Source organism: Achromobacter ruhlandii (assembly GCF_902859695.1).
Taxonomy (GTDB): Bacteria; Pseudomonadota; Gammaproteobacteria; order Burkholderiales; family Burkholderiaceae_B; genus Achromobacter; species Achromobacter ruhlandii.
Genome location: NZ_CADIJL010000007.1, coordinates 1 through 113,380 on the forward strand (window position 1 = coordinate 1; position 113,380 = coordinate 113,380).

A 113,380-nucleotide genomic window follows, 5' to 3' on the forward strand; every position below is an offset into this window, starting at 1 on the left:
CGGCCAGCGGCGCCGCCAGGGCGCCGGCGGCGCCGGCCAGGCCGAAGGCGCCGGCCGCCGCCGCGCCCAGGTGGAATGGCGCCTCGTGCAGCATGACCGCCAGGGTCGACCAGAAGGCGCTGAAACCCAGCGACAACAGGCCTTGCGCGGTCGCGGCGCGGCGCAGTTCGCCGTGCTGGCGCCACAGGCGGGGTAGCGAGCGCAGCAGTTCGGCGTAGGGCAGCCGGGAGGTCGGGGCGAACGCGGGCAGGCCGCGCCACAGGGCCGCGCCCAGCGCCACGATCGACACCGCGGCGGCCAGGAACATGGTGCGCCAGCCGAGCTGTTCGGCGACGAAGCCGCTGATGACGCGTGACAGCAGGATGCCCAACAGCAGGCCGGTCATCACCGTGCCGACGATGCGGCCGCGATGCGCGGGTGGCGCCAGCGTAGCGGCGGCGGGCACGATGTCCTGCGCCAGGGTGGCGGACAGTCCGATGGCGAAACTGGCGGCCAGCAGCACGCCGATGGCGGGGGCGGCGGCGGCCAGCAACAGCGCCGCGGCGAGGGCGGCGGCCTTGATCAGGACGATGCGCTTGCGGTCGTAGCGGTCGCCCAGCGGCGCCAGCAGCAGGATGCCGAACGCATAGCCCAACTGGGTCAGCGTCGGAATCCAGCCAAGCTGGCTGGCGCTGGCGTGCAGGTCCGCGCCCAGGATGCCCAGCATCGGTTGGTTGTAATACAGGGACGCAACGGCCAGGCCGGCGCCGATGGCGAGCAGCAGGACCAGTCCGGCGGACGGATCTTGGGTTGTGGGCGCGGGGTGCGCCCGGGTATCGGAGGACATGATGGGGGTTCCGTTCAGGAAATAGGCCGCGAAGGGGGCACGGGGCAGATTCTGAGCGTCCGCGGGGGCCGTGGGTAGCCGTCCCCCGGGTAGATCCGTTATACGATAGGCGTATGACCAAGCCCGCCCTGCCCGCCGCAACTGGAACAGACCGCCTGCTGTTGCTGGAGACCTTCATACGCATCGTGGAGGCTGGCAGCCTGTCGGCGGCCGCTTTGCAGTTGGGAGCGACGCAGCCGACGATCAGCCGCCGGCTGCAGTTGCTGGAGCGCTCGCTGGGGGTGCGTCTGCTGCAGCGCTCGACCCACGCCATCCGGCTGACCGACGATGGCCAGCGCTGCTACGAACGCGCCCGGGAATTGACGACCACCTGGCAGTCGCTCGAGAGCGAGGTCAGTGGCGAGGGCGAGGACCTGACCGGGTCGTTGCGAGTGGTGGCGCCGCACGCGTTCGGTCAGAACCAGTTCATGGAGGCGTTGGCGCATTACCTGCGCCAGTATCCCCGCATGCGGGTGGAATGGCTGCTGCATGACAGGGTGCCGGATTTCATCGCCGAGAACATCGATTGCGCGATCAAGGTCGGGCCGGTGCAGGATCCTTCGGTGGTCGCGATCAAGCTGGGCGATGTGGCGCGCAGCGTCATGGCGGCGCCGTCGCTGCTGGGCGGCGGCCCCCTGCCCCGGCATCCGTCCGAACTGGCGGCGCTGCCGTGGCTCGCGCTGCGCACGTTCTACCGGGACGAAGTCAGCCTGACGCACGTCCGCACTGGCGAGGTGGCGCGCATCGACATCGTGCCGCGCCTGTCCACCGACGGCCTGTACGCGCTGCGCAAGGCCGCGCTGCAAGGCCTGGGCGTGGGTATCGCGTCGGCCTGGGCGCTGCGCGAGGAACTGGCCAGCGGCCAACTGGTGCAGTTGGCGCCGGACTGGTTCGCCCCGCCCTTGCCTGTCTATCTGGTCTACGCCCCGTCTCGCTTGCAACCACCGCGGCTGCGGCGTTTCATCGAGGTCATGCGCGAGCATCTGCCCGCGGAGTTGCGCGCGAGTGACGCGGTTTAGGCGCAGTTCGCGGCATATCAGGGATTACCAGCAGCGCCGCGGCCGGATTGCGACAAGTGGCATCGGCCGTTGCCAGAATGGCAGGTTCCTTGCATTTTGTGTGGAAAGTGGGCGCTAGGCATTGACCTGGGCATCGGACAGAATTTGTGTACCGAATCATCAGGGGAAAACAATGACGACACTGCTCACCACCACAGACGTTGCGAAGATCGTGGCCGCACAGGGCCCGCGCAAGGTATTCGAGGACTTGCTGGATTATCTGCTGGCCGATTTCCTGCGCTGGCCGGAGTTCGACAAGAGCGCGCGCGTCGCAAATCATTCGGCGACCGGCGTGATCGAGCTGATGCCCACCGCCGACCATGATCTCTACAGCTTCAAGTACGTCAACGGCCACCCCGGCAATCCGGCGGCCGGCCTGAGCACCGTGATGGCCTTTGGCGCGCTGGCGCAGGTCAACACCGGCGAACCGCTGTTGATCAGCGAACTGACCCTGACCACCGCGCTGCGCACCGCCGCCACCTCGGCGCTGGCCGCGCGCGCCCTGGCCCGTCCGGGTTCGCGCAGCATGGCCTTGATCGGCAACGGCGCGCAGAGCGAATTCCAGGCGCTGGCGTTTCACCACATCCTGGGCATCGACACGCTGCACCTTTACGACGTCGATCCCGCCGCCAGCGACAAGCTGGCGCGCAATCTGGCCGACGTGCCGGGCCTGCGCCTGCGCCGCTTCGGCAGCGTCGCCGCCGCCGTCAAGGGCGTGGATATCGTGACCACGGTGACGGCCGACAAGGCCTACGCCACCATCCTCACCGCCGACATGGTCGAGCCGGGCATGCACATCAATGCCGTGGGTGGCGATTGTCCCGGCAAGACCGAACTGCATGCGGACGTGCTGCGGGCTGGCGCCGTGTTCGTGGAATACGAACCGCAGACGCGCATCGAGGGCGACCTGCAGCAGATGCCGGCCGACTTCGCGGTGACCGAGCTGTGGCGCGTGCTGACGGGCCAGAGCGCCGGCCGCCAGGACGGACGCGACATCACCGTGTTCGACTCGGTCGGCTTCGCGCTGGAGGATTTCTCGGCCCTGCGCTGGCTGCGCGACTGCGCCGTCAGGCACGGCATCGGCACGCGCGTCGAAGTGGCGCCGCGTCTGGCCGATCCGAAGAACCTGTTCGATCTGGTGCGGGGCCGCCAGGCCGCCGCGCAGGCCGCGGCCCGCGCCAGCCAGGCGTTGCTCAGGGATTGAGGCGCCCCGCCGCTATTCGGAGCCTGGCGGTTCGTGCGACACCGGCCGGCCCAGCAGGAAACCCTGGAAATGCGAGCAGCCTTCCTGGGTCAGCCGTTCAAGCTGGGCCGCGGTTTCGACGCCTTCGGCGGTGGTGGGGATGTCCAGGCTGCGGCCGATGCCGTTGATGGCGCGGATGATGGCCAGCGCTTCCCTGCTCGACTCCACGTCCTGGGTGAACGACTTGTCGATCTTGATCTTGTCGAACTCGAAGCTGCGCAGGTAGCCCAGCGATGAATAGCCGGTGCCGAAGTCGTCCAGCGCCACTTTCACGCCGAGCTGCTTGAGCCGGTTCAAGGTATTCAGGTTGCTCTCGGAGTTGGCCAGCAACACCGATTCGGTGATCTCCAGTTCCAGCCGGCTGGCCGCCAGGCCGGAGGTGGCCAGCGCCGACTCGACCAGCGAGACCAGGGCGTTGTTGGTGAACTGCGTGGCCGACAGGTTCACCGCCACGGTTTCGTGCGCGTCCCAGGTCATGGCCTCGCGGCACGCTTCGTGCAGGGTGAAGGCGCCCAGTTCGTGGATCAGCCCGGTTTCCTCGGCGATCGGGATGAACTCGTTGGGCATGATCAGCCCCTTGACCGGATGCCGCCAGCGCATCAGGGCCTCGCGGCCCACGGTGCGCACGTGGCTGGTGTCCTTGATGGGCTGGTAGTACAGCTGCAGCTGCTGCGACAGGATCGCCTGGCGCAGATCCATTTCCATTTCGTGGCGCTTGAGCGCGGCGGCTTCCATCTCGGGCTTGAAGAACGCCAGGCAGTTGCGGCCGTTGCGTTTGGCTTCGTACAGCGCCATGTCGGCGTAGCGCAGCAGATGGTCGGCGCCATCCTCCTGGGCGGTGGCGACGGCGATGCCGATGCTGACGCTGACCGGCACGGTGTGGCCATCCACCTGGAACGGTTCGCGCATCGCGTCGATCAGGCGCTGCGCCATCTGGCGCAGGTCGTCGGTTTTCTCGATGCCGGGCAGCACCACCGCGAATTCGTCGCCGCCCAGGCGCGCCAGCGTGTCCTGTTCGCGCAGATTCCTGGCCAGGCGCCGCGACAGCTGGCGCAGCAGTTCATCGCCGCACTGGTGGCCGAGCGTGTCGTTGACGCTCTTGAAGTTGTCCAGGTCCAGGCACAGCACGGCGGCGCTACGTTCGCGGCCGTCGGGCGCCAGCGCCTTGAGCAGCCGTTCGCGGAACAGGCGGCGGTTGGGGATGCCGGTCAGGGTGTCGTGGTGCGCCATATAGCGCACCTGGGCCTGGGCCGCGTTCTCGTCGGTGATGTCGTCGGCGATCAGCAGCACGTAGCGCGAACGGGGGTCGCTGCTATGGAACACCAGCGTGCGGCTGCGCAGCGTGCGCGGGCCGCGCTCGGTGACCACCTCCTCCTGCCCGGCCTCGCGCAGCGCGCCGTCCGAGCGCAGCGCGTCGTTGGTCAGGCGCTCGAAGAACTCGTGCACGCCGGGCGGCAGGCATTGCTGGATGGTCTGCCCCTGCATCCGCTCGCGGCGCGCACCGAAGGCGGCTTCGGTCTGCCGGTTGGCCAGCAGGATGCGGCGCGACACGGCATCCAGCACCAGGACGCACGAGGGAATGTGCGAAACCACCGCCTCCAGGAAGCTCGACAACGAGGTCAGTTCGCTGTTGTAGCGTTCGGCCAGTTCCTTGGCGTGCAGCAGCTGCAGTTCGCGTTCGCGGCGTTCGGTGCAGTCGCGCGTGATCTTGGCGTAGCCGATGAGCGCGCCGGCGTCGTCCTGGATGGCGTCGATCACCACATGCGCCCAGAACGGCGTGCCGTCCTTGCGGATGCGCCAGCCTTCGGCCTCGAAGCGGCCCTGCTCGCGGGCGGCTGCCAGACCGCGCGCGGGCAGGCCGGCGGCCTGGTCGGCGGGGCTGTAGAAGCAGGAAAAATGCCGCCCCACGACCTCTTCGCGGGTATAGCCCTTGGCGCGTTCGGCCCCGGCATTCCAGTTGGCGACGGTGCCGTCGGGGTTCAGCATGTAGATCGCGTAGTCAACCACACCTTGCACAAGGTGACGGTACATCACGTCGGAATTGTCGATGATCATGGGGGATTGGGGGGGCGTTGCGGGATTCGCGGCTTTACGTTTACGTCGTGCCGCCGCGATTATTTACCGCCGCCGCGCGAAAAGGCCGATCCTGGCGGATTAAGTCCAATCTTTGCGCGTTGTTGCGCGCTCAGGGCTTCAGGCGTTGCTTCAGGGCCTGTGTGATCATCGGGATGTCGAGGTCCTGGCCCGGATGTTTCTGGCAGAAGTCGTACAACACCGCGATGTAGGCGTTGCCGAGCAGTTTGGTGATGGCGCCCGCCGTGGTGGCGGCGATGGTGCCGCCCACGGCGCTGCCGGCGCCGGGAATGAACTTGAGCAGGCTCGATACCACCGAGCGCCCCACCAGCGTGGCGGCGGACGCGCCCAATGACGAGGTGACCAGCGTGCTGATGGCGGCGGTGTTCAGTTCCATGCCAAAGGTAATGCCGATCTTGGCGATCATGCCGACCTGGATCGGCACCAGGGCCACGGCGTCCGAGAACGGGATCGGCGCGGCGGCGGCCGACGCGGCCAGGCCGGCGGCCACGTTGACCTCTATTTCAGCCCGCTTTTTTTTTACTTCCAGGGCCTTCAGGTTGCGGGTCGAGAGTGCGTTGGCATAGGCGCGCTGCTGGGATTCGGGGATGTACCGCGCGGTGGCTTCGATCAGGGCGTCCAGGCCCATCGGCGGCAGGTCCGCGCCCAGTTCCTCGATGTGCTCGGGCAGGGCGCGCACCGCCACCATCTGCCGCGCGCGCGGCAGCAGCGCGCGGGCCTGTTCCAGGAACGGGCTGTTCTTGCGAGCCTTGGTGAGCACGCCGATGACCGGGATGCCGGCGTCGGCCAGCAATGCGCTCAGTTCGACTTCGGCGTCCTCGACGCGGTGGCTGCTGTCCTGGATGCAGAGCCAGGCGACGTGCAGGTGTCGGTCCTGGTCTTCGGCGGCCGCGCGTTCGCGGATCAGGTCGGCCAGCTGCTGGCGCGAGCGCGCGTAGTCGCCCACTTCCAGGCCACGCGTGTCGATGATGGTGAGCGGGTGGCCGGGGCGCGAGAATTCCTGCGTGGTCTGCGTGACCGGCTTGCCGGCGCCGGTCCGGGCCAGGTCGCCGCGGAACACCGCGTTGATCAGCGTGCTCTTGCCCACGCCGGTCTTGCCGGCCACCAGGATGTTGACGCGGCCCGCGCCGCGCGTGGCGGTGCTGATCGCATCGGCGATCGCGTCCTGCAACTGGGGCGTGTCCTGGCGGGGCGGCGTCATGGCTGGCGGGAAGCGTGGAAATCGGGCATGGCTTGATTCTAGCGAGAAATCCGCGACGGGAAATGCCCGGTCTCAGCCATACAGGTGCGCCGCTTCGGGGAAGCGGCGCGCGCGCACGTCCGCCGCGTAGTCGCGGGCGGCGGCCTGGATGCGGTCGGACAGGGCGTCATAGCGTTTGACGAAGCGCGCGGTGCGATCGAACATGCCCAGCATGTCGTCCACCACCAGCACCTGGCCGTCGCAGCCGGCCGAGGCGCCGATGCCGATGGTGGGGCAACCGATGGCCTCGGTGATGGCCAGCGCCAGCGGTTCGACCACGCCCTCGATCACCACGGCGAAGGCGCCGGCTTCAGCCACCGCCGTGGCATCGGCGGCGATGCGGGCGTACTCGGCCTCGCCCCTGCCGCGCGCGCCGTAGCCGCCAAGGATGTTGACGGCCTGCGGCGTCAGGCCGATGTGCGCCATGACGGGAATGCCGCGCGCCGAAAGATAGGCGATGGCGGGCGCCATGGCCTGGCCGCCCTCCAGCTTGACGGCGCTGGCGCCGGTTTCCTTGAGGACGCGGGCGGCCGAGCGGAAAGCCTGTTCCGGGCTTTCCTCATAGCTGCCGAAGGGCATGTCGACCACCACCAGCGCCTGGCGCGCGCCGCGCACGACGGCGGCGCCGTGCGCGATCATCATGTCCAGCGTGACGGGCACGGTGGACGGCAGCCCATAGATGGTCTGCGCCAGACTGTCGCCCACCAGCAGCGCGTCGCAGTGGGGATCGAGCAATTCGGCCATGCGCGCGGTGTAGGCGGTGAGCATGACCAGCGGCTCGGCGCGCTTGCGGGCGCGAAAGGCCGGGACGGTCATGCGGCGCGGCGCGGAGGCCGCGGAATTCAGGGTGGCGGTGGTGGACATGCGGGGCTCCTGGGATGCGGTGCGTCGGGCCCGTGGGCGGGCGCGGCGCGCGGCACAGGTATATCACGGCGTGGCCTCGGGCGTAGTCAGCAGGGCCGCGCGCATGTCTTCGAGAAAGGCCGCGGCGATGTCGTCGAGCTGGCCGCGGCGCTTGGCCACCATGCTGATCTCGACGTCGTAGTGGTAGGTGTCGGCATCCAGCGCGTGCAGCAGGCCGGCCGCCACGTAGGGCGCGGCATAGTGTTCGGGCAGGTATCCCAGGTGCGCGCCCGACAGGATCAGGATCAGCGCGGCCTCCATGTTGTCGGCCTCGGAGGTGATGTGGCGCGGCCGGCCGGCGAACGAGGACTCCGGCAAGGGGTAGGTGCGCCAGGTCCAGTCGGCGTCGGCCAGGTCCTGTTCGGTGACGCGGCCGGCGCGCGCCGCCAGCGGATGGGTGGCGCCACAGTAAGCGATCTGGCGTTCCTGGAACAGCGTGGTGTAGTCCAGCATCGGCACCCGGTGCAGGAAGTAGCCGATGGCGACCTGCATCTCGTCCTTGAGGATCAGCTCTTCCAGCTCGCGCGGACTGCGGATCAGCACCGACAGGCGCACGGCCTCGTCGCGCCGGCGGAATTTCTGAATGGCCTGGCCGATGCGTGCGTTCTGCGCCATGGTGGCGTTGCCGATCAGGCCCAGCGTCAGGTTGCCGACCAGTTGCCGGTGCATGTTGCGCGCCTGCGCGCTGAAGTCGTCCAGCGAGGCCAGCGCGCGCCGCGCCAGCTTGTCGAAGCGCTGCCCCTTGGCGGTCAGGCGAAAGCCGCCGCGGCCGCGTTCGCACAGCGTGAAGCCCAGGCGGGTCTCGAGCGTGGCGAGCTGGCTGCTGATGGTGGACTGGCCCACGCCCAGTAGGGCCTGCGCGGCCGACACGCCGCCCGCGTCGACGATGGTGAGGAAGACGCGGATCAGTCGCAGGTCGAGGTCGGAAACGGTCGAGAGCATAGGGTAATCACGGACGAAACATTGATGGATATCGATGTGAATTTTCCGAACTAGGCATGGATGGAAAAAGTCCGGATTCCTATTATTCCACCGGAGTTGCCGATTCATCCCGGCGCTGGTGCCGCCGGCGGCCGAGGGGCGATCGGCGGTCCGGAAAACCGATTTTTTCCAGATTCACTTCTACGTAAATAGTTGTTTGGCCGGCGGCGGTGATTCAGCGCGCGGATCGCGCGCGACGAGACAAGGGGAAGGACATGTTTGTCGACATCGGCGTGGTCGTGGCCTATCTGGCCGCGATGCTGCTACTGGGCTGGTACGGCATGCGGCGGGCCAGGACGCACGAGGATTTCCTGGTGGCGGGCCGCAATCTCGGACCGGCCTTCTACATGGGCACCATGGCGGCCACGGTGCTCGGCGGCGCCAGCACCGTCGGCACGGTGCGGTTGGGGTATGTGCATGGCATCTCCGGCTTCTGGCTGTGCGCCATGCTGGGCCTGGGCATCATCGTGCTGAACGTGTTCCTGGCCCGGCCGCTGCTGAAGCTGCGCATCTTCACCGTGACGCAGATCCTGGAGTTCCGCTACAGCGCGCGCACCCGGCATGTCAGCGCGCTGGTGATGATGGCCTACGCGCTGATGCTGGCCGCGACCTCGGTGATCGCGACCGGCACGGTGATGCAGGTGCTGTTCGACATGCCCTTCTGGCTGGCGATCCTGGTGGGCGGCGGCGTGGTGGTGGTCTATTCGGCGGTGGGCGGCATGTGGTCGCTGACCCTGACCGACATCGTGCAGTTCCTGATCAAGACCGTCGGCCTGATGGCCGTGCTGCTGCCGATCTGCCTGTCGCGGGTCGGCGGCTGGGACCAACTGGTGGCGAAACTGCCGGCGGCCAGCTTCGCGCCGACCGCGATCGGCTGGCCCACCATCGTGACGTATTTCCTGATCTATTTCTTCGGCATCCTGATCGGCCAGGACATCTGGCAACGCGTCTTTACCGCCCGCAGCGAGCGGGTGGCGAGGCTGGCGGGGGCGGCGGCGGGGCTGTATTGCATCGTCTATGGCCTGGTGGGCGCGCTGATCGGCATGACGGCGAGGGTCTTGCTGCCCGACCTGGATAACGTCAACAACGCTTTCGCCGCCATCGTGCAGGCCGAGTTGCCCGCCGGCATCCGCGGCCTGGTGATCGCGGCGGCGCTGGCGGCCATGATGTCCACCGCCAGCGCGGCGATGCTGGCGTCTTCCACCGTGTTGGCCGAGGACCTGCTGCCGGCCTTGCGCGGCGGCCGCGGCTTCACCCACGTGCGCAGCCATCGCCTGATGACGCTGCTGGTTGGCCTGGCCACGCTCGGCATCGCGCTGGTGGTCGATGACGTGCTGGACGCGCTTACCTGCGCCTACAACCTGCTGGTCGGCGGCATGCTGGTGCCGATCCTGGGCGCCATCTGGTGGCGCCGTGGAACGACCACGGGCGCGATCGCCAGCATGCTGCTGGGCTGCGCCACGGCGATCGGCTTCATGATTCGCGACGGCCTGGCCGCCAACACGCCGATCTACGCCAGCCTGGCCGTCAGCGCCGTCAGTTTCATCATCGTCAGCCTGATGGGACAGGCGGCGGCGCCGGTTCACGGCGATTCATCTTCCAGGAGCACCCCATGAGTTTCACCCCCGAGAAGCTGGCCGCGTTGCGCGCCCGGTTCGGCGGCGCCAACGAAGCCGTCATCCACGATCCGCACTTTCGCGCGGTGGCGGCCAACGTCATCGACGACAGCGGCACGCGCAGCGCGCCCTATGCCGGGATGCCGACACTGCTGGACGCGCCGGCCCGGCAGATCGACTGGAGCCGGCCGGATTTCGGCGACCTGCAGGTGGCGCTGCTGGGCGTGCCGATGGACCTGGGGGCCAGCAATCGCAGCGGCTGTCGCTTCGGGCCGCGCGCGCTGCGCGCCATCGAGCGGGTCGGGCCGTACAACCACGCGCTCAAATGCACGCCGGTGCGCGAGCTGCGCGTGGCCGACATCGGCGACGTGCCGATGCGCAGCCGCTACAGCCTGGAACAGTCGCACGAGGACATCCACGCGGCCTACGAGAAACTCGTGGCAGCCGGCGTCGCGCCGCTCTCGGTGGGCGGCGACCATTCCGTGACACTGCCCATCCTGCGGGCGCTGGGCGCCCGGCAACCCGTGGCGCTGGTGCATTTCGATGCGCATTGCGACACCGGCGGCCCCTTCGACGGCAGCCGCTTCCATCACGGCGGGCCATTCCGCCAGGCGGTGCTGGAAGGCGTGCTCGACCCGACGCGCACGATCCAGATCGGCATCCGTGGATCGGCCGAATACCTGTGGGAGTTCTCGTATGAATCCGGCATGACCGTGATCCATGCGGAGGACATTCCGCGGTTTGGGGTGGACGCCATCATCGCCCAGGCGCGAGCCATCGTCGGCGACGCGCCCGTGTATGTGTCGTTCGACATCGATTGCCTGGATCCCGCTTTCGCGCCCGGCACCGGCACGCCCGAGGTTGGCGGCGTGACGGTGCGCGAGGCCCAGGCCATGCTGCGCGGGCTGGCGGGCCTGGACATCGTTGGCGGCGACCTGGTGGAAGTGGCGCCGTCGTACGACGCCACCGCCAACACCGCGCATGCGGGGGCGCAGATCCTGTTCGAGATCCTCAGCCTGATGCGGCTGCGCGGCCCGCGCTGAATCCGCGTCCGCCGCGGTCTCAAGGCGCCGCGCCGCGCTCTACTTTCAGCAGGCGGTAGCGCCGGCTCGAATACAGCAGCGTGACCGGGCCGGGCCAGGCCGCCAGCAGCCCCGCGGCTTCGTCCTTGGGCAGCGCCAGGAACACCTGGCGGCCGGCGGTGGGCAGTACGGTGGCCAGTTCCTGCCGGCCGACCAGGCCGGCGCTGTCCCGCGAGTAGTAGCGGGCCGAGAACGGCCGGCTGCCGATGAAATAGAGACGGTCGCCGGGCCGCATGGCTGCCTGCGCCTGCCGCACCAACTGTTTCTCCGTCTTGTAGCGTTCGGGTTGGGTCCAGGCCAGCACCGCCAGCACCAGGGCGGCGGCCGGCGCCAGCGCCATGCCGGCCAGCAGCAACTGGGCAGGGCGGCGGCGCCATTGGCTGGCCTGGATGCCGAGCGCCAGCGCCACGGGCGGCAACGCCGGCAGCACATACGTCCACAGGATGTTGCCGGACAGCGTGAAGAACAGCGGCGTGGCCAGCGCCCATGCCAACAGGTAGGTCAGGCCGGGGTCGCGGGTGGCGGTCGCGATGCGTCGGCGCGGCGACGCGCCGCGGCGCGGCCACAGCATCGCGCCCAGCAGGACCACGCCCCACGGCATGGTTGCCAGGAGCCAGTCCAGCCAGATACTGCCGTAGGGGCGCTGGTGCGCCGAGCCGTAGCGGTCGCCGACCCAGCCGGGATCGACGAAGCGCAGGAAGTGTTCGCCGACGATGAAATACTGCAGGAAGCCGGGCGTCTTCAGTTCGGCGGCGACATACCAGGGCAGCGCCAATGCCAGCATCAACGCCCCGCCGCTGGCCCAGGGCAGGGCCCGCAATTGGGGGGATGCATGGCGGTGCCATAGCATCCAGGGCACGATCGCGCCGCCGGTCAGCACCAGCGCCAGCGGCCCCTTGGACAACAGGCCGATGGCCAGCCCGATGAAGAAGCCGTAGCGCCACAGTGGCCTGGGCTCGGTGGGCGCCAGGAAGAACGCAACCATCGACAGCGTCACGCCCAGCGCCAGGAAGGCGTCGGTGAGCACTGCCCCGGCGCTGGCGAACGGCAGCAGCATGGTGGCGAACAACAGCGTGGCCCAGCGCGCGGCCGAGGCGCTGCGCAGCCGCCGGCCGCAGGCGTGGACCAGCGCCAGCACGCCCAGCATGGCCAGCCATGACGGCAGGCGCACGGCCAGTTCCGACAGGCCGAACAGGCGGATGGAGAGCGCCTGCGCCCAGAATGCCAGAGGCGGCTTGCCCCAGAACGGCACGCCCGGCTCGAACCACGGGGTGATCCAGTCGCCCGATTGCGCCATCAGCCGGGCGATCTCCGCATAGCGCGGCTCCGAGGTGTCCGCCAGCGGCATCGAGGCCATGGCGGCCAGCCGCAACGCCAGGATGACGCCCAGACCCAGCAGCAGGCCCCTAGAAGTTAACCGCATGCGGACCCTTGCCGGTGTCGGCCAGCGGCAGGACCGCCGCGGCGCTGTGCTGCACCTCGCTCACAAGGTAGACGGGCCGCTGCTTGGCTTCCATGTAGGTCTTGCCCATGTATTCGCCCAGCAGGCCGATGGTGATCAGCTGAATGCCGCTCAGGAAAGTGATCATGGCCATCAGCGAGGGATAGCCCTCGACGGGATCGCCGAAGATGAGTGTCTTGAAGATGATGGCCAGGCCAAACAGCGCGCCGAGCAAGGCGGCCGTCACGCCGGCGGCCGTGGCCCAGCGCAGCGGCGCGGTGGAGAACGAGGTGATGCCTTCCATCGCCAGGCGCAGCAGTGCGAAATAGTTCCACTTGGTGGCGCCGGCGGCGCGGGGAGCGCGGTCGTAGTCGATGACGCGGGTGGGCATGCCGATCCAGGCGTACAGGCCCTTCATGTAGCGGCATCTCTCGGGCAGCCGCAGCAGCGCGTCGACCGCGCGCCGGCTCATCAGGCGGAAATCGCCGGTGTCCGGCGGGATCGCGGCCCGGCTCAGGCGGCTGAGCAGCCGGTAGTAGGCATAGGCCGAGGCGCGCTTGAGCCAGCTTTCGCCCGCGCGGCTGCGGCGCCGCATGCAGACCACGTCGGCGCCCTCGCGCCAGGCCCGCACCATGTCCGGGATCAGTTCCGGCGGGTCCTGCAGGTCGGCGTCCAGCAGGATAACGGCCGCGCCCGTGGCATGCTCCAGGCCCGCCGTCATGGCGGCCTCTTTGCCGAAGTTGCGGCTCAGGCGCACCAGCTTCAGCCCGGGCTCGCGCGCCATGAGGCCCGCCAGGTATTCGGCGCTGCCGTCCTGGCTGCCGTCGTCGACGAACACGATTTCCCAGGGGTCGCCCAGGGCGTCCAGCACCTGCCGCAGCCGCGCGTGGCACAGGGGCAGTACCTCGCGTTCGTTCAGGAAGGGAATGATGATGGAGACCTGCACCGGACGCGGCGGGGTCCGTGGCAAGGTCGGCAGATCAGGATAGGGACGCATTGTCTGGGTACTTTCAGGTGGAGCTGACGGGCCACGCCGGCCGTGAAGCGCCGGCGTTTCGCCACTTTATTGGGCCGTCTTCGACAGCTTCCGGACGGCGACATTACATTTGCGCAAGGGTCGAGGCCGTGGGCATGACCCCGCCGGTTCATCCGGCGGCGGGCCGTTCCTGGCGTTGCGCCTCGCTTTCCGCCAGCTCCACCTCTTCGGCATCCTTGCGGTGCATCAGCCGGTACAGCGCCGGCAGCACCAACAGCGTCAGGATGGTCGAGGAAATGATGCCGCCGATGACCACCGTGGCCAGCGGCCGCTGCACCTCGGCGCCGGTGCCGGTGGCGATTGCCATGGGCACGAAGCCGAGCGAGGCCACCAGCGCGGTCATCAGTACCGGCCGCAGCCGCGTCAGGGCGCCCTCGCGCACCGCCTGGTCGAGCGGCTTGCCCGATTCGCGCAGCGAGCTGATGAACGACAGCAGCACCAGGCCGTTCAGCACCGCCACGCCGCACAGCGCGATGAAGCCCACCGCCGCGGTAATCGACAGCGGAATCCCGCGCAGCCACAACGAGATGACGCCGCCGGTCAGCGCGAAGGGAATGCCGGTGAATACGATCAGGCCGTCCTTGATGTTGCCGAACATCGCGAACAGCAGCCCGAACACCAGCAGCAGTGCCGCGGGCACGACGATCCGCAGGCGCTGCGCCGCCGATTGCAGCTGCTCGAAGGTGCCGCCCCAGGCGGTCCAGTAGCCGGCGGGCACCTTGATCTTCTCGGCCAGCGCCGCCTCGGCGTCGGCCACGAACGAGCCCAGGTCGCGGCCGCGCACGTTGGCGCTGACCACGATGCGGCGCTTGCCGTCTTCGCGCGAGATCTGGTTGGGGCCGGGCGCCAGGTCGAAGGTGGCTACTTCCGACAGCGGGATGTAGGCGGTCTGGGTTTGTCCTTCGCTCCGGGGCAGCGCGATGGGCAGCTTGCGCAGCGCCGGGATGCTCTCGCGCACGGTCTCCGGCAGGCGCACCACGATGTCGAAGCGGCGGTCGCCCTGGAAGAAGGTGCCGGCCTCGCGGCCGCCGATGGCGATGCCCAGCGTGTCCTGCACGTCGGCCAGATTCAGGCCGTAGCGGGCGGCCCGGGCGCGGTCGATGTTGACCGTCAGCACCGGCAGACCGGTGGTCTGCTCGATCTTGACTTCGGAGGCGCCGGGAATCGCCTGCAGCACCTGGGCGACCTCGGCGGCGGAGCGGTTCAGCACCTCGTTGTCGTCGCCGAATATCTTCACCGCCACGTCGCTGCGCACGCCGGAGATGAGCTCGTTGAAGCGCAGCTGGATCGGTTGCGAGAACTCGTAGTTGTTGCCCGGAATCCGCGCGGCCTCTTCCTGGATCGCCTGCAACAGCTCGGCCTGGGTCTTGCGCGGGGCGGGCCACTGATCGCGGGGCTTGAGCATGATGTAGCCGTCGGAGATGTTGGGCGGCATCGGGTCGGAGGCGATCTCGGCGGTGCCGGTGCGGGCGAACACGCGTTCGATCTCGGGGAATTTCTGCTTCAGCCGGGTCTCCAGCTGCTTCTGCATTTCCAGCGACTGGCTCAGGCTGGTGCCGGGAATGCGCAGCGCCTGGATGGCGATGTCGCCCTCGTTCAGATTGGGGATGAATTCGCTGCCCATGCGCGCGGCGATCACGCCGCACACCGCCACGAACAGGGTGGCCGCGGCCAGCACCAGCGGCGTGCGGCGCAGGGCCAGGTCCAGCAGCGGCGCGTAGCGGCGCCTGGCCCACAGCATCAGGCGGTTTTCCTTTTCCGAGACCTTCTTGCCGATGAACAGCGCCACCGCCGCCGGCACGAAGGTGACCGACAGGATCATCGCGCCCAGCAGCGCCAGCACCACGGTCAGGGCCATCGGATGGAACATGCGCCCCTCGACCCCGCTGAGCGCGAAGATCGGCAGGTACACCACCATGATGATCAGCTGGCCGAACAGCAATGGCCGGCGCGCCTCGCGCGCGGCGGCGAAGACCTCGTGGAAACGCTCGCTGCGTGTCAGGGGCCGGCCCTGCTGTTCCTGCGCGTGGCTCAGGCGCCGCACGCAGTTCTCGACGATCACCACGGCGCCGTCGACGATGATGCCGAAGTCCAGCGCGCCCAGGCTCATCAGGTTGGCGCTGACCTTGTAGGTGACCATGCCGGTGAAGGTGAACAGCATCGACAGCGGGATCACCATGGCGGTGATCAGCGCGGCGCGGATGTTGCCCAGGAACAGGAACAGGATCACGATCACCAGGGTCGCGCCTTCCAGCAGGTTCTTCTTGACCGTGGCGATGGCCTTGTCGATCAGGTTGCTGCGGTCGTACACGGTGACGGCCTGGATCCCGGCCGGCAGGGTCTTGTTGATGGCGTCGATGCGCGCCGACACCGCCCGCGACACCGCGCGGCTGTTCTCGCCGATCAGCATGAAGACGGTGCCCAGCACCACTTCCTGGCCGTTGTCGGTGGCCGCGCCGGTGCGCAGCTCGCGGCCGATGCCGACCTCGGCCACGTCGCGGATGCGGATGGCCTGGCCGTCCACGGCGGTCAGCACCACGTCGCGGATGTCGTCGATGGAGCGCACCTGGCCCGGCGCGCGGATCAGGTACTGCTCGCCCTTGCGCTCGATGTAGCCGGCGCCGACGTTGGCGTTGTTGCGGTCCAGCGCCGTCATGATGTCGGTCAGCGACAGGCCGTAGGAGGCCAGCCGCTCGGTGTCGGGCGCCACCTGGTATTCCTTGGCGAAGCCGCCGATCGAGTTGATCTCGGTGACGCCGGTGATGTTGCGCAGCTGCGGCTTGATGACCCAATCCTGGATCTCGCGCAGGTCGGTCGGCGTGTAGGGCGTGCCGTCTTCCTTCTTGGCGCCCGGCTCGGCCTCCACCGTCCACAGGTAGATCTCGCCCAGGCCGGTGGAGATCGGCCCCATGGTCGGCGTGATGCCTTCCGGCAGGCTCTCCTTGGCTTCCTGCAGCCGCTGGTTGACCAGCTGGCGGGCGAAGTAAATGTCGGTGCCGTCCTGGAAGATCACCGTCACTTGCGACAGGCCGTAGCGTGACAGCGAGCGGGTCTGCTGCAAACCGGGCAGGCCGGCCATGACGGTTTCGATCGGATAGGTGATGCGCTGCTCGGTCTCCAGCGGCGAATAGCCCGGCGCGCCGACGTTGATCTGCACCTGCACGTTGGTGATGTCCGGCACGGCGTCGATGGCCAGCCGGGTGTAGTTGTAGACCCCGATGGCGGCGACGCCCAGGGTGACGAAGATGACGAGCCAGCGCTGCTCGATGGCGAAGCGGATGAGGCGTTCGAACATGTCTGCGTGCTCCGGCTCAGTGCGCGTGGCTGGCGCTGGCCTTGCCCTGCTCGGCCTTGAGCACGAAGGCATTGCGGGCGACGTAGCGGGTGCCGGCGGCCAGGCCCGACAGCACTTCGACCTGCTCGCCCGTGGCGCGGCCCAGCTTGACCGGCCGCGCCAGGAAGCCGTCCGGCACCTCCACGTACACCACCGATTCGTTCTCGACGGTCTGGACCGCGTCGGCCGCCACCACCACGGCGGCGTCGGCGCTGCTGGTGACGACGTTGACCGAGACGAACAGGCCCGGGCGCCAGGCCATGTCGGGGTTGTCGAGGGTGACGCGGGCCGTGGCGGTGCGGGTCTGCTGGCCCAGCAGCGAGCCGATGTACGACACCTCGCCCCTGGCGCGGCCCGAGAACGCCGCGGAGTCGACGCTGGCGGCCTCGCCCACGCGCACGTCCTGCAGGTCCTTGGGCGCGATCACGAACTCCGCCCAGACGGTGCGCAGGTCCGATAGCGTGAAGATGCTGGCGGTGTCGGCCAGCGCCTCGCCCAGGGCGATGTGTTTCTCGACCACCACGCCATCGAACGGCGCGCGGATCTCCAGCCGGCTCAGGTCATTGGACTGCGGCGGCGCGCCAATGGCCGCCAGCTTCTGCGCGGCGTTCTGCACCGCGATCTGGGCTTCCTGCAGCGCGGTGCGCGCCTGCTGGTAGTCCTGCTCGGCCGAGACTTTCTCGCGCCACAGCTTGAGTTCGCGCTGGTGGGTGGCGGCGGCCAGGTCGCGGCGCTTGCCGGCGGCCAGCCATTCGCTGCGCAGCTCCGACAGCGCGGTGCTCGACAGCGCCGCCAGCAGGTCGCCCTTTTTCACTTGCTGGCCCAGGTCCGCCGATACCTCCTGCACCACGCCGGCCAGTCGCGGCACCACGTGCGCGGTGCGGTCGGCGTTGAACTTGATCTCGCCGGGGAAACGCGACGCGGTTTCCAGTTTGGCGGGGCCGGCCGTTTCGATCCCGAGGCCGGCGGCCTGAATCTGCTCGGCGCTCAGCGTGATCTTGTCTTCATTGTGATCGGCGGCCGCTTCGGCGTCGCCGGCCTTGGCCTGCGGCGCGGCGTCGGCGGCCGGGTGACGGTGTCCGTCGCCGGCGGCGTCGGCCTGGGCCGGGCGTGGCAGGGCCAGCGCCAGCAGGCAGGCGGCGGACAGGGCGGCGGCCAGCGCCGGTCGGGAAAAGGCGGAAAGCGCGGTGTGCATGGTCATGGGAGGAATAAGGTTCAACGGCCGAGAATGCGATCGATGTCCGCCGCCGCCTGATAGGCGCTGGCCAGGACGTTCAGGTAAGCGATGTTTCCTTGCGACAGCGTGCGCTGCGCGTCCAACACTTCCAGGAAACTGACCTTGCCGGCCTCGAAGCCCTTGCGAGCGCTCTCGTAGGCCTCGTTGGCGCCGGGCAGCACGGTGCCGCGGTACTCGCGCACCGAATTGGCGGCCAGGTCGAATCGCGACACGGATTGCAGCAGGTCGGCGGTCAGGCGCGACTCCAGCTCGCGGTACAGGTCCTGCGCCTTGTATGACTGCATCGTGGCCGAATAGACGTTGCCCTGGTTGCGGTCGAACAGCGGCAGGGGGATCGATACGCCGAACTGCGCCTTGTTGCGGCCCTGTTCGTTGTCGCGCGCGACGCCGGCGCTGAGCGTGATGTCGGGATAGCGCTTGCTTTTCTCGACCTCCAGCTGGGCCCGTCCCAGTTCGACCGAGAGGCGGCCCGCCTCCATGCGCGGCGAGGCGGCCAGCGCGGCGCGCAGGTCGTCGATGGCGTCGCGCCGTGGCAGGGCCTGAAGGTCGGCGCTGACCCGTGCGAAATCCGCTGCCGGCGCGCCCCACAACTGCCCCAGCTTGCGCCGCGCCGCGTCCAGCGCGGAGTCGGCGGCGCGGGCTTCGATGCGCGAGTTGGCCAGTTCGACGCGGGCCTTGCTGCTTTCCAGCGGCGGCGCCTTGCCAGCCGCCACGCGCCGTTCAGCCAGGCGCAGGGCGTTCTGGGCAATCTCGACCGTGCCCTGCGCCACCCGTACCGTTTCCTGCGCCACCGCCACGTCGAAGAAGGCGGCGATGACGGCGGCGCGCAGGTCGGCGCGCGCGCTGGACAGATCGCGCCGGGCGATGTCGCGCGCCAGGCCGGCGGCCGTGATGCGCGCGCCGCGCTTGCCGCCCAGCTCGACCGGCATGCTCAGGGCGGTGGTGGTGGTGCGGGTGCTGCGGCGGTTGTCGTCGATGCCGACTTCGAGGCTGGGGTTGGGGATGACGCCGGCCTGCGTGACCTGGCCTTCGCTGGCCGCGGCCTCGTTGCGCGCGGCCGCCAACAGCGGGTTGCGTTCATAAGCGGCGGCCAGCGCCTGTTCCAGGGTCAGGGCGGGCGCGACGCGGGAGGCCGGCGCGGCCGCCCCGGGGCCCGCCTGGCTCCAGGCGGGCGAGAGGAAGACGGCGGCCGCCACGAGGAGCGGTATCGGGGATAAACGCATGAGGTCAACCAAGGGAGGGAAGCCACGGACTCGGGCTGAGACAGGCATTGGTGGGCACTCTATCCAACGGGCCTCGTCAGATCCTCGACAGAAAAATGACATTTCCGTAAGGTTCGCGCGCCTTACGAATTCGTAATCGGCGTGTTGGCGAATTGACGCGGTCGTGTCCGTAGAGTGTCTTCACCGCTTAACAAAAAGCGTGCAGGCGCGGCGTCCTGGCCGCCCCGGCAAGTCACCGAAACTGGGAGATATCCTCATGAAGCAACGCATCGTCGCCACCCTTGCCCTGTGCGGCGCCCTGGCCGTGCCGGCCCTGGCCAGCGCCAACAGCACCTGGCACCCGACCAACACCGAGATCGGCTACAGCATCGCGCCGGACCATGCGGCCATGGGCAAGACCGGCGAGCAGGTCGCCAGCGAACTGGCCGCCGCCAAGGCCGACAGGCGCCAGTGGTTTTTCACCTACTACAACCTGGGCAAGCCGGGCTGGGCCAAGCAGGGCACGTCGCGCACCCGCGCCGACGCGCTGGCGGAAGTCGAGGCGATGACGCCGGCCGAGCGCGCCCGGCTGGACGCGATCTATACCCCGGGTTGAACGCGCCCCGTCGTTTCCGCGCCGTTCGCGGCCAGCGCGCCGCGGGCGGCAACCGGTGCGGCCCGGCCGCCGTCGCCGTCCCGCGCCCTGGCGCGTGGACGGCGGCTGTCGTATTCCGACGCCGCGAACGTAGAATAGGGTGGCACTGCGTCGCGGTTCGTCCCTTTCTCCATCCGGGGCCTCATGAAAATACTGGTCATTGAAGACGAAAAGAAACTCGCCGAATACCTGCGCCGCGCGCTCACCGAGCACAGCTACGTGGTCGACGTGGCGATGGACGGCGTCAGCGGCCTGCACCTGGCGCGCGAAAGCCAGTACGACCTGATTCTGCTGGATGTGATGCTGCCGGGCATGGACGGTTTTTCGGTGCTGCACGAACTGCGCAAGACCGACCGCGTGCCGGTGCTGATGCTGACCGCGCGCGACAAGCTGGAAGACCGCGTCAAGGGGCTGCGCGATGGCGCCGACGATTACCTGGCCAAGCCTTTCGCCTTGTCCGAACTGCTGGCGCGGGTGCTGGCGCTGGGTCGTCGCAGTGGCCACAACGTGGCCGAGGCCGGCGGCCAGAATGTGCTGCGCATCGGCGACCTGGAACTCGACCTGCTGCGCCGGCGCGCCTATCGCGCCGGCACCCGGCTGGACCTGACCGCCAAGGAATTCACGCTGCTGGCGCTGCTGATGCGCAAGCAGGGCGAGGTGCTGTCGCGCCTGGAACTGGCCGAGCAGGTCTGGGACATCAACTTCAACAGCAATACCAATGTGGTCGAGGTGGCGGTGCGGCGCCTGCGCGGCAAGGTCGACGACCCGTTCGAAAAGAAGCTGCTGCACACCGTGCGCGGCATGGGCTACGTGCTGGAAACGCGGGACGACTGATGCCGGCGCCGCGTCCCAGGTCATTGCGCCGCTGGCTCACGCGCTGGCTGGCGATCCTGACGTTCGCCGGCCTGGGCCTAGTGTGCGTGGCGGTCTATTGGGCCACCAATCGCAATCTGTCGATCCGGCAGGAAGCGCTGCTGGCGCAGAAGATGGAAGTGATCAAGCACCTGGTCGAGGAGAACGCGGCCAAGGGCGACTCGGCCTCGCTGCGGCATAAGCTCGACGACTTCTTCTACGGCCGGCCCGATTTTTCGCTGGCGCTGGAGATCGACGGCAGAAGGGTGGTTTATGGCCTGCCCGATGACAACGACGCCGGTCACGACAGACGCATCAATTTCACGCTGCCGGTGCCGGGCTCGCCCGGGGGCTCCATGAATGCGGAACTGGTGCTGGATATCACTTCCGACCTGCACCTGCGGGCCGCGCTGGCCTGGACCCTGTTCGCCTGCGCGCTGGCCGGCGCCATCGTGGTGTCGGCGCTCGGCACGCGGCTGGTACGGCGCGCCATGGCGCCGGTCGACGAACTGGGCCGCCAGGCCGCGCGGCTGTCACCCGACCGCATCGGCGAGCGGCTCGACGAAAGCCACCAGGCCGAGGAGATCCGGCCGCTGGTGCACCAGTTCAATGCGGTGCTGCAGCGGGTGGAGCGCGCCTATGTGCAAATGGAAGGTTTCAACGCCGACGTGGCGCACGAGCTGCGCACGCCGCTGGCGACGCTGATCGGCGAGACCGAACTGGCGCTGAGCGGCCGGCGTTCGGAGCAGGAGCTGCGCGAAATCCTGGGATCGAACCTGGAGGAACTGCAGCGGATGTCCGGCATCGTCAACGACATGTTGTTCCTGTCGCAGGCCGACCGCGGCGCGCAAGCGCGCGGCGCCTGGATCCCGAGCCTGGCGCAGGTGTTGTCGGAGGTGGCGGACTACCATGAAGCGGAAGCCATGGACGCGGGCCTGTCGTTCGCGGTCTCGGGCGAGGCGGCGGCGCAGGCCGATCGCTCGCTGCTGCAGCGGGCGGTCTCCAACCTGGTGTCCAATGCCGTGCGCTATGCGCACCGGGGCAGTCGCGTCGATCTGCTGATCGACCGGGGCGAGGCGGGCATCCGCGTCGCCGTGCGCAACCAGGGCGATCCCATCGGCCAGGAGCATCTGCCGCGGCTGTTCTACCGCTTCTACCGCATGGACGCGGCGCGGCCCTTCGATGCCAATCACCATGGGCTGGGACTGGCCATCGTCGCCGCCATCGCCCGCATGCACGGCGGCAGGCCGTTCGCGTGCTCGGAGGGCGGCGTCGTCACCATCGGCTTCTGGATTGCCGACCGCCACATTACAGAAAACTAATCTTCCTGTGCGGCTTCTGTTGGCATGCCTTGCCTAGACTGCTTCTGTACGCCGGCCGCGCCCCTGTGAGGGTGCGCGGGTCCGAGCGCGATGGAGCGGTTATGCAGCGATGGAAGCGGGCGGCATGTGCCGCCATGATGGTGGCGGGCCTGGCCGCGGCCTGGCCCGCATCGGCGGCCCGGCCGGCGCCTGGCCTGGACGGCGCCGCGGCGGAGGACTGGCAATGCGACGTGCCGGCCGAGGCGCGGCGCGAGTTCGCCGCGCGGCGCGCGCAGGGCGCAACGACGCGCGAGGAAGTGCGCGCCGACGTCGCGGTCTGGCGCGCATCCGGCATGGCGCAGCTGTCGCGCGCGCGTCCCTTGCCCGACGTCTTCAGCGAGCGCTATCGGCAACACTACGCGACGTACCTGCGGATGCGCAGCGGACCGGAATTCGAGGCCGCGCTTTGCAGGGAGTTGCAGGATGCGCGCTGAACCGGCGCCGCCGGCGGCGCGGCCATGCCGCACAGCATGGCCTGCCTGGGCTAGCGTGGTTACTCGCTATACGTCTTGGTGCTGTAGAGGCTGATCGGCAGCAGGTTCAGCACCGGCAGGCCGGACACCGGATCCTTGGCCTGCTTGTCGATGTAGGCCTGCAGCACGTCGGCATCCAGCACGCCGATGTCCTGGCGCCGCGCCGCCGGCACGTTGGCAAGGGTCTTGTAGCCATCGCCGCCGGTGGCGTTGAAGCTCAGCACGAACAGCTTGTAGGTGCGGTTCAGGTCCAGCGGCAGCCAGTTGCCGCTGGCGCTGTCCAGCACTTCGATGTTCGACACCCGGCTGCCCTGGGCCAGGGCGGCATTCACGTCCCAGCGCAGTCCGCCCGCGTACGGGTAAGGGCCGGTGGAGCCGCCCGGGCCGTAGACCGCCTGCATGCCGTCTTCCAGCATGCCCTTGACCTCGGCGCCGGTGATATCCAGGCGCCAGAGCATGTTGCCGAACGGCACGACCTCGATCACGTTGGCCGCCGTCACATTACCCAGCAGCGGCACGCGCACGCCGCCACCGCTTTGCAGGGAAATGTCGGCGCCGCCGTAGCTGGCATTGGCCACTTCCAGGTAGGCCTGGGCCACCAGCTGCTGGATGTCGCCGCCGTGCAGGCTGACGTTGCCCAGCGTGTTGCAGGCGACACTGGAACGGCCATAGTCGCGCGAACCGGGGCCGCCGGGCACGCGCCGCGAGCACAGCTCCTGCGGCACCGTGGCCACCAGGCTGGCGCTGAACGCGTCGACCTTGGCCTTGAAAGGCTGCAGCACGGCGGTGGCTTGCGGGTCCGGCGCCTGCACCCGCAGGAAGCCACTGGCGGCCACGTCCGCCAGGATGGCGGCCTGGTCGGCCGCGGCGGGCGTCGCGCCGCCGATCTTGAAGGCATCGCCCACCAGCACGTGCGGCGTGCCGGCGCAGGCCGTGACATCGCCGTTGGCGTCGAAGCTGACCTTCAGTTCGCCGACCACCTGCGAGTATTCCCAGGCCTGCACCAGACAGACGCGTTTGCCGTCCTTGTTGCGCAGTTCGGTGGGGTATGGGCCGGCGGGCGAGCCGACGCCATAGGTCGACAGGGCGGCCGGTCCCAGGAGGGTGTGCGAATCTCCACCCACCACCACGTCCACGCCGCTCAGGTTGGGGATGATCTGCTTGTCGTACTCGTAGCCGATGTGGCTCATCACCACGATCTTGTTCACGCCCTGCGCGCGCAGGGCATCGATCTGTTGCTGCGCGGCGGCGGTTTCGTCGGAGAATAGCGTGCCGGGGTCGGGGCTGGACGACTGCTGCGTCTTGTTGGCGATGGTCAGGCCGACCAGGCCGATCGGCTGGTCGTCGCGCCGCAGCACGATGGAAGGCTTGACCATGCCGGGCGCGCGCGCCGGGTTCAGCGCCGAGTTGGCGCCGAACGTCACGTTGGCGCTGAGCACGGGCGTCTGGCAGGTGCCGGCATGCAATAGTTCGATGAAGCGCTTCAGGCCGCTGTCGCCCTTGTCGAATTCATGGTTGCCCAGCGTCATGGCGTCGAAGCAGACCGTGTTCATCAGGGCCGCGTCGGCCTCGCCCGGCTCGCCGGCGCGATTGAAGTACAGCGTGCCGGTGGTGGCGTCGCCAGCGTGCAGCTTGAGCACGTTGGGCGCCTGCGCCGCCAGCGCCTGGAACGCGGCGGTCACGCGCGGGAAGCCGCCGATGTCGTCATTGACCGCGACGCGCGAACCCGCGGCGTTCAGCAGCTTCAGGTCTTTCTTCTTGCTGTCCAGGTTGGAATGATGATCGTTGATGTGCAGGATCGTCAGTTCCATCGGCCGGCTGGCGACCGGCGCCGGCTCGGGCGGCGGACTGGCCGGCGTCTCGTCGTCGTCGCCGCCGCCGCAACCGGCCAGCAGGGCCACCAGGCTCAATGCGGCCGCGCCGGCCGTCCTCTTCCACGTGATCATTCGCGCGCATCCCTCTGTCTTCGGAGGGCGCATGGTCGCGGGCCGAGATTACGCGAAGATGAATGACGGGCCTGTCATATTTGGCGCGGCGGCTGTCGCCGACTTGTCATGAAAGAAAACGGGCCCGGCGCATGCGCGCCGGGCCCGCGGGAACCTCAGCCGGGGCGTCAGTAGTGGATCACGGTGCGGATCGACTTGCCTTCATGCATCAGGTCGAAGGCTTCGTTGATGCGTTCCAGCGGCAGCGTGTGGGTGACGAACGGATCCAGGTCGATCTTGCCGCTCATGGCATCCTCGACCATGCCCGGCAGCTGGGTGCGGCCCTTGACGCCGCCGAAGGCCGAGCCGCGCCAGACGCGGCCGGTGACCAGCTGGAACGGGCGCGTGCTGATTTCCTGGCCGGCGCCGGCCACGCCGATGATGATGCTCTCGCCCCAGCCCTTGTGGCAGCATTCGAGCGCGGCGCGCATCACGTGCACGTTGCCGATGCACTCGAACGAGAAGTCCACGCCGCCGTCGGTAAGCTCGACGATCACTTCCTGGATCGGCTTGTCGTGGTCCTTGGGGTTGATGCAGTCGGTGGCGCCCATGGCGCTGGCCAGCACGAACTTGTTCGGGTTGGTGTCGACCGCGATGATGCGGCCGGCCTTGGCCTGCACCGCGCCCTGGATCACCGCCAGGCCGATGCCGCCCAGGCCGAACACGGCCACGGTGTCGCCTTCCTTGACCTTGGCGGTGTTGTGCACCGCGCCGAGCCCGGTGGTGACGCCGCAGCCCAGCAGGCAGACCTTTTCATGCGGCGCGGCCGGGTTGATCTTGGCCAGCGAGATCTCGTTGACCACGGTGTACTCGCTGAAGGTGGAGCAGCCCATGTAGTGGTAGAGCGGCTTGCCTTCATAGCTGAAGCGCGAGGTGCCGTCGGGCATCACGCCCTTGCCCTGGGTGGCGCGCACCTTCTGGCACAGGTTGGTCTTGCCCGACAGGCAGAACTTGCACTCGCGGCACTCGGCCGTATACAGGGGAATGACGTGGTCGCCCGGCTTGAGCGAGGTCACGCCTTCGCCGACCTCGACCACCACGCCGGCGCCTTCGTGGCCCAGCACGGCGGGGAACAGGCCTTCGGGGTCGTCGCCGCTCAGGGTGAAGGCGTCGGTGTGACAGACGCCGGTGTGGGTGATCTGCACCAGCACTTCGCCGCGTTGCGGCGGGGCGACGTCGATTTCAACGATTTCCAGCGGCTTGCCAGGGCCGAATGCGACGGCTGCGCGTGATTTCATGAGGGGCTCCAGAAGGTCGGATGGGTTATTTGAGATAAGAGCGGACGATGCGCATGACCTGGTCGATCTCCGCTTCGGGTTCGAGCGCCGCGCCGGGTCGTGCGCCATGGGCGGATTGCAGGAAGGTCTCGCGCAGGTGGCTTTCGAGCACTTCGGCCATCAGCCCCGTGGCCGCGCCGCGCAGGGCCGCCAGCTGCTGCAGCAGCGCGCCGCATTCCGTGCCTTCGTTGACGGCGCGCTCGAGCGCCAGGGCCTGGCCCTGGATGCGGCGCAGGCGCGTGGTGACGCGCTTTTTTTCTGCGGGGGAATGGGGCACGGCGGCCTCCGGATGGATACAGGGGGGGAGTATAAGCCGGCTAACCGGGTGCGTCCAGCGCGGACTGCCTGTCTGTACATGTCCAGCCGACCCCTATAATCGGCATTCGTTCCACGGCACGACACAGGATACCCCTTGGCTTCTCCCCCGCCCCGTTTGCCGGCCCAGCCCTCGGCCCCGCCGGCGCCGCTGTACGCACAGCTCAAGCAGATGATCGCCCAGCAGATCCGCAGCGGCGCCTGGCCGGCGCACTACCGCGTGCCTTCGGAAAGCGAGCTGGTGCAGGAGCTGGGCTACTCGCGCATGACGGTCAATCGCGCGCTGCGCGAACTGACGGCCGAAGGCCTGCTGGTGCGCATGCAGGGCGTGGGCACGTTCGTGGCCCAACCCAAGACCCGCTCGGCGCTGTTCGCGGTCAACAACATCGCCGACGAGATCAGCGCGCGCGGGCATCGCCACCACGCGCGCGTGGTGCGGCTGGCCGAGGAACCCGCCGGCAGCGAGCAGGCCGCCGCGCTCGACATCCGCGAGGGCCAGCCGGTGTTTCATTCGCTCATCGTGCACTACGAGGACGACGTGCCGATCCAGCTCGAAGACCGCTACGTCAATGTGCGCCTGGCGCCAGACTATCTGAAGCAGGACTTCACCCAGCACACGCCCTATGAGTACCTGACGCGCGTGGCGCCGCTGACCGAGGGCGAGCACGTAGTCGAGGCCATCGTCGCCAAGCCGCGCGAGTGCCAACTGTTGCAGATCGAGCGCAGCGAACCCTGCCTGCTGATCCGCCGGCGCACCTGGTCGGGCGAACGCGCCGTCACCCTGGCGCGCCTGATCCATCCCGGTTCGCGCCATCGTCTTGAAGGAAAATTCTCCACATGATTCCGTTCGATGTGCGCCTGTACCGGGCACAGGATTACCCGCGCATGCCCTGGCGCAATGGCGGCGGCACCACCCAGGAAGTGGCCTGCAACGATGGCGGCGACAGCGCCGCGTTCGAATGGCGCCTGTCCATCGCCGACGTGGCCCAGGATGGCGGGTTCTCGTCGTTCAATGGCCTGCAGCGCATCATCACGGTGCTCGAAGGCGCCGGCATCGCCTTGACCGTCGACGGCCAGGCGCAGGCGCCGCTGCGGCCGCGCCAGGCCTACGCATTTTCCGGCGATGCGCGGGTCGACTGCCGCCTGCTGGATGGCGCCATCCGCGACTTCAATCTGATCTACTCGCCGCGTCACTACCGCGCCCGGCTGCAGTGGATCGGCGGCGTGCGCGAGTGGGCGTTCCATAGCGCCGCCAGCACGGTGTTGCTGCTGAACGCGGGGCAGGCGCTGACCGTCCGGCGTGACGGCCGCGCCTTGCCCGAACCGGCGCGCTACGACTGCCTGCACATCGAACAGCAGGCCGCGGCGCGCGAGGACGGCCGCGATGATCTGGCCGAGTACCGGCTGGCGTCGGCGTCGATGCTGGACGCCTGCCTGATCGAACTGCAGCGGCGCCACGGTTGAACGGCCTCAGCCACTGATCGGTCGTTTTTGTACGGGAAATCCCTGACCGTAAAACAACTCCATCGGACTTGTATATACAAGCATAGGCATCCTATGATTCGGCATCCGCCGCGTTTCACCGCGCGCCGCCCTCGAACACGGAGACTGCCTTGGAAAAATCGAACCGATACCGCGACGTCGAGATCCGCGCCCCGCGCGGCAACCAGCTGACGGCCAAGAGCTGGCTGACCGAAGCGCCGCTGCGGATGCTGATGAACAACCTCGACCCGGACGTGGCCGAGAATCCCAGGGAGCTGGTGGTGTACGGCGGCATTGGCCGCGCCGCGCGCGACTGGGACTGTTACGACCGGATCGTCGAGACGCTCAAGCGCCTGGAGGACGACGAAACCCTGCTGGTACAGTCGGGCAAGCCGGTGGGCGTATTCAAGACCCACGCCAACGCGCCGCGCGTGCTTATCGCCAATTCCAACCTGGTGCCGCACTGGGCCACCTGGGAACACTTCAACGAGCTGGACGCCAAGGGCCTGGCGATGTATGGCCAGATGACCGCCGGCAGCTGGATCTACATCGGCAGCCAGGGCATCGTGCAAGGCACCTACGAGACCTTCGTGGAGGCCGGCCGCCAGCACTACGGCGGCGACCTGGCCGGCCGCTGGGTGCTGACCGCCGGCCTGGGCGGCATGGGCGGCGCGCAGCCGCTGGCCGCGACGCTGGCCGGCGCCTGCTCGCTGAACATCGAGTGCCAGCAGGCCAGCATCGACTTTCGCCTGCGCACCCGCTACGTCGACGAGCAGGCCCGCGACCTGGACGACGCGCTGGCGCGCATCGCTCGCTACACGGCGGAAGGCCGCGCGGTATCGATCGCGCTGTGCGGCAACGCCGCCGAGGTGCTGCCCGAGCTGGTGCGCCGTGGCGTGCGTCCGGACATGGTGACCGACCAGACTAGCGCCCACGATCCGCTCAACGGCTATCTGCCCGCCGGCTGGACCTGGCCCGAGTACCGCGAGCGCGCCCAGCGCGAGCCTGCGGCGGTGGTCAAGGCGGCCAAGCAGTCGATGGCCGTGCATGTCAAGGCCATGCTCGACTTCCAGAAGCAGGGCGTCCCGACCTTCGACTATGGCAATAACATCCGGCAGATGGCCAAGGACGAGGGCGTGGCGAACGCCTTCGATTTCCCGGGCTTCGTGCCCGCCTACATCCGGCCGCTGTTCTGCCGCGGCGTCGGTCCGTTCCGCTGGGCCGCGCTGTCGGGCGACCCGCAGGACATCTACAAGACCGACGCCAAGGTCAAGGAACTGATTCCCGACGATGCCCACCTGCATCGCTGGCTCGACATGGCGCGCGAACGCATCCGCTTCCAGGGCCTGCCGGCGCGCATCTGCTGGGTCGGCCTGGGCCAGCGCGCCAGGCTGGGCCTGGCGTTCAACGAGATGGTGCGCAGCGGCGAACTGTCGGCGCCCGTGGTGATCGGCCGCGACCACCTGGACTCCGGTTCGGTGGCCAGCCCCAACCGCGAGACCGAGGCCATGCGCGATGGCACCGACGCGGTGTCCGATTGGCCGCTGCTCAACGCCCTGCTGAACACCGCGGGCGGCGCCACCTGGGTCTCGCTGCATCACGGCGGCGGCGTGGGCATGGGCTTCTCGCAGCACGCCGGCATGGTGATCGTGTGCGATGGCACCGACGCGGCGGCCGAGCGCATCGCCCGCGTGCTGACCAACGATCCGGGCACCGGCGTGATGCGCCATGCCGATGCCGGCTACGACATCGCCATCGACTGCGCCCGCGAACAGGGCCTGGACCTGCCCATGATCAACGCCACCCGCTGAGCCGGCGGCACGCTGTGGAACAACCAGGGCGCCGCCGGACGGTGTCCACGAGGAGACCTCGCATGCAGCAGGACCGCGCGGCGCAAAAAGGGGCGTTGATCGAACGACGCTCCATCGACTACATCCCGGAGAGCGAGCGCCACGGCCGGCTCTACAGCCAGTTCACGCTCTGGCTCGGCGCCAACCTGCAGATCACCGCCATTGTCACGGGCGCGCTGGCGGTGGTGCTGGGCGGCGATGTGTTCTGGTCGCTGATCGGCCTGTTCCTCGGCCAAGTGTTCGGCGGCGCCGTGATGGCCCTGCACGCGGCGCAGGGGCCCAGGCTGGGCCTGCCGCAGATGATCTCCAGCCGGGTGCAGTTCGGCGTCTACGGCGCGGCGATCCCCATCGTACTGGTGTGCCTGATGTACCTGGGCTTCACCGCGACGGGCACGGTGCTGTCGGGCCAGGCCATCGGCCAGCTGCTCGGGGTCAGCGACAGCGCGGGCATCCTGCTGTTCGCCGCCGTCATCGTGCTGGTGACCGTGTTCGGCTACCGCATGATCCACATCATCGGCCGCGTGGCCAGCGTGCTGGGGCTGGTCGCCTTCGTTTACCTGTTCAGCCGCGTGGTCGCGCTGGGCGACCTCAGCCAGTTGCTGCGGATCCGCCATTTCAGCTGGACCGCGTTCCTGCTGGCGGTATCGCTGGCGGCCTCCTGGCAGATCGCCTACGGCCCCTACGTGGCCGACTATTCGCGCTACCTGCCCAGCCGCACGTCGCCGCTCAGGACCTTCCTGGCGGTCGGCGCGGGCTCGGTGCTGGGTGCGCAGATCGCCATGACCCTGGGCGTGCTGGCGGCGGCCATGGCGGCCGGACAGTTCGCCGGCCGCGAGGTGGCCTACATCGTCGGCCTGGGCGGCGCGGGCGCCACGGCGGCGCTGCTGTACTTCAGCATCGCGTTCGGCAAGGTCACCATCTCGACGCTGAATTCGTATGGCAGCTTCATGTGCATCGCCACCATCATCAGCGGCTTTCGCGGCCATGTGGACATCTCGCGGCGCCAGCGGCTGGTGTTCGTGCTGCTGATCGTGGGCGCGGCCACCTGTGTGGCGCTGGCGGGGCAGCACTCGTTCCTGAACGCCTTCAAGTCGTTCATCCTGTTCCTGCTGGCCTTCTTCACGCCCTGGAGCGCCGTCAACCTGGTCGACTACTACTTCATCAACCGCGAACGCTACGACGTGGCCGCGCTGTCGGACCCCGATGGCCGCTACGGCCGCTGGAACTGGCCCGGCATCCTGGTCTACGTGACGGGCGTGCTGGTGCAGATGCCCTTCATCTCGACCAAGCTCTACACCGGTCCGATGGTCGCGCACCTGGGCGGCGTGGATATTTCCTGGATCATCGGGCTGGTGGTGCCCGGCATCCTCTACTTCATCTTCGCCCGCCGCGCCGGGCAACCCGCGCACCTGCCGGCGCGGCGCGGCCACGATATCGCATGACACCGAAGCCTCATCCTGGAGAACAAGAAATGGATCTGCACCTCAAGCCCGGCCACCTGACGCTGGCGCAATTGCGCCAGGTGTACCAGCAGCCCGGCCGCCTGACGCTGGACCCTGCCGCCCATGGCCCGATCGACGCCAGCGTCGCCTGCGTGGACCGCATCATCGCCGAAGGCCGCACGGCGTACGGCATCAATACCGGCTTCGGCCTGCTGGCCTCCACCAAGATCGCCCGCGAAGACCTGCAGGCGCTGCAAAGCTCGCTGGTGCTGTCGCACGCGGCCGGCGTGGGCGAAGCGCTGGACGACGCCATGGTGCGCTTGATCATGGTGCTCAAGATCAATAGCCTGGCGCGCGGCCGCTCGGGTATCCGCCGCAAGGTCATCGACAGCCTGATCGCGCTGGTCAACGCCGGCGTCTATCCGCATATCCCGCTGAAGGGGTCGGTGGGCGCTTCCGGCGACCTGGCGCCGCTGGCGCACATGTCGCTGCTGTTGCTGGGCGAAAGCCGCGCCCGCTGCGACGGCGAATGGCTGCCGGCCAAGGCGGCGCTGGCGCGCGCCGGACTGGAGCCGTTGACGCTGGCGGCCAAGGAAGGCCTGGCGCTGCTGAACGGCACCCAGGTTTCCACCGCCTACGCCTTGCGCGGACTGTTCGAGGCCGAGGACCTGCTGGCCGCCGGCCTGGTTTGCGGCAGCCTCAGTGTCGAAGCCATGCTCGGCTCGCGCGTGCCGTTCGACGCCCGCATCCACGAGGCCCGCGGCCAGCCGGGGCAGATCGACGTGGCCGCCGTGTACCGCGACCTGCTGACCGAAGACAGCGAGGTCGGCCACTCGCATGCCGACTGCGACAAGGTGCAGGACCCCTACTCGCTGCGCTGCCAGCCGCAGGTGATGGGCGCCTGCCTGACGCAGATCCGCCACGTGGCGCAGGTGCTGCAGATCGAGGCCAACGCTGTCTCCGACAATCCGCTGGTGTTCGCGGAACAGGGCGACGTGCTGTCGGGCGGCAACTTCCATGCCGAGCCGGTGGCGCTGGTGGCCGACAACCTGGCCCTGGCGCTGGCCGAGATCGGCGCGCTGTCCGAACGCCGCATTTCGCTGATGATGGACAAGCACATGTCGCAGTTGCCGCCGTTCCTGGTGAGCAATGGCGGCGTGAACTCCGGCTTCATGATCGCGCAGGTGACCGCGGCCGCGCTGGCCAGCGACAACAAGGCGCTGGCCCACCCGGCCAGCGTCGACAGCCTGCCGACCTCGGCCAACCAGGAGGACCACGTGTCGATGGCGCCCAACGCCGGCAAGCGTCTCTGGCCCATGGCCGATAACGTGCGCGACATCCTGGCGATCGAGTGGCTCGGCGCTTGCCAGGGCCTGGACTTCCGCGCGGGCCTGAAAACCTCGCCGAAGCTGGAGCGCGCGCGCGGCCTGCTGCGCGAGAAGGTCGCGCACTACGAGAAGGACCGCTTCTTCGCGCCCGACATCGAGGCCGCCAGCCAGCTGATCGCCGGCCGGCAACTGAACGCGCTGATGCCGGCGGGCCTGCTGCCCAGCCTGTGACGCTTCCGGGCGGCCGGCGCGCGCCGAGCGGGGCGCCGGCTCCCTGACGCTGGCCGTCCACGGGCGGCCGGCCGCCGCTCGGCCAGAAAACGATACGGAGACAAGGATGGAAACTCAGGAGCGGGATCTCAGGCGAGGCCTGTCGGCGCGGCACATCCGCTTCATGGCCCTGGGGTCGGCCATAGGCACCGGCCTGTTCTATGGCTCGGCCAAGGCCATCCAGGAGGCGGGACCGTCGGTGCTGCTGGCCTATCTGATCGCCGGCGCGGCGGTCTACATGGTGATGCGCGCGCTGGGCGAAATGGCGGTGCGCACGCCCGTGTCCGGCTCCTTCGGCCAGTACGCCACCAGCTATCTGGGACCGGTTGCCGGTTTCGTCACCGGCTGGACCTACACTTTCGAGATGATCATCGTCTGCCTGGCCGACATCACCGCGTTCGGGCTGTACATGGGCTTCTGGTTTCCCGACGTGCCGCAGTGGATCTGGGTGCTGGCCATCGTGTTCTTCATCGGCGGGCTCAACCTGTGCGCCGTGAAGGTGTTCGGCGAAATGGAGTTCTGGCTGTCGCTGGTCAAGGTCGCGGCGATCATCGCGATGATCGCCGGCGGCCTGGGCATCATGCTGTTCGGCATCGGCCTGGGCGCGGACAGCGCGGCCACCGGCGTGCACAACCTGTGGCAGCACGGCGGCTTCATGCCCAATGGCCTGGGCGGCCTGGTGGCATCGCTGGCGGTGGTGGTGTTCGCGTTCGGCGGCATCGAGATCATCGGTATCACCGCGGGCGAGGCCAGGGACCCGGCGCGCGTGATTCCGCGCGCCATCAACGCGGTGCCCTTGCGCATCCTGCTGTTCTACGTCCTGACGCTGCTGGTGCTGATGTCGATCTTTCCGTGGAACCAGATCGGCAGCCAGGGCAGCCCGTTCGTGCAGATCTTCGATAGCCTGGGCATCGGCTCGGCGGCCCACATCCTGAACCTGGTGGTGATTTCGGCGGCGGTGTCGGCGATCAACAGCGACATTTTCGGCGCCGGCCGCATGCTCTACGGCATGGCGCGGCAAGGCCAGGCGCCGCAGGGCTTCGCGCGCGTGTCGCGCGGCGGCGTGCCCTGGATGACGGTGGTGGTGATGACGCTGTCGCTGCTGATGGGCGTGCTGCTGAACTACCTGATTCCCAAGGACGTGTTCGTGCTGATCGCCTCGATTGCCACGTTCGCCACGGTTTGGGTATGGTTGATGATCCTGCTGTCGCAGGTGGCCATGCGCCGCGCCATGCGGCGCGAGGAAGTGGCGGCGTTGAAGTTCCCGGTGCCGTGGTGGCCGGTGGCGCCGATCGCGGCCATCGTGTTCATGCTGTTCGTGCTGGGCGTGCTGGGCTATTTCCCCAAGACGCAGGCCGCCCTGGTCGTGGGCGCGGTGTGGCTCGCGCTACTGTGCGTGGCTTATCGCCTATGGGTGTGGCCGAAGGGCCCCGGCGGCGGCATCGGCTTGCCGGCCGCCGAGGGCGCGGATTGAGCCGCCGGCACGGCGGAGAACAGGAGTCTTGCGATGAAACAGGTATGGCGCAATTGCCAGGCGGCGACGATGGCCGGCGGGCGGTATGCGGTGATCGAGCGGGCCGCGCTGGTGACGCGCGGCGAGCGTATCGAATGGATCGGCCCGGAACAGGCGCTGCCCGGTGGCATCGATGCGCCCGAGCATGACCTGGGCGGCGCCTGGGTGACGCCGGGGCTGATCGACTGCCATACCCATCTGGTGTTCGGCGGCAATCGCAGCCAGGAGTTCGAGCAGCGCCTGCAGGGGGTGGACTACGCGGCGATCGCGGCCCAGGGCGGCGGCATCGCCAGCACGGTGCGCGCCACCCGCGAGGCCACCGAGCAGGCGCTGTATGCCAGCGCCCGATTGCGCGCGCTGCAGCTGCTGCGCGACGGTGTCACCACGCTGGAGATCAAGTCCGGCTATGGCCTGGACCTGCCCAACGAGCGCAAGATGCTGCGGGTAGCGCGCCAGCTGGGACAGACGCTGCCGCTGACCGTGCGCGCCACTTGCCTGGCGGCGCACGCGCTGCCGCCGGAATTCGCCGGCCGCGCCGATGACTACATCGACGAGGTCGCGCGCCGCATGCTGCCGGTGCTGGCGGCCGAGGGTCTGGTGGATGCCGTGGACGCGTTCTGCGAGCACCTGGCGTTCTCGCCCGCGCAGGTGGAACGGGTGTTCCAGGCCGCGGCCCAGCTGGGCCTGCCGGTCAAGCTGCACGCCGAGCAACTGTCGTCGCTGCACGGCGCCAGCCTGGCCGCGCGTCATGGCGCGCTGTCCGCCGATCACCTGGAATACCTGACCGAAGCGGATGTGCGCGCCATGGCCGCGGCCGGCACGGTGGCGGTGCTGCTGCCGGGCGCGTTCTATGCCCTGCGCGAAACGCAAGTGCCGCCCGTCGACCTGCTGCGCCGCCATGGGGTGCCCATCGCGATCTCCAGCGACCTGAATCCGGGCACGTCTCCGGCCCTGTCGCTGCGGCTGATGCTGAGCATGGCGTGCACGCTGTTCCGGCTCACGCCCGAGGAGGCGCTGGCCGGCGCCACCGTTCATGCGGCGCGCGCGCTCGGCCTGCAGGCCAGCCATGGCGTGCTGGCTGCCGGCATGGTCGCGGATTTCGTGGCGTGGGAGATCTCGCATCCGGCCGAGCTGGCGTACTGGATCGGCGGCGAGCTGCCCAAGCGGGTCATCCGCCATGGCCAGCAGGTCTGCGCGACCACGCTGGCCTGAAGCGGGCGCACGGCCGCGCCGGCGACGCCGGCACGGCCGCAACGGCGTTTCAGGCCGACAGCGCCAGCCGCTCGCGCACCGGCAGGGTCCGCTGTTCGTGGTCGAGCACGCTGGCCGGCAGCCGGAAGATGCTGACCGAATGCTGCAGCCGCTGGGCCTGTGCTTCCAGCGACGCCGCGGCGGCGGCGGCCTGTTCGACCAGCGCCGCGTTCTGCTGCGTGACCTGGTCCATCTGCGTCACCGCGGTGTTGACCTGGTCGATGCCCGTGACCTGTTCGTGCGAGGCGGTGGCGATGTCTCCGACCAGCATGGTGAGCCTTTCGATGGCTGCCTGGATTTCCGCCATGGTGCGGCCGGCCGTCTCCACCTGCGCCGCGCCGGCCTGCACCGTCGCGCCCGAGGCGCCCAGCAGTTGCTTGATCTCCTTGGCGGCGCTGGCGCTGCGCTGCGCCAGCGAGCGCACTTCGCCCGCCACCACCGCGAAGCCCTTGCCTTGCTCACCGGCGCGCGCGGCTTCCACGGCGGCGTTCAGGGCCAGGATGTTGGTCTGGAAAGCGATGCCGTCGATCACGCCGACGATGTCCTCGATGCGCCCGGAGTCCTGTGCGATCTCGCGCATGGTGGCCACCGCGCTCTGCACCGCAGCGCCGCCGCGACGGGCGACGTCCGACGCTTCGGCGGCCATGGCATTGGCCTGGCGCGCGTTGTCGGCGTTGCTGGTGACGGTGGACAACAGTTGCTCCATGCTCGCCGCGGTTTCCTCGAGCGACGCGGCCTGCTGTTCGGTGCGGCTGGACAGGTCCTGGTTGCCGGCCGCGATTTCGCTGGAACCGGTGTTGATTTCGGCCACGCCGTCGCGCACCGCGTGCACGGTGCGCACCAGGCTGGACTGCATCTCCTGCAGATAGGGAATGAGCTGGCCGACGCAGTTGCCGCCGAAGGGGGCGATGGGCGCGGTCAGGTCGCCGCTGGCGATGTGCTGGAAGTGCCGCTTGATATCGTTGAGCGGCTGCCGCACGAAGCGCACCACGTAGCGGTCGCCCAGGAACAGCAGCAGCAGGGTGATCCCCAGCAGGATGCCGATGCCGAGGTAGGCGCGCTGGCGCGCGGCGACCGCGCTGACGATCAACGTGTCCTCGCGCTCGCGGGCATAGGCTTCATACTTTTCCATGCTCTCGCCAAAGGCCCGGCTGGCCGCAATGATCGGACCGGCGGCGTGGGCGCGCGCCTTTTCGATGTCATCCGCCGCAAGGAATTTGCGTTGCATGGCTATGCCTTCGACAAGGCTGTCGAATCCACGCTGCAGCGGCTCCAGGATGTCGGCGGGGGCGTCGTCACGCGCCGTTGCCAGGAATGCGGCCTGGTGCTTGCGCGCCAGGTCCAGTGCCGCGTCGATGCCGCGGTTTTCCTCGGCGGCGGGGCCGGGCAGGCCGTCGCGCGCGTATTCCAGCTGGCGGGATAGGCGCAGCCGCGCCCGCATGACCTGGTCGTTCACGCGGGAAAGTGATGAAACTTCGTTCAGGAGTTCATAGCTGTCGGCGAGCGCCTCGCCCGCGCCACGCAGCCCATTTACGCTGATGGCCGACTGGCCTGCCAGCAGGACGCTGATGATGAGCAGGGTGCTCAGGATCATGCGGCGGATGGTGATGTCTTTCAGGAACTGTGTCATACGCGTCGTTCTGGGGTGTAGGAGACTGCTACACCCCGGACAACGGCCCCGCCCGATCGATATTTAGCCGGTGTTGCACATCTTACGTATATGTCTGGCGGCCCATGATTTATAACGCCACAAAGCGCAATAAATGCCGAGAATTCAGCGGGCGGCGGGCAATTCGGCCGGCTCGACCGCGCCGAAGCGCAGCCGCGCGAAACTGGCCAGGCTGGCCAGCGCGGCGCACAGCCCGCCCAGCCACAGCGCCATCACGGCGCCGTGGCTGCTGGACACGTTGAAGCAGGCCGCCACCAGGGCCGCGCCGCTGGCCTGGCCCAGCAGCCGCACGGTGCCGATCATGCCGCTGGCGCCGCCCGCGCGCGAAGGCGGCGCCGAGGTCATGATGGCGCGCAGGTTGGGCGACTGGAAAAAGCCGAAGCCGGCGCCGCACAGCGCCATGCGCCACGAGATATCCCAGGCCGATGGCGCCGCCGGCAGCAGGGCCAGCGAGGCCATGCCCAGGGCCAGCAGCGCCAGCCCCACGCCGCCCAGCATGCCCGCCGGATAGTGGTCCGACAGGCGCCCGGCGATGGGCGCCATGAACGCCACCACCACCGGCCAGGGCGTGATGAGAAAACCGGTATGCACCTGGGTGTAGCCAAGCCCCGTCTGGAACAGGAACGGCAGCGACACGAATGCCAGCGCCTGCGCCGCGAAGGCGCAGACCGCGGTGGCGGCGGACAGGGCGAACAACGGGCGGCGCAGCAGGTCGACCGCCAGGATCGGCGCCGGGTGGCCGGCCTGGCGCCGCATCAGCAGCCACAGGCTGGCGGCCGCCAGGCCCCACTCCAGCGTGACGCGCTGCCACGGCGCGCTGTGCGCCAGTTCGTTCGAGCCCAGTACGAACAGCCCCAGTGTCAGCGCGCACAGCGCCGCCGCCAGGCCGTCGAAGCCGTGCGGCGCGCGCGTGGTCTGCGGCAACCCGCGCAGGCCCAGCCCCACGGCCAGCAGGCCGATCGGCACGTTGATCAGGAACAGCCAGTGCCATGACCCCAGCAGCAGGATGGCGGATGCCGCGGTGGGCCCGGCGGCGAACGACAGGCCCACCACCATCGCGTTCAGGCCCATGCCGCGCCCCAGCACCGGCGCGGGATAGATGAAGCGCAGCAAGGCCGCGTTCACGCTCATGACGCCGGCCGCGCCCAGCCCCTGCAGGATGCGGGCCGCGACCAGCACCGGCAGCGACGGCGCCAGCCCACAGGCCAGCGAGGACAGCGTGAACACCACGATGCCGACCATGTAGACGCGGCGATGCCCGAGGATTTCGCCCAGCGCCGCGGCCGGCAGCAGGCCCGCGACCATCGCCAGCTGGTAGCCGCTGATGACCCAGATGGAGCCGGCGTCGCTGGCCCGCAGGTCGCGCGCGATGGTGGGCAGCGCGGTGTTGGCGATGGCGGTGTCCAGGCTGGCCATGCAGACGGCCAGCATCACGGCCAGCAACGCGCCCAGGCGTTCTGACGCAGGCAGGCCCTGGCCCGCGGGGTGGATGGTGTTGCGTGAGAAGGAGAACATGGGATGCCGCGGCAAGGCGCCGGGGCGCGGGAGGCCGCCGGCTGTGGGGGTGAGCGTTGATTCTAGTGCGACATGCCGATTCAACGCTTCGTCAGGCGCGGCCGTGCCGCCGGCGCGTGTCCGTGGCCGCGGCGCCTGATTATCAGATCGTCCGCGGATAATGCGACCGGGCGGTCACTTTCCCCTGCGGCGGGATAATCATCGAAGCATAATATCCTTGCCGGAAAGCTCTCGAGCATTTGAATATCGGTTACTAATTGAAATTCTCTAGTGTGCTGAATTACAACAAATTATCCAATCTCGCCTTAATCGTGTTTTCATAGGGAAAATTCAGTTTGTTGCCCTTGTTTTTTAATCCGATTGGTGAGAAGTGGTAAGTGCCAGGGGATTTGGTTTAAACAGATTGTGCCGCGCCGGTTTATTGGCCTTACCATGATTCTTCACGCAGGTCTGACAGTGCAGCAGTATTTCGTGGGAGTGATTCATGAAACGCTTGTCCTTGTGCGCGACGACTCTGACTTTGACACTGGCGCTGGCCGGGGCGTGGCCGGGGGCCGCGCAGGCCCAGACCACGGCCAACATGACCGTGACGCTGACCATTACCGCGAACTGCACCATCGGCGCGAATAATCTGAATTTTGGCAGTCATGGGGTGCTCAGCACGGCGCTGACCAACACCACCACGGTCAATGTCACCTGCACCAACACCACGCCGTATACCGTGGGCCTGAGCGCCGGCACCGGCACCGGCTCCACCTTCGCCACTCGCTATATGCAGGGCACCACCACGGGTAACACGACGTCCGTCGTGTCTTATCAGCTGTACCAGCCCGCGCCCAACCAGACCGTGGTCTGGGGCGACACGGGCACCGCGGATCGGGTCGGCGGCACCGGCAACGGTTCGGCGCAGGCGTTGACGGTGAATGGCACCGTGCCCTCGCAGACCACGCCCGCGCCGGATACCTATTCGTCCACCGTCACCGCCACGGTGTACTTCTAGTGGCCCGCGCGCTCCGCAGGCTGGCCGGCGCGATATTGACGGTGGCGATCAGCCTGGCGGCCCAGTCCGTCCAGGCCGCCACCCTGCAGATTTCCCCCGTGCTGGTGGACCTGGCGCCGCAACAGGGCGCCACCGGCATCCTGTTGCGCAACCCGGGCACGACGCCGATCTACGGCCAGGTGCGCGTCTATGCCTGGGATCAGGCGCAGGGCGACGATGTGCTGACGCCCACTCAGGAGATCCAGGCCAGTCCGCCGATCATCCAGGTGCCGCCCAATGGCGAACAGCTGGTGCGGCTGGTGCGGCTCGGCAAGGACCTGGCGCCGGTCGAGCAAAGCTACCGGCTGGTGATCGACGAGATTCCCGATCCCTCCACGCCGCTGGTCAATGGCGTGGTGCTGCGCATGCGCTATTCCGTGCCGGTGTTCGTGGCCGGCGCCACGCCGGAGCCCGCGCCGGCCTTGGCCTGGCACCTGTCGCGGCAGGGCAGGGAATGGGTCCTGCGGCTGGACAACAGCGGTACCCGCTATGCGCAGGTGGCGTCGCTGCAATTGCTGTCCGGCGCCGACGCGCCGCTGGCGAAAGTGGACGGCCTGCTGGGATACGCCCTGGCCCGCCGCGAGCGGCAGTGGCGCTTTCCCGCCAAACACGATGCGGCCGGCCAGATCAGGATCCGGGCCCTGGTGAACGGCAGTCCCGTCACCATCACGCCGCGAGTCGACTGACTGATTGCGTCCCGCGCCGCCTGCGCGCGCGGGGTAAGAGAAGGCAGCCCATGGCAGTACGCGCGATCCGTGCTTGCGGGCGCTGCGCCTGCCGCCTCGCGCTCACACTGTCCGGCGCGACGGCGGTGGCGGCGGATTTGCCCATCCAACTGGTGTCGTTCGGCAATATCGCCGAGCGCGATGTCTATTTGGAGGTGAGTATCAACGGCGTCAACACCACGCAACTGCTGCGCTTTCGCGACGCGCAGGGCCGGCTGTCCGCCAGTCCCGGCGCGCTGGGTTCGGTCGGCGTGGATGTGGGCAAGCTGGGCGCGCCGCGCGACAGCCAGGTCCCGCTCGATGACATCGCCGGCCTGCGCTATACCTACAACGCCGCCATGCAGACGGTGAACCTGGTGGTGCCGGACGCGCTGCGCCGGCCGTTCGAGGTGGACACCCGCGGCTTGCCGCGGACACCGCGCGCGACCTCGGGCCGCGGGCTGATCCTGAACTACGAGGCCTATGCGCAGACCGATGCCTACAGCAAGGTGTCGATGTACACGGAGCAGCGCTATTTCGATCCACATGGCACCTTGAACAACACCGGCACCGCCTACCTGGGGGGGCGCGCCGACCGCTACATCCGCTATGACACCTACTGGACCCATTCCGACCAGGACAGCCTGCGCACCCTGCGGATCGGCGACACCATCACCTCGTCGCTGAACTGGTCGCGCTCGGTGCGCGTGGCCGGCATCCAGTGGGGGCGCAACTTCGCGCTGCGCCCCGACCTGGTGACGTTTCCCGTGTCGTCGCTGAGCGCCTCGTCGGTGGTGCCCTCCTCCGTGTCGCTATACGTCAACGGCGTGCAGCAGTATTCGGGCAACGTGCCGGCCGGCCCGTTCGTGGTCAACCAGATTCCGGGCATCACCGGCTCGGGCCAGGCCACGCTCGTCACGCGCGATGCGCTGGGACGCAGCGTCAGCACCTCGGTGCCGCTCTACATTGATACGCGCATGCTGGCGGCCGGCCTGTCCAGTTACTCCATCGAAGCGGGCGTGGCGCGGCGCCAGTTCAGCGTGCGCTCGTTCGACTACGACAAGCGCCCGGCCCTCACCGCGTCGGGGCGCTACGGCCTGGATGACGCGCTGACGCTGGAAGGGCATACGGAGATGAGCGCCGGCGTCTACAACGTCGGCGCCGGCGCGTTCGTCAGACTGGGGCAGGCCGGCGTCATCAACGGCGCGCTGTCCGGCAGCGCTGGCCACGACAACGGCGGCCAGGTCAGTCTGGGCTACCAATACGTGGAGCCGGCCTTCAGCGTGGAATTGCAGACGGTGCGCGCCCTGGGGGACTACGGCGACCTGGGTTCGCGCGAGGATGTGCCGGTGCCGCGGCAGACCGACCGGGTCACCTTCTCGCTGCCGCTGACCCAGTCGCAGAGCGTCGCGCTGAGCTACATCGGCTTTCGCATGCCGCAGGTGCCGGCCGCCCGTATCGGGTCGGCCTCGTACACCGCCAACCTGCACAGCCGGGTGTCCATGAACGTCAGCGCGTACAACGATTTCGCGCAGGCCAATTCGCACGGTGTCTATCTGGGCTTTTCCATTCTGCTGGGCGACAACACCCAGGTCAATGCCTCGGTCGGCCGGCAGGGTGAGCAGGGCATCTACAGCGTCGGCGCGCAGCGCAATGTGGACTACGGCGGCGGCTGGGGCTGGGGCGTCGAGAACGGGCGCAGCGGCGCCATGCAGTACAACCAGGGCAAGGTGCAGTTCCTGGGCCGCTATGGCCAGCTGACCGCGCTCGGCCAGGACTACGGCGGACGCAGCCAGGCCGCGGTGCAGGCGGTCGGCGCGCTGGTGTTGATGGACGGCGCCTTGACGCCATCGCGCCGCATCAACGACGGCTTCGCGCTGGTCAGCACCGACGGCACGCCGGATGTGGCGGTGCTGCACGAGAACCGCAAGCTGGGCCGGACCAACAGCGCCGGCCATCTGTTGGTGCCGGATCTGAATTCCTACCAGGCCAACCGCCTGTCGATCGATCCGGACGAGCTGCCGGTGGACATGAAGCTGGAGACGACCAAGGCCGTGGTGGTGCCGCAGGCGGGCTCCGGCGTGCTGGTCAAGTTCGAACTGCAGCGCTATGCGGCGGCGTCGGTCATCCTGCACCTGCCGGACGGCGGCGTCCTGCCCGTGGGCGCGCGCGTGGCGCACGTCGAAAGCGGCAAGCAGTCGGTGGTGGGCTACGACGGCATCGCTTTCGTGGAGGACCTGCAGGCCGACAACCACCTGCGCGTCCAGGGCGGCGGGGTGTCGTGCGCGGTGGATTTCCCGTACCGGCACGACCCGGCGCGGCCGCTGCCCACGCTCGGGCCATTCATCTGCCAGCCGTTCAAGGAACCGGGCCAATGAAGTCGATCCTGTTGATCCTGTCGCTGCTGCTGGGCGCGGGCGCAGCCGCGGATGCCAGGGCCACCTCGTGTTCGCTGGGCGCCGCGACCACCGGCACGGTCAACTTCGGCGCCGTCAATCCGCTGCTCTCCGCCGATACCTTCGCCGACAGCAACAGCGTGGCGGTGACGTGCAATTTCACGGCGCTGGCGTTCGGCGCGCGGCTGTGCTTTTCGGCCGGCGTGGGCACCACCAGTCCCTCGACGGCCGCGCGCGCGCTGGGCGCGGGCAGCTATCGCATGAATTACAACCTGTACACCGACAGCGGCCATAGCCAGGTCTGGAGCAGCGCGACCACCTCCGCTCCGACCTCCGTCCTGCTGGCCGGTCCGGTATTGACGACCGGTCCGGCGTCGACCTCGTTCTCCTACTACGCGAAGCTGCCGGGCGGACAGACCTCCGTTTCGACTATCGGCAATGCCAACACCCTGTACAGCGAGACCTACAGCACCACTGTCCGTGTCGACATCGCCTGGGGGTTGCTGTCGACCCTGCTGGTGAACTGCCCCATCGCGGCGCCCAGCCAGACCTTGTTCGTGCCGCTGACCGTGCAGGCCACGGTGCAGAAGAACTGCAGCGTCAATACCGCCAGCAATCTGACGTTTCCACCGCAGGGCCTGCTGAACCAGGCGGTGACCGGCAGCGGACAGATCACCGTGCGTTGCACCAACAACAATGCCTTCGCGGTGGCGATCAACGGCGGCACGGTGGCCAACAACGTGATGGCGCGCAAGATGAAGCACGCGACCGCCGCCGACACGGTCGGCTACCAGCTGTACCAGGATGCCAACTACGCGACCGTCTGGGGCGACGGGGTGACCGGCGGCACGACGTTCAATGGCACGGGCACTGGCGCCAACCAGGCGTTCACGGTCTATGGCCGGGTGCCCGCGCAGGCCACGCCTCGCCCCGGCAACTACAGCGACACCGTCCTGGTCACGATCACGTTTTGAGGTCCGCGCGCGGCTTGACCGGCCAGAACAGCGTGGCCGGCCGTTGCCAGATGCGGCGGCGCACGCCCAGCGCCAGCGCCTTGCGGTCGCCGCGGCGCAGATTGCGCGAACGCAGCGCCACGTTGAAGGCCAGCGCGAAGCTCACGCCCACGTTGAGGATGCCGGTCAGGGCGGTGCCCGCCACGGCCATCCAGAACGCATGCGTATGCACCACCTCCCAGCCCAGCGCGCCGATGGCCGAGCCGATCTGGCCGGCGCTCAAGGTGACGTGGCGGACCTCGACGGGCGGGCCGAAGAAACTGACGATGGCCGGTCCCAGGCCCAGCATCAGGCCCAGCGAGACGTTGCCGGCGATGCCGGAGATATTGCGCTGCCAGAAGCCGGCCCAGCGCGCCGCGCCGCGCGCGCCCACCAGGTGGCGCAGGCGCCGGTCGTAGGCCATGACGTCGTGCACGCGGTGCAGCGCGAACCAGTTGTCGGCCCAGCCCGCGATCAGGCTCGACAGCCACAGCAGCACGCCGGTGGCGGCGGCGTAGATCGGCGTCGGCCCCCAGGCGGAAAACGAATCCAGCGTCGCCTGCGCCTTCTGCGCGTCGATCAGGGGCCGCTGCAGCCAGTGCTGCGCCACCCATTGCACCGCCCAGGCCAGGGGGAACACCACCGCCAGGTTGCCCAGGATGGCCGCCGCGTTCGAGCGGATCATGGACAGCGTATCGTCCAGGAAGGCTTCGCGGCCCTCAGGGGTATTGGCCTCGTCCAGCCGGTGTGCCAGGGCCGGGCCGGTCATCGCCGGCTGCTTGGTGGCCAGGGTGAAGTGGGCGAAGTGGATCGCCAGGAAACCGCCGGCGTAGTTCAGCGAGGCCAGCAGCCCTTCGATGAACTTGTCCAGATGCAGCGAGACGATGAAGAATTTCAGGTAGACGGTCAGCACCATCACCAGTCCGCCGCCGGCCGATGCCTTGAGCATCGAGAGGTACTCGGCCGGATCGCGCGCGATGTAGTGTTCACCGGTCTCGGCGGTGCGTTCCATCACGCGCCGCGCCAGCTGCGCGAACGACGAGGCCGCCAGGTGACGGATGCTGCTGCGCGCCTGGGTCGAGCGGATCAGCTCGGCAATCAGGTGCACGTATTTGTGGCGCTGGGTCGGGTCCACCCACACGCCCAGCAGCAGTTCGATGCGCGCCAGCCGCAGCTTCATGCGCTCGATCTGGAAAACCACTTCGACCGACACGCCGTTCTGTTCCAGTTCGGCGTAGACGTGCTGCGAGGCGGCGCGGCAACTGTCGAGCAGCGCGCGGAACACGTTCAGGCGGCGCGCGAAGATCTCGCGCGGCGTGTCGGGCGGGCTGTCGCAGAGCTCGGCGGCGGCCGCCGCCAGCGCGAAGAACGGGCTTTCGCGCACCCGGCCCGGCAGGCGCGAGCGGATGTCCTGGCTCAGGCCGGTGGCCCGCACCTGGCTGGCCAACACCTGGATGCTGCTGGTGAGCGCCTCCACCAGATGCCGCGGCGGCGGTTCCGGGGCGTCCGGGTCGGCGCGCTCAATGCTGTCGCCGTGGCGCAGCAGGCGCCGCATGCGGGCGCGGGTGTCGTCGTCCAGGGCCTCGATCCAGCTGGCGTCGTGGTCGTTGCGGAAAATCAGCGAGAACAGCCCGAACATGTCGCTGCGGTTCGGCGGCGGCGGCAGCAGCCGCGCCTGGGCCCGCTCCCAGAACTCGCCCCAGAAGCCGGGGTGCGATGCCACGCCCGTATCGCATAGCAGCGACGTGGGATCGTTGTCGCGGACCAGCGAGCGCAGGGTGGCGGCCACCGGCGCCGCCAGCGCCGGATTGTTTTCCAGCACCTGCAGCACGTAGCGCAGCCGCGCATGTTGCGGATGGCGGCCGTCTTCGGCGGGGTCGCGCCCGGGGCGGTCGATCCAGCGGCACAGGTCGACCATCCACAGGTTGCGCTGCGCCAGCGGCGCCTGCGGATCGGCGCCGGCCAGGATCGTATCGAGCTGCGGCCCGCCATGCCGCGATGCGCGCCATTTACGCCAGAGGGAAGTCAGCATGATCGCACCTCGCGGGTCAGAGCGATTCGGGTTCGCGGCGCAGCGAGAAACCCTGCGCCTCGTTCATGGCCAGGTAGCTGACATTGCGCGACACCACCGGCGGCTTGTCGCCGTCATGCAGCGCCAGCAGCCCGTCCAGCACCATTTTGTCGGCCAGGGTCATGCGGTCGATCATGCGCAGGTACTGCATCCAGCTTTCCACCAGGAACACCTCGCGCCACACGCCCTCGCGTTCCAGGTCGCGGAACAGCTGCCATTGCTGCGCGCCATTGCGCAGCCGCAGCAGGCGCAGCGGCCGCGCCGCGTCGATCAGGGCGGACAGTTTTTCCCTGGGGATCAGGTATTCCACCGCCACCAGCACCGCGCCGTGCTGGGTGTTGAAGCCGGCCGCCGACAACGCCGGCTCGGTGGTGTCGGCGCGCGCCAGCGATTGCGTGTTGACCTGTTCTGGCAGGCGCGAGCGGTACAGCAGCGCGACGGTGATGGCCAGCATCACGCCGGCGGCCGACAACGCCCCGGATACGCCCATGGTGCCCGCGAAGTGGCCCCACATGAACGAGCCGGCCGCCAGGCCGCCGAAGATCGCCGTCTGGTACAGCGCCAGCGAACGCGCCTTGACCCAGTCGGGTACCAGCATCTGCACCGTGGTGTTGTAGGTGGCCAGCACGCCGATCCAGCAGGCGCCGGACAACAGCAGGGCCGGAAACGCCAGCCACAGCGTGCTGGTCAGCCCCAGACCCAGCAGGCAGGCGGCCAGCAGCCCCGCCGCCACGCTCACCAGGCCGCTGGCGCCCCAGGCCGCCTGCAGCCGCCGCACCACCGCGCTGCCCAGGATGGCGCCCACGCCCAGCGCGCCCAGCATGTAGCCATACAGCAGCGCGTCGCCCTGTTCATGGGCGTAGGCCAGCAGCGGCAGCAGCGCCCATAGCGCGCTGGCCGACAGGCCGAAGGCGAAGGCGCGCAGCATCACCACCCGCGTCACCGTGGAATGCTGGGTATAGCGCAGGGCCGCCACCACGCCTTCGAACAGCCGTTCCGGCGGCAGCCGCCGCGCCGGCACGTCGCGGCGCCAGCGCCAGATGGCCCAGATCAGGCTGCCGTAGCAGACGCAGTTCAGCAGGAACACGGTGGGCGCGCCGGCGGCGCCCAGCAGCAGGCCGCCGATGGCCGGCCCGACCGCGCGCGCCACGTTGTAGTTGACGCTGTTGAGCAGCACCGCGCTGCCGATATGCTCGCGCGGCACCTGTTCGCCCACCGCGGCCTGCCAGGCGGGCGTGACGATGGCGCTGCCGATGGCGATGCAGAACACCGAGATGATCAGCGTGATGGGATGCAGCAGGCCGATATAGGCCAGGATCGTGATGAAGATGCCGCCGGCCAGCTCCAGCAGCATGCCGACCAGCATGACCTTGCGGCGGTCGTAGTTGTCCGCCAGCACGCCGGTCAGGATCGACAGCGCCACCAGCGGAAAGGCCGCGGCCACCTGGATCATGGCGACCATCAGCGGGCTGCTCTGCTCGGTGGTGATGACCCAGGCCGCCGCCACCGACTGCGCCCAGGTGCCGAGATTGGCGAACAGGTTGGCGATCCAGATGATGCGGAACGCGGGGAAGGCGAAGGGCGATAGCGTGCTGACCCGCAGCACGGGCTGGGGCGGCGCGGCGGGGGTGCCCGGCGAGGTGGGGGGAAGATCGTTGTTGGCCGAGACGGGCTGGAGCATGGAGGCCTCTGTGATCACCCGGACAGGACGGGCGGGGGCCGTCCAATGGTACGCCTATTGCGCGGCGTCCGGATGAAGGCGAGGCGATGCGGCGACGCCGCGCGCCCGATGGGGCGCGCGGCTGGGGTCAGGGCTTGGCGCGCGGCGCGGGCGGCGGATAGGCCTGGTTCAGGTACTCGACGATCAGCGGCACCTGCTCGGCCGGGATCGGCGCGCCGTAGGTGCCGATCATCTTCTTGACCTCGGCGTCCCAGAAGCCCGGCGGCATGGGCGGCTGCGACGAAATGTAGTCGACCGAGTGGCACATCAGGCACAGCGTGGCGCCCTGGGCGCCTGGACTGGCGCCGGGGCGCAGGGTGGCGGTTTCCGGTGGCAACTGGATGTCCAGGGCCAGCGCGGGGACGCAGGCGCCAGCGGCGGCCAGGGCCAGGGCGAGGCGGGCGAGTCGGATCATGGCGGTCTCCTCAGGCGGCGTCGACGCGCACGGTTTCGACCACGTTGCGCATGTAGCCAGCCGGGTTCCACAGCGGTTCCAGGGGCTGGGTGTCGCCGGCCATGTTGGTGGCGCGCGCCTGCAGCTGATACGCGCCGGCCTGCGCCGGGGTGAACTCGGCGTGCCATTCACGGAACGAATAGCGGCCCAGGTCGCGGCCCAGCGTGGCGGCGCGCCAGGTCTTGCCGCCGTCGGCCGAGAACTGCACGTCGCGGATGCCGCGGCCGCCGTCGAAGGCGATGCCCCGCACCCGCACCCGCGCGCCCTTGGCGACGCGGGCGCCGTCGGCCAGGCTGGTGATGAAGCTGCGCACGTTGTAGCGGCCGATAGGACGCGTCTTTTCCGGCGCCTTGCCTGCCGGCGTACAGGCGCAGTCGTTGTCGGGGATGCGGTAGGCCTTCTGCATCCAGAAGCCGTCGAATTCCTTGTCCAGCACCTTGATGTCGGCCAGGTGCTTGACCCAATAGGTGCCGTAATAGCCCGGCACCACCAGGCGCACCGGGTAGCCGTTGAGCAGGGGCAGGTCGGCGCCGTTCATGGCGTACGCCAGCATGACCTCGCCGTCGAGCGCGTGGGCCGCGTCCAGCGCCTTGACGAATTCGGGCGTGCCTTGCAGCACCGGCCGGTCCAGGCCCTCGAACGTCACCTGGCGCGCGCCGGCCTGGATGCCGGCCTTTTCCAGCACGCGCTTGAGCGGAATGCCGAGCCAGCGGGCGTTGCCCATGGCGCCGTTGCCCAGCTGGCCGCCGCCCACGCGCGGTTCGAAGAAGCCGCGGCTGTTGCCGGAACACTGGGTCACCGCCACCAATTCGACCGGCGCGCCGAATTGCTGTTTCAGGTCGGTCAGCGACAATTCCAGCGGCTTGCCCACCCGTCCGCCCACGCGCAACCGGTAGGCGGCGGGGTCGATGGCGGTGGGGATGTTGCCCAGGTGATAACGCACGAAAAAGGCGTCGTTGGGCGTGATCAGGTCTTCGTTGAAGACCGCGAACGGGGTTTCCAGTTGCGGCGGCCGCGAGGTCTGGCGGATCAGGGGGCGTTTCTGCGGATAGGCGACCAGGTCGCGCTCGCCATTGGCGAAAGGCAGGGTGACGGTGGCCGGGGCGGCCAGGCTGGTCAGGGCATGGCCGGCCAGCGTGCCGGTCGCGCCCAGCGTACAGGCCTGGCGCAGGAAGCGTCGGCGCCCATCCGGATCGAATGCGCTCATGCTTGTCTCCTCTTGTTTTCTAGTACCCTCGCCTGCGGCGCGGTCGAATCAGGCTACGCCCGCCGGCCTGACAAATGCGTTAACAGTTGCATCGGCCGTTCCAATAACCGTGTTTTCCGCGCCTGGTGCGCACGACCCCTTCATGAAACTGACTTTCAACCGATCGGCCTTCGCCGCGCTGCTGGCCGTGACCGCCGTGGAAGCGCTGATCGCCACCCTGGGCAAGCCCTATCCGCTGCTGCGCGGCTTCGTGGGCGACGTGGTGGCGGTGGGCTGGGCCTATCTGGTGTATCGCAGCTTCATCCGCGCCGGCGTGCTGCCGCTGGCGCTGGCGGCGTTGTTGACCGGCTACGCGGTCGAACTGGGCCAGTACCTGGCGCGCCACTACGGCTGGCGCCTGGAGCAGCCGGTGCTGCGCGTGATCCTGGGCAGCGTGCCAGACTGGTGGGACATGCTGGCCTACACGCTGGGGTTCCTGCTGGTGCTGCTGCTGGCCGGCGCGCGCCGGATGCGCGGTCCGGATCGCACGCGCGGCAGCGGCGCTCGGGCCGCCGGGGGCGCGGCCAAGCCTTGAGCGAGGAATATGGCCGGGGGCGTGCCGGGTCGGGGGCGGGGTCGGATTGTGTGGCGCCTGGCTTGCGGCAACCTTCAACAAGCGGCCAGGCCACGGCCACGCGGCCAGGCACGGGCCAGGGCAGGGACGTCTGACATCGCGCGGCCTCCTGGCAACCACTGCGAGCGGTCCCGAGGCCGGCGGCGCGCCCAGGCGGGCGTGGCCGGGGGAGCGCCCGGACGCGACGCCGGGCGGGCTTAGCCGGCCTGGCCGACCGCTGCGCTCTCGCCGCGCTGCGGGGCGGCTTTTGCCTGCGGGCGCAACCGTGCGTTGCGGAAGGGGGCTAGACATTCGGCCCAGGACGACGGGAACAGGGGCGTGGCATGGCGAACGGCATCGCGGGCGGCGTAATGCGCTAGCAGCTGCTGGCCGATCGGGGCGTCTCCCAGGGGGTGGCGGGTCTTCATGGTATTTCCGGATTGCATTGAAAGTGTATTCATTGTACCAGGGTAAACCCTGACGTCCAACCCGCGCAGGTTGCGCCAAGTCATTGAAATGATGGGGACCGTCCCCCTTGGTGTGCGCGGCAACGGGAATACCCTAGTCGAACAAAACGGTAGACGGTATACAATGTTCTGCATCGGTCGAGGTTTTCGGCCGGCCCCTCCCCCATAGACCTGGAGCGCGTCATGGCAGAACTGATGAACCGAGATGAATTCCGCACCGCGTTGGAAAACGCGATCAAGGGCAAGAGCGCCAACGCCTCGCCCTTTTCCATTGCCTGGGCCGAAGGCAAGCTCAGCCGTGAGCACCTGTCGCGCTGGGCCGAAAACCACTACCACTACGTCGGCCCGTTCGCCGACTACCTGGGCTATCTGTACGCCCGCACGCCCGACACCTATACCGAGGCCAAGGACTTCCTGCTGGCCAACATGTACGAAGAGGAAATCGGCGGCGACCGCCATACCGACCTGCTGATCCGCTTTGCCGAGGCCTGCGGCACCACCCGCGAGCGGGTCACCAACCCCGACAACATGTCGCCCACCACCCGGGCGCTGCAAAGCTGGTGCTACGCCGTGGCCATGCGCGAAGACCCCATCGTGGCCGTGGCCGGCCTGGTGGTGGGCCTGGAATCGCAGGTGCCGTCGATCTACCGCAAGCAGACCCCGACGCTGCGCGAGAAGTACGGCTTCACCGACGAAGAGGTCGAATTCTTCGACCTGCACATCGTGTCCGACGAAATCCATGGCGAACGCGGTTACCAGATCGTGCTGGAGCATGCCAACACGGTCGAGCTGCAGCAGCGCTGCCTGAAGATCTGCGAGATCGGCGCGCAGATGCGGCTGCTGTATACCACCGCGCTCTACACCGACTACGTGCAGCAGGAAATCGCGCTGCCGGAGCTGGGCCTGGCGGCCTGACACCCGCCGCCGGCGGCGTCGCGCGCGCACGTCGCGCGGGCGGCCGCGGCGGCCCATCGGATGACCGATACATGCCTACCGTCACATTCCACAAAGGCGGCCAGACCTACACCGGCGAGGTGCCGGACAACGCCAATCTGGTGGTGCGCGCCGGCATCCGGCAGTTTCCGTTCCCGCACCTGCGCTACGAGTGCGGCATGGGCAAGTGCGCCAAGTGCGCCTGCCGCGTGCTGGCGGGGGCCGAGCACCTGCCGCCGGTGAACTGGAAGGAAAAGAAACAGCTGGGCGAGCGCATCGAGTCCGGCTACCGGCTGGCCTGCCAGCTATGGCTGGGCCACGACATCGAGCTGGCGCAGGACGCCGAGGTGGCGCCAGCGCGCGAGCCCGCGGCAGCGGTCGGGCAACCCTAGCGCCCGCGCCGCGTGTCACGGGGCGTCACCGCGCCCCGGCCCCCAAACCCCGATGCAAAGGAACCGCGCATGACCCGCGACGCGAATGACGCCGTGTTCGTGATCCTGACCTCCAAGCCTGGTGTGTACCGCACCGAGGTGGACGCGCAGGCCGAGATCGTCGAAACCTACGACTACGCCTGCGACGGCAGGACGCGCGCCGTGTTCAGCATCGCCCGCCTGCGGGGGCCGGCGCGATTGCTCGTCACCGAGGAAACCCCGCCCTACATCGTCAACCGCGTGCCGTCCAAGTTCCTGGAATCGTTCGTCTCGCTCGAGGCCGCGCGCCGCGAGCTGGCGCACCTGAGCCGTTTCGGCAGCATGCAAACCACCTTGACGCGGCGTCCCGGCCCCGTCGCGGAGCATTGAGCAGCATATGGTCAAGATCACGTTTCTATCGAATGGCGGCAAAGTCGCCAGCGCGCCCGAGAACAGCAACCTGCTGCGGGTGTCGCTGAAGGAACAGGGCGGCATTCCGTTCAAGTGCGGCGGCGGCCTGTGTGGCACCTGCAAGTGCCGTATCGAACAGGGGCTGGAGCACACCGACGCCATCAAGCCCAAGGAACGCAAGCATCTGCGGCCCGAGGATTTCGAGGCCGGCTACCGCATGGCCTGCCAGACCTTCGTGCTGGGCGACGTGGCGGTGTCTTGGGTGGTGCGAGACGGCAAGGGCGTGGTGGTGGACGGCGCCAGCCAGCCAGCGCCGGCGGCGTCCTGATCGCGCGGCCGGGCGGCCGCGCTCAGGCGGCCGAGGAATGCGCCTGGCGCGTGTCGGTGTAGGCCTTGGCGGCGTTGTGCACGTGCTGGCTGGCCAACAGCGCGGCCAGGTCGCCGTTGCCGGCGATGACGGCATTCAGGATCTGCGAGTGCTCGTCCCAGTTCTGCTTGGCGCGGTGCATGTTGCTGGGCGCGAACAGCAGCGCGGTGCGATCGCGCAGCGAGCGCATCAGGTCGGTCAGCACCACGTTGCCGCCGATGGTGGCCAGCATCTCGTGGAATTGGGAATTCAGCGCCAGGAACTTGTCCAGCTGCTCGCTGCGCGCGGCTTCGGTGCCTTCGCGCAGGAACGCCTGCAGGCGTTCGACCGTCTTGTCGTCGCGCCGCTGCGCCGCCAGCTTGGCGTTCAGGCCCTCCAGCGTGGCGCGCACTTCCACCATGTCGTAGGCCACCGCGTCCGACAGCACCGACACCGAGGCTCCGCGGCGCGGCTCGATGGTGACCAGCCCTTCGGCCGCCAGCGCCCGCAGCGCTTCGCGCACCGGGATGCGCGACACGCCCATTTCCTCCGACAGCCGCCCTTCGACCAGGCGGTCGCCGGGCGTGAATTCGCCGCTGAGGATGCGCTCGCGCAGCTTGTCGCGGATGACCGCGAACAACTGCGGATGCTGCTCGCCGATCTTCAGCGGGGCAGATTGCTGCGTGTCTACGGCTTGCGAGCTGACGGGCGTGGTGGTCATGGCGAGCAGGTCTGGCGGAATGGATACAGTCTTCATTGTATTACCGGGCGGCGCGCCGGCGACGGGGGCAAGCGGTTTCAACCGGCCCACAGGGCCTTGGCGATCACGCCCAGCGCGCCCACCGCGCAGGCCCCCAGCAGCACGCCGCGCACCGCGCGCGGCGGCAGGCGGTGGCGCAGGCGTCCGGAAACGGCGAAGCCGGCCAGCAGGAACGGCGCCAGGCTGAGCGCCAGGCCGGCGTGGTAGCCGGTGTAGCGCCGCGCCCAGGCCAGCATCGCCAGCGAGAAGATCGAACCCAGGAACAGCACCATGCCCAGCGTGGCGCGCAGCCGTGGCGGGTCGGCGTGTTGCAGCACCAGGGCGATGGGCGGGGCGCCGACCGAGGTCATTGTGCCCATGATGCCGGAGGCCACCCCCGCGCCGGAAACCCGCCCCGGCGTGGCGACAAAGCGCAGGCCGGCCGCGCTGAGGGCGACCGCGGCGAGGATCATGGCCGCGAACAGCAGGCCCAGCGTCTGCGGCGCGAAGCGCGCCATGGCGTAGATGGCGATCAGGGTGCCGGCGGCGCGTCCGCCCAGGGCGTAGGCGACCGCGCGCCAGTCGATCGCGGCGCGCTCGCGCAGCGCCGTCAGCAGCGAGATGAAACCGCCCAGCGTCAGTAATGGGCCGGGGGCGAGCTGGGGGAAGCACAGCGCCGCCACCGGGGCTGCGAACATGGCGAAGCCGATGCCGCCCACGCCCTGCGCCAGCGCGGCGCCGAACACCACCGCGGCCATGGCGGCGTAATGCCAGAGATCGGGTAGGGAAGCCGTCATGCCGAATTCGTCTTTTTTGTATACGGTAGTCTATTGAAATATCGGCGATGCACCAAGCCAGGGCTTATGCCCCAAGTTAATGCACTGATTTTCCTCGAATATTCATGGAAATTTCAGAATTATCGCTTTCCCTAGGCGCTGCATATTTCGGTTGGTATAGCCCCAAACGAAATATAGTATACCGAAGTGGCGACCCAACAGCCACGTCGACAAGGGGAATAGCGCATGCAATCGGACGTCGTGCTCAACGCCGCTCACTGGATGTACCTGATCAGCGTTGCCGCGATCATTCTGACGATGATCCTGCGGGCAAACGTGGTGGTGCCATCGGTGATCGGCACTTTCCTGGTGGTGCTGGCCATCACCGGCAACCCGATCAGCGCGCTGATCGGCATCTTCTCGGCCAGCTTCGTGGCCGCCAAAGAGCTTTTCAACATCTTCCTGGTCATTACCTTCATGACCGCCCTGCTCAACGCGCTCAAGACGCTGCAGGCGGACGTGCGCATGGTGCAGCCGTTCCGGCGGGTGATGCGCGGCGGCCATTCGTCGTTCCTCATCATTGCCCTCTGTACCTATGTGATCTCGCTGTTCTTCTGGCCGACGCCGGCGGTGCCGCTGGTGTCCGCGATCCTGCTGCCGGCGGCCATCGCGGCCGGGCTGCCGCCGCTGGCCGGGGCCATGGCGATCGCCATCGCCGGCCAGGGCATGGCGCTGTCGTCCGACTACGTGATCGGCGTGGCGCCCGGCATCAGCGCCAAGGCCGCCGGCGCCGCGGTCAGCGCCGCGGTGGTGGCGGACCGCGCGCTGGTGCTGTCGCTGATCACCGGCGCGGTGGCGCTCACCGTCGCCTACCTGCTGATCCGCAAGCACATCGTGCCGGCCGATGCGGGGCTGCTGTCGGCCTGGCAGGCGCGCGCCCAGGACGGCAGCCTGGCCGAGATCGAGCAGTCCGGCTCGTTCGACAAGGCCGAACTGGCGCGCGGCACCATGGGCGCCAACCCGGCGCTGCCGCGCGGCTCGGGGCTGGACGACGAGGAACGGCGCCGGGTGCGCTGGTCGCGCGTGTTCGCGGTGGTGACGCCGCTGGCGTTCCTGGGCGTGATCGCGGTGATGGTGCTGCCGCGGCTGTTCCCGTCGCTGCCTGCGCTGCGCGGCGGCGATGCGGCGGCCCTGGTGGGCGGCGTGGCGTTCGTGGTGATGATGCTGGTGACGCTGGCGGCCGAAGGGCCGCGCAAGATGCTGGATGTTTGTCCCGAGCACGTTACCGACGGCTTCGTGTTCGCCTTCAAGGCGATGGGCTCGGTGCTGCCGATCGCCGGCTTTTTCTTCGTCGGCGCCAATGAGACGGCCGCGCAGATCCTGGGCATGCCGCAGGCCCAGGCCCCCGGGCTGTTGTTCGAAGTGATCTCGGCGGGCCAGCACCTGATCCCGGAGAACCACTTCCTGGTGGCTTTCGGCGTGCTGCTGGTGGGGATGATCACCGGCATCGACGGTTCGGGTTTCGCCGGCCTGCCGTTGACCGGCACGCTGTCGGGCGCGCTGGGGCCGGTGGTGGGGGTGGATCCGGCGACGCTGGCGGCGGTGGGCCAGATGGGCGCGGTGTGGACCGGGGGCGGCACCCTGATCGCCTGGTCGTCGCTGATCGCGGTGGCGGGGTTCGCGCGGGTCCACGTGCTGTCGCTGGTGCGGGCGCTGCTGCTGCCCGTATTGCTGGCGCTGTTTGTATCCACGATCTGCGCCGTGCTGATCTGGCATTGACGCGGGTTCGGGTTTACGTGGATCGAACCATTTAGATTAAAGTATACAATGTTCAGAAATTACCTCAGACGGCCAATTTCCGGGCATTCCGGCCAGCCCGGCAAAGGAAGGACTTCCGTGGACGAGCTTTCGCAGCAGGAATTTCTGAATCACATCGGCGGCGAATGGGTTGCCTGCGCCTCGGGCGCGACAGTGCCGAACCTGAACCCGGCCGACAGCGCCGACGTGGTGGGACGGTTCCAGCAATCGGACGCCGCCGATGGCGCCCGTGCCGTGGCGGCGGCGGCCGCCGCCTTTCCCGCCTGGCGCGACACGCCGATCTCCAAGCGCGCCGCCATCCTGTTCCGCGCGGCGCAACTGCTGGAGGACCGCGCCGACAGCGTGGCGCGCGAACTGACCCGCGAGGAAGGCAAGAGCCTGGCGCTGGCGCGCGACGAAGTGCTGCGCTCGGCCCAGACCCTGCGCTTCTACGCGGTGGAAGGGCAGTCGTTCACCGGCGAGACCTTCGTCAACGACGATCCGGACATGGTGGTCTACAGCCAGCGCGAACCGCTGGGGGTGGTGACGGTGATCTCGCCGTGGAACTTCCCGATCTCGATTCCGGCGCGCAAGATCGCGCCGGCGCTGATCACTGGCAACACCGTGGTGTTCAAGCCGTCGTCGGACGCGCCGCTGTCCGGCTACCGGTTGGCGCAGGCGCTGGTCGAGGCGGGCCTGCCGCCGGGCGTGCTGAATTTCGTGACGGGACCGGCCTCGAAGGTGGGCCAGGCCATCACCACCGCGCCGGCAGTGCGCGCCATTTCCTTCACCGGCTCGACCGCCGCCGGCGAGCAGATCCACCGCGGCGCCGGCCTGACCACGCGCACGCAGATGGAGCTGGGTGGCAAGAACCCGCTGATCGTGCTGGCCGACGCCGACCTGGATCGCGCGGTGGACCTGGCGGTCAAGGGCGGGTTCTCGCTCAGCGGCCAGGCCTGCACCGGCACCAGCCGGCTGCTGGTCGATCGCAAGGTGCTGGCGGCGTTCACCGACAAGCTGCTGGCGCGCATGCGCAAGCTGACCATCGGCAACGGCCTGGAGGGCAATTTCGACCTGGGTCCGCTGGCCACGCGCAAACAACTCGACACGGTGCTGAGCTACATCGCGCTGGGCAAGCAGGAAGCCACCCACCTGATCGGCGGCGAGCGCCTGGACGGTCCGGGCTTCGAGCGCGGCTATTACGTGACGCCGGCCCTGTTCACCGACGTGACGCAGCAGATGCGGATCGCGCGCGAAGAGATTTTCGGGCCGGTGCTGGCGCTGATCGCGGTGGATGGCTATGACGAGGCCATCGCCTGCGCCAACGACACCGAATATGGCCTGTCCGCCGCCATCGCCACCAGCGACGCGCGCTACGCCCATCGCTTCGCCCGCGACATCCAGGCCGGCACCGTCAAGATCAACCGCACCACCACCGGCAATCTCATCAACGCGCCGTTCGGCGGCCTGAAAAGTTCCAGCACCTCGACCTTCCGCGAATCGGGCCGGGTCGGGCTGGAGTTCTACACGCAGATCAAGACCGTCTACCGCGCAGGCTGACGGCCCTACCTGGAGTCAAGCAACATGAAGCAGATCTATCGCCTGGAACTCGAAGAAGCGCGTCTCATGGTGCGCGCCGCCATCGCCCGCTCGGAGCAGATCGGCGTGCTGGAATCGGTGTGCATCGTCGATGACGGCGGCTATCCGATCGCGCTGGAGCGCATGGACGGCGCCCGCATCACCGGCCCGCAGATCGCCTGGAACAAGGCCTTCACCGCCGCCGGCCACAAGCGTTCTACGCACCTGTTCACCACGCCGCCCAACGGGCCGGCGCTGCCCGGCAACGAGGCCTTCGGCATCCAGTGGAGCTTCGAAGGCAAGTTCGCCGCGTTCGTGGGGGGCTTTCCCATCGTGGTCAATGACGAGGTCATCGGCGGCGTGGGCCTGAGCGGCGGCAACGGCGAACAGGACACCCAGGCTGGCCTGGCGGCGCTGGGCGCGCTGGCCGAACTGCTGGAGCCGCGCGGCCTGAAGGTGCTGGTGCAGGCGGACATCAAGAAATAGGCGCCGAAACCCCATGGCATATCGTGTTCATCTGCTGGAGACCGGCCAGACCTTCGAGGCCGAGGCGGGCGAATCCGTGCTGGCGGCGGCCGAGCGCGCCTCGGTGCGGCTGCCGCACGAGTGCACCTTTGGCGGCTGCGGCACCTGCCGCATCAAAGTGGCCGAAGGCGCCGTCGACTACGAGGAATTCCCGATGGCGCTGACGCCGGAGGAGGCGGCCCAGGGTTACGCCCTGGCCTGCCAGGCGCGGCCGCGTGGCGACCTGAGCATCAGCGTCGCCAACAGCCGGCAGTTCGCCGCGCCGCGCCGGCTGGGCGCCACCGTGCACCGCATCGCCGCGCTCTGCGACGACGTCATCCACCTGACGCTGGCGCTGCCGCCGGACACGCCGCTGGACTACGCGCCGGGCCAGTACATGAACGTGGTGTTGCCCGACGGCGCCACCCGCAGCTTTTCGATGGCCTCGGCGCCGGCCGGCAACCTGGTGGATTTCCACGTGCGCCGCATTCCGGGCGGCCGCTACACCGACCAGTGGCTGGGGCAGGCGCGGCCGGGCGCGGCGCTCGAGATCGAGGCGCCGCTGGGCGTGTTCAGCTATCACGAGGAAGATTGGCGGCCGATGATCATGATGGCCACGGGCACCGGCATCGCGCCGATCAAGGCGATCCTGGAGTCGCTGCTGGACAACGACGACTGCCCGCCCGTGACGCTCTACTGGGGCATGCGGACCGAGGCCGACCTGTATCTGCGCGACCAGATCGCGGGATGGGCCGAGCGCCTGTACGAATTCAACTTCGTGCCGGTGCTGTCGCGCGCCGGCGCCGATTGGCGGGGGCGGCGCGGCCACGTGCAGCAGGCGGTGCTGGCGGACCACGGCGACCTGTCCGAACACGCTTTCTATCTGTGCGGCGCGCCGGCTATGGTCAGCGAGGCCACCGCGCTGCTGGCCGGGCGCGGCGCCAGCCTGGATCACCTCTACGCCGACAGCTTCACCTTCCAGCACGCGCCAGCCGCGGCCGCGATGCCCTAACGGCGCCCGCGGGCCGCGGCGTGAGCCCGCCTAGCGGAACACCAGCACCGGCAGCTTGGTGCGCGCCAGCACGCGCTGGGTCTCGCTGCCGAGCAGGAAGCCGGTCATGCCGTGGCGGCCGTGCGACCCCATCACAATCAGGTCGCAGCCGCGCTTTTGCGCCGTATCGACGATGGCCTCGTGCGGATGGTCGTTGACGGCGACGGCGGTTTCGCACGGCACCAGGGCGTGGCGCGCCTCGGTTGCCAGCCCGTCGAGGTAGGCGGTGGCGTTCTTGCGGGCCTGGTCGGTGTGCTGGGCCTGGTGCGCGCCCAGCATCTCAGCCTGGTAGACCGTCAGGTGATCTTCCGGGATGGCGCGCAACAGGGTGATGGAGGCGTTCATTTCCTTGGCGAAAACGAGCGCCTTCTTGAACGCCGACTCGGACAGCAGGGAGCCGTCCACGGCGATGAGCAGATGCCTGTACATGTTGCGTCTCCTTTGGGAAAAAGGAACGTCCAGCAAGGGCGAATTCAGTATAGGCCCGCCCCTGCCCGCAATCCAGTACCGCATTCGGATGAACGCCGGGCTCCTTCCACGCGCTCCCTGTCAGGCGCGGCGGCGCAGGGTTTCCCCTTCCCCCTCCAGGCCGCGCGGCAGCGCGTCGATCAGGCTGCGCGTGTAGGGATGGCGCGGCGCGCGCCACAGCGTGGCGTTGGGGCCTTCCTCGACGATGCGGCCGGCGTGCATCACCAGCACCCGGTCGGCCAGGTAGTGCACCACCGACAGGTCGTGCGAGATGAACAGGTACGACAGGTTGAACTCGGCCTTCAGGTCGACCAGCAGGTTCAGGATCTGCGCTTGCACCGAGACGTCCAGCGCCGATACCGGTTCGTCGCAGATCACCAGCGACGGCCGCAGCACCAGGGCGCGGGCGATGCCGATGCGCTGGCGCTGGCCGCCCGAGAATTCGCTGGGGTAGCGCGCCAGGGCGCCGGAGGGCAGGCCGACCGCGTCCAGCATGTGGGCGATGCGGCGGCGCCGTTCCTGGCGGTCGGCGATGTGGTGGATGCGTAGCGCCGATTCCAGGATGTCGCCGACGGTGTGGCGCGGGTTGAGCGAGGCGTAGGGGTCCTGGAAGATCATCTGCACGTTCTGGCGGTAGGCCGCCAGGCCGCGCCGGTCCAGGCGCGCGGTGTCGTGCCCGCGCAGCAGGATCTGTCCGGCGGCGGGGGCCAGCAGTCGTACGAGGGTGCGCGACAGGGTCGATTTGCCGCAACCGGATTCGCCCACCAGGCCCAGCGTCTCGCCGGCGGCGATCTGGAACGACACGCCGTCCACGGCGCGCTTGGCTCCCTGGCGCGTGGCGTAGTCGACCCGCAGGTCGCGCACCTGCATCAAGGGCAGGGGATGGGGGTCGCCCACGGCGGCGTCGTTGGCGGCCGCCACGCGCGGCGGCGTCACCAGGCCGAAGACCGGCCGCCCCGAGGCCGGATCCAGCCGGGAGCGGATCTCCGGCAGGCGTCGCTGGCGGTAGTGGGTGGCGTCGTCCAGCCGCAGCGAAGCGCCCAGCAGACCCTGGGTATAGGGATGGCGCGGCCGCGCCAGCAGCGTGGCGGCGGCGCCTTCCTCGACCTTCTCGCCGTTCACCATGACCGCGACGCGGTCGGCCCAGTCGCCGACCACCGCCAGGTCATGGGTGATCAGCAGCAGGCCCATGCCCAGCGCCGAGCGCAGGTCGTCCAGCAGCCGCAATATCTGCGCCTGCACCGTCACGTCGAGCGCGGTGGTGGGCTCGTCGGCCACCAGCAGCGCGGGCTCGCAGGCGATGGCGGCGGCGATCATGGCGCGCTGGCGCTGGCCGCCCGACAGCAGGTGGGGGTAGTCGTCGACGCGCCGCTGCGGCTCGGGCACGCGCACCAGGTCCAGCAGTTCGATCGCGCGTTGCCGCGCGGCCCGGGCCGAGGCGCCGCGATGCAGCCGCAGGGCCTCGCCGATCTGCTGGCCCAGCGTCAGCACCGGGTTCAGGCTGGTCATGGGTTCCTGGAAGATCATGGCGATGCGGTCGCCGCGCAGGGCGCAGCGCTGGCGCTCGGGCAGCGCCAGCAGGTCGCGCCCCTCGAACAGGATGCGGCCGCTGGCGCGGGCGTGGCGCGGCAGCAGGCCCAGCAGCGCCAACGCGGTGGTGGACTTGCCGCAACCGGATTCGCCCACCAGCGCCAGGGTCTCGCCGGCGGCGATGCGCAGGTCCAGTCCGTTGACGGCCTGATGGCCGGGGAAGGCCACGTTCAGCCCTTGGATGTCGATCAGTGTGCTCATGGGGAGGCAGTCGGTAGCGGGGCGGCGGGCGCCACGGCGGCGCGCCGCCGCAGCTTGGGATTGAGCGCGTCGTTGATGGCGTCGCTCAGCAGGTTCAGGGCCAGCACGGCCGCCATGATGGTCAGGCCCGGCAGGGCGGTCATGTACCAGGCGGTGCGCAGCGCCTCGCGCCCGGCGCCCACCATGCTGCCCCAGCTGACTACGTTGGGGTCACCCAGGCCGAGGAACGACAGGCCGGCTTCGGACAGGATGGCGTTGGCCACCAGAACGGCGGTGGTCACGATGATGGGCGGCAGGGCGTTGGGCAGGATCTCGCGGAAGATGATGCGGGCGTGGCCGGCGCCCAGCGCCTGCGCGGCGCGCACGAATTCGCGTTGGCGCAGGGTGATGAACTCGCCGCGCGTCAGGCGCGCGATGCCGGTCCAGGAGGTCACGCCCAGCGCGAAGATGATGGTCGACAGCGACGGCCCCAGGATCGCCACCAGCACGATCGCCAGCAGGAACGAGGGCACCGTCTGGAACAGCTCGGTCAGGCGCATCAGCACCGCGTCCACGCGCGGCCCGGCATATCCGGCGATGGCGCCCACCAGCAGCCCCAGCGCCAGCGCGATGGCGGCGGAGGCGCCGCCCACCAGCAGCGAGACTCGGGCGCCGTGGAACAGGCCGGCCAGGATGTCGCGGCCCATCAGGTCGGTGCCGGCCGGAAATTCCGCGTCGGTGCCGGGCCAGGTGAAGGGCGCGCCCACCATTTCCAGCGGGTCGCCCGGATACAGCCAGCCGGCCGTGGCGGCGGTGGCCACCAGCAACAGCAGCACAGCCGCGCCGATGGCGGCGGAAGGCGCCCGCAACAGGCGCGCCAGGAACGTCAAGGCGTGCTTCATGCTTTCCTCACGCGCGGGTCGAGCAGGCCGTAACAGGCATCCACGACGATGTTCATTACCGCCACCAGCGCCGCGCTCATCAGCAGGATGCCCAGCAGCAGGTTGACGTCGCGGCTGGCGATGGCCTCGAACGACAGCTGGCCCAGGCCGGGCCAGGCGAATACGGTCTCGACCACGATGCTGCCGCCCAGCAGCGCGCTGCTCTGCAGGCCGAGCATGGTGACCACCGGCAGGATCGCGTTGCGCAGCGCGTGGCGCCAGATCACCCGGCCCTCCCCATTGCCGCGGGCGCGGGCGGTGCGGATGTAGTCTTCCTGCAGCGTCTCGATCATGGACGCGCGCGACAGCCGCGCGTAGATGGCGACGTAGTAGATCGCCACCGTGGCCACCGGCAGCACCAGGTGCCGCGCGTAGTCCAGCCACAGCGCGCCGCCGGTATGGGCGGCGCCGACGTCGCGGATGCCGCCGACCGGCAGCCAGTCCAGGTGCACGCCAAAGCCGACGATCAGCATCAACGCCGTCCAGAACATCGGCGCCGAATAACCCGCCGTGGCCAGGCCGGACAGCAGCGTGTCCAGCAGCCCGTGCGGCCGCCGCGCCGCCAGCACGCCCAGCAGCACGCCCAATGCCACCGACAAGGCCAGGCCGGTGCCGATCAGCGCCAGGGTGGCCGGCAGGCGGCCGAAGATCAGGTCGGCCACCGGTTCGCCATAGCGGAACGAATAGCCCAGGTCCAGCGAAGCCAGGCTCTTGAGGTAGTAGCCGAGCTGCGCCAGCAGGCCCCGGTCCAGGCCGTAGGCCTGGCGCAGCTCGGCCACGTGGGCGGGAGTGATGCCGCTGTTCTCGGCGGCGATCACGTCCACCAGGTCGCCCGGCACCAGCTTGAGCAGGAAGAAATTGGCGACGCCCGTGGCGGCCACCACGAACAGGATCTGCAGCAGGTAGCGGACGGGACGGGGCAGGCGCGCAAGCATATCGCCGGCCCCTCAGGCCTTGCCGAGCCAGACGTGGGCGAAGTTGTTGCGCGAGTGCGACGACGCGTCGGTCACGTTGCGCAACTGCTTGTCCCACACGCCGAACCAGCGGAACTCGAACAGGCCGATCAGCGGCAGGTCGCGCTGCGCCAGCCGTTGCAGCTCGTTGTAGTGTTCGATCCGCTTCTGCGGATCGGTCTCGACCTGGGCCGCCTCGATGACGCGGTCCATGTCGGGATTCTTGTAGCCGGACACGTTGTACCAGGGGGTGCCGCGCGCCTCCGCCTTGCTCCAGTAGCGCGTCTCCACGCCCAGCTGCGGGTCGATCAATACCGTGCCCCAGGAACTGATGAGCTGGAAGTTGTAGTCGGTGAAGACGTTGCGCGTCCAGGTGGCCAGGTCCAGGCCGCGCAGCGTCACGTCAATGCCGATCTTGCGCAGCGCCTGCCGCACGAATTCGCCGGTGCGGCGATAGTCGTCGCCGAACGGGATGTAGTCGTGCGTCAGCGCGAAACGCCAGCCGCCGGCGCCGCGCGGGTAGCCGGCCTCGTCCAGCAGTTTCTCGGCCAGCGCCGGGTCGTAGGGATACTGCTGCACGTTGGGGTTGTGATAGGGCTTGACCAGCGACGGCACCGGGCTGACGAAGGGCTCGGCATAGCCGTTCCACACGGTCTTGACCAGCGCCTGCTTGTTGACGGCGTGCGCAATGGCCTGGCGCACCTTGAGATTCGACAGGATCGGGTCGCGCAGGTTGGTTTCCAGCCATAGCCAGGCCGCGAAGCCGTTGTAGCCGGCGGTGTCCACCGCCAGCTTGGGCAGTTTGGCGAGCCGGGTGGCGTCGGTGAAGGCGACCGGATTGCGCTCGCCATACGAGACCGCGCCGGTCTCCAGCGCCGTCGCGCGGCCGGAGACGTCGGGCACGATCTTCCAGACGATACGGTCCAGGAACGGGCGCTCCGGCTGCCAATAGCGCTCGTTGCGCTCGAGCACGATGTAGTTGCCGCGGTTCCATTCCTTGAAGACGAACGGCCCGGTGCCCACCGGTTTGTTGTTGTAGGGATTGTTCTGGATGTCGGTGCCTTCAAACAGGTGGCGCGGCAGGATCGGCGCGCCCAGCGAGTCGATGGCATTGAGCGCCACCGGCGTGGGCTGCGACAGGTGCAGCACCACGGTGTGGTCGTCGGGCGTCTCGATCCGCTGCAGGTACTGGAACACGCGGCGCGCGCTGGGCGCGTGCTTGAGCCAGACCTCTTCGGCCGACCATTTCACGTCGGCGGCGGTGAACGGCTTGCCGTCGTGCCACAGCACGCCCTGCCGCAGCTTGAAGGTGAGGGTCTTGCCGTCTTCCGACACGCTCCAGCTTTCCGCCAGGACCGGCCGCGGCTTCAGGTCGGGGCCGTATTCCACCAGGCCGTCGAAGATCTTGCTCGCGACCGCGCCGGTAGGGGTGGAGGAGTTCAGGTAGAAAGCCAGCGTGGGCGGCTCGGGGTGCACCACCGCGTTCAGCACGCCGCCCTTGACCGCGCCGTCCAGCGTGTTCGGCAGGCTCTGCGTGTCGGCATGGGCGGGCGCCATGATCACATTGGGAAAGACGGCGCCGACGCCCATCAGCGCGCCGGCGCCCATCAGCCAGCGGCGCAAGGGGTTGACGGTATCCTGCGGCGCGTCGGTCTCGTGCGCCGGGGGCAAGGGCTGGGTCATGCGGATTCCTTCGGTCGTAAGGGGAGCGGCCGCGTCAGGCGGCCAGGCTGGTCAGGGAAGGCAGGTCGTCGGGCGCCACGCGCAGCAGGGTGGCGAGCAGTTCGCGCCGCCAGGCGTCGTACAGCGCCACGTGGTTGCGCGTGTCCAGGCCGGTGGCGCGCAGGTTCAGTTGCCAGGAGTCGCGCAGGTAGGGACCGAGCAGGCGCTGCACGTCCTCGTCGGCCTGGACCAGGCCTTCGGTCCAGTCGTGGCGCTCGCTGTCGCCGGCGCCGGCCAGCTTGCGCAGCCACCATTGCGTGATGCGGATGCGGTGGGCTTCCTCATCGGGCAGGATGCGGTTTTCGCCGAACTCGCGGTGGCCGAAGTCCAGCACCTTCGCGGTGCGGCGGTTCACGAACAGCCGCGCCAGGATGTAGTGCTCGTAGTGGAACTGCCAGGCCAGGAAGTTCTGCCAGTTGCGCAAAGCGAAGCCGCCGACCAGGTCCCAGGCGTCGCGCACGCCCTGCTCGACCTCGGGCCTGGCATCGCGGCCCAGCAGCAGGGTGGCCCGCGCCAGCGAGAACTCCGCATGGGCCGCGTCATCGCCCAGCTGGCGCGCAAGCGCGAACTGGAACTCGGTGTCGTCGCGGAACAGGCCGGCGATGGCGTGCGCCGCGACCTGCGTGATGAACAGGTCGTGCACGGTGTTCCAGACGGCGTACTCGCCGGCCGCGCGCCGTTCCTCGGCGCTGGCCAGGTCGCGCGGCGGGTCGTTGCGCGCGGCGGGAATGTTGGGGGCCACCGCCAGGCGGATGTCGTCGAACAGGCGCGCTTCCAGGGCGCCGTCGTAGTCCAGGGCAATGGGCAGATCCAGTTCGGGCATGGGGTGGCGCGGCGTTCGAGGAAAAGCTCGACTCTAAGCAAGCGCCGAAGCGCGCCGCAAACACTCTTTCGTGATTTGGATATGCCGGCCCGCGGATCGCTAATAGAGGCGCATGACGCGATCGCGGCGCATATACCGATTCCAAATATCCGCATGAGAAATCCGTCCTTCCGTGCGTCGGGGCGTGTCGATAGGCTGATCCTTTCCCCTCCGTGCGCAACCTCCCATGCCGCAAGCCGTGAGTTTTTCCCAGCCCATCGATGATGACGACGCGCCGCGCGTCGTGCCCGCCGCCCGCATTCGCGATGACGCCGAAGCCATCGACGCCGCGCGCATCCTTGCCGCCGATTTCGCCCAGGGCGCGGCGCACCGCGACCAGACCCGCAGCCTGCCGTGGCGCGAGATCGAGCGTTATTCGGCCAGTGGCCTGGGCGGCATCACCGTGCCGCGCGAGTACGGCGGCGCCCAGGTGTCGCACGTGACGCTGGCGGACGTGTTCCGCATCCTCAGCGCGGCCGATCCGTCGCTGGGCCAGATTCCGCAGAACCATTTCGGTTCGCTCAACTTGTTGCGGCAGGTCGGCACGCCGGGGCAGAAGCGGCGCTACTACGAGGGCGTGCTGGCCGGCCGCAGGCTGGGCAACGCCGGGCCCGAGCGCCACACCCGCCATGCGCGTGACGTGCAGGCGCGGCTGGTGGCCGATGGCGACGGCTATCGCCTGTCCGGGCGCAAGTTCTATTCCACTGGCGCGCTGTATGCGCACTGGATTCCCACCAAGGCGCTGGACACCGAAGGCCGCCTGGTGACGGTGTTGCTCGAACGGGACGCCGCCGGCCTGACGGTGGTGGACGACTGGTCCAGCTTCGGCCAGCGCACCACCGCCAGCGGCACGGTGCTGCTGGACAACGTGCGGGTCGAGGCGGACAGCGTGCTGCCCGCCTGGCGAGTGCAGGAAGCGCCAGCCTTGCAGGGCCCGTTCGCGCAACTGATGCAGGCCGCCATCGACGCCGGCATCGCCGAAGCGGCCCTGAACGACACCGTCAAGTTCCTGCGCGAGCGCGCCCGGCCCTGGGCCGAGGCCGGCGTCGAACGCGCCACGCAGGATCCCTACGTGATCGGCGACGTCGGCCGGCTGTTCATCGATCTGCACGCGGCGCAGGCGGTGCTGGCCGAAGCCGCGGCGCACCTGGATGAAGCCACGCCGCGCGCGCTGGATGCCGACGACGTGGCCGCCGCGTCGATCGCGGTGGCGCGGGCCAAGGCGTTGACCACGGAAATCGCCCTGGCGGCCAGCGAGACGCTGTTCGAACTGTCCGGCGCCCGAGCCTCGCTGGCGGAGTTCAACCTGGACCGTCATTGGCGCAACGCCCGTACCCATACCTTGCACGATCCGGTGCGCTGGAAATACCACGCGGTCGGCAATTACCTGTTGAACGGGCGCCGCCCCAACCGCCATTCCTGGATCTGATGCCATGACCGACATCGCCATCTCGACCCTGGCGCCGCGGCGCGCCGCGATCATCGGCAGCGACGCGCAAGCGATCGCGGTCGCGCGTGAACTGGCCGCGGACTTCGCCCGCGACGCCGCCGTGCGCGACCGCGAGCGGCGCCTGCCGCTGCCCGAACTGGAGCGCTATTCGCAGTCCGGCCTGTGGGGCATCACGGTGCCGCGCGAGCACGGCGGCGCCGGCGTGTCGCGGGTGACGCTGGCCGAGGTCACCGCGATCATCTCGGGCGCCGACGGCTCGCTCGGGCAGATCCCGCAGAACCATTACTACGCGCTGGAGGTGCTGCGGGTCAACGGCAATGCCGACCAGCAGCGCCGCTTCTACGCCCGCGCCCTGGCGGGCGAACGCTTTGGCAACGCGCTGGCCGAGATCGGCACGCGCACCGCCGCCGAGCGCCGCACGCGGCTGTCGGCCGATGGCCAGGGCGGCTGGCGCATCAACGGCAGCAAGTTCTATTGCACCGGCGCGCTTTACGCGCAATGGATTCCCACCGCGACCGTGGGCGAGGACGGCCTGCAGCGGCTCGCCTTCGTGCGCCGCGACAGCCCCGGGGTGGAGGTGATCGACGACTGGTCGGGCTTCGGCCAACGCGTGACCGGCAGCGGCACGGTGCTGTTCCAGGACGTGGCGGTGCCGGCGGAGGACGTGATGGTGCTGGTCGACCCTTCCGCGCCGCCCAACACGATCAAGCCGCTGGCGCAGATCATCCATGCGGCCATTGACCTGGGCATCGGCCAGGCTGCCCTGGCCGATGCGCTGGATTTCGTGCGGGAGCGTTCGCGGCCGTGGATCGACGCGGGCGTCGAGCGCGCCGCCGATGATCCCTTGACCATCAGCGAGTTCGGGCGCCTGTCGATCCGCCTGGACGCCGCCCGCGCGCTGGTGGCGCGCGCCGGCCGCATCCTCGACGTCGCCACCGCCGACCCGCAGCCGCATCTGGTGGCGGCCGCCGCCATCGCCGTGGCCGAGGCCCGGGCCCTGACCACGGAATCGGCCCTGGCCGCCGGCACCAAGCTGTTCGAGCTGGCGGGCACGCAAGCCACGCTCGATCAACTCAATCTTGACCGCCACTGGCGCAATGCCCGCACCCACACGCTGCACGATCCGGTGCGCTGGAAGCGCCACGCGGTCGGCAACTACTACCTGAACGACGCCGCGCCCGGCCGCGTCGGCACCACTTGATTCCCTCGGAACGGCACGCCATGGCGAAAAAGCAGATCCTCCTGAACGCGTTCAACATGAACTGCGTCGGCCACATCAACCACGGCCTGTGGACCCACCCGCGCGATACCTCGACGCAGTACAAGACGCTGGACTACTGGACCGACTTGGCGCGCCTGCTGGAGCGCGGCCTGTTCGACGGCCTGTTCCTGGCCGATATCGTCGGCGTCTACGACGTGTACCAGGACTCGGCCGACCTGACGCTGCGCGAGTCGATCCAGCTGCCGGTCAACGACCCGCTGCTGACCGTCTCCGCCATGGCCGCCGCGACCCGCCACCTGGGCTTCGGCGTGACGGTGAACCTGACCTACGAGGCGCCGTACCTCCTGGCGCGCCGCTTCTCGACGCTGGACCACCTGACCGATGGCCGCATCGGCTGGAACATCGTCACCGGCTACCTGGAAAGCGCGGCGCGCGCCATGGGCCTGTCCGAACAGATCGCGCACGACGAGCGCTACGACCGCGCCGACGAGTTCCTGGAAGTGGCCTACAAGCTGTGGGAAGGCAGCTGGGACGACGACGCGGTGCGCGCCGACCGGCGCGCGCGTGTCTACGCGGACCCGGCCGCCGTGCGGCGCATCGATCACGAAGGCAAGTACTACAAGGTCCAGGGCTACCATCTTTCGGAGCCGTCGCGCCAGCGCACGCCGGTGCTGTACCAGGCCGGTTCCTCGGGCCGCGGCCAGGCCTTCGCGGCGCGCCACGCCGAATGCGTGTTCGTGTCGAGCCAGACCAAGGAAGGCCTGCGCAAGCTGGTGGCGGGCGTGCGCGAGTCGGTGGCGCGCGAGGGCCGGGATCCGCGCGACATCAAGTTCTTCATGGGCGTGACGGCGGTGGTGGGCCGCACCGAGGCCGAGGCGCGCGAGAAGCACGCGGAGTACCTGCGCTATGCCAATCCGGAAGCCGGCCTGGCCCACTACGCCAGCTCCACCGGCATCGACTTTTCACGCTATGCGGCGGACGAGCCGATCCGTTATGTGAAGAACAACGCGATCGAGTCGGCGGTAAAGAACCTGACGGTGGCGCGCACGGACCGCACTGTGCGCGATCTGTTGGCCGACATGGCGCTGGGCGGACGCTATCCGGCGCTGGTGGGCAGCGCGTCGCAGGTGGCCGATGAGCTGGCGTCGTGGGTCGAAGAGACGGACATCGATGGCTTCAACCTGGCGCGGACGGTGACGCCGGAGTGCTATGCGGATTTCGTCGATCTGGTGGTGCCGGAGTTGCAGGAGCGCGGGGTTTACAAGACGGCTTATGCGGAGGGGACGTTGCGGGAGAAGTTGTTTGGGGCGGGGCGGGCGTTGCTGGCGGGGGGGCATGCTGCTGGGGAGTATCGGCGGGTGGTGGCTTAGGTTTTTGGGGGCTGGGGGCGGAGCTTCGTAGGTCGCCCCTCGGTCGGGCGGACCCGATGGCGGGCGCCCGCGATTGCGGTCCGGAGCGTTCGCTCCGGACTTCCCCATCCTCATCCTCGTCCTCGCCTTCGGCGACTCCTTCGGATTCCGTCGGGCGCATCGAGGTTGCCCGCCATCGGGTCCGCCCGACCGAGGGGCTACGAGCGTCTGGGCTTGTCGCGCTGCTAGAGCCGGGTGCGGGGAAGGGAATTTGCGGGGCTGCCCATCGCGGCCGCGCGGGCGGCCACGATGGGCGTCTGTGCATCTGAAATTTAAGCGGGTGCGCTGCGCGCGGGTGGCGAGCGGTTTTCTGGCGGTTCCGCTCCGAAGGAGAGGGGGGTAATGGCGGCGCGGTGGGGGCTGGCTTGCGCGTGACGAGCGCGTGCGCCGCCGACAACAGTCGTGGTGCTGGCAGCCGCGCAATCGCACCGGATAGCGCCCTTTTCCTGGTGCCGATAGCCGTGCAATCGCGTCGGATGGGAGCCTTTCCACCCGCGAGGGGAGTGTCAGTATTTTTGTGCTTAAGGCATTAAAAGCCTGATCGTCGTTTAGATCAGGTCTGTTGATGCTATCGCAGCGAGAGGGGGCAGTGACGCCCTGAAGAGAGCGTCATCATCCCGACGCAAGACACCACGTAAGCCGCAAAAGGCCGCCCGCGCGGCCGGCTTGCGGCGGGCCCCGCAAGACCTTTCCCTCCCCCCGTTGTGCGCCAAAACGCCAAGCACACCACCCGCCCCAGCGACCGTCATTACGTCTCATCGCGAGCGCGTGGCGGGGTCGGTGGGGGATGGCGGGGCGTGTAGATGCGCCCGAGGGAATCCGTAGGGAGCCGAAGGCGGACGAGGATGACGAAGGGGCAGTCCGGAGCGAACGCTCCGGACCGCAATCGTAGCCCCGCCATCCCCCACCGACCCCGACACGCGCGCCTTAAGAACCCAACTTCGCCGCCCAACACATCAATCCAAACTCCCCGAAATAACCTCATATTTCCAAAACCCCAAAACCGGAAAAAAATCCAACCCTCACCACATATCCTCATACCCACTAAGTATTTTTCCCAAGGATTTCGCAATGACAGAATCCAGTCATCCCATTCGAATTCAGCCGGAAAGACACGATGTCCCTCACCCGCCACCTGCTCACCGCGACCACCCTCGCCCTGACCCTGATCGGCACCGCTCACGCCGACACGCAGGAAAAAAAGACCATCACCGTCGGCATCTCCGTCGGCACCACCGAAAAGATCTTCGACGTCGTCAAGCAGGTTGCCGCCCGTGAAGGCCTGGAGATCAAGCTGGTCAAGTTCAACGACTACCAACTTCCGAACGCCGCCCTCAACGCCGGCGACCTCGACGCCAACGCCTTCCAGCACAAGCCGTTCCTCGACAACCAGATCAAGGCGCGCGGCTTCGACATCGTGCCCGTCGGCCTGACCGTCACCGCGCCGCTGGGCTTCTACTCGCGCAAGATCAAGTCGCTCAACGACCTGCCCGAAGGCGCGTCGGTGGGCATCCAGAATGATCCCTCCAACGGCAACCGCGCCCTGCGCCTGCTGGCCGCCTACAAGCTCATCACCCTCAAGCCGGAGGCCGAGCAGAAGAACAACGCCACCCCGCTGGACGTGGTGTCCAACCCGCGCAAGCTCAAGCTGGTGGCGCTGGACGCGGCGCAGCTGCCGCGCTCGCTCGACGATCTGACGGCGGCGTCGATCAACAACGACTACGCCACCCAGGCCGGCCTGGTGCCGGCGCGCGACGCCATCGGCCGCGAGGCCGCCGACGGCCCTTATGCCAACGTGATCGCGGTGCGCACCAAGGACCGCGACCAGCCCTGGGTCAAGAAGCTGGTGGCCGCCTACCAGTCGCCCGAAGTCCGCACCTTCATCGAAACCGAATTCAAGGGCTCGCTGATTCCCGCCTTCTGAGCCGGCCTGCGCCGCGCACGATTCTCCAACGCAACACCGGCATCCAACATGAGCATTCTTACCCTGGCGGGCAGTCCGTCGCAGCGTTCCCGTTCCTCCGCACTGCTGCGCCATGCCGCGCAATTGCTGCGCGCGCGTGGGTTGGGCATCAGCGAGCTGGGCCTGCGCGACGTGCCCGCCGAAGACCTGGTCGAAGGCCATTACGCCGGGCCGGCGGCCCATGCGCTGCGCGCCCGCGTGGCGGCGGCCGACGCCGTGCTGATCTCGACGCCGGTCTACAAGGCCTCGTTTTCCGGCGGCCTGAAGGCCGTGCTGGATCTGTTGGACGAGAAGGCGCTGGCCGGCAAGGTGGTGCTGCCGATCGCCACCGGCGGGAGTCCGGCGCATCTGCTGGCGCTGGAATACGGGCTCAAGCCGGTGCTGTCGGCGTTGGGCGCGCGCCACATCCTGGCCGGGGTCTACGCCACCGACAAGCAGGTGCGCGTCGATGACGATGGCGTCAGCCATATCGATGACGACGTGCGCACGCGGCTGGAGGATTCGGTGGAGCGCCTGGCCGAGCAACTGCGGCCGCGCGGCGTGGTCGTCAATGAAGCCTTCGATCTCGGCCGGCTCGCGCTCGCGGGCGGCTTCAGCGTCTGAACCAAAAAGGGGTTTCCATGCGCAGCATGATCTGGATATCGCGTCTTTCCGTCTTCCGCTGGCTGGCGGCGCTGCTGTGCGCGGCGTTGCTGTGGCCCGCCGCGCAGGCGCAGGACGCCAAGACGTTGCGCATCGGCTTCCAGAAGTACGGCACGCTGACCATCGTGCGCGCCCTGGGCGACCTGGACAAGCGACTGGCGGCGCAGGGCATCACGGTGAAGTGGACCGAGTTTCCCGCCGGCCCGCAGCTGCTGGAAGGACTGAACGTCGGCTCGATCGACTTCGGCACGGTGGGCGAGGCGCCGCCGGTATTCGCGCAGGCCGCCGGCGCGGCGCTGGTGTACGTCGGCAACGAACCGCCGTCGCCCACCAGCGAGGCGATCCTGGTGCCCAAGGATTCGCCGATCAAGAGCGTCGCCGACCTGAAGGGCAAGAAAGTCGCGCTGAACAAGGGCTCCAACGTGCACTACCTGCTGGTCAAGCAGCTCGAGCGCGCCGGCGTGCCCTATGCCGACGTGAACGTGGCCTACCTGACGCCTGCCGACGCCCGCGCGGCGTTCGAGCGCGGATCGGTCGACGCCTGGGTGATCTGGGATCCGTTCCAGGCCGCGGCCGAGAAGCAATTGGGCGCGCGCGTGCTGGCCGATGGCACCGGCGTGGTCAAGAACTATCAGTTCTTCCTGGCCGCGCGACCGTACCAGCAAGCGCATCCCGAAGTGATCCAGACCGTGCTGGAGGAAATCCGCAAGGGCGACCTGTGGGCGCGCGACCATCGCGCCGAGGCCGTGGCGCTGCTGCAGCCGGTGCTGGGGCTGGACAAGGCGGTGGTCGAACTGGCCGCCGAGCGGCTGGCCTACGGCGTGCAGCCGATCACCCGGGAAGTGCTGCTGGAACAGCAGCAGGTGCCCAATGCGTTCCACGCGCTCAAGCTGATTCCCAAACCCCTCAACGTGTTCGACGCCGCGCCGTCGGGCCTGAAATAGACAAGGGCAGGCATTCCATGGACGTCTTCTGGTTCATTCCCACCCACGGCGATTCGCGCTATCTCGGCACCAGCCGCGGCGCGCGCGCGGCCGGCTACGACTACTTCCGCCAGGTGGCGGTGGCCGCCGACACGCTGGGCTACGACGGCGTGCTGCTGCCCACCGGCCGCTCCTGCGAGGATGCGTGGGTGGTGGCGTCCAGCCTGATCGGCGCCACGCGCCGCTTGAAATTCCTGGTGGCGATCCGTCCCGGCGTCAGCTCGCCGCAGTTCTCGGCGCGCATGGCCGCCACTTTCGACCGCCTGTCCGAAGGGCGGCTGCTGGTCAATGTGGTGACCGGCGGCGACCCCGGCGAGCTGGAGGGCGACGGCGTCTTCGTCAGCCACGACGAGCGCTACGCCATCACCGCCGACTACCTGCGCATCTGGCGCGGCATCCTGGAGAACAGCCACGAGGCCGAGGGCTACAGCTTCGAGGGCGAACAACTGGTGTCCAAGGGCGGCAAGGTGATCTACCCCCCGGTGCAGAAGCCGTATCCGCCGCTGTATTTCGGCGGCTCATCGGAGGCCGCGCACGAACTGGCCGCCGAGCAGCTCGACGTGTACCTGACCTGGGGCGAGCCGCCCGAGGCCGTGGCGAAAAAGATCGCCGACATCAAGGCGCGCGCCGCGCGGCATGGGCGCACGGTTCGCTTCGGCATCCGCCTGCATGTCATCGTGCGCGAGACCGAGGCGGCCGCCTGGGCCGCCGCCGACGCCCTCATCAGCCACCTGAGCGAGGACGCCGTGCGCGCCGCGCAGACGGCATTCTCGAAAATGGATTCCGAAGGCCAGCGCCGCATGGCGGCGCTGCACGGCGGCAAGCTCAACGACGAGCATGGCGGCCGCAAGCACCTGGAGATCTCGCCCAACCTGTGGGCCGGCGTCGGCCTGGTGCGCGGCGGCGCGGGCACCGCCCTGGTGGGCGATCCCAAGACCGTGGCCGCGCGCATCCAGGAATACGCCGACCTGGGCATCGAGACCTTCATCTTCTCCGGCTATCCACACCTGGAAGAGTCGTACCGCTTTGCCGAGCTGGTGTTCCCGCTGCTGCCCGGCAAGGGCGGCAAGCAGGTCGGCAACACGGTGCTCACCGGGCCGTTCGGCGAAGTCATGGCCACCGAACTGGTGCCCAAGGAAGCGGCCAGCTGATGGCAGCCGCCCGCAAGCCCGGCGGCTGGCGCGCGGCGCTGGCGCCCTGGCTGGTCCCCGCCCTGATCCTGGGCCTGTGGCAGCTGTCCGCGCAGGCCGGCTGGCTGTCGTCGCGCATCCTGCCGGCCCCGTCGTCGGTGGCGGCCGCGGCCTGGTCGCTGGCGGCGTCGGGCGAGCTCTGGCAGCACGTGCGGGTGAGCGCGCTGCGGGCGCTGTGGGGCCTGCTGCTGGGCGGCGGGCTGGGCCTGGCGCTGGGCCTGTTGAACGGTTCCTCGCGCACCGCCGAGACCTTGCTGGACACCACCTTGCAGATGATCCGCAACATTCCGGTGCTGGCGCTGATTCCGCTGATCATCCTGTGGTTCGGCATCGAAGAGACCGCCAAGCTGGCGCTGCTGTCGCTGGGCGTGTTCTTCCCGGTCTACCTGAATACCTTCCACGGCATCCGTTCGGTCGATCCGGCGCTGATCGAAATGGGGCGCTCCTACGGCCTGACGGGCTGGCGCCTGTATCGCGACGTGATCCTGCCGGGCGCGTTGCCGTCGATCCTGGTCGGCCTGCGCTTCGCGCTGGGGCTGGTGTGGGTGATCCTGATCGTGACCGAGACCATCTCGGCGCAATCGGGCATCGGCTACATGACGATGAACGCGCGCGAATTCCTGCAGACCGACGTGGTGCTGCTGGGCATCCTGCTCTACGCGTTGCTGGGCAAGGTGGCCGACACCCTGGCGCGGCTGCTGGAGCGCCGCCTGCTGCGCTGGAACCCGGCCTACCGGCCGGCCTGACCCGCCTTTTCCACCACGAGATTCCATGGCCAAGATCCAGACCGACCCCGATACCGCACGCGCGCCTGCCGCCGGCGCCGCGCCGGCGCGCGCGGCCGACGACATCCCGCGCGCCGTCCAGGCCCTGGCCGATCAACTGGCCGCCACCGCCGTCGAGCGCGACCGCCAGGGCGGCCACGCCGCCGCCGAGCGCGAACAGATCCGCGCCAGCGGCCTGCTGCGCCTGTCGGTGCCGACCCAGTACGGCGGCGCCGGCGCCAGCTGGTCGACCGTGCTGGCGGCGGTGCGCACGCTGGCCGAGGCCGACAGCGCGCTGGCGCACGTGTTTGGCTTTCACCATCTGCAAGTGGCAGGCGTGCTGCTCTATGGCACGCCTGAACAGCACGCGTATTTCCTGAAACCCACGGTCGAACGCAATCTGTTCTGGGGCAACGCGCTCAATCCGCTGGACCGGCGGGTGGTGGCGCGGCCCGAGCTGGACGGCTACCGCATCGACGGCGTCAAGAACTTCAGCTCCGGCTCCGTCGGCTCCGACCTGCTGACATTCTCCGCCTGGCACAAGGCCTCGGATACGGCGTTGATCGCCGCGCTGCCGACCCGCGCCGAGGGCATCACCGTCAATCCCGATTGGGACGCCTTCGGCCAGCGGCAGACCGACAGCGGCACCGTGCGCTTCGACCACGTGCGCCTGGAGCCTGTGCAGGTGCTGCAGGCGCCTGGCGTCGCGCCCACGCCGCGCGCCACGCTGCGCTCGCAGGTGGCCCAACTGATCATGACCAACCTGTACCTGGGCATCGCCCGCGGCGCCTTCCGCGAAGCGCGCCGCTATGTGCGCGACGACGCCCGGCCCTGGTTCGCGTCGGGCGTGCAGCGCCATGCCGACGACCCCTACGTGCAGGAGCGCTTCGGCGAATTCTGGCTGCGGGTGCAGGCGGCGCAGGCGCTGGCCGACGTGGCCGGCCTCAGGCTCGACGCCGCGCTGGCGCGCGGGCCGTCGCTGACGGCGGACGAGCGCGGCGAGGTGGCGGTGGCCGGCGCCCAGGCCAAGGTGCTGGCGCACCGCGCCGCGCTGGAGGTGGGCAACGGCCTGTTCGACGTCACCGGCGCCTCGTCCACCGCGGCGCGCTATGGCTACGACCGCTACTGGCGCAACGCGCGCGTGCACACCCTGCACGACCCCGTGGCCTACAAGATCCGCGACCTGGGCCGCTACGCGCTGCTGGACCAGGTCCCCGAACCCACCGCGTATTCCTGATGCGCATGACTCTCACCCTGATTCGCCGATGACCGATCTTTCCTCCCTACCCGAACCGGCCTCGCTGCCGCAGCCGCTGATCCGGCTGGACGCGGTGAGCAAGTCGTTCGCCACCCGCGCCGGCCGCTTCGACGCGGTGCGCGACGTGTCGCTGTCGATCCGCGCCGGCGACACCTTCGGCATCATCGGCAAGAGCGGCGCCGGCAAGTCGACGCTGCTGCGCCTGATCAACCTGCTCGAACGTCCCGACCAAGGCACGGTGCGGGTCGGCGGCACCGAGTTGACCGCGCTTGGCAAGCCGGCGCTGCGCGCCGCGCGCCAGAACATCGGCATGATCTTCCAGCAGTTCAACCTGCTGCAGAACGAGACCGTGTTCGAGAACGTGGCCTTCCCGTTGCGGGTGCATGGCGGCCGCGGCCGCGAACAGATCGCGGCGCGGGTGCGCGAGTGCCTGGAAATTGTCGGCCTGACGGACAAGACCGCCAGCTATCCCGCGCAGCTGTCCGGCGGCCAGAAGCAGCGCGTGGCGATTGCGCGCGCGCTGGCCAGCGAGCCGGCGGTGCTGCTGTGCGACGAGCCGACCTCGGCGCTCGACCCCGAGACCACGCGCTCGGTGCTGAGCGTGCTGCGCGACATCAACAAACGCCTGGGCGTGACCATCGTCATCGTCACGCACGAATTGGCGGTGGTGCGGGCGCTGTGCCGCCACGTCGCCGTGATGGAGAACGGCCAGGTGCTGGAGCAGGCCGAGATCTCCGGCGCCGGCGTGCACCTGACCTCGGCGCTCGGCCGCGAGCTGATCCGCGAAGCCACCCATCCCTATGAAGAGGTCGCCTGATGCTGGACACCTTTGTGCAATTGCTGCCCGAACTGGGCGTGGCGGTCGGCCAGACCTTCCTGATGCTGGGCATCGCGCTGGCCGCGTCGATCCTGCTGGGCGGACCGCTCGGCGTGCTGGTGTTCCTGACCGGCCCGGGCCAGTCGCTGGACCGCCCGCTGGCGCACCGGCTGCTGAGCTGGACGGTCAATACCGTGCGCTCATTCCCCTTCATCATCCTGCTGGTGGCGCTGGTGCCGTTCACCCGCGTCATTGCCGGCACCTCGATCGGCCCCGTGGCGGCGGCGGTGCCGCTGTCGTTCGCGGCGATTCCGTACTTCGCCCGGCTGGTCGAGCAATGCCTGCGCGAAGTGCCGCGCGGCGTCATCGAGGCCGCGCACGCCGCCGGCGCATCCGAACTGCAGATCGTGCGCCGGGTGCTGCTGGTGGAAGCGCGGTCCGGGCTGGTGCTGGCCCTGACCGTGCTGGCGGTGAGCTTCCTGTCGTATTCCGCGGTGGCCGGCGTGGTGGGCGGCGGCGGCATCGGCGACTTGGCCATCCGCTATGGCTATTACCGCTTCCAGACCGACGTGATGGTGCTGACCGTGGCGCTGCTCGTGGTGCTGGTGCAGATCATCCAGTTCGCCGGCAATACCGTCGCGCGACGCATCGACAAACGTTGATCCCGAGAGGAATCCCATGTCCGTCAAACGCAATCTCCTGAGCCTGGCGCTGGCCGCCACCGTCCTGTCGCTGTCCGGCGCCGCGCTGGCGGCCGATCCGGCCAAGAAGGAAATCGTCTTCGGCGCCACCGCCGGCCCCTACAGCGACCAGATCAAGCTCGGCATCAAGCCGATCCTGGAGAAGCAGGGCTACACCGTGCGCATCGTCGAATTCAACGACTACGTGCAACCGAACTTCGCGCTGGCCCAGGGCGCGCTGGACGCCAATGCTTTCCAGCACATCGTGTACCTGCAGAACTTCGCCGCCAAGAACAAGCTGGAGCTGTCGGAGCTGGTCAAGGTGCCGACCGCGCCCATCGCCATCTACAGCCGCAAGTACAAGAGCGTGGACGCCGCGCCCGAGGGCGTGAGCGTGGCGGTGCCGAACGATCCGACCAACCAGGCGCGCGCGCTGGTGGTGCTGCAGGAGCTGGGCTGGATCAAGCTGCGCGAAGGCTACGACCCGTTGCGGGTATCGGAGAAGGACGTGGCCGTGAACGTGAAGAAGATCAAGCTTATCCCGCTGGAGGCGGCGCAGTTGCCGCGCTCGCTGGAGGACACCGACTACTCGTTCGTGAACGGCAACTTCGCGCTGGCCTCGGGCCTGAAGCTGACCGAGGCGCTGGCGCTGGAGAAGACCACGCCCACCTACCAGAACCTGGTGGCGGTGCGCACGGCCGACCTGGACAAGCCGTTCGTCAAGGACATCGCCGCGGCCTACGCCTCGCCCGAGTTCCTGGCGGTGACCGAGAAATCGTTCGCCGGCTTCGTCAAGACCGACTATCAGCAGAAGCTGGCGGCGTCCCGCTGAGGACGCGGCGCCCGGAGGCCACGCCATGTTCGTCAACCCCAACGAGTTCGAGCTGTTGCAGCACCTGGACGTGCCCGGGCGCGCCGATCGCGAACCGGCCGCCGACGAGGTGGTGCCGGCCCGGGCCGCGCTGCGCGTGACCCTGCGGCAGCTGTCCAAGCGCTATGGCGAGCGCCTGGTGCTCAAGGGGCTGGACCTGGATATCGCGCCGGGCGAGTTCGTGGCGGTGGTGGGACAGAGCGGCTGCGGCAAGAGCACCCTGCTGCGCCTGCTGGCCGGGCTGGAGACGCCCAGCGCGGCGCAGGGCGGCGTGCCGTCGCGCTCGCCGGTGCTGTTCGACAACTTTCCGCAATGGTCGGCCGACAGCCGGGTGCGGATGATGTTCCAGGACGCGCGCCTGCTGCCTTGGAAAAGCGTGGCGCAGAACGTGGCGCTGGGCCTGCCCGGCCAGGCACGGGCCCAGGCGGCCGAAGTGCTGCGGCAGGTGGGCCTGGGCGACCGCGGCGGCGACTGGCCGGCGCAACTGTCCGGCGGCCAGCGCCAGCGCGTGGCGCTGGCCCGCGCGCTGGTGCACCGGCCGGGCCTGCTGCTGCTGGATGAGCCGCTGGGCGCCCTGGACGCGCTGACCCGTATCGGCATGCAGCAACTGATCGAGGACATCTGGCGCCGCGACGGCTTCACCGCGGTGCTGGTGACGCACGACGTGGGCGAGGCGGTGGCGCTGGCCGACCGCATCCTGGTGATCGACGAGGGCCGCGTGGTGCTGGACGAGCGCGTCGAGCTGGCGCGGCCGCGTTCGCGGGGATCGGCCGCCTTCGCGGCGCTGGAGGCGCGGGTGCTGCGGGTGGTGATGAAGCAGGAGGCGCCGGCGGCGGGGGACAGGCCCCTGGCGCCGGTCATACAGATACGGCACCTGCGGCTCGCGGTTTAGTCCGCGGCCGCGGGGGCGGTTTTCCTGGCAAGCGCCGCCCGGGCGCGAGCGGGACCCAACGGAAATCCTTCCATTTTTTCAGGAGCAGGACCATGAGCATTCAATCCATCAACGCCCGCAACCAGTTCCGCGGCAAGATCAAGGAAATCATCCTGGGCCCGGTGGTCTCGGAGGTCGACGTGGACACGCCCGCCGGCATCGTCACGTCCGTCATCACGACCCGTTCGGTCAAGGAACTCGACCTGCAGGTCGGCACCGAGGTGCTGGCCTTCGTCAAGGCCACGGAAGTCTCGGTCGCCAAGCTGTAGGCATGCGCTGCCGGAATCGGCGCCTTTCCGGCGCCGGTTTCGGTACATGTCGCCGGCCACGCCAAGGGCCCGGTGTGTCGTTCGGAACCTGGAATAACATCACGCCGCAACCCATTGGCGCCAAATGTTTTTTTACGATTGTTGCAGGTGTGGCGGCGCGAGCGTTGTAGCGGTGCCGCAACCTGCCTGCCGCGCGGCCCGGTCGGCCGGGGTTTACGGTTTTTTGACAGTTGGCTATGCCAAAATGGCGAGCACTGGGATCGGCGCCCGATCCCCTTTTGTCGGACCTGGAAATTGAATCCCTTGCATTTTGTCCGCTGCGCCATTTTCGGCGCAGGGATGGCGCTCAGCGCCGCCGCGGCGTCGGCCCCGATCTTCGTCCTGAACTCCCTGGACGCCAACGTCAGCATCGTCGATCCCGCCACGTACACGGAATTGCGGCGCGTCCCCACGGGCAAGGAACCGCACCACCTGTATCTCACGCCTGACAAGAAGTCGCTGATGGTCGCCAACGCCACCGGCGACTCGATCACGCTGATGGATCCCAAGACCGGCGAGGTGCAGCGCACCCTGACCGGCATCGTCGATCCCTACCAGTTGCAGTTCTCGCCGGACATGAAGTGGTTCGTCACGGCCGCCAATCGCCTGGACCACATCGACATCTACGCCTGGAAGCCGCTGGAAAAGGGCTTCGACCTGACGCTGGTCAAGCGCATCCCGGCCGGCAAGACGCCCAGCCACATCATGATCGACGCCAAGAGCACCACGGCGTACGTCACGCTGCAGGACAGCGACCAGCTCATCGCCATCGACCTGGCCACGCAGACGCCCAAATGGACCGTCTCGGTCGGCAAGACCCCGGCCGACGTGTTCCTCACGCCCGACCAGAAAACGCTGCTGGTGGCGCTGACCGGCGATTCCTACGTCGAGGCCTATGACGTCAGCAAGGGCCCGGCCAAGTTGATCTCGCGCATCAAGACCGCCGCCGGCGCGCACGCCTTCCGCGCCCAGGGCGACCAGCGCCACCTGTTCGTCAGCAACCGCACCGCCAACTCCATCAGCCGCATCGACCTGCAGACGCTGGCCGTGGTCGACACCTTCCCGGTGCCGGGCGGTCCCGATTGCATGGACGTGCTGGCCGACGGCAAGACCCTGCTGGTCACGTCGCGCTGGGCCCGCAAGCTCACCGTGGTGGACCTGGAGCAGAAGAAGGTCGTCAAGCAGGTCAACGTCGGCAAGTCGCCGCACGGCGTCTGGACGCTGAACCATGCGGCGACCCGCTAAACGGCAACTGGCCGCCGCCGTCTGCCTGGCGCTGGCGGCGCAGGCCGCCACAGCGGCCCCCGCGTCCTGTGACAAGCCGGTCTACCTGACCTTCGACACCGGCCACATGGGCGTGGCGCCGCTGATCGCCGACGTGCTGGCGCGCCACCACGTCAAGGTCACGTTTTTCCTGGCCAACGAGCGCACCCTGACCGACGGCAGCAGCCTGGACGACCAGTGGGCGCCGTGGTGGAAGGCGCGCGCGGCCGAGGGCCACGTGTTCGGCTCGCACACCTACGACCACGTCTACTGGCAGGGCGACCTGCCGGACGGCAAGTTCCGCGTCAAGCCCAGCGCCGGCCCCGACACGGGTAAGCGCGAGACCTGGACCGCCGAGCAGTACTGCGCCGAGATCAAGCGCTCCGCCACCCGCTTCACGCAGATGACCGGCAAGCAGATGCTGCCGCTGTACCGCGCGCCGGGCGGCAAGACCTCGCCGGCCCTGCTGCGCGCCGCCAAGGCCTGCGGCTTCGAGCACGTGGGCTGGGCGCCGGCCGGTTTCCTGGGCGACGAACTGCCCAGCGACAAGTACCCCAATGCCAAGCTGCTGGACCAGGCGCTGCGCACCATCAAGCCCGGCGACATCCTGCTGGCGCACCTGGGCATCTGGTCGCGCCAGGACCCCTGGGCGCCCGCCGTGCTGGAGCCGCTGATTGAAGGCCTGCAGCGCAAGGGCTATTGTTTTGCTACCTTGGATACGCATCCGGCTTACCGCGACTGGATCGCCACGCATCACTGATCATGGATACGCTTAGTCAATGGTTCGGGAACTGTCAGCAATGGTTGTTCGAAACCCTGGTGCAGCCGGCGCTGTTCCACCTGGGCCTGAGCAATTTCATCGAGGACGGCTACGACGCCACCATGTGGCTGCTGGTCGGCCTGCTGCAGGTGGCCGTGCTGCTGCTGGTGTTCGGCCCGCTGCAGCGCCTGCGCCCGGTCGAGCCGGTCACCGACCGCCGCCAGATCGGCATCGACGTGATCTACACGCTGATCCATCGCCTGGGCGTGTTCCGCCTGGCGTTGTTCTTCACCATCGACCCGTTCTGGGACAGCATCTTCGGGCAGCTGCACATCTGGGGCTTCGCGCCGTTCCAGCTCGACCAGTACTGGCCCGGCGTGACCGACCAGGCCTGGGTCAGCCTGATCATCTACCTGCTGCTGTTCGACCTGGTGGACTACCTGTACCACCGCGCCCAGCACCGTTTCGCCTGGCTCTGGGCGCTGCACGCGGTGCACCACAGCCAGCGCCAGATGACCATGTGGAGCGATGACCGCAACCACCTGCTGGACGACATGCTGCGCGACGTCGTGGTGGTGTTCGTGTCGCAGCTGGTGGGCGTGCCGCCCGCGCAGTTCGTGGCGATCGTGGCCATCACCCAGCTGGCGCAGAGCTTCTCGCACGCCAACCTGCGCATGCACTTCGGCGCCATTGGCGAACGCCTGCTGGTCAGCCCGCGTTTCCACCGCCATCACCATTCCATCGCCTATGACGCGTCGACGCCGGGGCCGGCCGGCGGCTACAACTTTGCCGCGCTGTTCCCGGTCTGGGACGTGTTGTTCCGCTCGGCGCGCTTTGGCGTCGGCTACGGCCCCACCGGCATCCATGACCAGCAGCCGGAACTGGGCGGCCGCGACTACGGCCAGGGCTTCTGGTCGCAACAGTGGCTGGGCCTCAAGCGCATGGTCGGCCGCGACCGTGAACCGGCCGTGACGGCGCCGCCGTCGCGCCCGCCGGGCGCGGCCGAAGGCGCGTGACGCGCCGCGTTGCGCCGTCGCCAAAAAAAACCGGGCCTCAAGGCCCGGTTTTCATGTCCGCTCACCTGCGACCTGGACGCCGCTCATCGCAAGAATAGCCGCCCGCCCGCCCGCCGGGCCGCCCCAAGGGCGGGCAGCCCCCTCGGGGGGCAGCTAGCGCGCGAAGCGCGCGCGGCGTGGGGGCGTTCACCCCTCATGGGTGGTTTCGCGCTTGATCTCGTCGTGGCGCCGTTCCATTTCCTGGCGCAGTTCGCGGCGCAGGCGGGCGGCCTCGAAGCGCTGCTTTTCCTCGAGGTTGCGCGGCGCCAGCGGCGGCACCGCGGTGGGGGCGCCGTTGTCGTCCACCGCCACCATCGTGAAGTAACAGCTGTTGGTGTGGCGCACCAGCTTCTTGCGGATGTCCTCGGTGACCACCTTGATGCCGATTTCCATCGAGGTACGGCCGGTGTAGTTCACCGCCGCCAGGAAGGTCACCAGCTCGCCAACGTGAATCGGCTCGCGGAATACGACCTGGTCGACCGACAGGGTCACCACGTACTGGCCGGCGTAGCGGCTGGCACAGGCGTAGGCGACCTGGTCCAGGTACTTGAGGATGGTTCCGCCGTGCACATTGCCTGAGAAGTTCGCCATATCGGGCGTCATCAGGATGGTCATCGACAGTTGGTGGCTAAAGGCTTCGTCCATGGCGGGCGTTCTACTCGGCGACAAAACGCCTATGGTAGTGGCGAAACCCTGTCATGGCGCCGTCGGCGGCGGGTTTGTCAGGGTTTCTTCGCGGGGCCGGGGACGGGAGCGCCGGGCGGCGTCGTGGCGGGCGTTGCGACGCCGCCCGGCGCGGCCCCCGCCCGGGGTTCCGCCTCGGGCGCGGATTCCGGTTCGGCCTCCGGTTCGTCGCGCACGGCCGGCGGTGGCGTCCACAGCCCGTCCAGCAGGGCCGGACCCGGGGCATAGACCCGCAGCAGCACGTATACCGGGCCGCTGGCCGCCACCGGCAGCCAGTTGGCCTGCGCGCCGGGCTCGGGGGCGGCGTGGCTGATCAGCAGGTCGAGCGAGCCGTCGGCGTTGTACTGCAGCGGATCGCGTTCGCCCAGTGCGTAGCGGTCGATGGGATTGGCCACCGGCAGGCCTTGCGCGTCGTAGGCGGCCAGCGACCACCGCGCGCCGGCTGGCGGCAACTGGCCGCTGTCGAAGTGCAGCGTGTAGCGATGGGCGCCATCCAGCGGCCGGCCCTGGCTGTCGGCGGCCAGCAGCAGCGCCGACAGGTCCTCGGGCAGCCCCGCGCCCGGCTGGGCCTGGGCCGACAGCGCGCGCCGCAGATAGGCGTTGCCGTAGACGCCGGCGCTGGCCGTCTCGCGCTGCCAGCCGTTGACGCTGGCCAGGCTGACGCCGGCGGCCGCCAGCATGCGTTCGCGCGCTTCGCGCAGGCCGCGCCGCAGGCCCTGCTTGACCGGGTGGTCGAGCTTGTCGAAGTCGAACGGCCGGCCGGGGATCAGCCCGACCCGGCGCAGCTTGGCCAGCACGGGCTGGTCGGTGGCATGCGCCGGATTGCGGCGCAGCAGCTCGGCGGCATAGGTGAAGAAGGCGTCGGTCGGCATCGATTCGACCTGCTCGCGCACCGGCGTCTTCAGGTCCAGCGACGGATCGGCTTTGATGCGCTGCGACTGCGGCGGCAGGTTCCACTGCGCCAGCGGCGTCAGAGTGAAGCCATCCTGCAGCGCGTGGACCGCCGGATAGTCAGCCGGGCCGTCGGTCTGGACCAGTGAGCGGGCCCAGACATACGCCGTGGGCGCGTCGATGCGCGGCATGCCCGATGGCAGGGTGCCGGACCAGCCCGGCGGCACGATCGCGGTATTGCCGCGGGCGGTGCCCGTGCTGCGCTTGCCAACCGTGGCGAAGGCCTCGTTCCACAGATCCAGCAGCGTCAGGGTATACGGGCGTCCCTGACTGTCCGGCACCGACAGCACCACCGGCCCGGCGCTCAGGTCGATCCAGGCGGTGCTGCGCAGCATGTCAGGGTTGCCCCAGGGCGTGGCCGCGCCCGGCCGGGGCAGGGCGCGGGTGTGCAGGAAGGTGTTGGCGGGCGCGCCCAGATCGCCCTGCGACGGATGCGTGAACTGGCGCCGGGTCAGGTCCAGGGTGAGCAGCGGGTAGAAATACAGATAGCCTTCCATTGCCGCCTCGCGGGCGGATTCGGTGGCCGCCGCCGCCGGGGTCGGCGCCGGCGCGGCGACGGCTGGCGCGGGCGACAGGCCGTGCGCGGCCAGCGACAGGGACAGGACCAGGGGGGCAAAACGGCGCATCGGCGCTCCAACGGGCAGGCAGGAAGGGCGTAAAAGCGGGCCGGAACCCGCCGCGAGCAATGGTAGCAGTCTCGCGATCATCCAAAATCCGCGAAAAAGCCCGATCCTGGCGGTAAATCGTTCTCATTGCCCGATTTTGTGTTCAGGGGACGCAAGGCATGGCAACTCGCTCGCGCTGCGCCTATACTTGCTTGCATATCCTTGGAATTCGTAGGGCTTTTCCCCCGGACCGGCCCGCGCTTTCCTCCTATTCACCCGGAGAGGAGTGCTTCATGGTCAACATGAACCGCCGCCAGTTCTTCAAGGTGACCGGTACCACGCTGGCTGGCTCGAGCCTGGCATTGCTGGGGGTAGCCCCTGGCACGGCCATGGCCGAGGTGCGCCAGTACAAGCTTGCGCGCATGACGGAAACGCGCAACACCTGTCCCTACTGTTCGGTCGCCTGTGGTCTGCTGATGTATGGCCTGGGCGATGGCGCCAAGAATGCCCGCGCCAGCATCATGCACATCGAGGGCGACCCCGACCACCCCGTCAACCGCGGCACGCTCTGTCCCAAGGGCGCGGCCCTGATCGACTTCATCCACAGCCCCAACCGCCTGAAGTACCCGGAATACCGGGCGCCCGGTTCGGACAAGTGGGAACGGATCTCCTGGGACGACGCGCTCACGCGCATCACCAAGCTCATGAAGGCCGACCGTGACGCCAACTTCGTCGAAAAGACCGAAGACGGCAAGACGGTCAACCGCTGGCTGACCACCGGCATGCTGGCCGCCTCGGCAAGCAGCAACGAGGTCGGCTATATCACGCACAAGACCGTGCGTAGCATGGGGATGCTGGCGTTCGACAACCAAGCCCGTGTCTGACATGGCCCGACGGTGGCAGGTCTTGCCCCGACGTTTGGCCGTGGAGCGATGACGAACCATTGGGTCGACATCAAGAACGCGGACGTAGTACTGATCATGGGCGGCAATGCCGCCGAGGCCCACCCCTGCGGGTTCAAATGGGTCACGGAAGCGAAAGCCCATAACAAGGCGAAGCTGATCGTCGTGGATCCGCGCTTCACGCGCTCGGCATCCGTGGCGGACTTCTACGCGCCCATACGCACCGGCACCGACATCATCTTCCTGGGTGGCGTCATCAAGTACCTGTTGGATCACGACAAGATCCAGCACGAGTACGTGCGCAACTACACCGACTTTTCCTACATCGTGCGCGAGGACTTCGCGTTCGACGCGGGCCTGTACTCCGGCTACAACGCCGAGAAGCGGACCTACGACAAGGCCAGTTGGGACTACGAGCGCGGCGACGACGGCTACGTCAAGACCGATCCGACGCTGGCGCATCCGCGTTCGGTCTACCAGCTGCTCAAGAAGCACTACTCGCGCTATACCGAAGAGATGGTCGAACGTGTCTGCGGCACGCCGCGCGACAAGTTCCTGAAGGTCTGCGAGATGCTGGCGTCCACCGCCACCACCGACCGGGCCGCCACCATCCTGTACGCGCTGGGCTGGACGCAGCACTCGATCGGTTCGCAGATCATCCGCACCGGCGCCATGGTGCAGCTGCTGCTGGGCAACATCGGCATCGCCGGCGGCGGCATGAACGCGCTGCGCGGGCACTCGAACATCCAGGGCCTGACCGACCTGGGCCTGATGTCGAACCTGCTGCCCGGCTACATGACGCTGCCCAACGAGCCCGAGCAGGACTACGGCAAGTACATCGCCGCGCGCGCGCTCAAGCCGCTGCGGCCGAACCAGCTCAGCTACTGGCAGAACTACGGCAAGTTCCACGTGAGCCTGATGAAGGCCTGGTGGGGCAAGGCCGCGACCGCCGAGAACAACTGGGCGTTCGACTACCTGCCCAAGCTCGACAAGCTCTACGACATGCTGCAGGTCTACGAGCTGATGAACCAGGGCAAGATGAACGGCTACCTGGCGCAGGGCTTCAACCCGCTGGCGGCCGCGCCCAACAAGGCCAAGCTGAACGCCGGTTTCGCCAAGCTCAAGTTCCTGGTCATCATGGACCCGCTGGTCACCGAGACCTCGGAATTCTGGCGCAACGCCGGCGAGGCCAACGACGTCGATCCCAAGCAGATCCAGACCGAAGTGTTCCGCCTGCCCACCACCTGTTTCGCCGAGGAAGACGGCGCGCTGGTGAACTCCGGGCGCTGGCTGCAATGGCACTGGAAGGGCGCCGAGCCGCCGGGCGAGGCCAAGAGCGACATCGAGATCATGTCGCTGATCTTCACGCGCCTGCGCAAGATGTACCAGGAAGAGGGCGGCAAGTACCCCGACCCCATCGTCAACCTGTCCTGGCCGTATTCCAACCCGCAGAGCCCGACCGCGGAAGAGCTGGCCAAGGAATACTCGGGCAAGGCGCTGGTGGACCTGGTCGACCCCAAGGACCCGACCAAGGTCACGCGCAAGGGCGGCGAACAACTGGCCGGCTTTGCCGAGCTGCGCGACGACGGTTCCACCGCCAGCGGCTGCTGGATCTTCGCCGGCGCCTGGGGGCCCGGCGGCAACCTGATGGCGCGCCGCGACAACAGCGACCCGACCGGCATCGGCCAGACGCTGAACTGGGCCTGGGCCTGGCCGGCCAACCGCCGCATCCTGTACAACCGCGCCTCCTGCGACGTCGCGGGCAAGCCGTTCAACCCGCGCCGCAGCCTGATTTCATGGAACGGCAAGGCCTGGGTCGGCGCCGACATCCCCGACTTCAAGGGCGATGAAAACCCCGACGGCGGCATGGGCCCGTTCATCATGAACCCCGAGGGCGTGGCGCGCTTCTTCGCGCGCGCCGGCATGGCCGAAGGGCCGTTCCCGGAACACTACGAGCCGTTCGAGACGCCGCTGGGCTACAACCCGCTGTATCCGAAGGCCAAGGGCGTCACCAGCAACCCGGCGGCGCGCGTGTTCAAGGACGACCTGGCGGCGATGGGCACGGTGGACAAGTTCCCCTACGTGGCCACCACCTACCGCCTCACCGAGCACTTCCACTACTGGACCAAGAACGTCCGCATCAACGCGATCCTGCAACCCGAGCAGTTCGTCGAGATCAGCGAGGTCATGGCCAAGGAACTGGGCATCGCCAACGGCTCGCGCGTGAAGGTGTCGTCCAACCGCGGCTACATCAAGGCCGTGGCGCTGGTCACCAAGCGCCTGCGCCCGCTGACCATCGAGGGCAAGACGGTCTACCACGTCGGCATCCCGATCCACTGGGGCTTTGTCGGCATTGCCAAACCGGGCTTCCTGACCAACACCCTGACCCCGTTCGTGGGCGACGGCAATTCGCAGACACCGGAATTCAAGTCGTTCCTGGTGCAGGTCGAGAAGATCTAGGAGAGCGCTCATGTCTATGCAATCCCTCGACATCAAACGGCGCTCGGCCACCACCACGCCGCCGCCGGGCGTGCGCGAACCCATCACCGGGTCCGTGGCCAAGCTGATCGACGTCTCCAAGTGCATCGGCTGCAAGGCCTGCCAGAGCGCGTGCATGGAGTGGAACGACCTGCGCGACGAGATCGGCACCAACGTCGGCGTCTACGACAACCCGGCCGACCTGACCGAGCATTCCTGGACCGTCATGCGCTTCTCGGAATACGAGAACCCGCAGGGCGACCTGGAGTGGCTGATCCGCAAGGACGGCTGCATGCACTGCGAGGATCCGGGCTGCCTGAAGGCCTGTCCGTCGCCGGGCGCCATCATCCAGTACAACAACGGCATCGTCGATTTCCACGAAGAGAACTGCATCGGTTGCGGCTACTGCATCACCGGCTGCCCGTTCAACGTGCCGCGCATCAGCAAGAAGGACCACAAGGCGTACAAGTGCACCCTGTGTTCCGACCGCGTGGCCGTCGGCCAGGAGCCGGCCTGCGTCAAGTCCTGCCCCACCGGCGCCATCGTGTTCGGCACCAAGGACGACATGAAGCAGCACGCGGCCGAACGCATCGAGGACCTGAAATCGCGCGGTTTCGAGCAGGCCGGCCTGTATGACCCGCAGGGCGTGGGCGGCACGCACGTGATGTACGTGCTGCATCATGCCGACCAGCCCGGGCTGTACCACGGGCTGCCGAAGGACCCGCAGATCAGCCCGATGGTCTCGCTGTGGAAGGGCATCGCCAAGCCGCTGGGCGTGGCCGCCATGGCGCTGACGGCGCTGGCTGGCTTCTTCCACTACGCCCGCGTCGGCCGCAACGAGGTCGACGAGGAAGACGAACGTCGCGCCGAAGAGGAGATCCGCCATGAGTGACGACCGCCATCACCGCCGGATCAAGCGCTATTCCCCCGGCGAGCGCACCAACCACTGGATCATCGCCCTCACGTTCATCCTGTTGGCGCTGTCCGGGCTGGCGCTGTTCCATCCCTCGATGTTCTGGCTCACCAACCTGTTCGGCGGCGGTCCCTGGACCCGCATCCTGCATCCGTTCATCGGGCTGGTGATGTTCTTCTGCTTCGTGGTGTTCGCCGGCCACATGTGGCGCCACAACCTGATGACCAAGGCCGACCGCCAGTGGCTCAGCCAGCTCAACGACGTGGTCGAGAACCGCGAGGACAAGCTGCCCGAGGTCGGCAAGTACAACGCCGGCCAGAAGCTGCTGTTCTATGTGCTGATCCTGTGCATGCTGGGGCTGTTCGTCAGCGGCATTGTGATCTGGCGCGAATTCTTCGCCTTCTATTTCCCGATCTGGGTGGTGCGCGCCGCTTCGGTGCTGCATGCCGTTTGTGCATTGGTGCTGATTTGCGCGATCATTGTGCATATTTATGCGGCGATCTGGGTCAAGGGCTCGCTCACGGCGATGCTGCGCGGCTACGTGACCGCGGGCTGGGCGTGGAAGCACCACCGCGCCTGGTTCCGGGAACAAATCGGCAAGCAGTCCACGACGAAGTAAGCGGGCCCCGCGCGGCGGGCGCCACCTGGCGGCGGTGGCGGCGCCGCCGGGTGGATCCCGCCCGATCCCACCGCACGGCTGCCTCCCCCTGTCGGGGCGGCAGCCGTGTTTGTTTATCTGGAGACGCAATTGCAGCGAATTCTTCCGCGTGGCGAGATCGAGGCGCTCGATCACAACACCATCCCCCGCATCCAGCTGCCGGCGCGCGATTCGGTTTTCGCGACGCGCGCGGCACGCCTGCGGCAGCTGGCCGTGGATAGCCCGGTGGCCGACTACCTGCTGCTGATGGCGCGGCTGGTCGACGCCCAGCACCATGCCCTGCGCGACTGCAACGCGCCGCCGGCCTCGGAAGACCGCATCGCCCTGGCGCAGGCCCATGGCATGCCGCCGTTGCAGGCGGTGGGCTGGCCGCGCGACCCGCTGTGGCGCGACATCCTGCGCCAACTGGTCGACGAGGTTGCCGGCGGCCAGGACGTGCCGGCCGAGGCCCTGGACGTCTGCGCGGCGTTGCGCCGCGCGCTCGACGAAGACACCGAATCGCTCGAAGACCTGGCCGAGGCGGTGTTGTCGGAACAGCATCGCGGCGTCGACGGCGCCGCCGCGCCGTTCGTCATGGCTGCCCTGCAGGTGTACTGGACCGACCTGGCCAGCCGCTTCGACGAAAAGCAACTGCCGGTGGCCTCGCCCTTCGGCGTCTGCCCGGTGTGCGCCAGCCTGCCGGTGGCCAGCGTGGTGCGCGTGGGCGGGCAGTTCGAGGGCTACCGCTACCTGTGCTGCAGCCTGTGCGCGACCCAGTGGCACATGGTGCGGGTCAAGTGTTCGCATTGCGAGGATGTCGAGTCCGTGGCCTACCAGGCCATCGAGGGCCGCGCGCCCGCCATCAAGGCCGAGACCTGCGACCGCTGCCATACCTACCGCAAGATCTTCTACCAGGACAAGGACCTGCACGTGGAGCCGGTGGCCGACGACCTCGCCAGCCTGATGCTGGACGTGCTGGTGGGCGAGGCCGGCTATTCGCGCGCCAGCGGCAATCCGCTGCTGTGGCACGGCGCCGAGGAGGAATAGCCATGACCGGGTTCGCCGCCGCCGCCGACATCCCCGCGCTCGACCGGCTGCTGAACGCGCCGGCGCTGGCCGCGGCGCTGGACTCGCATGGCCGCACGCAGGTGGTGGCGGCCCTGCGCCGGCACCTGGACGTCCTGCGCCAGCGCGCCCTGGCCGGCGAGCTGCCGCGCGCGGACCTGGCGGAAGCCGCCGTGGCCGCCGCCGTCGACAGCGCCCTGGCGCGTGCCGCCGCCCCGCGTCTGCGCGCCGTCTACAACCTGACCGGCACCGTGCTGCACACCAACCTGGGCCGCGCGCTGCTGCCCGACGAGGCGGTGGCCTCGGTGCTGCGCGCGCTGACCACGCCGGCCAACCTGGAATTCGACCTGGACAGCGGCGGCCGAGGCGACCGCGACGACCTGATCGACGACCTGCTGTGCGAACTGACCGGGGCCGAGGCCGCGACGGTGGTCAACAACAACGCCGCCGCCGTGCTGCTGATGCTGAACGCGCTGGCCGACCGCCGCGAGGTGGTGGTGTCGCGCGGCGAGCTGGTCGAGATCGGCGGCGCCTTCCGCATCCCCGACATCATGAAGCGCGCAGGCGCCAGGCTGGTCGAGGTGGGCACCACCAACCGCACCCACGCCGCCGACTACGAGAACGCCATCGGCCCGCGCACCGCGATGCTGATGAAGGTGCATTGCAGCAACTACGCCGTCACCGGCTTCACCAAGAGCGTCGGCGTGGCCGAGGTGGCGGCGCTGGCGCATGCGCGCGGCCTGCCGGCCACGGTGGACCTGGGCAGCGGCACGCTGGTGGACCTGACCCAGTTCGGCCTGCCGCGCGAGGACACGGTGCGCGAGACCATTGCCGCCGGCGCTGACCTGGTCACCTTCAGCGGCGACAAGCTGCTGGGCGGCCCGCAGGCCGGCCTGCTGGTCGGGCGCGCCGACCTGATCCGCAAGATCAAGAAGAACCCGCTCAAGCGCGCCCTGCGCGTGGGCAAGCTGACGCTGGCCGCGCTCGAACCGGTATTGCAGCTGTACCGCGCGCCGGAATTCCTGGCGCAGCGCCTGACCACGCTGCGCCTGCTGACGCGGCCGCAGCGCGAGATCCAGCCGCTGGCCGAGCGCCTGCGCGGCGTGCTGGCGCACGCGGCGGGCGCGGACTACGAGGTCGAGGCGGTGCCGATGTTCAGCCAGATCGGCAGCGGCGCATTGCCGGTGGACCAGTTGCCCAGTTACGGGCTGGCGGTGCGCTATCGCGGCAAGGGCCGTCCCGGCCGCCATCTGGACCGCCTGGAGACGCGCTTGCGCAACCTGCCGGTGCCGGTGATCGGCCGTATCGCCGATGATGCGCTGTGGCTCGACCTGCGCTGCCTGGAGGCGCGCGACGAGGCCGCCTTCACCGCACAACTCGCCGAAAGACGCGCTGAACCCTCCGCCGCGCCATCGGCGCCGCAATCCGTGGAGCCGCGCGCATGATCGTCGGCACCGCCGGCCATATCGACCATGGCAAGACCACGCTGGTGCGGGCGCTGACGGGGGTCGACACCGACCGTCTCAAGGAAGAGAAGGCGCGCGGCATTTCAATCGAACTGGGCTACGCCTACACGCCCCTGCCCAACGGCGACGTGCTGGGCTTCATCGACGTGCCGGGCCACGAGAAGCTGGTGCACACCATGGCGGCGGGCGCCAGCGGCATCGACTTCGGCCTGCTGGTGGTGGCGGCCGATGACGGCGTCATGCCGCAGACCCGCGAACACCTGGCGATCCTGTCGCTGCTGGGCGTGGCGCGCGGCGCGGTGGCCTTGACCAAGGCCGACCGCGCCGACCCGGCCCGGCTGGCGGCGGTGCGCGGCGAGATCGCGGCGCTGGCGGCCGACACCTTCCTGCGGGATGCGCCCGTGTTCGAGGTGTGCGCGGCGCGCGTCGGCGACGATGGCGTGGCGCGCCTCAAACAGCATCTGGATGAGACGGCGCAGGCGCTGGGCGCGCGCGACGGCGCGGGCCTGTTCCGGCTGGCGGTGGACCGCGTCTTCACGCTGGCCGGCCACGGCACCGTGGTCACCGGCACCGCGCACGGCGGCCGCGCCCGCGTCGGCGACGACGACGCCGACCTGCGCCTGATGCCGGCGGGCACGCGGGTGCGGGTGCGCGGCATCCACGCGCAGAACCAGCCGAGCGAGACCGGCGCGGCTGGCCAGCGCTGCGCGCTGAACCTGGCGGGCATCGACAAGAGCGCCATCACACGCGGCGACTGGATTGCCGATGCGCGCTGCTTTCTGCCGTCGCGCCACGTCGATGTGGCCTTGACGCTGCTGCCCTCGGCCGACGCGCCGCTGCGGGCCTGGACGCCGCTGCACGTGCACATCGGCGCGGCGCGCCACGTGGCGCACGTGGTGCCGCTGTCGGCCGATGCCTTGGCGCCGGGCCAGTCGGGTTGGGTGCAACTGGTATTCGACGAATTGGTGTGCGCGATGCCCGGCGACCGCTACATCGTGCGCAATGCGCAGGCCACGCGCACGGTCGGCGGCGGCCGCGTGCTCGATCCGAACGCGCCGGACCGCAAGCGCCGCGCGCCGGCGCGGATGCAATGGCTGCAAGGCGTGGCGGAGATGCTGGACGGCGGCGGGCTGCAACCGCTGCTGGCACAGGCCGTGCTTGGGCTGGACGAGACGGCGCTGCAACGCCTGGCAGGCCGGCCGGTGCGCGAGCTGGCGGCGCCCGACGGCGCGATCTGGATCGAGCCGCGCGCGCCGCAGGGCGCGCGCACGCTGATCCTGGCCACGCACTGGGAAGCGCTGCGGGCGCGGGTGGAGCAGGCGCTGGCGAACTTTCATCAGGGCGCGCCGGACGAACCCGGGCCGGACGGCTCGCGCCTGCGCCGCATGGCGCTGCCGGCGGCGCCGGAGGCATTGTGGCAGGGGCTGCTGGACGATCTGCAGCAGCAGGGCCGGGTGTTGCGCAACGGGCCGTGGCTGCATCTGCCGGGCCACACCGCGGCGCTGGCCGAGGCCGAGGCGCAACTGGCGCAACGCCTGTTGCCGCTGCTGGCCGCGGGCGCCTACGACCCTCCCTGGGTGCGCGATCTGGCGCGCGCGCAGGGCGAGCCCGAGGAGCGCGTGCGGCAGGTGCTGCGCAAGCTGCTGCGGCGTGGCGAGGTGGCGCAGGTGGTGAAGGATCTGTTCTATCACCGCGAGCGGGTGGCGGAGCTGGCGGCGCTGGCGGTCGCGCTTGCCGGCAAACCCGAAGGGTTGAACGCGGCGGCCTTCCGGGATGCCACCGGCCTGGGGCGCAAACGCGCGATCCAGATCCTGGAATTCTTCGATCGGACGGGGCTGACACGGCGGCTGCGTGACACGCACGTGCTGCGCACGGACAGCGCGTACCTGGGGGCCGGGCAGGCGGTATCATAGGCGGGTTTTCGAGGAAGGCATCCGTGTCCGGTGGCACGGCCGGGCTTCAAACCCGGTTGGGGGCGTCAGACGTTCCCAGGTAGGTTCGACTCCTGCTGCCTTCCGCCATTCGTTCCCGCGATGGTCGTTCGGCCAAAAACAGGCGGACCGGTCTTGTATTGATGAGTCTGGTTCCTGTGGCCTCGTAATCCAGCGTAGTTTACCGATCCACCCGCGCCTGTTGGACGATGGATCGAATAATCGAAGACCCATGGCAAGACCCGGTTCAGGGCGCGAGGATTCACGCGCCTACGCATTACCGGATATGAACCACGTCGACCCCATTGCGCCACAGATCAGCCTGATCGTCCCTGTCTATAACTGCGAGCGGTATCTTGCCCACCAACTGGATGCGCTGTTGGGCAATGCCGCGATGAACATGGAGGTGATCGCGGTCGATGATGGTTCCGCCGATGGCGGCATGGCGATCCTGCAGGCCTATGCCGCCAAGGATGCGCGCCTGCGCATCATCAGGCAGACCCATCTCGGGCAGGGCGCCGCAAGGAATGCGGGCTTGCAGGCGGCGCGTGGTACCTGGATCGCATTCGCCGATGCCGATGATGTGTTGCCCGTGGCGGGGCTCGCTGCGTGGTACGAACAGGCCGTCTCGCAGGATCTGGACGTGTTGATCGGTAACGCATATCGCTTCACGGACACACCCCCTCCCGCGCCCCGGCCCGCGGTCCTGACACGGCAGCCGGTCGCGCGGACGATGGCCGGCACGGACTGGATCGTCCACTGTGTAGGCGTCGGGGAATGGCCGCACTACGTTTGCCTGCAACTTATCAGGCGTGACCTCATCTGCCGGCACCGGCTGGCATTCGAACCCACGATATTCCACGAAGACATTCTCTGGACTACCGAGCTCGCCCTTGTTGCCAAGCGGATCGGCTTCGCGCCCGAACCTGTCTATGGCTATCGCCGCAACCCCGATTCGACAACGCTGTCGACTTCGCCTCAGATCCGCCAGCGGCGCGGCATCAGCTATGTCCATATCATCGGCAGGTTGCTTGTCCTGTCCTCGCGACGAGAACTCGGCCGCAGGACTCGCATTGCCCTGGTCCGCCACGTTGTGCATGAACTTCTGTGCTTCGTAAGTCTGCTTCGCAATGACGTGGGCGATCCGCAGATGCGGGCCCACCTTGCGCGCGCCATGCTCGATCTTCGCGCCTGGCCGCGGCTGGTTCGCCACGCACGCGGTATCACCCAACTCCGACGCCTGCTCAAGGCGTATTGGCGCCTGCGACGGATGGTCCGCGCGGAAAGTCTCGCCGTGGCGGACGTGTCCACCAGGCGGTAGCCAATGCCTACGCGCGCAGCATCCGCGTGACGACGCTGCTGACGTTCTCGGCTTTCCAGTCCAGTGCGCCCAGGTGCCAGTGGCGGATGCTGCCGCCGCGATCGACGAGGTAGTTGGCGGGCAGGCCGACGGCGTCCCATTTCTTGGAAACGGTGCTGTTGCGGTCGTGCAGCACGGCGCCGGCGACGGGCCATTTGGCCAGGAAGGTGGTGATCTTGCCGAGGGCTTCGCCGACGTTGACAGCGACCAGGCGCAGGCCTTCCTCGCGGTGGCGCCTGGCCATGGCGGACATCAGGGGGATTTCGTCGCGGCAGGGGTCGCACCATGTCGCCCAGAAGCTGACGATGACGACATTGCCGCGCCAGTTGGCGAGTTTCTGTTCGCGGCCGGAGAGGTCGGGCAGGGCCAGGGGCGGGGTAGCGGCGGTCCAGGGCGCCCAGTCGGGGCCGGTGGCGAGCTTGAGGGCGCTGTCGCTGGCGGCGCCCGCCCAGGCAGGCAGGGCCGCCAGCGACAGGGCGGATTGCAGCAGTTGGCGGCGGCTGAGCATGGCGTGGCCCGCTCAGGTGGACAGCGGGCGCGCGGTCAGGGTGTAGCGGAAGCTGTCGGGGTCGAGGCTGTCCAGCCGGCCGTCCGCGGTTTCGCCGTTGGGGTACATCAGGAAGGGCACCGGGCCGTGGGCGGTGCCGGGCAAGGCGACGTCGTGGCCGTGGTTGTAGGCGACCCAGTTCATTTCCCAGGCGCCGAACAGCATGACGCGGGCGCTGCGCACGCGGGCATCGGTGGCCGGCAGGTCGCCGGGCGGCTCTTCCAGCATGACCTTGCGCACGTCCGCCGGGTCGACCGGGATCCAGCCGTAGCCGTCGGCGTAGAACTCGGCGCGGCAGTGCTGTGCTTTCGTCACGTCGCCGGCCTTGCCCAGGCTCTTGAAGCCGAGCTGCGAGTCGGCCACGCGCAGGCCGTAGGCGTCGCGTGCCGGGATTCCGGAAGCGCGCGCCAGGGCCACGAACAGCGCGTTGATATCGGCGCATTTGCCGTTCAGGTCGTTGGCGGTGAGCATGTAGCGCACGTCGCCGGTGCCGCAGCCGCGGGTGGAGGCGGTGCGGCAGGTGTTGTCGACCACCCAGTCATAGATCGCCCGGGCCCGCGCCAGCGTGCCGTGGTGACCCTGGGTGATGCGGTCGGCGGTGGTCTTGACGATGCCGTCGGTGGGCAGCAGTGCGGTCGGCTTAAGGAATTCGCGCAGCGTGGCGGCGCTTTCACGCGGCGCGCCGGGGGGCGGCTGGGTCAGGTCGACGCGGCGGTTGCGGGTCTGGAAGCGGCTGGTCACCGTGACCTCGCGCGGCGCCTGGGCGTCGGGCCATTGCACGGCGAGCATGCGCACGTCGTAGCCGGGGGCCTGCACCAGCTGCGCGGCCCCGCCGCCGCTGACCAGCCAGGCGCTTTGCGCGCCGCGCTGGTAACCGGTGTCGGTGGCATAGGGCAGCGGAATCCAGAGGCGCGGGTGGGCGCCGGGATCGCGGACCTGGATGTGGGTGGTCAGTTCGAAGCCGCGCCAGTCGGCGCTGACGGGCGCCTGTTCGGCGCGGGCGGCCAGGTGCAAGGCGGCCTGGGCGGCGCACAGCGCGCCCGAGAAACGGAGAAAGTGTCGGCGATCCATGAAGCCCTCACGCACGGTGAAGTTTGGCTGTCGGTGCGCCCGGTGGCGGGCGGCCGTCCGTTGCTGCCCGATCATCATAGGGCCATTCGGGGGCGCGATGCTATCCTTTTCCCATCACTTACGGAGAGACTGACATGACTCAGGATGCAGCGTCCGCGGCGGTGCCGCGCTTGACTTCGCTGTCGCACGGCGGCGGCTGCGGTTGCAAGATCGCGCCCGGCGTGCTGTCGCAATTGCTGGCCCGCTTCGGGCCGGCCGCCAGCTACCCCAACCTGCTGGTGGGCACCGAGACAGCCGACGATGCGGCGGTCTACCGGCTCAACGACGAGCAGGCCCTGATCGCGACCACCGACTTCTTCATGCCGATTGTCGACGATCCCTACGACTTCGGCCGCATCGCCGCGACCAACGCGCTGTCGGACGTGTACGCCATGGGCGGCACGCCGATCATGGCGCTGGCGATCGTCGGCATGCCCATCAACGTGCTGCCGCACGATGTCATCGCCGAGATCCTGCGCGGCGGCGAATCGGTGTGCAAGGACGCGGGCATTCCGGTGGCCGGCGGCCACAGCATCGACTCGGTCGAGCCGATCTACGGCCTGGCGGCGATGGGGCTGGTGCATCCGGACCGCATCAAGCGCAACGCCGACGCGCGCGCCGGCGACGTGCTGGTGCTGGGCAAGGGCCTGGGCGTGGGCATCCTGTCGGCGGCGCTCAAGAAAAACCGGCTGGACGCGGATGGCTACCGCGTGATGATCGAGACGACCACGCGCCTGAACCGACCGGGCGCGGCGCTCGCGGCGCTGGACGGCGTGCACGCCATCACCGACGTCACCGGCTTCGGCCTGCTTGGCCACGCGCTGGAAATGGCGCGCGGCGCGGGGCTGACCGCGACCCTGCGGCGCGAGGCCCTGCCGTGGCTGCCGGGCGTGCAGGCTTTGGCCGCCGACGGCGTGATCACCGGCGCCTCCGGCCGCAACTGGGCCTCGTACGGCGAATCGGTACGGCTGGGGGCGGGCGTGACCGACGTCGAACGGGCATTGCTGACCGATCCGCAGACCTCCGGGGGCCTGCTGGTGGCGTGCGCGCCGCAAGCGGCGCAGGCGGTGCTGGACCTGTTCCGCGAGCAGGGCTTCGCCGACGCCGCGGTAATCGGCGAGATGACGGCGGGAGACGCGCTGGTGCGCGTGGACTAGCGGGTCTTGCGGCAACGCTGCCCGGCTTGCCGGCGGCCGGATTCCGATCGGCGCGCGGCGACGCGGCTCAAGGCCGCTCCGGGCGCGATGGCAGTTGGTGCTGCACCTGGTAGTTGATCTGCCATTGCAGCAGCGGGCCGTAGGCGTCGAGCCGGGCCAGTTCGGCGGCCTGCTCCGGCGTGGCGTCGCGCTCGTCCGCCAGCGCCAGGCCGGTGCCGTCCGCCCACGGCCGGATGCGGCCGGGACGGTCGCGCTGGTAAGCGCCCTCGCGCGTGATCAGCAGGCGCGGATTGTTGAAGCCGAAGCACCACTGCGGGTCTGGCCGCGCGGCCAGCAGGTCGCAGCCGCTGCGGAAATAGGGCGTGTCCGGCAGGCTCAGGTGATAGAGCGTCGGCAGGATGTCCTTGTGGCTGCCGGGACGCGACGGGTCATAGGTCGATTGCCCCCGATAGGCGGGTGGGACATACAGGTAGAACGGCACCGCGTGTGCCAGCACGGCGTCGCTGTCGAGCGCATAGTCGACGCCCAGGATGTTGTGGTCGCCGGTGACGGCGACAATGGTGCGGGCACCGCTCGGCGAGGCCTTCAGACCGGTCAGGAAGCGGCCCAATTGATCATTCGCGTAGCGCAACGTGTCGAAGGCTTCGTCCAGGCCGGTCCAGTTGGCGTAGTAGGGCAGCCGTTCGATCTCGCCCAGGTCGAGGCCGCCGCGTTGGCCGCCCTCGGGCACCAGGAAGGGCGGATGGTGGGTGGTGGACAGGGCCATGATGAGCAGGCGCTCGCCGTCGCGGTCGGCCCGCGCCAGTCGTTCGCCGATATAGCGGAACATGTATTCGTCCGGCACGCCCCAGACGCCGGGCTGCGCCTCGGGGTAGTGCTGCCGCAACCCCAACTGGTCGACGAACTCCTGCGCGCCCAGATGGCTGGCGAAGCGGCCCAGGTTGCGCCAGGTGGCCGTGCCCGAGGTGACGAACACCACGCGGTAGCCACGCGCCAGGAACGGCGCGAAGGCGTTGCTGGCGAAGGTGGCGCTGGCCGCCGACGACTGGCTCGTGGCAGGTATCGGGCTGCGCACCAGCAGGCGGCTGAGGCTGTCGATGGTGCCGTTGCCCTCTGACAGGAAGCGGTCGAAGCGCCAGTCCTCGCGCCAGTGCGGCCGCAGCGCGCCCAGCAGGTCGCGGCCGGGGCGGTCGTACATGTTCATGTGGTGGCCCATGCTTTCCATGACCTGCAGCACGATGTGCGGCGGCCGTTCGCGCGCCCGCGGGTTGGCGCCGGTCGTGGCCATGAAGGGCCTCAGGCCGTGGTCCGGCCGACCCAGGAAGCGCAGGTAGAGCCGCGCGCCCTCCTCGTCGGTGACGTTCGTGAAGCGCTTGTCGTTGTCGCGCTCGGACAGCGCCCAGAAAAAAGCCGAAATGCCGTTGGGCGCGATGTCGTTGAGCAGCCGCAGCGAGGAAATGCCCGTGTCGTCCTTGTTGAGCGGGAAGGTGCCGAGCGAGCCGCGGCAGGCCAGCACGGTCACGCCCAGGATCAGCAGCATCCGCAAGGCGCTGGGCGCCAGCGGCCGCCGCGCCAGGCGCGCGCGCAGCACCCGGGCGCGCCAGCGGCACGCCAGCCAACTGGTCGCGGCCAGCACCGCCGCCAGCAGCGCCAGCGTGCGCAGCACCGGATAGCCGTGCCACAACGTCGCCACGATGGCGCGGGTGTCGTCATCGATCAGGCCGAACACGAAGATGTCGATCGAGCGCGAGAAGGTGGCGAAGTAGCACACGCTCACCACCGTGCTGGCGGCGAACAGCGTCGCCATCACGGCGCCCAGGTAGGGCAGGCAACGCAGCCACAGCGCCTGCGCCGCCGGCCGCGCGGCCAGCAGCAGGGCGGCCAGCAGCGGCGCGGAGAACGCGATGGCCGCGACCTTGATGTCGAACAGCAGGCCGATCGCCAGGGTGCGGTTGATGTCCTGCGGCAAAGCGGCGTAGGCGCCCGGCGGCGCATAGGTCGCCAGCAGGTAGACGCGGCCGGCGCCTTGCGCCAGCACCGAGACCAGCCACGGCGCCAGCAGGATCAGGAAGGAACGCTGGAAGTTGATGAACCAGGCTTGCCAGGCGTCCGCGGAACGGAAGCGCTTCATCTGCGTCATGAAAGAAATGCGGGGCGTTGCCGCGAAACGGCGGCAACAGGCCGCGCCCGCCGTCGGGACGGTGGGTACGGGGTTCATTCGCAGGGGAGCTCGGAGCCGTGCGGGGATGCAGGCCGCAATCTACAGGAGGGGCAACGCGAATCTATGAAGGTTTGTATAGAACTTGTAGCGGGCTGCCCAGACCATCGGCCGGTGCGTTGGTCTGAAAAGGCCGGCATGTCCGCGGGCGAACCGCATTTGTCAGTCTTGTTCAGGGGTCAACAGGCGCGCGGTGGCCGCGGCCTGCTGCACCAGCCAGCGCGTCACGATCTCGGCGTCGGGGGTGCTGCGGCGCGCATTGCGCACCAGCCAGTAGGCATGCTCGGTGGCATCGGCCGGCTGGCCGTCGACCGCGGCCAGGCGCCGGTCCGCCAACATCGGCGCGATCAGCGCCAGCCGCCCGAGCGCGATGCCATGGCCGGCCAGCGCCGCATGCACGATCTGGTCGTACTGGTTGAAGCGCAACATGCCCTTGGGCCGCACCCGGCCCAGGCCGCGCGCGTTGAGCCATTCCGACCATTGCAGCCAGGGGCGGGTGGGGTCGTCGAATTCCAGCAGCACGTGCCGCTGCAGCTCGCGCGCGTCCAGGGCGCGGGCCTTGAGCGAAGGATGCGCCACCGGCACCACCGACTCGCCGAACAGCCAGACGGCGCCGTCCGGCACCGTGTCGCGCAGGCTGTAGCGAATGGCGATGTCGACGCTCTCGCGATCGATGTCGATGACGCGGTTGTCGGCCGCGACGCGCACGTCGATATTGGGATAGGCGGCCTGGAAGTCGCCCAGCCGCGGCAGCAGCCAGAGCGAGGCCACGCCGATGGTGGTGGTGACGGTGACCGGGGTGCGGCGCTCCGGCGCGCGCAACTGCTCGGTCAGGTCGCCGAGCTGGCTCAGCCATCCGTCCGCCATGCGGAACAACTGTGCGCCCTCGGACGTGAACGAGACGCTGCGAAAGCCCCGCAACAGCAGCGGCACGCCCAGGTGCGCTTCCAGCGCGCGGATCTGCCGGCTGACGGCCGATTGCGTCACGTGCAGGTCCTGTGCCGCCAGCGTGATGCTCATGCGCCGGCCCACGGCGACGAAGCCTCGCACCAGATCAAGCGGGGGAAGTTTGGCTAGCGGGTATGACATGCGTAAAACTCATGCGTAGGCGGCGGAAATGTCGCTTGTGCAATATAACGCCTGCGGCGTCCAATAGGACTCAGACGACGGGCGAAGCGGCAACACGCCAACCGCGCCCGGCACGCTGGACGCCGTTGCGGCGGAGGATGCGCCATGATCCGGTTATGTTGCACTGCGGGAATGTCATTTCATTTGACCCGGGGTTCGACTATGCTGCTCAAGCGTGCCTCGGGCCTGCGTATCGAGTGTCATGCCGGCACGGTCTGGTTGTCCGAATACCGTTGCCCGGACGACAGCGTGCTGCGGGCCGGCGAGTCCATCACGGTGGACAGCGATCGAGACGTCGTCCTCAGCGGCCTGCCGGATGCGCGGGTCGCCCTGGTTTCCCAGCCGTTGGAGCTTGTGCCATGAATGCGCCCCTGTCCACCACGCCCCGCCTCGAGATGTGGTTCGATTTCGCCAGCCCCTACAGCTATCTGGCGATCGAGCGCATCGCCGGCCTGGCGGCGCAGGCGGACGTGCGCGTCGACCTGCGACCGTTCCTGTTGGGTCCGATCTTCCAGGCCCAGGGTTGGAATGACACGCCGTTCCGCCTGTTTCCCGGCAAGGGCGCCTACATGATGCGCGATATCGCGCGTCTGGCCGAAAAGTACGGCGTGCCCTACAACCGGCCGCGCCTGTTCCCGCGCATGAGCGTGCTGCCGGCGCGCATCGCGCTGCTGGGCGAGGACGAGCCCTGGGGCCGGGATTTCAGCCTGGCGGTGTTCCGCGCCAATTTCCAGCGCGACGAGGACATCCAGGCCGAGGACGTGGTGCACGCGTTGCTGACCGAGCTGTCGCTGGACGCCGACGGGCTGATCGCGCGCGCCAAGTCGGAAGCCGCCAAGGAAGCGCTGCGCCGCCGGGTCGATGAGGCTCGTCACCTGGGCCTGTTCGGAGCGCCGACGTTCCTGGTGGATGGCGAAATGTTCTGGGGCAACGACCGCCTCGAGGACGCGCTCGAATGGACCCGCCGCGCGCCCGTCAGCGCCTGGGCCCCCGCGGCCGGCTGAGGCCGCCAGGTCCGCTTTTCCTCCTGGCCGCGGCCTCGCGGCAATCTTGCAGAATTTCTCCGCCAACGCTTTTCCCACAATGAAAAACAGCAGCAGTCCGCTACGTGGCGCACCCATGCCGGGTGGCCGTTCGTTCACGCAATTCCGCGCCGCGCGCATCCGCCGCGTGTCGTTCCAGTGGCAACAGCAGGTGACCTGTGGCGCCGAGCCGGCACCCAAGGGCGGCGGACCGCGGCGTTCCTGACGCGCCACGCCCGCCGGGCGGCTCCGCAGGCCGGTTTCAGCCGCGCGAGACCGGGGCCACGTGGGCCCACTCGTCGTCGGAGTACAGCCGCGACCGCAGCAGGAAGCGTTGTCCTTCGGCGCTGTCGAGCGAAAACGCGCCGCCGCGTCCAGGCACCGCGTCGATGATGAGCTGAGTGTGCTCCCAGTAGGCGAACTGGTCTTCGCCCATGTAGAACGGGCAGCCCTCCAGTTCGCCCAGCAGCACGTCCGAGCCGCCCACCATGAATTCACCCTGCGCGTAGCACATGGGCGAACTGCCGTCGCAGCAGCCGCCCGACTGGTGGAACATCAGCGGGCCGTGCTTGGCGCGCAAGGTTTCGATCAGCGCGCGCGCCGCGTCGGTGGCGACCACGCGCGGAGTGGGTCCTGGCATGATGCAACTCCCGCGACGCCACGCCGGCGCGGCGCGGCCGACCCGGCATGGGTCGATCCGCGACGCACCGGCGGGCATCGCCCGTGGGTCAGAAGAAACCCAGTTTCTTGGGCGAGTAGCTCACCAGCAGGTTCTTGGTCTGCTGGTAGTGGTTGAGCATCATCTTGTGGTTCTCGCGGCCGATCCCGGACTGCTTGTAGCCGCCGAACGCGGCGTGCGCCGGATAGGCGTGGTAGCAGTTGGTCCAGACCCGCCCGGCCTTGATGGCGCGGCCCATGCGATAGCACGTGTTGGCGTCGCGCGACCAGACCCCCGCGCCCAGGCCGTAGAGCGTGTCGTTGGCCAGCGCCAGCGCGTCGTCGGCGTCCTTGAACGTGGTCACCGCCACCACCGGCCCGAAGATCTCTTCCTGGAACACGCGCATCTTGTTGTGGCCCTTGAAGACGGTGGGCTGCACGTAGTAGCCGCCTTCGAGCGCGCCCGGCAACTGCGCGCGCGCGCCGCCGGCCAGCACCGCCGCGCCCTCCTGCTTGCCGATGTCGAGGTACGACAGGATCTTCTCCAGCTGCTCGGTGGAGGCCTGCGCGCCCAGCATGGTGTCGCCATCGAGCGGGTTGCCCTGCTTGATCTCGGCCACGCGCTTGAGCGCGCGCTCCATGAACCTGTCGTAGAGCGATTCCTGGATCAGCGCCCGGCTGGGGCAAGTGCAGACTTCGCCCTGGTTCAGCGCGAACATGACGAAGCCTTCGATGGCCTTGTCGAGGAAGTCGTCGTCCTGCGCCGCCACGTCGGCAAAGAAGATGTTGGGCGACTTGCCGCCCAGCTCCAGCGTCACGGGGATGATGTTCTGCGACGCGTACTGCATGATCAGGCGGCCCGTGGTGGTCTCGCCGGTGAAGGCGATCTTGGCGATGCGCTTGCTGGAGGCCAACGGTTTGCCCGCTTCCAGGCCGAAGCCGGTGACCACGTTGACCACGCCCGGCGGCAGCAGGTCGCCGATCAGTTCCATCAGCAGCAGGATGCCCAGCGGCGTCTGCTCGGCCGGTTTGAGCACCACGCAGTTGCCCGCCGCCAGCGCCGGCGCCAGCTTCCACGCGGCCATCAGGATGGGGAAGTTCCACGGGATGATCTGGCCGACCACGCCCAGCGGCTCGTTGAAGTGGTAGGCGACGGTGTCGTGGTCGATCTCGGACAGCCCGCCTTCCTGGCTGCGGATGCACGAGGCGAAGTAGCGGAAGTGGTCGATCGCCAGCGGGATGTCGGCGGCGCGGGCCTCGCGGATCGGCTTGCCGTTGTCCCAGGTCTCGGCGGTGGCCAGGCGTTCCAGGTTGGCCTCCATCACGTCGGCGATACGCATCAGGATCTGCGCGCGCTCGGCGGCCGGGGTCGCACCCCATTTGGGCGCGGCGCGATGCGCCGCATCCAGCGCCAGCTCGATGTCGCGCTCTTTCGAGCGGGCGTTGCGGGTCAGCACCTGGCCGGTGACCGGCGTGACGTTGTCGAAGTATTCGCCGTCGGCGGGCGCCTGCCATTTGCCGTCGATGAAGTTGTCATACTGCGTCCTGAGGTCCAGGCGCGTGCCATAGGATTCGGGGGTGACGCGGGTCGCGATGTCCATGCTTGTCTCCGTATAGTCGGTGTAACGGCAGTCGGGTGCCTGCTTCGTATCAAGCAAACCGCGTGCCATGTCGGGGGACGCGGCTGGACAAGCGCGCATGCCGCGTGCGAAAGTAGATTGCCACGCGCCGGCAGGGGCGTGGGCGGCGTTTCGCCGCTACCGGGTGTCGCGTTTCGCGACACTGTCGCGGAACAGGTGTCGCAGAACACCGTCCAAGGAGACATGCATGGCCACTCAATCCGGTCGGCACCCGCTGACGCAAGCGCGCCAGCTGTTCAACCAGCAGGGCGTGGTGCCCGGCGGCCTGGTCGCCGAACCCATCCTGCGATCCTGGCGCCGCTGCGCCGACCTGGGTTTCGACATGCGCGGCAAGCGCCGCGCCGAGCCCATGACCGCCGCCGAACTGCGCGAGGCACGCCAGCGCAACGAGGCCTTGCGGCGGCTGTCCGAACCCGCCATGTCGCTGCTGCGCCGCGAAGGCGGCAGCGACGGCCTGGTGATCCTGTCGGACGCCCAGGGCCTGGTGCTGGACAGCGACGGCGACATCGATTTCGCGCAACGCGCCTCGCGCGTCGCGCTGATGCCCGGGGCGGCCTGGGACGAGGCCGGCGCGGGCACCAACGCCATCGGCACGGCGCTGGTGGAAGGCCGTTCACTGGTGGTGCACGGCGCCGAACACTATTTCGAACCCAACCGCATCCTGACCTGCGCCGCGGTGCCGATCACCGACAGCGAAGGGCGCATGCTGGGCGTGCTGGATCTTTCCAGCCCCGCGCGCGAGGTGCGCCCCGACGTGCTGGCGCTGGTGCGGGCCGCCGTCGACCTGATCGAGCACCGGCTGTTCGACAGCGCGCACGAATCCTGCGCGGTGCTGCGCCTGCATGCCGACCGTTCCGCGTTGGGCACGCCGGGCGAGGCCTTGCTGGCCTTCGAGGGCGACCTGCTGGTGGGCGCCAACCGCCGCGCCATGCAGGTGCTGGGCCTGGCGTCCACGGCGCTGGGCGTCTATCGCTACGCCGACCTGTTCGAGGGCGTCATGGAACAGGCGCCCGACGCGGCCGGGCGGGTGCAGGCGCGCGGCGGCGCGGTCTACCACGCGCGCCTGCGCCTGCCCCGGTCGCGGCCGACGGTCGCCCCGCAACCGGCGCTGCGCCTGCCGGCCACGGCCGCGCTGCCGGCGCCCCAGACCCAGCGCGATGCCGCCAGCTTCGACGCGGCCACGCTGGGCGCGCTGGCGCGCGCGGTGCATCTGTCGGACGCGGGCGTATCGATTCTGCTGCAGGGCGAGACCGGCGCGGGCAAGGAGGTCTTCGCGCGCCAGTTGCATGCGCGCAGCCGGCGCGCGGCCGGCCCGTTCGTGGCGGTCAATTGCGCCGCGCTGCCCGAAAGCCTGATCGAATCCGAACTGTTCGGCTATGAAGACGGCGCCTTCACCGGCGCGCGCCGCCAGGGCAGCAAGGGCCTGCTGCGGCAGGCGCATGGGGGCGTGCTGTTCCTGGACGAGATCGGCGACATGCCGCTGGCGCTGCAGGCGCGCCTGTTGCGGGTGCTGCAATCGCGCGAGGTGTCGCCGCTGGGCGCGGCGCGGCCGGTGGCGGTGGACTTCGCGCTGGTGTGCGCGACCCATCGCGCGCTGGCGCATGATGGCCCGGACGCGCCGGTGCGCCCTGATCTGTACTTCCGTATCGCCGAATACACCGTGACGCTCGCGCCGCTGCGCGCCCGCCCCGACCTGCGCGAATTACTGCGCACGCTATGGGCCGCGCAGGGCAGCGGGCCGGCGCTGCCGGGCGGCATCGAGGACGCGCTGGCGCAATACGCCTGGCCCGGCAACTATCGCCAGATGGCCGCGGTGCTGCGCACGCTGCACGTGCTGGCGGGCGCGTCCGGCAGGGTCGATGAAGAAATGCTGCCGGCGGACATCCGCGGCATGCCGGCGGCGCCGGCGTCCGCCGGCGCGCCCAGCCTGCAGGCCATGGCCGACGAGGCGATCCGCGCGGCGCTGGCCGCGCACGCCGGCAACGTCAGCGCCGCGGCGCGCGCCCTGGGCGTGCATCGCAGCACGTTGTACCGACGCGCGGCGGCGCTGGGGCTGGCACGGCCGGGTTGAATCGACGCGCATGCAAGAGCACGCATGCAACAACACGCATGCATGAACATGCAAAGACGCCGTGGCGCGCCGCGCCCCGTGCCGTGCATGGCGCGGGACCGGCGGCGGTTCAGCCGACCACGCGGGCCAGCTCGGCGCCCGGGTCCTGGGCGCGCATGAAGGCCTCGCCCACCAGGAAGGCGTCGACCTTGTGCGCTCGCATCAGCTTCACGTCTTCCGGCTTGAGGATGCCGCTTTCCGTCACCACGCGCTTGCCGGCGGGAATGCGCGGCAGCAGGTCCAGCGTGTTCTGCAGGCTGGTCTCGAAGGTGCGCAGGTTGCGGTTGTTGATGCCCAGCAGCGGCGTCTTCAGCGTCAGCGCGATGTCCAGTTCCTGGGCGTCGTGCACTTCCACCAGCACGTCCATGCCCAGTTCCATGGCCAGCGTTTCCATCTCGCGCAGCTGCGTGGGCGTGAGCGCGGCGACGATCAGCAGCACGCAGTCGGCGCCCATCGCGCGGGCGGCGATGATCTGGTAGGGATCGATCACGAAGTCCTTGCGCAGCACCGGCAGCGAGCAGGCGGCGCGCGCCTGGCGCAGGTGGTCGTGCGAGCCCTGGAAGAACTGCACGTCGGTCAGCACCGACAGGCAGGCGGCGCCATGCACGGCATAGGAGGCCGCGATTTCAGCGGGCTGAAAGGTCTCGCGCAGCACGCCCTTGGACGGCGACGCTTTCTTGATTTCGGCGATGACGCCGGCCTTGCCCTGCGAGATCTTGTCTTCGATGGCCTGGGCAAAGCCGCGCACGTCCTGGCGCGCCTGCGCTTCGCGCAGGACTTCGGCTTCGCTGCGCATCTGGCGCGCGGCGGCGACTTCCTCGGCCTTGACGGCGAGGATCTTCGCGAGAATATCGTTCATTTCTGGAATTTCCGGGTATATGCGCAGAAATCTTCCAGCTTGGCTCGCGCCGCGCCGGTGGAAATCAGTTCAAATGCTAGCGCTAACGCTGCGGGAATGGAATCGGCTTTGTTGCCTGCGTAAATGGCGAGACCCGCATTCAGCGCGACGATGTCGCGGGCGGTGCCCTCGACATTGTCCAGCGCCTCTATGACAAGCTCGCGCGACTGTTCGCGATTGGACACCTTGATGCTGCGATTGGACATCATGGATAGCCCGTAGTCCTCGGGGTGGATCTCGTACTCGCTGACCTTGCCGTCCTTGAGTTCGCCCACCATGGTGGCGCCGCCGAGCGAAGCCTCGTCCATGCCGTCCTTGCCGTGCACCACCAGCACGTGGCGCGAGCCCAGGCGTTCCAGCACGCGTACCTGGATGCCCACCAGGTCGGGGTGGAACACGCCCATCAGCTGGTTGGCGGCGCCGGCCGGGTTGGTCAGCGGGCCGAGGATGTTGAAGATGGTGCGCACCGCCAGTTCCTTGCGGACCGCGGCCACGTTCTTCATGGCGCCGTGATGGGCGGGCGCGAACATGAAGCCGATGCCGGTGGCCTGGATGCACTCGGCCACCTGTTCGGGCGTCAGCACCAGGTTGGCGCCCAGCGCTTCCAGCACGTCGGCGCTGCCGCTCGACGAGGACGCGCTGCGGTTGCCGTGCTTGGCGATCGGCACGCCGGCCGCCGCCGCCACGAACATGGCGGTGGTGGAGATGTTGAAGGTGTGGCTGCCGTCGCCGCCGGTGCCGCACATGTCGAGCAGGTCTTCGGGGTTGGGCGTGACCACCGGCGTGGCGAACTCGCGCATGACCTGCGCGGCCGCGGTGATTTCACCCACCGTTTCCTTTTTCACGCGCAGACCCATCAGCAGGGCGCTTGCGATCTGCGGCGACATCTCGCCGCGCATCAGCATGCGCATCAGATGCAGCATTTCGTCGTGGAAAATTTCGCGGTGTTCGATACAGCGCGTCAGCGCTTCGGAGGGGGAGATCGTCACGGTGCGTCCTTCTTAGGCGAGGTTCAGGAAATTGCACAGCAGGGCGTGGCCGTGTTCGCTGAGCACGGATTCGGGGTGGAACTGTACTCCGTACAGGGGCAGCGTCTTGTGGCGCACGCCCATGATGTCGCCGTCCGGCGCCGTGGCGGTCACGGCCAGGCACTCGGGCAGCGTCGCCGGGTCGATGGTCAGCGAGTTGTAGCGGATGACAGTGTACGGCGTCGGCAGGTCGGTGAAGATGTCCGTCCCGGTATGCGAGATGCGCACGGTCTTGCCGTGCATGATCTGCTGGGCGCGGACGATGTTGCCGCCGTAGGCGGCGCCGATGGCCTGGTGGCCCAGGCACACGCCCAGGATCGGCTTCTTGCCGGCAAAGGCCTGGATGACGGGCACCGAGATGCCGGCCTCGGCCGGCGAGCACGGGCCGGGCGACACGCAGATGCGGTCGGGGTTGAGCGCGGCGATCTCTTCCAGGGTGATCTGGTCGTTGCGCGCCACGCGCACGTCCTCGCCCAGTTCACCGAAGTACTGGACCAGGTTGTAGGTAAACGAGTCGTAGTTGTCGATCATCAACAGCATTTTTTTCTCCAGGCGGGCCGATTCGCGGCCCGGGGCGGTCATTGGGGCGGCGGGCGTCTCAGATGGGCTCGTCCAGGCCGTGCTGGACCTGCTCGGCGGCGCGCAGCACGGCGCGGGCCTTGGCCTCGGTCTCGGCCCATTCGGCTTCGGGGTTGGAGTCGGCCACGATGCCGGCGGCGGCCTGCACGTACAGCGTGCCGTCCTTGATGACGCCGGTGCGGATGGCGATGGCCACGTCCATTTCGCCGCCGTAGCTGAGGTAGCCGGCCGCGCCGCCGTAGATGCCGCGGCGCACGGGCTCGAGCTCGTCGATGATCTTCATGGCCTCGACCTTGGGCGCGCCGGTCAGGGTGCCGGCCGGGAACGAGGCGCGCAGCACGTCCATGCTGCTCATGCCGGGATTCAGGTTGCCGGTGACGTTGGACACCAGGTGCATCACGTGCGAATAGCGCTCGATCACCATGGTGTCGCTGACCTTGACCGACCCCACCTCGGCGACGCGGCCGACGTCGTTGCGGGCCAGGTCGATCAGCATCACGTGCTCGGCCACTTCCTTGGGGTCGGCCTTGAGCTCGGCGGCCAGGGCGGCGTCTTCCTCGGGCGTGGCGCCGCGCTTGCGGGTACCGGCCAGCGGGCGGATGGTGACCTGCGACTTGGGCGCGCCGTCCACCACCACGCGCTCCTGGCGCACCAGGATCTCGGGCGACGCGCCCACCACCTGGAAGTCACCGAAGTTCCAGAAGTACATGTAGGGGGAGGGGTTGAGCGACCGCAGGGCGCGGTACAGCGAGAGGGGGGAGTCGCGGAAGGGCTTGGCGATGACCTGGCCGATCTGCACCTGCATCAGGTCGCCGGCGGCGATGTGTTCCTTGGCGCGGTGCACGGCCGCCAGGTAGTCTTCCTTCTTGAAGTCGCGCCGCTCTTCGGTCTGCATGCTGGCGTGGCTGTAGGGAATTTCCACCGGGCGTCGCAGGCGCGCGCGCAGGTCGTGCAGGCGCTGCTGGGCGCGGCTGTAGCTTTCGGGCTGGCCCGGGTCGGCGTAGACCATCAGGTAGATGCGGCCGGCCAGGTTGTCGACGATGACCAGTTCGTCCACGTGCATCAGCATCAGGTCGGGCGTGCCGCCTTCCATGCCGGCCGGGAACGGCTTCACGGCGGGACCCAGGCACGGTTCGATGTGGCGCACGGTGTCGTAGCCGAAGTAGCCGGCCAGGCCGCCGCAGAAGCGCGGCATGCCGGGGCGCAGGGCCACCTTGAAGCGGGCCTGGTACTGCTCGATGAAGGCCAGCGGGTCGCCGTCGTGGGTTTCCACGACCTTGCCGTCGTGCAGCACTTCGGTGCGGGTGCCGCTGGCGCGGATCACCGTGCGGGCCGGCAGGCCGATGAACGAGTAGCGGCCGAAGCGCTCGCCGCCCACCACCGACTCCATCAGGCAGGTCATGCGGCCGGCCTGCGGGCCGGCATGGGCCAGCTTCAGGTAGATGCCCAGCGGGGTGTCCAGGTCGGCGTAGGTCTCGGCCACCAGCGGGATGCGGTTGTAGCCTTGGGCGGCGAGGGCTTTGAATTCGATTTCGGTCATGGCGGGTCTCGTGGGCGATGGGTATCTGCTTGGGACCGGGCGCACAACAAAAAGCCCGGTCCAGGTTACTGGTTCCGGGCTTGGCTCTGTGTTCTACACAGTATCGGCGCTTGGAGGCGGGGACGCGTCCAGGGCCGGGAAGGGAATCATCGCCACCCGGAAGACAAACGCCACCAGCGCCACGAGGCGCCGAGCATTTGGTTCTGGATGGAAACGTTCATCAGGAGGATATCGGTTCGATAGTCAGGTATGCCGTCAAGGGCGCGGACCCTAGCTTCAGGCCTGGGCTTTCGCGGCGTTCTGGTTCTGATTCCAGAGCGCCACCCACTGGGCGGCGTTGACGAGCGTGTCCACTATACCATCGACATCGAGCTCGCGCACGTCACGGCCTTCGTTGTAACCGTAAGGCACCACCAGCACCTGGGTGCCGGCGCTGCGGCCGGCCTGGGCGTCGTTGATGGAATCGCCGATGGTGACGGCCTCGGCCACCGTCACGCCCAGCAGTTCGCAGGCGTGCAGCACCTGGTCGGGGTCGGGTTTGCGGCGGGCGCAGGTGTCGCCGCACACCACCGCGTCGAAGAACCCGGCCAGGCCGGTGCGTTGCAGCAGCGGCAGGGTGAATTCGGTGGGCTTGTTGGTGACCACGGCCAGCTTCAGGCCCTGGTCGCGCATGTGCTTGAGCCCTTCCATGACGCCCGGGTAGACCTGGGCGCGTTCGCCGTTGACCAGGTGGTAGTGGCGGTAGAAGGCCTCGCGCGCCCGGGCGAAGTCCTCGGGCGACGGATCGGCGGCGTCCAGGCTGCCGGCCAGGCTGCGGCGCACCAGGTTGTCCACCCCCTTGCCGACGAAGGTGGCCACGACATCCTCGCGCAGCGCGATCATGCCGAGTTCCACGCGCATGGCGTTGGCCGCGAAGGCCAGGTCGGGGATGGAGTCGAGCAGGGTGCCGTCCAGGTCCAGCAGCGCGGCGCGGAAGGGAGTCATGGCGGGTATTCCTCAGACGGCGGTGGTTTCGCCGATGGCGATCTGCTCGCGCATGGACTTGATGATGCCGGGGTAGTCGGGCTTGCCGAAGATGGCCGAGCCGGCCACGAAGGTGTCGGCGCCGGCGCGGCGGATTTCGGCGATGTTGTCGATCTTCACGCCGCCGTCCACCTGCAGCACGATTTCGTGGCCGCCGGCCTGGGTCCAGGCGTCGATGCGGGCGCGGGCCTCGCGCAGTTTGGTCAGCGCGCCGGGGATGAAGCTCTGGCCGCCGAAGCCAGGGTTGACCGACATGATCAGCACCAGGTCGACCTTGTCCATGACGTGGTCCAGGTACGACAGGGGCGTGGCGGGGTTGAACACCAGGCCGGCCTTACAGCCGTTCTCGCGGATCAGCGACAGGGTGCGGTCGACGTGGCGGCTGGCTTCCGGGTGGAAGCTGATGTAGTTGGCGCCGGCCTTGGCGAACATCGGCACCAGGGCGTCCACCGGCTCGACCATGAGGTGCACGTCGATCGGCACGGAAACATGGGGACGGATCGCCGCGCAGACCATCGGGCCGATGGTCAGGTTGGGCACGTAGTGGTTGTCCATCACATCGAAATGGATCCAGTCGGCGCCGGCGGCGACCACGTCACGCACTTCCTCGCCCAGGCGGGCGAAGTCGGCGGACAGGATGCTGGGGGTGATGCGGGTGGTGGTAGACATGGTGTTCGGGGTGGGTGAAGGCA

98 protein-coding genes and 1 tRNA gene (1 of these 99 cut by a window edge) are annotated in these 113,380 nt (G+C 68.8%); 57 read left to right on the forward strand and 42 right to left on the reverse strand.

The genetic code is table 11. The features are described 5' to 3' along the window. Positions 1-826, reverse strand: an 826-nt coding sequence (locus HV742_RS10890; protein WP_175145101.1) for an MFS transporter, incomplete at its 3' end; no start/stop codon positions are given. A 113-nt stretch (positions 827-939) separates the two neighbouring features. On the opposite strand from HV742_RS10890, the gene HV742_RS10895 reads away from it, so the two are divergent. Both HV742_RS10895 and ocd read left to right on the forward strand, forming a co-directional pair. Further along, the gene (locus tag HV742_RS10895) at positions 940-1,884 is read left to right on the forward strand and encodes a LysR family transcriptional regulator (protein ID WP_175145104.1); all 945 of its coding nucleotides are present in this window, start codon (positions 940-942) and stop codon (positions 1,882-1,884) included. A gap of 172 nt (positions 1,885-2,056) precedes the next feature. Further along, the gene (ocd, locus tag HV742_RS10900; protein ID WP_054419034.1) at positions 2,057-3,127 is read left to right on the forward strand and encodes an ornithine cyclodeaminase; all 1,071 of its coding nucleotides are present in this window, start codon (positions 2,057-2,059) and stop codon (positions 3,125-3,127) included. A 12-nt stretch (positions 3,128-3,139) separates the two neighbouring features. Here the strand turns inward: ocd and HV742_RS10905 are convergent, their stop codons facing one another. From HV742_RS10905 to HV742_RS10920, 4 genes are all read right to left on the reverse strand, one after another. Continuing rightward, complete coding sequence (locus HV742_RS10905) at positions 3,140-5,221, reverse strand: sensor domain-containing protein (protein ID WP_175145106.1); 2,082 nt, start codon at positions 5,219-5,221, stop codon at positions 3,140-3,142. A gap of 130 nt (positions 5,222-5,351) precedes the next feature. Beyond that, positions 5,352-6,461, reverse strand: a complete 1,110-nt coding sequence (locus tag HV742_RS10910; RefSeq protein ID WP_049070698.1) for a YcjF family protein — start codon at positions 6,459-6,461, stop codon at positions 5,352-5,354. Positions 6,462-6,533: 72 nt separating this feature from the next. Beyond that, positions 6,534-7,364 (reverse strand): 3-methyl-2-oxobutanoate hydroxymethyltransferase, encoded by an 831-nt coding sequence (panB, locus tag HV742_RS10915; protein WP_175145108.1) that lies wholly within the window; start codon positions 7,362-7,364, stop codon positions 6,534-6,536. Between the two features lie 63 nt (positions 7,365-7,427). Next, positions 7,428-8,345, reverse strand: a complete 918-nt coding sequence (locus HV742_RS10920; protein ID WP_049070700.1) for a LysR family transcriptional regulator — start codon at positions 8,343-8,345, stop codon at positions 7,428-7,430. Between the two features lie 254 nt (positions 8,346-8,599). Between HV742_RS10920 and HV742_RS10925 the strand changes: the two genes are divergently transcribed. Together HV742_RS10925 and speB are read left to right on the forward strand one after the other, a co-directional pair. Next, positions 8,600-10,000: a sodium:solute symporter family protein gene (locus HV742_RS10925; protein WP_049070702.1), complete on the forward strand. Its 1,401-nt coding sequence runs from the start codon at positions 8,600-8,602 to the stop codon at positions 9,998-10,000. Continuing rightward, complete coding sequence (speB, locus tag HV742_RS10930) at positions 9,997-11,043, forward strand: agmatinase (protein WP_175145110.1); 1,047 nt, start codon at positions 9,997-9,999, stop codon at positions 11,041-11,043. The genes HV742_RS10925 and speB overlap by 4 nt, the downstream gene beginning before the upstream one ends. 19 nt (positions 11,044-11,062) lie before the next feature. Here the strand turns inward: speB and HV742_RS10935 are convergent, their stop codons facing one another. The 5 genes from HV742_RS10935 to HV742_RS10955 all read right to left on the reverse strand — a co-directional run bounded on the left by HV742_RS10935 (position 11,063) and on the right by HV742_RS10955 (position 19,353). Then, entirely contained in the window at positions 11,063-12,505 is a 1,443-nt protein-coding gene (locus HV742_RS10935; protein WP_175145112.1) for an ArnT family glycosyltransferase, read from the reverse strand. Next, a complete protein-coding gene (locus HV742_RS10940; protein ID WP_049055332.1) occupies positions 12,489-13,520 on the reverse strand; it encodes a glycosyltransferase family 2 protein in 1,032 nt (343 codons plus the stop codon). Before HV742_RS10940 ends, HV742_RS10935 begins: the two co-directional genes overlap by 17 nt. 148 nt (positions 13,521-13,668) lie before the next feature. Then, positions 13,669-16,854, reverse strand: coding sequence for a CusA/CzcA family heavy metal efflux RND transporter (locus HV742_RS10945; RefSeq protein ID WP_175145114.1), 3,186 nt, complete (start codon positions 16,852-16,854; stop codon positions 13,669-13,671). 16 nt (positions 16,855-16,870) lie between these two features. Further along, positions 16,871-18,094, reverse strand: coding sequence for an efflux RND transporter periplasmic adaptor subunit (locus HV742_RS10950; protein ID WP_175145117.1), 1,224 nt, complete (start codon positions 18,092-18,094; stop codon positions 16,871-16,873). A gap of 14 nt (positions 18,095-18,108) precedes the next feature. Beyond that, positions 18,109-19,353 (reverse strand): TolC family protein, encoded by a 1,245-nt coding sequence (locus tag HV742_RS10955; protein WP_175145119.1) that lies wholly within the window; start codon positions 19,351-19,353, stop codon positions 18,109-18,111. A 256-nt stretch (positions 19,354-19,609) separates the two neighbouring features. On the opposite strand from HV742_RS10955, the gene HV742_RS10960 reads away from it, so the two are divergent. The 4 genes from HV742_RS10960 to HV742_RS10975 all read left to right on the forward strand — a co-directional run bounded on the left by HV742_RS10960 (position 19,610) and on the right by HV742_RS10975 (position 22,634). Beyond that, positions 19,610-19,948: a DUF4148 domain-containing protein gene (locus HV742_RS10960; protein ID WP_049070714.1), complete on the forward strand. Its 339-nt coding sequence runs from the start codon at positions 19,610-19,612 to the stop codon at positions 19,946-19,948. A gap of 183 nt (positions 19,949-20,131) precedes the next feature. Continuing rightward, complete coding sequence (locus HV742_RS10965; protein WP_020925543.1) at positions 20,132-20,821, forward strand: heavy metal response regulator transcription factor; 690 nt, start codon at positions 20,132-20,134, stop codon at positions 20,819-20,821. Further along, complete coding sequence (locus HV742_RS10970; RefSeq protein ID WP_059268979.1) at positions 20,821-22,161, forward strand: heavy metal sensor histidine kinase; 1,341 nt, start codon at positions 20,821-20,823, stop codon at positions 22,159-22,161. Before HV742_RS10965 ends, HV742_RS10970 begins: the two co-directional genes overlap by 1 nt. A 101-nt stretch (positions 22,162-22,262) precedes the next feature. Beyond that, a complete protein-coding gene (locus HV742_RS10975) occupies positions 22,263-22,634 on the forward strand; it encodes a hypothetical protein (protein WP_254601061.1) in 372 nt (123 codons plus the stop codon). A gap of 59 nt (positions 22,635-22,693) precedes the next feature. Here the strand turns inward: HV742_RS10975 and HV742_RS10980 are convergent, their stop codons facing one another. From HV742_RS10980 to HV742_RS10990, 3 genes are all read right to left on the reverse strand, one after another. Next, positions 22,694-24,619 (reverse strand): bifunctional metallophosphatase/5'-nucleotidase, encoded by a 1,926-nt coding sequence (locus HV742_RS10980; protein WP_175145120.1) that lies wholly within the window; start codon positions 24,617-24,619, stop codon positions 22,694-22,696. Positions 24,620-24,786: 167 nt separating this feature from the next. Beyond that, on the reverse strand, positions 24,787-25,896 hold the full coding sequence (locus tag HV742_RS10985; protein ID WP_049070720.1) for an S-(hydroxymethyl)glutathione dehydrogenase/class III alcohol dehydrogenase: 1,110 nt from the start codon (positions 25,894-25,896) through the stop codon (positions 24,787-24,789). A 25-nt stretch (positions 25,897-25,921) separates the two neighbouring features. Beyond that, entirely contained in the window at positions 25,922-26,212 is a 291-nt protein-coding gene (locus HV742_RS10990; RefSeq protein ID WP_175145122.1) for a metal/formaldehyde-sensitive transcriptional repressor, read from the reverse strand. A gap of 135 nt (positions 26,213-26,347) precedes the next feature. Between HV742_RS10990 and hutC the strand changes: the two genes are divergently transcribed. From hutC to hutI, 7 genes are all read left to right on the forward strand, one after another. Continuing rightward, entirely contained in the window at positions 26,348-27,091 is a 744-nt protein-coding gene (hutC, locus tag HV742_RS10995; RefSeq protein WP_059268985.1) for a histidine utilization transcriptional repressor HutC, read from the forward strand. Beyond that, positions 27,088-27,714, forward strand: coding sequence for a HutD/Ves family protein (locus tag HV742_RS11000; RefSeq protein WP_049070725.1), 627 nt, complete (start codon positions 27,088-27,090; stop codon positions 27,712-27,714). Before hutC ends, HV742_RS11000 begins: the two co-directional genes overlap by 4 nt. Before the next feature lie 149 nt (positions 27,715-27,863). Further along, positions 27,864-29,543: a urocanate hydratase gene (gene hutU / locus HV742_RS11005; RefSeq protein ID WP_175145124.1), complete on the forward strand. Its 1,680-nt coding sequence runs from the start codon at positions 27,864-27,866 to the stop codon at positions 29,541-29,543. 62 nt (positions 29,544-29,605) lie between these two features. Further along, on the forward strand, positions 29,606-31,024 hold the full coding sequence (locus HV742_RS11010; RefSeq protein WP_175145126.1) for a purine-cytosine permease family protein: 1,419 nt from the start codon (positions 29,606-29,608) through the stop codon (positions 31,022-31,024). Between the two features lie 29 nt (positions 31,025-31,053). Then, on the forward strand, positions 31,054-32,583 hold the full coding sequence (hutH, locus tag HV742_RS11015; RefSeq protein ID WP_049070730.1) for a histidine ammonia-lyase: 1,530 nt from the start codon (positions 31,054-31,056) through the stop codon (positions 32,581-32,583). Between the two features lie 106 nt (positions 32,584-32,689). Further along, entirely contained in the window at positions 32,690-34,096 is a 1,407-nt protein-coding gene (locus HV742_RS11020; RefSeq protein WP_175145128.1) for an amino acid permease, read from the forward strand. A gap of 33 nt (positions 34,097-34,129) precedes the next feature. Next, positions 34,130-35,347 carry an imidazolonepropionase gene (gene hutI, locus HV742_RS11025; protein WP_049070734.1) on the forward strand — a complete coding sequence of 406 codons (1,218 nt, stop codon included), beginning with the start codon at positions 34,130-34,132 and terminating at the stop codon, positions 35,345-35,347. A gap of 49 nt (positions 35,348-35,396) precedes the next feature. On the opposite strand, the gene HV742_RS11030 is transcribed toward hutI, so the two are convergent. After that, on the reverse strand, positions 35,397-37,016 hold the full coding sequence (locus HV742_RS11030) for a methyl-accepting chemotaxis protein (protein WP_175145130.1): 1,620 nt from the start codon (positions 37,014-37,016) through the stop codon (positions 35,397-35,399). A gap of 144 nt (positions 37,017-37,160) precedes the next feature. After that, positions 37,161-38,570: an MFS transporter gene (locus tag HV742_RS11035; protein ID WP_049070737.1), complete on the reverse strand. Its 1,410-nt coding sequence runs from the start codon at positions 38,568-38,570 to the stop codon at positions 37,161-37,163. A 484-nt stretch (positions 38,571-39,054) separates the two neighbouring features. Between HV742_RS11035 and HV742_RS11040 the strand changes: the two genes are divergently transcribed. The 4 genes from HV742_RS11040 to HV742_RS11055 are packed head-to-tail and all read left to right on the forward strand — an operon-like array spanning position 39,055 to position 43,683. Next, a complete protein-coding gene (locus tag HV742_RS11040) occupies positions 39,055-39,570 on the forward strand; it encodes a Csu type fimbrial protein (RefSeq protein WP_081330391.1) in 516 nt (171 codons plus the stop codon). Continuing rightward, positions 39,570-40,295, forward strand: coding sequence for a fimbrial biogenesis chaperone (locus tag HV742_RS11045; RefSeq protein ID WP_197487194.1), 726 nt, complete (start codon positions 39,570-39,572; stop codon positions 40,293-40,295). The genes HV742_RS11040 and HV742_RS11045 overlap by 1 nt, the downstream gene beginning before the upstream one ends. Before the next feature lie 50 nt (positions 40,296-40,345). Continuing rightward, positions 40,346-42,691 (forward strand): fimbria/pilus outer membrane usher protein, encoded by a 2,346-nt coding sequence (locus HV742_RS11050; RefSeq protein WP_254601063.1) that lies wholly within the window; start codon positions 40,346-40,348, stop codon positions 42,689-42,691. Beyond that, on the forward strand, positions 42,688-43,683 hold the full coding sequence (locus tag HV742_RS11055; protein ID WP_175145132.1) for a Csu type fimbrial protein: 996 nt from the start codon (positions 42,688-42,690) through the stop codon (positions 43,681-43,683). Before HV742_RS11050 ends, HV742_RS11055 begins: the two co-directional genes overlap by 4 nt. Here the strand turns inward: HV742_RS11055 and HV742_RS11060 are convergent. From HV742_RS11060 to sorA, 4 genes are all read right to left on the reverse strand, one after another. After that, positions 43,673-45,733: a site-specific recombinase gene (locus tag HV742_RS11060; RefSeq protein WP_054419083.1), complete on the reverse strand. Its 2,061-nt coding sequence runs from the start codon at positions 45,731-45,733 to the stop codon at positions 43,673-43,675. The two genes, HV742_RS11055 and HV742_RS11060, sit on opposite strands and share 11 nt — an antisense overlap. A gap of 16 nt (positions 45,734-45,749) precedes the next feature. Beyond that, on the reverse strand, positions 45,750-47,453 hold the full coding sequence (locus HV742_RS11065; RefSeq protein WP_049077384.1) for an MFS transporter: 1,704 nt from the start codon (positions 47,451-47,453) through the stop codon (positions 45,750-45,752). A 127-nt stretch (positions 47,454-47,580) separates the two neighbouring features. Then, on the reverse strand, positions 47,581-47,907 hold the full coding sequence (gene sorB, locus HV742_RS11070) for a SorB family sulfite dehydrogenase c-type cytochrome subunit (protein ID WP_063584059.1): 327 nt from the start codon (positions 47,905-47,907) through the stop codon (positions 47,581-47,583). A 10-nt stretch (positions 47,908-47,917) separates the two neighbouring features. Continuing rightward, positions 47,918-49,153, reverse strand: coding sequence for a SorA family sulfite dehydrogenase catalytic subunit (gene sorA / locus HV742_RS11075; protein ID WP_063584060.1), 1,236 nt, complete (start codon positions 49,151-49,153; stop codon positions 47,918-47,920). A gap of 142 nt (positions 49,154-49,295) precedes the next feature. Between sorA and HV742_RS11080 the strand changes: the two genes are divergently transcribed. After that, positions 49,296-49,727, forward strand: coding sequence for a DUF2809 domain-containing protein (locus tag HV742_RS11080; protein WP_054419086.1), 432 nt, complete (start codon positions 49,296-49,298; stop codon positions 49,725-49,727). 236 nt (positions 49,728-49,963) lie between these two features. On the opposite strand, the gene HV742_RS11085 is transcribed toward HV742_RS11080, so the two are convergent. Then, a complete protein-coding gene (locus tag HV742_RS11085; RefSeq protein WP_059269006.1) occupies positions 49,964-50,173 on the reverse strand; it encodes a hypothetical protein in 210 nt (69 codons plus the stop codon). 222 nt (positions 50,174-50,395) lie between these two features. Here HV742_RS11085 and HV742_RS11090 point away from each other — a divergent pair, with 222 nt between their 5' ends. The 4 genes from HV742_RS11090 to HV742_RS11105 all read left to right on the forward strand — a co-directional run bounded on the left by HV742_RS11090 (position 50,396) and on the right by HV742_RS11105 (position 52,294). Further along, the gene (locus HV742_RS11090; RefSeq protein WP_006387284.1) at positions 50,396-51,127 is read left to right on the forward strand and encodes an iron-containing redox enzyme family protein; all 732 of its coding nucleotides are present in this window, start codon (positions 50,396-50,398) and stop codon (positions 51,125-51,127) included. Positions 51,128-51,198: 71 nt separating this feature from the next. Continuing rightward, positions 51,199-51,537 carry a 2Fe-2S iron-sulfur cluster-binding protein gene (locus HV742_RS11095; protein ID WP_049070750.1) on the forward strand — a complete coding sequence of 113 codons (339 nt, stop codon included), beginning with the start codon at positions 51,199-51,201 and terminating at the stop codon, positions 51,535-51,537. A 69-nt stretch (positions 51,538-51,606) separates the two neighbouring features. Further along, positions 51,607-51,945, forward strand: coding sequence for a ferredoxin (locus HV742_RS11100; RefSeq protein WP_081330393.1), 339 nt, complete (start codon positions 51,607-51,609; stop codon positions 51,943-51,945). 7 nt (positions 51,946-51,952) lie between these two features. Then, positions 51,953-52,294, forward strand: coding sequence for a 2Fe-2S iron-sulfur cluster-binding protein (locus HV742_RS11105; protein WP_049070752.1), 342 nt, complete (start codon positions 51,953-51,955; stop codon positions 52,292-52,294). Positions 52,295-52,316: 22 nt separating this feature from the next. Here the strand turns inward: HV742_RS11105 and HV742_RS11110 are convergent, their stop codons facing one another. Together HV742_RS11110 and HV742_RS11115 are read right to left on the reverse strand one after the other, a co-directional pair. Further along, a complete protein-coding gene (locus HV742_RS11110; RefSeq protein WP_049070754.1) occupies positions 52,317-53,033 on the reverse strand; it encodes a GntR family transcriptional regulator in 717 nt (238 codons plus the stop codon). Positions 53,034-53,110: 77 nt separating this feature from the next. After that, positions 53,111-53,848, reverse strand: coding sequence for a sulfite exporter TauE/SafE family protein (locus HV742_RS11115; RefSeq protein ID WP_054419089.1), 738 nt, complete (start codon positions 53,846-53,848; stop codon positions 53,111-53,113). A 225-nt stretch (positions 53,849-54,073) separates the two neighbouring features. Here HV742_RS11115 and HV742_RS11120 point away from each other — a divergent pair, with 225 nt between their 5' ends. The 4 genes from HV742_RS11120 to HV742_RS11135 all read left to right on the forward strand — a co-directional run bounded on the left by HV742_RS11120 (position 54,074) and on the right by HV742_RS11135 (position 58,718). After that, positions 54,074-55,606: a hypothetical protein gene (locus HV742_RS11120; RefSeq protein ID WP_175145134.1), complete on the forward strand. Its 1,533-nt coding sequence runs from the start codon at positions 54,074-54,076 to the stop codon at positions 55,604-55,606. 117 nt (positions 55,607-55,723) lie between these two features. After that, positions 55,724-57,184 carry an aldehyde dehydrogenase family protein gene (locus HV742_RS11125; protein ID WP_175145136.1) on the forward strand — a complete coding sequence of 487 codons (1,461 nt, stop codon included), beginning with the start codon at positions 55,724-55,726 and terminating at the stop codon, positions 57,182-57,184. A 24-nt stretch (positions 57,185-57,208) separates the two neighbouring features. Further along, positions 57,209-57,688 carry a GlcG/HbpS family heme-binding protein gene (locus tag HV742_RS11130; RefSeq protein WP_054419096.1) on the forward strand — a complete coding sequence of 160 codons (480 nt, stop codon included), beginning with the start codon at positions 57,209-57,211 and terminating at the stop codon, positions 57,686-57,688. Positions 57,689-57,701: 13 nt separating this feature from the next. Continuing rightward, positions 57,702-58,718 carry a 2Fe-2S iron-sulfur cluster-binding protein gene (locus HV742_RS11135; protein WP_059269012.1) on the forward strand — a complete coding sequence of 339 codons (1,017 nt, stop codon included), beginning with the start codon at positions 57,702-57,704 and terminating at the stop codon, positions 58,716-58,718. A 30-nt stretch (positions 58,719-58,748) separates the two neighbouring features. Here HV742_RS11135 and HV742_RS11140 read toward each other — a convergent pair whose 3' ends face one another. The 6 genes from HV742_RS11140 to HV742_RS11165 form a co-directional block, all read right to left on the reverse strand. Beyond that, the gene (locus HV742_RS11140) at positions 58,749-59,186 is read right to left on the reverse strand and encodes a universal stress protein (protein ID WP_175145138.1); all 438 of its coding nucleotides are present in this window, start codon (positions 59,184-59,186) and stop codon (positions 58,749-58,751) included. Positions 59,187-59,306: 120 nt separating this feature from the next. Next, on the reverse strand, positions 59,307-61,016 hold the full coding sequence (locus tag HV742_RS11145) for an ABC transporter ATP-binding protein (protein ID WP_175145140.1): 1,710 nt from the start codon (positions 61,014-61,016) through the stop codon (positions 59,307-59,309). After that, a complete protein-coding gene (locus tag HV742_RS11150; protein ID WP_175145142.1) occupies positions 61,013-61,897 on the reverse strand; it encodes an ABC transporter permease in 885 nt (294 codons plus the stop codon). The genes HV742_RS11145 and HV742_RS11150 overlap by 4 nt, the downstream gene beginning before the upstream one ends. Continuing rightward, on the reverse strand, positions 61,894-62,871 hold the full coding sequence (locus tag HV742_RS11155) for an ABC transporter permease (protein WP_054482314.1): 978 nt from the start codon (positions 62,869-62,871) through the stop codon (positions 61,894-61,896). Before HV742_RS11155 ends, HV742_RS11150 begins: the two co-directional genes overlap by 4 nt. 12 nt (positions 62,872-62,883) lie before the next feature. Further along, positions 62,884-64,572: an ABC transporter substrate-binding protein gene (locus HV742_RS11160; protein WP_175145144.1), complete on the reverse strand. Its 1,689-nt coding sequence runs from the start codon at positions 64,570-64,572 to the stop codon at positions 62,884-62,886. A gap of 34 nt (positions 64,573-64,606) precedes the next feature. Beyond that, positions 64,607-65,434 (reverse strand): hypothetical protein, encoded by an 828-nt coding sequence (locus HV742_RS11165; RefSeq protein WP_081335808.1) that lies wholly within the window; start codon positions 65,432-65,434, stop codon positions 64,607-64,609. A gap of 226 nt (positions 65,435-65,660) precedes the next feature. Between HV742_RS11165 and HV742_RS11170 the strand changes: the two genes are divergently transcribed. The 17 genes from HV742_RS11170 (at position 65,661) to HV742_RS11250 (ending at position 83,000) form a co-directional block, all read left to right on the forward strand. Beyond that, the gene (locus HV742_RS11170; RefSeq protein WP_175145146.1) at positions 65,661-66,902 is read left to right on the forward strand and encodes an SfnB family sulfur acquisition oxidoreductase; all 1,242 of its coding nucleotides are present in this window, start codon (positions 65,661-65,663) and stop codon (positions 66,900-66,902) included. Between the two features lie 4 nt (positions 66,903-66,906). Beyond that, positions 66,907-68,124 carry an SfnB family sulfur acquisition oxidoreductase gene (locus HV742_RS11175; protein ID WP_175145148.1) on the forward strand — a complete coding sequence of 406 codons (1,218 nt, stop codon included), beginning with the start codon at positions 66,907-66,909 and terminating at the stop codon, positions 68,122-68,124. A 20-nt stretch (positions 68,125-68,144) separates the two neighbouring features. After that, positions 68,145-69,515, forward strand: a complete 1,371-nt coding sequence (locus HV742_RS11180; protein WP_020925504.1) for an LLM class flavin-dependent oxidoreductase — start codon at positions 68,145-68,147, stop codon at positions 69,513-69,515. Positions 69,516-70,671: 1,156 nt separating this feature from the next. Beyond that, complete coding sequence (locus tag HV742_RS11185) at positions 70,672-71,478, forward strand: MetQ/NlpA family ABC transporter substrate-binding protein (RefSeq protein ID WP_175145150.1); 807 nt, start codon at positions 70,672-70,674, stop codon at positions 71,476-71,478. A 48-nt stretch (positions 71,479-71,526) separates the two neighbouring features. Then, positions 71,527-72,120, forward strand: a complete 594-nt coding sequence (gene ssuE, locus HV742_RS11190) for an NADPH-dependent FMN reductase (protein ID WP_054419216.1) — start codon at positions 71,527-71,529, stop codon at positions 72,118-72,120. 17 nt (positions 72,121-72,137) lie between these two features. After that, positions 72,138-73,103: a sulfonate ABC transporter substrate-binding protein gene (locus tag HV742_RS11195; protein WP_175145152.1), complete on the forward strand. Its 966-nt coding sequence runs from the start codon at positions 72,138-72,140 to the stop codon at positions 73,101-73,103. A 17-nt stretch (positions 73,104-73,120) separates the two neighbouring features. Beyond that, complete coding sequence (gene ssuD / locus HV742_RS11200) at positions 73,121-74,293, forward strand: FMNH2-dependent alkanesulfonate monooxygenase (RefSeq protein WP_054419213.1); 1,173 nt, start codon at positions 73,121-73,123, stop codon at positions 74,291-74,293. Then, on the forward strand, positions 74,293-75,078 hold the full coding sequence (ssuC, locus tag HV742_RS11205; RefSeq protein WP_175145154.1) for an aliphatic sulfonate ABC transporter permease SsuC: 786 nt from the start codon (positions 74,293-74,295) through the stop codon (positions 75,076-75,078). The genes ssuD and ssuC overlap by 1 nt, the downstream gene beginning before the upstream one ends. A 25-nt stretch (positions 75,079-75,103) precedes the next feature. Then, a complete protein-coding gene (locus tag HV742_RS11210; RefSeq protein WP_175145156.1) occupies positions 75,104-76,333 on the forward strand; it encodes an acyl-CoA dehydrogenase family protein in 1,230 nt (409 codons plus the stop codon). A gap of 28 nt (positions 76,334-76,361) precedes the next feature. Next, a complete protein-coding gene (locus HV742_RS11215; protein ID WP_054419207.1) occupies positions 76,362-77,171 on the forward strand; it encodes a methionine ABC transporter ATP-binding protein in 810 nt (269 codons plus the stop codon). Then, positions 77,171-77,833: a methionine ABC transporter permease gene (locus HV742_RS11220; RefSeq protein ID WP_006387310.1), complete on the forward strand. Its 663-nt coding sequence runs from the start codon at positions 77,171-77,173 to the stop codon at positions 77,831-77,833. Before HV742_RS11215 ends, HV742_RS11220 begins: the two co-directional genes overlap by 1 nt. A gap of 16 nt (positions 77,834-77,849) precedes the next feature. Then, positions 77,850-78,683, forward strand: a complete 834-nt coding sequence (locus HV742_RS11225; RefSeq protein ID WP_175145158.1) for a MetQ/NlpA family ABC transporter substrate-binding protein — start codon at positions 77,850-77,852, stop codon at positions 78,681-78,683. Between the two features lie 25 nt (positions 78,684-78,708). Continuing rightward, the gene (locus HV742_RS11230) at positions 78,709-79,614 is read left to right on the forward strand and encodes an ATP-binding cassette domain-containing protein (protein ID WP_100503793.1); all 906 of its coding nucleotides are present in this window, start codon (positions 78,709-78,711) and stop codon (positions 79,612-79,614) included. Between the two features lie 92 nt (positions 79,615-79,706). Continuing rightward, the gene (locus tag HV742_RS11235) at positions 79,707-79,922 is read left to right on the forward strand and encodes a TOBE domain-containing protein (RefSeq protein ID WP_006227327.1); all 216 of its coding nucleotides are present in this window, start codon (positions 79,707-79,709) and stop codon (positions 79,920-79,922) included. Positions 79,923-80,261: 339 nt separating this feature from the next. Next, positions 80,262-81,206: a YVTN family beta-propeller repeat protein gene (locus tag HV742_RS11240; RefSeq protein ID WP_049070767.1), complete on the forward strand. Its 945-nt coding sequence runs from the start codon at positions 80,262-80,264 to the stop codon at positions 81,204-81,206. After that, positions 81,190-81,984 (forward strand): polysaccharide deacetylase family protein, encoded by a 795-nt coding sequence (locus HV742_RS11245; RefSeq protein ID WP_059269041.1) that lies wholly within the window; start codon positions 81,190-81,192, stop codon positions 81,982-81,984. The genes HV742_RS11240 and HV742_RS11245 overlap by 17 nt, the downstream gene beginning before the upstream one ends. Positions 81,985-81,986: 2 nt before the next feature. Next, complete coding sequence (locus HV742_RS11250) at positions 81,987-83,000, forward strand: sterol desaturase family protein (protein WP_175145159.1); 1,014 nt, start codon at positions 81,987-81,989, stop codon at positions 82,998-83,000. Between the two features lie 186 nt (positions 83,001-83,186). Here the strand turns inward: HV742_RS11250 and HV742_RS11255 are convergent, their stop codons facing one another. After that, positions 83,187-83,684 carry an acyl-CoA thioesterase gene (locus tag HV742_RS11255; protein WP_054420021.1) on the reverse strand — a complete coding sequence of 166 codons (498 nt, stop codon included), beginning with the start codon at positions 83,682-83,684 and terminating at the stop codon, positions 83,187-83,189. Positions 83,685-83,761: 77 nt separating this feature from the next. Then, positions 83,762-85,300 carry a DUF1254 domain-containing protein gene (locus tag HV742_RS11260; protein WP_175145161.1) on the reverse strand — a complete coding sequence of 513 codons (1,539 nt, stop codon included), beginning with the start codon at positions 85,298-85,300 and terminating at the stop codon, positions 83,762-83,764. A 272-nt stretch (positions 85,301-85,572) separates the two neighbouring features. On the opposite strand from HV742_RS11260, the gene fdnG reads away from it, so the two are divergent. From fdnG to HV742_RS11300, 8 genes are all read left to right on the forward strand, one after another. Continuing rightward, the gene (gene fdnG, locus HV742_RS11265) at positions 85,573-88,641 is read left to right on the forward strand and encodes a formate dehydrogenase-N subunit alpha (RefSeq protein WP_139122155.1); all 3,069 of its coding nucleotides are present in this window, start codon (positions 85,573-85,575) and stop codon (positions 88,639-88,641) included. A gap of 10 nt (positions 88,642-88,651) precedes the next feature. Continuing rightward, on the forward strand, positions 88,652-89,551 hold the full coding sequence (gene fdxH, locus HV742_RS11270; protein WP_063582523.1) for a formate dehydrogenase subunit beta: 900 nt from the start codon (positions 88,652-88,654) through the stop codon (positions 89,549-89,551). Beyond that, positions 89,544-90,191: a formate dehydrogenase subunit gamma gene (locus HV742_RS11275; RefSeq protein WP_049070779.1), complete on the forward strand. Its 648-nt coding sequence runs from the start codon at positions 89,544-89,546 to the stop codon at positions 90,189-90,191. Before fdxH ends, HV742_RS11275 begins: the two co-directional genes overlap by 8 nt. 129 nt (positions 90,192-90,320) lie before the next feature. Continuing rightward, on the forward strand, positions 90,321-91,256 hold the full coding sequence (gene fdhE / locus HV742_RS11280; protein ID WP_054420012.1) for a formate dehydrogenase accessory protein FdhE: 936 nt from the start codon (positions 90,321-90,323) through the stop codon (positions 91,254-91,256). Between the two features lie 2 nt (positions 91,257-91,258). Beyond that, positions 91,259-92,719 carry an L-seryl-tRNA(Sec) selenium transferase gene (selA, locus tag HV742_RS11285; protein ID WP_175145163.1) on the forward strand — a complete coding sequence of 487 codons (1,461 nt, stop codon included), beginning with the start codon at positions 91,259-91,261 and terminating at the stop codon, positions 92,717-92,719. Continuing rightward, on the forward strand, positions 92,716-94,653 hold the full coding sequence (selB, locus tag HV742_RS11290) for a selenocysteine-specific translation elongation factor (RefSeq protein WP_175145165.1): 1,938 nt from the start codon (positions 92,716-92,718) through the stop codon (positions 94,651-94,653). The genes selA and selB overlap by 4 nt, the downstream gene beginning before the upstream one ends. Before the next feature lie 12 nt (positions 94,654-94,665). Beyond that, positions 94,666-94,761 (forward strand) — tRNA-Sec (locus tag HV742_RS11295). A 196-nt stretch (positions 94,762-94,957) separates the two neighbouring features. Continuing rightward, entirely contained in the window at positions 94,958-95,992 is a 1,035-nt protein-coding gene (locus HV742_RS11300; protein ID WP_175145167.1) for a glycosyltransferase, read from the forward strand. Positions 95,993-95,999: 7 nt separating this feature from the next. On the opposite strand, the gene HV742_RS11305 is transcribed toward HV742_RS11300, so the two are convergent. Further along, complete coding sequence (locus HV742_RS11305) at positions 96,000-96,539, reverse strand: TlpA disulfide reductase family protein (RefSeq protein WP_068951387.1); 540 nt, start codon at positions 96,537-96,539, stop codon at positions 96,000-96,002. Between the two features lie 12 nt (positions 96,540-96,551). After that, positions 96,552-97,649 carry a transglutaminase-like domain-containing protein gene (locus HV742_RS11310; protein WP_175145169.1) on the reverse strand — a complete coding sequence of 366 codons (1,098 nt, stop codon included), beginning with the start codon at positions 97,647-97,649 and terminating at the stop codon, positions 96,552-96,554. A 134-nt stretch (positions 97,650-97,783) separates the two neighbouring features. Here HV742_RS11310 and selD point away from each other — a divergent pair, with 134 nt between their 5' ends. Further along, entirely contained in the window at positions 97,784-98,845 is a 1,062-nt protein-coding gene (selD, locus tag HV742_RS11315) for a selenide, water dikinase SelD (protein WP_175145171.1), read from the forward strand. A gap of 67 nt (positions 98,846-98,912) precedes the next feature. Here selD and HV742_RS11320 read toward each other — a convergent pair whose 3' ends face one another. Further along, complete coding sequence (locus tag HV742_RS11320) at positions 98,913-100,985, reverse strand: LTA synthase family protein (RefSeq protein ID WP_240317371.1); 2,073 nt, start codon at positions 100,983-100,985, stop codon at positions 98,913-98,915. 240 nt (positions 100,986-101,225) lie between these two features. After that, positions 101,226-102,152: a LysR substrate-binding domain-containing protein gene (locus HV742_RS11325; protein ID WP_175145173.1), complete on the reverse strand. Its 927-nt coding sequence runs from the start codon at positions 102,150-102,152 to the stop codon at positions 101,226-101,228. A gap of 171 nt (positions 102,153-102,323) precedes the next feature. Between HV742_RS11325 and HV742_RS11330 the strand changes: the two genes are divergently transcribed. Continuing rightward, on the forward strand, positions 102,324-102,554 hold the full coding sequence (locus HV742_RS11330; protein ID WP_081273524.1) for a DUF2917 domain-containing protein: 231 nt from the start codon (positions 102,324-102,326) through the stop codon (positions 102,552-102,554). Then, positions 102,551-103,195 carry a 2-hydroxychromene-2-carboxylate isomerase gene (locus HV742_RS11335; protein WP_175145174.1) on the forward strand — a complete coding sequence of 215 codons (645 nt, stop codon included), beginning with the start codon at positions 102,551-102,553 and terminating at the stop codon, positions 103,193-103,195. The genes HV742_RS11330 and HV742_RS11335 overlap by 4 nt, the downstream gene beginning before the upstream one ends. A gap of 280 nt (positions 103,196-103,475) precedes the next feature. Here HV742_RS11335 and HV742_RS11340 read toward each other — a convergent pair whose 3' ends face one another. Then, on the reverse strand, positions 103,476-103,853 hold the full coding sequence (locus HV742_RS11340; RefSeq protein WP_175145176.1) for a DUF779 domain-containing protein: 378 nt from the start codon (positions 103,851-103,853) through the stop codon (positions 103,476-103,478). An 88-nt stretch (positions 103,854-103,941) separates the two neighbouring features. Further along, the gene (gene adh / locus HV742_RS11345; RefSeq protein WP_006384406.1) at positions 103,942-105,471 is read right to left on the reverse strand and encodes an aldehyde dehydrogenase; all 1,530 of its coding nucleotides are present in this window, start codon (positions 105,469-105,471) and stop codon (positions 103,942-103,944) included. A gap of 226 nt (positions 105,472-105,697) precedes the next feature. Here adh and HV742_RS11350 point away from each other — a divergent pair, with 226 nt between their 5' ends. Continuing rightward, positions 105,698-107,581 carry a sigma-54-dependent Fis family transcriptional regulator gene (locus tag HV742_RS11350; protein WP_175145179.1) on the forward strand — a complete coding sequence of 628 codons (1,884 nt, stop codon included), beginning with the start codon at positions 105,698-105,700 and terminating at the stop codon, positions 107,579-107,581. Positions 107,582-107,690: 109 nt separating this feature from the next. Here HV742_RS11350 and trpC read toward each other — a convergent pair whose 3' ends face one another. The 6 genes from trpC to rpe all read right to left on the reverse strand — a co-directional run. After that, entirely contained in the window at positions 107,691-108,479 is a 789-nt protein-coding gene (trpC, locus tag HV742_RS11355) for an indole-3-glycerol phosphate synthase TrpC (protein WP_054419334.1), read from the reverse strand. Then, entirely contained in the window at positions 108,476-109,507 is a 1,032-nt protein-coding gene (gene trpD / locus HV742_RS11360; protein WP_049070803.1) for an anthranilate phosphoribosyltransferase, read from the reverse strand. Before trpD ends, trpC begins: the two co-directional genes overlap by 4 nt. 12 nt (positions 109,508-109,519) lie before the next feature. Continuing rightward, positions 109,520-110,086: an aminodeoxychorismate/anthranilate synthase component II gene (locus HV742_RS11365; RefSeq protein WP_175145181.1), complete on the reverse strand. Its 567-nt coding sequence runs from the start codon at positions 110,084-110,086 to the stop codon at positions 109,520-109,522. A gap of 58 nt (positions 110,087-110,144) precedes the next feature. Further along, the gene (gene trpE / locus HV742_RS11370; protein ID WP_024067527.1) at positions 110,145-111,665 is read right to left on the reverse strand and encodes an anthranilate synthase component I; all 1,521 of its coding nucleotides are present in this window, start codon (positions 111,663-111,665) and stop codon (positions 110,145-110,147) included. A gap of 276 nt (positions 111,666-111,941) precedes the next feature. After that, positions 111,942-112,649, reverse strand: a complete 708-nt coding sequence (locus HV742_RS11375) for a phosphoglycolate phosphatase (RefSeq protein ID WP_175145183.1) — start codon at positions 112,647-112,649, stop codon at positions 111,942-111,944. A gap of 12 nt (positions 112,650-112,661) precedes the next feature. Further along, positions 112,662-113,380, reverse strand: partial view of a ribulose-phosphate 3-epimerase gene (rpe, locus tag HV742_RS11380; protein WP_049070804.1) — the 3' portion only. 1 nt of this gene lie beyond the right edge of the window; 719 of the gene's 720 nt are visible here — the last part of the coding sequence; only part of the start codon is in view: it crosses the right edge, with 2 bases visible at positions 113,379-113,380; it ends in the stop codon at positions 112,662-112,664.

What these genes read in the sequence shown, in the direction of transcription:
- HV742_RS11035 (WP_049070737.1), bottom strand. Translation starts at nt 38,570, where the DNA reads ATGTTCTCCTTCTCACGCAACACCATCCACCCCGCGGGCCAGGGCCTG.
- HV742_RS11330 (WP_081273524.1), top strand. Translation starts at nt 102,324, where the DNA reads ATGTCATTTCATTTGACCCGGGGTTCGACTATGCTGCTCAAGCGTGCC.
- HV742_RS11260 (WP_175145161.1), bottom strand. Translation starts at nt 85,300, where the DNA reads ATGCGCCGTTTTGCCCCCCTGGTCCTGTCCCTGTCGCTGGCCGCGCAC.
- HV742_RS11225 (WP_175145158.1), top strand. Translation starts at nt 77,850, where the DNA reads ATGTCCGTCAAACGCAATCTCCTGAGCCTGGCGCTGGCCGCCACCGTC.
- ocd (WP_054419034.1), top strand. Translation starts at nt 2,057, where the DNA reads ATGACGACACTGCTCACCACCACAGACGTTGCGAAGATCGTGGCCGCA.
- HV742_RS10940 (WP_049055332.1), bottom strand. Translation starts at nt 13,520, where the DNA reads ATGCGTCCCTATCCTGATCTGCCGACCTTGCCACGGACCCCGCCGCGT.
- HV742_RS10920 (WP_049070700.1), bottom strand. Translation starts at nt 8,345, where the DNA reads ATGCTCTCGACCGTTTCCGACCTCGACCTGCGACTGATCCGCGTCTTC.
- HV742_RS11115 (WP_054419089.1), bottom strand. Translation starts at nt 53,848, where the DNA reads ATGACGGCTTCCCTACCCGATCTCTGGCATTACGCCGCCATGGCCGCG.
- HV742_RS10925 (WP_049070702.1), top strand. Translation starts at nt 8,600, where the DNA reads ATGTTTGTCGACATCGGCGTGGTCGTGGCCTATCTGGCCGCGATGCTG.
- HV742_RS11175 (WP_175145148.1), top strand. Translation starts at nt 66,907, where the DNA reads ATGACCGACATCGCCATCTCGACCCTGGCGCCGCGGCGCGCCGCGATC.
- HV742_RS11310 (WP_175145169.1), bottom strand. Translation starts at nt 97,649, where the DNA reads ATGGATCGCCGACACTTTCTCCGTTTCTCGGGCGCGCTGTGCGCCGCC.
- HV742_RS10960 (WP_049070714.1), top strand. Translation starts at nt 19,610, where the DNA reads ATGAAGCAACGCATCGTCGCCACCCTTGCCCTGTGCGGCGCCCTGGCC.
- HV742_RS11085 (WP_059269006.1), bottom strand. Translation starts at nt 50,173, where the DNA reads ATGAAGACCCGCCACCCCCTGGGAGACGCCCCGATCGGCCAGCAGCTG.
- HV742_RS11130 (WP_054419096.1), top strand. Translation starts at nt 57,209, where the DNA reads ATGAAGCAGATCTATCGCCTGGAACTCGAAGAAGCGCGTCTCATGGTG.
- HV742_RS10980 (WP_175145120.1), bottom strand. Translation starts at nt 24,619, where the DNA reads ATGATCACGTGGAAGAGGACGGCCGGCGCGGCCGCATTGAGCCTGGTG.
- HV742_RS11335 (WP_175145174.1), top strand. Translation starts at nt 102,551, where the DNA reads ATGAATGCGCCCCTGTCCACCACGCCCCGCCTCGAGATGTGGTTCGAT.
- HV742_RS11250 (WP_175145159.1), top strand. Translation starts at nt 81,987, where the DNA reads ATGGATACGCTTAGTCAATGGTTCGGGAACTGTCAGCAATGGTTGTTC.
- HV742_RS11180 (WP_020925504.1), top strand. Translation starts at nt 68,145, where the DNA reads ATGGCGAAAAAGCAGATCCTCCTGAACGCGTTCAACATGAACTGCGTC.
- HV742_RS11185 (WP_175145150.1), top strand. Translation starts at nt 70,672, where the DNA reads ATGTCCCTCACCCGCCACCTGCTCACCGCGACCACCCTCGCCCTGACC.
- HV742_RS11120 (WP_175145134.1), top strand. Translation starts at nt 54,074, where the DNA reads ATGCAATCGGACGTCGTGCTCAACGCCGCTCACTGGATGTACCTGATC.
- HV742_RS11055 (WP_175145132.1), top strand. Translation starts at nt 42,688, where the DNA reads ATGAAGTCGATCCTGTTGATCCTGTCGCTGCTGCTGGGCGCGGGCGCA.
- HV742_RS11160 (WP_175145144.1), bottom strand. Translation starts at nt 64,572, where the DNA reads ATGACCCAGCCCTTGCCCCCGGCGCACGAGACCGACGCGCCGCAGGAT.
- fdxH (WP_063582523.1), top strand. Translation starts at nt 88,652, where the DNA reads ATGTCTATGCAATCCCTCGACATCAAACGGCGCTCGGCCACCACCACG.
- HV742_RS11060 (WP_054419083.1), bottom strand. Translation starts at nt 45,733, where the DNA reads ATGCTGACTTCCCTCTGGCGTAAATGGCGCGCATCGCGGCATGGCGGG.
- HV742_RS11300 (WP_175145167.1), top strand. Translation starts at nt 94,958, where the DNA reads ATGAACCACGTCGACCCCATTGCGCCACAGATCAGCCTGATCGTCCCT.
- selA (WP_175145163.1), top strand. Translation starts at nt 91,259, where the DNA reads ATGACCGGGTTCGCCGCCGCCGCCGACATCCCCGCGCTCGACCGGCTG.
- HV742_RS11305 (WP_068951387.1), bottom strand. Translation starts at nt 96,539, where the DNA reads ATGCTCAGCCGCCGCCAACTGCTGCAATCCGCCCTGTCGCTGGCGGCC.
- HV742_RS10965 (WP_020925543.1), top strand. Translation starts at nt 20,132, where the DNA reads ATGAAAATACTGGTCATTGAAGACGAAAAGAAACTCGCCGAATACCTG.
- HV742_RS10895 (WP_175145104.1), top strand. Translation starts at nt 940, where the DNA reads ATGACCAAGCCCGCCCTGCCCGCCGCAACTGGAACAGACCGCCTGCTG.
- HV742_RS11230 (WP_100503793.1), top strand. Translation starts at nt 78,709, where the DNA reads ATGTTCGTCAACCCCAACGAGTTCGAGCTGTTGCAGCACCTGGACGTG.
- panB (WP_175145108.1), bottom strand. Translation starts at nt 7,364, where the DNA reads ATGTCCACCACCGCCACCCTGAATTCCGCGGCCTCCGCGCCGCGCCGC.
- HV742_RS10935 (WP_175145112.1), bottom strand. Translation starts at nt 12,505, where the DNA reads ATGCGGTTAACTTCTAGGGGCCTGCTGCTGGGTCTGGGCGTCATCCTG.
- HV742_RS11170 (WP_175145146.1), top strand. Translation starts at nt 65,661, where the DNA reads ATGCCGCAAGCCGTGAGTTTTTCCCAGCCCATCGATGATGACGACGCG.
- trpE (WP_024067527.1), bottom strand. Translation starts at nt 111,665, where the DNA reads ATGACCGAAATCGAATTCAAAGCCCTCGCCGCCCAAGGCTACAACCGC.
- HV742_RS10945 (WP_175145114.1), bottom strand. Translation starts at nt 16,854, where the DNA reads ATGTTCGAACGCCTCATCCGCTTCGCCATCGAGCAGCGCTGGCTCGTC.
- HV742_RS11145 (WP_175145140.1), bottom strand. Translation starts at nt 61,016, where the DNA reads ATGAGCACACTGATCGACATCCAAGGGCTGAACGTGGCCTTCCCCGGC.
- HV742_RS11095 (WP_049070750.1), top strand. Translation starts at nt 51,199, where the DNA reads ATGCCTACCGTCACATTCCACAAAGGCGGCCAGACCTACACCGGCGAG.
- HV742_RS11220 (WP_006387310.1), top strand. Translation starts at nt 77,171, where the DNA reads ATGCTGGACACCTTTGTGCAATTGCTGCCCGAACTGGGCGTGGCGGTC.
- HV742_RS11135 (WP_059269012.1), top strand. Translation starts at nt 57,702, where the DNA reads ATGGCATATCGTGTTCATCTGCTGGAGACCGGCCAGACCTTCGAGGCC.
- adh (WP_006384406.1), bottom strand. Translation starts at nt 105,471, where the DNA reads ATGGACATCGCGACCCGCGTCACCCCCGAATCCTATGGCACGCGCCTG.
- HV742_RS10975 (WP_254601061.1), top strand. Translation starts at nt 22,263, where the DNA reads ATGCAGCGATGGAAGCGGGCGGCATGTGCCGCCATGATGGTGGCGGGC.
- speB (WP_175145110.1), top strand. Translation starts at nt 9,997, where the DNA reads ATGAGTTTCACCCCCGAGAAGCTGGCCGCGTTGCGCGCCCGGTTCGGC.
- sorA (WP_063584060.1), bottom strand. Translation starts at nt 49,153, where the DNA reads ATGAGCGCATTCGATCCGGATGGGCGCCGACGCTTCCTGCGCCAGGCC.
- HV742_RS11065 (WP_049077384.1), bottom strand. Translation starts at nt 47,453, where the DNA reads ATGCTCCAGCCCGTCTCGGCCAACAACGATCTTCCCCCCACCTCGCCG.
- HV742_RS11275 (WP_049070779.1), top strand. Translation starts at nt 89,544, where the DNA reads ATGAGTGACGACCGCCATCACCGCCGGATCAAGCGCTATTCCCCCGGC.
- HV742_RS11090 (WP_006387284.1), top strand. Translation starts at nt 50,396, where the DNA reads ATGGCAGAACTGATGAACCGAGATGAATTCCGCACCGCGTTGGAAAAC.
- HV742_RS11325 (WP_175145173.1), bottom strand. Translation starts at nt 102,152, where the DNA reads ATGTCATACCCGCTAGCCAAACTTCCCCCGCTTGATCTGGTGCGAGGC.
- HV742_RS11215 (WP_054419207.1), top strand. Translation starts at nt 76,362, where the DNA reads ATGACCGATCTTTCCTCCCTACCCGAACCGGCCTCGCTGCCGCAGCCG.
- ssuC (WP_175145154.1), top strand. Translation starts at nt 74,293, where the DNA reads ATGGCAGCCGCCCGCAAGCCCGGCGGCTGGCGCGCGGCGCTGGCGCCC.
- HV742_RS10950 (WP_175145117.1), bottom strand. Translation starts at nt 18,094, where the DNA reads ATGACCATGCACACCGCGCTTTCCGCCTTTTCCCGACCGGCGCTGGCC.
- HV742_RS11110 (WP_049070754.1), bottom strand. Translation starts at nt 53,033, where the DNA reads ATGACCACCACGCCCGTCAGCTCGCAAGCCGTAGACACGCAGCAATCT.
- hutI (WP_049070734.1), top strand. Translation starts at nt 34,130, where the DNA reads ATGAAACAGGTATGGCGCAATTGCCAGGCGGCGACGATGGCCGGCGGG.
- HV742_RS11080 (WP_054419086.1), top strand. Translation starts at nt 49,296, where the DNA reads ATGAAACTGACTTTCAACCGATCGGCCTTCGCCGCGCTGCTGGCCGTG.
- HV742_RS11195 (WP_175145152.1), top strand. Translation starts at nt 72,138, where the DNA reads ATGCGCAGCATGATCTGGATATCGCGTCTTTCCGTCTTCCGCTGGCTG.
- ssuD (WP_054419213.1), top strand. Translation starts at nt 73,121, where the DNA reads ATGGACGTCTTCTGGTTCATTCCCACCCACGGCGATTCGCGCTATCTC.
- HV742_RS11155 (WP_054482314.1), bottom strand. Translation starts at nt 62,871, where the DNA reads ATGCTTGCGCGCCTGCCCCGTCCCGTCCGCTACCTGCTGCAGATCCTG.
- selB (WP_175145165.1), top strand. Translation starts at nt 92,716, where the DNA reads ATGATCGTCGGCACCGCCGGCCATATCGACCATGGCAAGACCACGCTG.
- HV742_RS11210 (WP_175145156.1), top strand. Translation starts at nt 75,104, where the DNA reads ATGGCCAAGATCCAGACCGACCCCGATACCGCACGCGCGCCTGCCGCC.
- HV742_RS11050 (WP_254601063.1), top strand. Translation starts at nt 40,346, where the DNA reads ATGGCAGTACGCGCGATCCGTGCTTGCGGGCGCTGCGCCTGCCGCCTC.
- hutH (WP_049070730.1), top strand. Translation starts at nt 31,054, where the DNA reads ATGGATCTGCACCTCAAGCCCGGCCACCTGACGCTGGCGCAATTGCGC.
- HV742_RS11000 (WP_049070725.1), top strand. Translation starts at nt 27,088, where the DNA reads ATGATTCCGTTCGATGTGCGCCTGTACCGGGCACAGGATTACCCGCGC.
- HV742_RS11365 (WP_175145181.1), bottom strand. Translation starts at nt 110,086, where the DNA reads ATGCTGTTGATGATCGACAACTACGACTCGTTTACCTACAACCTGGTC.
- selD (WP_175145171.1), top strand. Translation starts at nt 97,784, where the DNA reads ATGACTCAGGATGCAGCGTCCGCGGCGGTGCCGCGCTTGACTTCGCTG.
- HV742_RS11020 (WP_175145128.1), top strand. Translation starts at nt 32,690, where the DNA reads ATGGAAACTCAGGAGCGGGATCTCAGGCGAGGCCTGTCGGCGCGGCAC.
- HV742_RS10955 (WP_175145119.1), bottom strand. Translation starts at nt 19,353, where the DNA reads ATGCGTTTATCCCCGATACCGCTCCTCGTGGCGGCCGCCGTCTTCCTC.
- HV742_RS11105 (WP_049070752.1), top strand. Translation starts at nt 51,953, where the DNA reads ATGGTCAAGATCACGTTTCTATCGAATGGCGGCAAAGTCGCCAGCGCG.
- HV742_RS10905 (WP_175145106.1), bottom strand. Translation starts at nt 5,221, where the DNA reads ATGATCATCGACAATTCCGACGTGATGTACCGTCACCTTGTGCAAGGT.
- HV742_RS11245 (WP_059269041.1), top strand. Translation starts at nt 81,190, where the DNA reads ATGCGGCGACCCGCTAAACGGCAACTGGCCGCCGCCGTCTGCCTGGCG.
- HV742_RS11140 (WP_175145138.1), bottom strand. Translation starts at nt 59,186, where the DNA reads ATGTACAGGCATCTGCTCATCGCCGTGGACGGCTCCCTGCTGTCCGAG.
- HV742_RS11375 (WP_175145183.1), bottom strand. Translation starts at nt 112,649, where the DNA reads ATGACTCCCTTCCGCGCCGCGCTGCTGGACCTGGACGGCACCCTGCTC.
- HV742_RS10970 (WP_059268979.1), top strand. Translation starts at nt 20,821, where the DNA reads ATGCCGGCGCCGCGTCCCAGGTCATTGCGCCGCTGGCTCACGCGCTGG.
- HV742_RS11010 (WP_175145126.1), top strand. Translation starts at nt 29,606, where the DNA reads ATGCAGCAGGACCGCGCGGCGCAAAAAGGGGCGTTGATCGAACGACGC.
- sorB (WP_063584059.1), bottom strand. Translation starts at nt 47,907, where the DNA reads ATGATCCGACTCGCCCGCCTCGCCCTGGCCCTGGCCGCCGCTGGCGCC.
- HV742_RS11165 (WP_081335808.1), bottom strand. Translation starts at nt 65,434, where the DNA reads ATGCCCGAACTGGATCTGCCCATTGCCCTGGACTACGACGGCGCCCTG.
- trpC (WP_054419334.1), bottom strand. Translation starts at nt 108,479, where the DNA reads ATGAACGATATTCTCGCGAAGATCCTCGCCGTCAAGGCCGAGGAAGTC.
- HV742_RS11040 (WP_081330391.1), top strand. Translation starts at nt 39,055, where the DNA reads ATGAAACGCTTGTCCTTGTGCGCGACGACTCTGACTTTGACACTGGCG.
- HV742_RS11150 (WP_175145142.1), bottom strand. Translation starts at nt 61,897, where the DNA reads ATGAAGCACGCCTTGACGTTCCTGGCGCGCCTGTTGCGGGCGCCTTCC.
- HV742_RS10985 (WP_049070720.1), bottom strand. Translation starts at nt 25,896, where the DNA reads ATGAAATCACGCGCAGCCGTCGCATTCGGCCCTGGCAAGCCGCTGGAA.
- ssuE (WP_054419216.1), top strand. Translation starts at nt 71,527, where the DNA reads ATGAGCATTCTTACCCTGGCGGGCAGTCCGTCGCAGCGTTCCCGTTCC.
- HV742_RS11255 (WP_054420021.1), bottom strand. Translation starts at nt 83,684, where the DNA reads ATGGACGAAGCCTTTAGCCACCAACTGTCGATGACCATCCTGATGACG.
- HV742_RS11340 (WP_175145176.1), bottom strand. Translation starts at nt 103,853, where the DNA reads ATGCCAGGACCCACTCCGCGCGTGGTCGCCACCGACGCGGCGCGCGCG.
- HV742_RS11240 (WP_049070767.1), top strand. Translation starts at nt 80,262, where the DNA reads ATGGCGCTCAGCGCCGCCGCGGCGTCGGCCCCGATCTTCGTCCTGAAC.
- HV742_RS11100 (WP_081330393.1), top strand. Translation starts at nt 51,607, where the DNA reads ATGACCCGCGACGCGAATGACGCCGTGTTCGTGATCCTGACCTCCAAG.
- HV742_RS11320 (WP_240317371.1), bottom strand. Translation starts at nt 100,985, where the DNA reads ATGACGCAGATGAAGCGCTTCCGTTCCGCGGACGCCTGGCAAGCCTGG.
- HV742_RS11350 (WP_175145179.1), top strand. Translation starts at nt 105,698, where the DNA reads ATGGCCACTCAATCCGGTCGGCACCCGCTGACGCAAGCGCGCCAGCTG.
- HV742_RS11235 (WP_006227327.1), top strand. Translation starts at nt 79,707, where the DNA reads ATGAGCATTCAATCCATCAACGCCCGCAACCAGTTCCGCGGCAAGATC.
- HV742_RS10910 (WP_049070698.1), bottom strand. Translation starts at nt 6,461, where the DNA reads ATGACGCCGCCCCGCCAGGACACGCCCCAGTTGCAGGACGCGATCGCC.
- HV742_RS11030 (WP_175145130.1), bottom strand. Translation starts at nt 37,016, where the DNA reads ATGACACAGTTCCTGAAAGACATCACCATCCGCCGCATGATCCTGAGC.